We start from the raw sequence: 115,343 nt of genomic DNA on the forward strand, positions 1-115,343 counted from the left end.
GAGTGGGCTGCTCTATGGACCATACCCATAATCTGACATGTCGGGGCTGCGATGGGCGATGGGGTAAGCACAAAGGGAACGCCAATGGAGAGGGCAGTGCCATCAGCGCGGGTATCACGCAGCGTTAGCCACTAGCTTGTATGAACATGCTTGTTTCCAGCAGTGAGCCGGCACCTGTACACTATTGACGTAATCCCTGAAGTAAATATCTTCGATCATATCTATGCCGGATAAGAAAAACATTTACGTGTAATAGTGCACTCGGATAAGAAGTATTTTCGTTGACCAACTTTAACAACGCTGACGTAATCATCGTAAACTGGAACTCTGGGCAATGGTTATCACGTTGCATCCGTTCAATTGCGTATTATGGAAAAGACAATGTTGAGAAGGTTGTTGTAGTAGACAATGGATCAAGAGACGGTTCCGATGCAGTTATATGTCCCGAACTGGCACTCGACATCGTGCGCACGGGGCGCAATTTGGGGTTTGGCCGCGCGTGCAACCTTGGTGCGCACCGTGGCCGGGCGCCGTACATCTTGTTTCTCAACCCCGATGCCGCGTTGTTGCCGGATACCCTTCATACTGCGATTAGCTTCATGGAGCGGCCGGAGAATGCCGGTGTTGGAGTATGCGGGGCAAAGCTGATCGAGGAGGATGGCATAGTGCAACGGCACTGCGCGCGGTTCCCAACTCCGACTGTTCTCTTGGCCGCGGCATCGGGGCTTGCGACCCTGTTTCCTAGACTCATTCCTGGCTTGCACGATCGTGAATTTGATCACCTATCCAGTCGACCGGTGGACCACGTCATCGGCGCTTTTTACTTGATCCGGCGACATTTGTTTGAACGGCTTGGCGGGTTCGACGAGCAGTTTTTTGTTTATCTAGAAGACTTGGATCTTTCGGCGCGGGTCCACCAAGCCGGGTATGGCGTCTTCTATTTGGCCGAAGCGGTAGGTTTGCACCGCGGCGGCGGAACGTCTGAGCAAGTCAAGCCTCAGCGGCTAGCCTATGCGCTGGAAAGCCGGATTGTCTACGCCTTCAAGCATTTCACCCCGGCATCGGCGCTTGCCGTGGCGATGGTTACGCTTGGCGTCGAGCCGTTTCCACGATTAATACGCGCGGTCTCTCGACGTTCGCTGACGGATGCGAGGGAAACCGGGCGAGGTTTTGTTCTACTGTGGGGTCGTGTTCTGCGCCGTGTCTTCGGCCGATCCGGAACCAAGATTGCTAATTCTTCGGCTATCCATCCCGCGGGGGACGCATAGTGGAATCGACTATAGCCAGCATTCCGCATGCGACGCCTGTCCCTGGTACGGCTCTCGACACGCGCCCCGTCGCGGACGTCCTGCTAGCCCTGATCTGGATCACGCTCACTACGGTCACGGGTTTGATGCTCTTCGGCTATAGCCGCGACTATTTTGAATATCTAATCTACTATCAGTCTATACCAAATAGTTTATCGTTTCTTGATACTCGGTTTGAGCCCGGCTTTCACGTTATCGCTTGGTTTTTTAGAAACTATCTCGATGCTGACCTTTCAACCCTGTCCTTAACACTAGCCGCTGTATCACTAGCTATCAAGTTTATGCTTTTCAGGCGATATCTTGCCCATCCTGTCTTTGCCGCGATACTTTATGCAGTGTTATTTTTTCCTATTCACGAATATACACAGTATCGTGTAGGTATCGCTCTAGCATTTGGCTTTTGGGCCGTTCATCTGTTAATTGAACGGCGCTATGCCTGGTCGGCCATTTTATTTTGCCTAGCGTTTTCGCTTCACTACTCGAGTAGCTTGCTCTTAGTTGGAGCCGGGCTTGGCTTATACGTACGCAGTCGCTTAGTAGTCGCTGGGACCTTGGCGGTCATAGTGATCGCGACGGTGTTCAGTAGCTTGAACTATGCGTTCGAAGATGTCCTCAACAGTCTGAACCCGCTCAGTGCGGCCTACCTTCAAAATAGCGCACTGATCGAGAGCGTCTCCATCCTGTCGGTGAACAACCTGCTAATCGTCGCGGCGCTCGCCTGCTATCTGGCCGCGGGCTATCATCGTCGCGGGGGCTATCACGTGCTGATGTTGACCATGTCAATCGCCTGTTTGGTGCCGATCGTTCTCCTGCCGGATGCGCCGGTTGTCGCACAGCGCAGCAAGGAGGTGCTGTTCCCAGCCATCATTTTCCTGTCATGCCGTAGCCGCTGGACGATGGCGGATTTGCCGGGGTTGGGTTTTGTCATAATAACAACGGCGTTGCTGGGGTATCTATGGATTGATGGCGGGATCATAACCCTATGAGCATCGCATCAAACAATTCTTGGGCGGCGGGTGGTTGCCATATCCTCGCGCTCGCTAAATACGGTTCTCGTGCCGCGAGCACGCGGCAGCGGCTGCTGCAATATGCGCCGTTTCTAGCAAAGCATCAGATCGGCATCGATCTCAGGCCGCTGCTCGACGACACCTATCTGGCGGGCCTAATGAATGGGGAGCGGGCGTCGCCGGTCGGGGTGGCACGCGCTTATGCCCGCCGATTGGGCGACGTATCTGCAATGCGTGACCATGACCTCCTATGGATCCAGTACGAGATGTTTCCATATCTGCCGTTGATTGACGGCCTACTCGCGCAGATCGCCCCCCGTCCGATCGTATACGACATCGATGACGCGATATTTCACATGTACGACGCGCACCCGTCTGCCGTCGTGCGCCGTCTGTTGGGTGGCAAGCTGCGCCCACTGGTACGGCAGGCGGCGACATGCCTGTGCGGCAATGAGTACCTAGCGAACTATGTGACCGCGGCAGGCGGGCGGGCGGTGGTGGTGCCCACTGTGGTTGACACCGACCATTTTCGCCCTCGGCTGGAGCGTGGTGAAGGGCCGTTGACCGTAGGTTGGATTGGTTCGCCGTCGACCTGGCGTTATGTCGAACCGCTACTTCCCGCGTTGTTGCCAGCGATGGCACGCTTGGGCGCGCGTTTTCGCGTGGTGGGCGCTGGACCGGCCGCGCGGGGGATCGAGGGCATTGACGCGATTGAATGGGATGAAGCATGTGAGGTAGCCGATCTCCAAGCCATGGACGTAGGTTTGATGCCAGTGCCTGACCAACCTTGGGCGCGGGGGAAATGTGGATACAAACTGATCCAGTACATGGCATGCGGGCTGCCCGGGATTGCGTCTCCGGTGGGGGTGAACAGCGTTATCGTCGACCACGGCGTCGACGGGCTGCTCGCTCATACACAGGCGGATTGGGTGGGCGCGCTCGAGCAACTGGCGCGTGACCCAGATCTTAGGGCACGCATGGGCGCGAAAGGACGCGATAAGGTGGTCGCGCACTATTCTCTGCAATCGCAGCAGCCGGTTGTGCTGGATGCGTTTCGCGCCGCGATGGGGGCAGGCGTATGAGTGCGAATGGCCCGGTGCGGTCGGTCGCGATCATCACCAGCATTGCGTTTTCGATGGCCAATTTTCGTGGGCCGCTGATCCGCCGGATGGTCAGCAAGGGCATCACGGTGTACGCCTTGGCGCCCGATTACGGCGAACAGACCCGCGCTGCCGTGCGCGCACTCGGTGCCACGCCGATCGACATCTCGCTGGAGCGGACCGGCTTGCATCCGGCTCGAGATCTGGCGGACATGGTGAGGCTGGCAGTTACCCTGCGCCGGCTCCGCCCTGACCTTGTCTTTGGTTATTTTATCAAGCCGGTGATTTACGGAACACTGGCCGCTCGGCTCGCTGGCATCCAGCGCCGGTATGCACTGGTGGCGGGATTAGGTTACGTATTCACTCCCGATGGCTCGCGGTACAGTGCCAAACGCCAAATTCTGCGGAGTGTCGCCTCGACATTGTACCGTGTCGCATTCCGGTTGTGCGACCGCGTCTTCCTGCAAAACAGTGACGATCTGGAAGTGCTGTGCAGCCGTGGCTTGCTGCCCCGCGACAAGGCAGTGCTGATCAGCGGTTCGGGGGTAGACCTTGCCCGCTTCCAGCCGGCACAGCCCATCGTCTCACCTGTCACCTTTGTGCTAGTTGCCCGGCTCCTCCGCGAAAAGGGCATCGTCGAATATGTCGAGGCAGCGCGCCGGATCAAGGAAAGCGAGAGCGACGTACGCTTCCTGTTGCTCGGCGACGTGGACAGCAATCCTGGCGGACTTAAGCGCGAGGACGTGGAACGGTGGGTTGCGGAGGGGGTAATCGAATGGCCCGGCCAGGTTCCAGACGTTCGTACTTGGCTGGCGCAGAGTAGCGTGTTCGTGCTGCCTTCCTATCGTGAAGGCAAGCCGCGAAGCACCCAGGAGGCAATGGCTATGGCGCTGCCCGTGATCACCACCGACGCGCCTGGTTGCCGCGACACGGTCGAAGAAGGCATTAACGGCTTCAAGGTGCCTGTGCGCGATGCACGGGCACTGGAGGCGGCGATGCGTCGCTTCATCGACGCCCCCGAGTTGATTGCGCAAATGGGGCAGGCAAGCCGTGTTTTGGCCGAGCGGTTGTTCGACGTTCACCGCATCAATGATGCGATGCTGGACGCCATGAGGTTAAATTGACTGCTGTTTCGAGGAAGCATGGTCGCCTTTCCTTTCGCTGGCCCTCCGGGGGTGATATGGAGCGCCACGCATCGTCCAGGGGACAAGTTGGTGAATAAGGTACAACAGCTTCTTTTTCTTGAACTCAACGAAATCAACTTCGAGTTCTTGCAGCAATATATCGCCAAGGGCGAGCTGCCGAATTTCCGTGATTTTCTTGCGCGTCATGGATTTGATGAAACGCAGTCGGAACAGAATTATGATGAGCTGGAGCCATGGATCCAGTGGGTCACAGCACACACCGGGCTGACTTATGCCGAGCACGGTGTGTTCCGGTTGGGTGACATCGTCGGCACCGATATTCCACAAATCTGGGAACAACTGGAGGAGGCGGGGCTGAAGGTCGGTGCCGTCAGCCCGATGAATGCCAAGTACCGCCTACACGAACCTGCCTTTTTCATTCCCGATCCCTGGACGGACACGGGTGTGTGCGCCGGGGGCTTGGACACGCGCTTCTACCAAGCGATCCGTCAAGCGGTGAACGACAATGCGACAGGTGGCCTAAACAAGAAGTCGGTACTCGACTTTGCCGTTGGCGGGCTGCGCAACGCGTCACCGTTGAACTATCCGGCTTACCTGAAACTGGCAGGTGCGGCTCGAGGCAAGGCCTGGTCCAAGGCACTGTTTTTGGATCAGGTGCTGACGGATTTGTTTGTTCGTCTCGTGCGTGGCAAGAAGCCCGATTTTGCAACGCTGTTCCTCAATGCTGGTGCGCACATCCAGCATCATTACATGTTTAACTCTGCAGTGTATGATGGGCCACACCGTAACCCGGCTTGGTATGTCCATCCAGACGAGGACCCGCTGCTCGACGTGTACCGGCTGTACGACCGTATCTTAGGGCAGGTGCAGCGCGCCTTCCCACAGGCGCGGCTGATGTTGGCTACTGGCCTTCATCAGGAACCTTATGGCAAGACCTCCTTTTACTGGCGACTGACTGATCATGCCGCGTTCCTGCGACAACTGGACGTTCCCTTCCAGTCGGTTGAGCCACGCATGTCGCGCGATTTTCTGGTCTCCTGTGCGTCGGTGGAAGAGGCCAACGATGCCGAGCGAAGGCTGTTGCTTGCAAAGGCGGAGGACGGCACGCCAATCTTCACCGTCGACAATCGCGGCGCGGATCTGTTCGTGATGCTGAGCTATCCCAACGACATTCCCGAAGGCATGGCGGTGATCGCGGGCAACAACCGCATCGAGAACCTGCGCCACCACGCTGCCTTTGTGGCGATCAAGAACGGCGACCATAACGGGATCGGGTATTTTAGCGATAGCGGGAGTGCGGGAAGCGAGCGCACAGGTAGCTTCCCGCTTGCTGGCATCCCGGATCGCATCCGCGTGGCTTTGGGGGTGAACGGGCGTCGCTCGGCCGCGTGATGAACTCGTGCACTCCGCTGTCCAGAAAATAAAGCTATGTCACGCGGTATGACGTAGGGCAGCCGTGACCGGCTGACTCCCTTGGGCTTGTAGCCAAGCCTGGAACATCAGCACACACCAGAGCTGCGGCACAAGGGCCTTTTCACCGCGTAGGAAGCGCGTCCACGTCCGGGTGATCAGCGCCGGATTCAGGATGCCTTGCGACGCTAGCGCAGCCGGCTCAATTAGCGCTTCCGCCCAATCGCGAAGCGGGCCGGCTAGCCAGTCGCCGATGGGAATTGCAAAACCTGCCTTGGGTCGATCGATCAGGGCCCGGGGAACATACCGGTACAGCACTTCGCGAAGGATGTGCTTGCCGCGGCCATCTCGGATTTTGGCAGACATGGGCACGCGCCAGGCAAATTCAATCACTCGGTGGTCGAGAAAGGGAATGCGCCCCTCAAGACTAACCGCCATGCCGGCGCGATCTACCTTCGTTAGGATGTCGTCGGGCAGGTAGGTTACCGTGTCCATGAACAGCATGGTGTTGCGGAAATCGTCAAACGCGGGCACCGCGATCACGTGGTCTCCGTCGCTCGCACCGATCACAGGGTGTGTGCCCGGGCGCCATTGCGATACCAGCTGCGCGTAAAATTCCGCTGGGTCGCGGGCACCGATAACTGCGCCGATTTTGGGCAAGCGCTCCGAAAGACCAGCAATGCGGTTTCCCAGTCCTGTAGCGTTCACCAACCCGGATGCGGTCCTACTGGTTAGTGCCCCAGCAATTCCACGGCGCATAAAGCCGGGCAGGCGGGCGCTACCTTCCCAAATGCGTGCGCCTAGAACATGCCGATTATAGCCAGCGAAGAGTTCGTCGCCGCCATCCCCCGACAGTGCTACCGTCACTTCGCGGCGCGCTAGTAGGTTCACGAGATAGGTGGGGATCTGGGAAGAGTCGGCGAACGGCTCGTCCCAGATCATCGGCAGCTTAGGAATAGTCGCCTGCACATCAGCCAAATCGACGTGCAGCTCGCAATGGTCGGTGCCCAGATGCTTTGCAACAGCGCGGGCATAGCCGGATTCGTCAAAGGCACGCTGGCCAAAGCCAATAGAAAAGGTGCGCACCGGTCGGTCCGCCTGAGCCTGCATCAGCGCGGTCACCATGGACGAGTCCACGCCGCCCGACAGAAAGGCGCCGAGGGGCACGTCTGCTTCCATACGTAGCCGAACGGCATCCCGCAGCAGTGCGTCGAGTTCGTTCACTAGATCGGGGGTGTCGATGAGCGGGTGACGTGCGTTGTGCGCTGCAATAGTGGCGATGTCCCAATAACATTGGGGAACCGCTTGTTCAGAGTTCTTGGGCCTTACTTCCAACAGATAACCGGGCGGCAGCTTGTGAACGCCCTGCCAGATGCACATCGGCGCGGGCACATAGCCGAATCGCATCATCGCCGCAGCGGCATCGCGGTTGATTACGCGCTCGAACCCAGGGTAAGCCGTTAGAGCCTTCAGTTCGGAGGCGAACAGGAATGTGCCTCCCTGCCAGCCGTAGAAGAGTGGCTTTTCGCCTGCACGGTCGCGTGCTAGGGTCAAGACCTCGTCCTGCCGATCCCACAAGGCAAATGCGAACATTCCGTTCGCCTGCTCCAACGTGCTGCGGATACCCCATGCCTCTATGCAGGCTAGCAGCACCTCGGTATCCGAATGCCCCCGCCATGTCGGCGCTTGCTCCTCCTGTTCGAGCTTGGTCCGCAGTTCGGCATAATTGTAGATCTCGCCATTATAGACAAGAACATAGCGACCGCTAACCGAGGACATGGGTTGGTGCCCGGCTGGTGACAGGTCAATGATGGCTAGGCGGCGATGACCCAAGGCCACACCCTGTTCTGGATACACCCATTGGCCGTCATCGTCGGGCCCTCGATGCGCGATTGCGTCCGTCATTGCGACGAGGCTTGCGCGGGCGCCTTGGTTTAGGGAGCGGCCGGTCACAAAGCCCGCAATTCCGCACATTTTTTGGTTCTCCAGTTCGGCGTCCCTATAAGTACCTCCGTCAGGTGCTGCAATGCAGAAGGACATTATGCCTCACTTCCACAATCTTAGTTCTTTCCCTCGATCCGCTTGGACCCGGCGCCAAATGCTGCGGGGACTTGCCGCTGGGGTAGCGACAATTCCTGCGACCGCGTCCTGCAACGCTCACACGGGCGAAGTCAGGGTGTCCGATCTGAGGCGGCCGGGAGATCCGGACGACACAGCGGCATTCACCCGTGCTTTGCAATTGGGGACGCCCGTTTACTGCCCAGCCGGTCAGGGATCAGGACTGGGCGGCGCATACATACTGCGATCCGTTCCCTTACGTTCCGGCGCGACGATTCGGGGTGATGGCCAAGCCTCTGTTCTACGGCTGGCGCGGGATGCAAGAAGCGTTCTAGTAGGGGAAAGCCCCACGGCCGCAGTTCCGTTGGAGAACATCGCGCTGAGGGATCTCAGGATTGAAGGACGCGTAACGGAAACAGGATTTCGTGAACATTGGAACCTTGTGTCACTTTCGGGGGTCAGTGGAGTGCGGATCGAGCGAGTACAGTTTGTCGGCTTTGCCAGTGACGGCCTATACCTCGGAGCCGAGCATGGTTGGCCGGTGCGCGAACCAAGAACGATCAGCAACATTCTGGTTCGCGATTGCGTGTTTGACGGGGTAAACAACGACAATCGCAACGCGATCTCAGTGACGGGCGGCGCCGATATCACCATCGATCGTTGCCGTTTCACCCGCTGCACCCGCCCCACGATGCCGGGACCGATTGATTTCGAACCCGATGCATTCCCCTTCTATAGGCTGGAGCGTTTGCGCGTGACGAACTGTGACTTCGATAATTGTGGCGGCAATGTCGGACAGATCGCCTTTGTGGTTCCAGAGATTGTTCCTCCGCCCCGCGATGTGCTGATTTCCGGTAACAGCTTTCGAAAATATCATGGCACGGGGGGGGATGTAATGATGACCATCCACCGGCAGCCAGACGCGGCGACACCCGCCATGAAGTGCGTGATCGAGAACAACGTCGGCATGGGGGGATATTGCGGCTTTCAGATTTTCTCAGGAAAAGACATCGTGATCCGCAACAATCGCTGGACGGACTATACAGGGCGTAGTTTCTTAGGTTTTGGCGAGCCTACGGCCGGGGTGATGGATGTCATTGTATCTGGGGATAAGTTTACCCGGTGTGGACGGCGCGAGGGCCTTGCGCTGGCAGTGTACAAGGGTGATGGAATAAAGCTGCAAGGGGTCTGCTTTAAACAGACGGGAAACGGCGGACCAGGATCGGCCCCACTGTATCTGGGAAAAGACCGCATTCGGCGGTTGTCTCTTTTACGTAACGATTGGCGCGGTAATCCCGCCTCACCTGGGCTGATTATTGTGGAACATGGAGCCGATTATCTGCCCGGAACTACGCAGGTAACCGGCAATCTTGTTCCGGATGGCCGATCCCTTCCCGCCCTATAGCCGATTGGGCTGGCAGTTCCGGGCGACCCGAATTAGGCGAGCCTGACCAAAGAGGGAGCGAGCGTGAGTTACGAACCAGCATGGGCGGCGAGCGATCCAACGCTCGACGCTAAAATAAAGGCAAACGGCGGCCTATGGCTTGTCACGGGTGCCGCGGGTTTTATCGGTTCCAACATTGTCGAGGCGCTGCTGCGTCTTGGTCAGAGCGTGCGCGCCTTGGACAATTTTGCAACTGGCCACCCGCACAATCTCGACGAGGTGCGCGGTCAGGTGGGCGAAGACGCTTGGGCCCGATTCGAGTTTGTTGAAGGCGACATCCGCGACCCAGCCACCTGCCGTGCCGCCTGCCGCGGCGTGTCGTATGTACTGCACCAGGCGGCACTGGGCTCGGTGCCGCGCTCGATTGAAGACCCCCTGACCACCAACGAGGTAAACGTGTCAGGATTCGTCAACATGCTTGACGCGGCGCGGCGCGAAGGGAACGATGTTCGCTTCGTGTATGCCGCTTCCAGCTCGACCTATGGCGATGAGCCCAATTTGCCTAAGATCGAGGACCGGATCGGTCGTCCCTTGTCGCCTTATGCTGCCACCAAAGCATTCAACGAGGTGTATGCGGACGTTTTCCGCCGCACTTACGGCCAGCAGACGATCGGGTTGCGTTATTTCAACGTGTTTGGTCCACGCCAGGATCCGGATGGTGCTTACGCAGCGGTTATTCCCCTGTGGGTCAAGGCAATGATCACGGGCGGAGACGTGCGCATTAACGGTGACGGCGAGACAAGCCGTGATTTCTGTTTTGTCGCCAACGCGGTCCAGGCAAACATCCGCGCAGCCTTGGCGCCAAAGGAAGCTTGGGGCGAGGTGTACAACATCGCGGTGGGCCAGCGCACGTCGCTGAACGATCTTCATCGCGCGATCGGTGAAGCTCTGTCCGAGCAAGGCGTAGCTACCACCGCCACAATTGCTCACGGCCCCGCGCGAGCAGGTGATGTGCAGCACAGCCTGGCCGACATCGGTAAGGCAGGCCGTCTGCTTGATTACCAGCCGACCCACAATCTCCATGCCGGGCTGCGCGATGCTATGCCTTGGTACATCGACCTTGTCCGGAAAGACGCTGAATGAAGAACGATAACGAACGAATCGCGTTAGTCGGCTTGGGCTATGTCGGCCTGCCGGTAGCCATCGCCTTGGCGGAAAAGTACCAGGATGTTGTGGGCTTCGACGTCTCGCAGCGTCGCGTGGAAGCATTACGCGACAAGCACGACTGGACCGGCGAGATTGAGGGCGCCCGCTTAGCCGCCAGCAGCCTGCAGGTGACGAGCGATCCGGCCGACCTAGCGGAATGCACGTTTTTCATTGTCACGGTGCCGACCCCAATCGACGATGCGAATGAGCCGGATCTTACCCCGGTGGTGAGTGCTTGCCGGTTAATTGCGCCGTATCTCACTTCGGGTGCGGTTGTGGTGTTCGAATCCACTGTGTACCCCGGGGTCACCGACGATGTCTGCGCCCCACTGCTGGAGGAACATTCGGGCCTGATACGCGGCCGCGATTTCTTCCTTGGCTATTCGCCTGAACGCATCAATCCCGGCGACAAGGAGCATCGCCTCGATACTATTACCAAGATCATCGCGGCTGAGGACGAAACGACACTTACTCGGTTGCGATCGGTGTACGGTTCCGTGGTCAGCGCCGGGTTACACGAAGCGCCCTCGATCAAGGTGGCTGAGGCTGCCAAGGTGATCGAGAACACTCAGCGTGACCTCAATATCGCGCTGATGAACGAGCTCGCGCTGATCCTTGACCGGATGGGCATCCGTACCCGCGACGTGCTGGACGCAGCGGGAACCAAGTGGAACTTCTTGCGCTTCTCTCCCGGCTTGGTGGGTGGGCACTGCATTGGCGTCGACCCCTATTACTTGACCCATGCCAGCGAAAAGATTGGCTACATGCCCGAGGTGATTCTTGCGGGTCGCCGGGTCAACAACGGCATGGGCGCGTTTATTGCGCACAAAGCGCTCTCCATGATCAAGGACAGTAAGATCACCGACACGAGCGCCCAGTCTCGAATTGGCGTGCTCGGTCTAACTTTCAAGGAAAACGTCCCCGACTTGCGCAATTCCAAGGTTCCCGACGTGATTGAAACGTTAAGGGAAGCGGGTGCACACGTGCTGGTCCATGACCCACGCGTTGACCCGGAAGAAGCGCGGCACGAATATGGCATTGATCTGTCCGAGGCAGATGCCTTTGTCGACCTTGACGCGGTAATATTCGCAGTTCCACACGATGAGTTCGGAGATTGGATACCCGGCCTCGCCGATCGGTTGCGGTCAGGTGGGGTGGTAGTCGATGTCCGTTCGTTTGTTGATCGCAGTTGTTTGCCGTCAACGCTGCGCTACTGGTCCCTCTAGCTGGGCGCTCCATATTCGTATCGATGCCGGTCGCGCTGATTTTAGCGTGAAGGAAACCTTGGAGCAGGCGTAGCACAACGGCGCACGGCTGGCCTGCTCTTTTCAGGCTACTATATCTCCGATCGGCGTGTCTGTGTTGGTCAGGCTGTTGCGGGCACCTAGCATTCTTGACGATCGCGCCTGAGTGCTTCAGCGTTCCTGCCGGTGTCATGGTTCTTCGACGTAGACTATAAAAGTCGCCTCATCATGATGTCAGGCGTAGTGGGTGCCGTGGTGCATCCGTAACACGAGCGCAACGGTCTGATCCTTGTCGGCAACATCACGGCCTCGCAACATGACATGTCGTTACGTAGATCTTTTGGACCGTGACGCGGGCTCTTTGCTGCGATAATGGAAGAGAATGAAGCCGCACGAAATATCTCGAACCGGATGGGCACCGACCGGTTGGCATATCACCATGTTCGCGGCATTTGCGATCGCGACCCCCTGGCTCAGTGTCGCAGCGGACGCACAGACTCGTACGGCACGCGATACCGCGACGGCTTATGGCGCGCGGCTCAACGCCAGGGGCGAGCCTGCGAATTTGAATCCAAACCGCATCAACAACCGGGTCAACAGTCGGCTCGATACGCGCCTAAGCCTTCGCGTCGAACGCTATCGCCCCGACAGTACGAGCGATCCGGCCGCGGCCTTTGCTGTGCAAGCGACCGACAATGCGCGGATCGGCACCGATACGACGCTCTCGCCATTGTCCACGTCGACTTCCTCGTCCATGTTGCAGACGTTCGGGGCCTCATCGCAAAGCTCCATAGGGCCGCACGCTAACGCCACGCGACCGCGCTGACGCGTTGCTGCCAGTTCCCTTGCGCTGTTTGCTGACCTAGGGGTGGGTATGGCTATTTCACGTCTACGAGGTACGCGGTTCAGTCCCGACCCTTCTCTCATGCTGCTCGCGGCGTTGTTCGTCATCCTGTGGCTGGCGGGCGGCGCCTCGCGAGAGGACGTGACGGGGCAGATTATCGTGCGCGCTGCGTCGTGGAGCGCGATCCTGGTCGCCGTGCTGTTCGCGCGGCGTCCGCGGATCGAGGAGGCAAAAGGCGCAACGCTATTCCTCGTCGCAGCAATCCTGCTGTGTGTGGCGCAGCTTATACCCCTGCCCCCGGGCGTATGGCGTGCCTTGCCAGGCCGTGCGGCGTTCACCGATCCGCTGGTGTCGCCACCCGATCTGTGGCGACCGCTGTCGCTGGTGCCCGGCGCGACGGTAAACGCGCTCTTCTCACTTGTTACGCCCCTCGCGGTGCTGGTGCTCGCAACGGGCATACGCGAAGACCAGAAACGCCTGATTCCATTCGTCGTCCTGACCGTGATCGGCCTCGCGCTATTGGTAGGCCTGCTTCAATTCACCGGCGCGCAACTGGTCAACCCGCTCGTTAACGGAACGCCCGGTGTGGTCGATGGCATGATCGCAAACCGCAACCATTTCGCGCTGTTGCTCGCCATCGGGTTACTTACTGCGCCGATGTGGGGAGTAGAAGCTGGTAGTGCGTCGCGGGTGCGTGCACCGATTGCACTTGGGCTAGTTCTACTGCTCGTTCTTACGATTCTAGCTTCGGGATCACGCGCGGGCATCGTGCTCGGGGGAATTGCGCTCGTATTAGGGTTGATCATCGCCCGGCGTGGTGTGAAGTCTGCGCTCCGTCGCTATCCGCGCTGGGCGCTGCCTGCGATCGGCATTGGAATCGTTACGCTGATCGCGATCCTTGTGTTTGTGATCGTCGCGGCAGATCGCGCGGTATCGATCAAGCGCTTAGTCGAAATGGACACGGGCGAGGACATGCGCAGCCGCGGTCTGCCAACCGTGCTAGCAATTATCCGTACCTATTTTCCGTTCGGAACGGGGCTGGGGAGCTTCGATCCTGTCTTTCGCATCCACGAGCCATTCGCGCTGCTGAAACCGACCTATTTCAATCATGCTCACAATGACTTTCTCGAAATCGTTCTGACTGCCGGACTTCCCGGGCTGCTCCTGCTTGTTGCCGCGGTCGGCTGGTGGCTGTGGCGGAGTATTGGGGCATGGCGCGCTGATGCGGTGCTGCCAAAGCTCGGTTCGGCGACGCTGCTGCTGATTCTGCTTGCGAGCATCGTGGATTATCCTGCACGCACGCCGGTCATCATGGCGACGACGATCATTGCGGCAATCTGGCTCGGAAACGCAGGGCGCAGGGATAATCGTATGGGGAAAGCAGCTTTACCCTCGAAGGGGCGCAACCTATGAGCTTCTTTCCTGTTCCTATCGTCAGAGTAACTTTTCCGCGTATGCGCAAGATCTGCCTTGTCCTCTTGGGGGTCGCCGCTCTTACCGGATGCGCGCACCAAGAGCCGCTGGTTTCGACCGGCCAACTCACCGTTGTCCCGGACAGTGCGGCATTGCCCGCACCGGAACGGCGTGACCTGACCGCAGCCGACCGGCAGTCGCTGATCGGCCCGCTCGACACGATCCAGATTGACGTCTTCAACGTCCCCGACCTCAGTCGCGAAGTGCAGGTCGATGCGGGCGGCCAGATCGCGATACCGCTAATCGGTACAATCGACGCCCGCGGACGCACCGCGCAGGAACTTGCGCAAATGATTGAAAACGCGTTGCGCGGGCGCTACGTGCGTAATCCCGACGTTACAGTGAACATCAAGAGTTCGGTTAGTCAGGTCGTTACGATCGACGGACAGGTTACGGAGCCCGGCCTCTACCCGGTCACCAATCAGATGACGCTACTGCGCGCGATCGCCTCAGCAAAAGGATTGGCTGAGTTTGCGAGACAGGATGACGTTGTGATCTTACGCACCGTTGGCGGACGCAAGATGGCAGGGCTCTACAATATCGACGCGATCCGACGCGGGGCCTACAACGACCCGGCAATTTACGCCAATGATGTCGTCGTGGTCGGTGACTCCCCAGAAAGGCGCCGCTTCCGCGATCTCGTTTCGCTGGCCCCGCTCCTCGCCGCCCCCCTAGTCGCGATCTTGAATTAAGGTTTAGCAAGCGCATGAATGTCCTCCCGTTAAACCTGCAGCCCGGCTCCGTCGGGGAGGGGGCGTCCGTCGCGCCGCGATCGATAGAGAATGAGCGTTCGCCACTAATCCAGCAATATTTGCGGATCGCGCTGCGCTGGAAATATCTCATCATCGGCGTGACGGTCGCGTGTATCGTCATCGGGCTGATCATTACTTTGCTAATGACGCCAAAGTACACCGCCACGGCAACCGTGGAGATCGCTCGCGAAGCTTCGCAGGTGACAAGTATTCAAGGGGTTGAGCGCGAAGCTGGAATCGCTGACCAGGAATTCTATCAGACTCAATACGGTTTGTTAAAGTCACGTGCGTTGTCTGAGCGCGTCGCTACGCAATTGCGGCTTGTCGATGATCCCGATTTCTTCGCGATGTTCGGGCTAAAGAGTGATAATCCTGCATTCAAGCAAACCAGCAACCGTTATGTTGCAGCAGGACGCGCCGAGCGTCAGCGCGTGGCGGGCGAAATATTACTGCGAAATGTATCAATCAATCCTACGCGGTTGTCACGTCTCGTCGACATCGCCGTCACCAGCCCGCAAGCCGGATTCTCGGCCCGCGTCGCGAATGCTTGGGCAGAGAACTTCATCCAAACTAATCTTGAGCGCAAGGTTCAAGCAACTTCCTATGGCCGCAATCTCCTTGAGCGGCAGTTGCAGCTCCAAAAGCAGCGGCTAGACGAAAGCCAGCGTCAGCTTGTGGGTTACGCCTCGCAGCAGCAAATTATTAATTTGCCTGCGCAGGGCGGTAGCAACGGTACGGTCACATCTGAGCGCTCTATCGTCGCAGACAATCTCGCCGCGCTCAATACAGCGCTGACGCAGGCAACCGCAGACCGGATCGAGGCTGAAGCGCGCTACCGGTCAGGAAGCGCGGGCGGCTCTTCGACCGAAGCGCTTGGCAACGTTGCCATCAATAGTCTGCGCCAGCGCCGCGCTGAACTCGCTGCGCAATATCAGCAAATGATGGTCCAGTTTGAGCCCGGTTATCCCGCCGCTCAAGCATTAAAGTCACAGATCGACCAGCTCGACCGTGCCGTCAGCCGTGAGGAATCGCGCGTAACGGGATCGATCGAAGGTGTCTATCGCGCCGCGACTGCGCGTGAAAACGCGCTGGAGACGAAGGTTGATCAATTGAAGCTGAGCTACCTCGATAACCGTAGACGCTCGATTCAGTATAATATCTTTCAGCAGGAAGTGGACACTAACCGCGCACTGTATGACGGGCTGCTCCAGCGCTACAAGGAGATTGGCGTCGCCAACGGGGTGGGCGTCAACAACATTTCAATTGTAGATGCCGCTAACGAGCCACAAAAGCCATCGAGTCCACGACTTCTAATTAACCTATTCCTGTCGTTGCTGGCAGGTCTCGTACTTGGCGCGGGTGCCGCTCTCGCACTTGAGCAGATGGACGAAGCGTTCGGTGATCCAAGCGAAGTTGAGCGCAAACTTGGCCTGTCGCTACTTGGTTCCGTGCCCAAGACCAAAGAAGATCGCGAGCCGCGCGACGAACTGCTCGATCGCAAGTCAGATCTTGTAGACGCCTATCTTGCGATCAGCACTAACCTAAGCTTTACGACCGAGCATGGCGCGCCGCGCTCTTTCTCGGTCACATCGACACGACCTGCAGAAGGCAAGTCGACGACCGCGCTCGCGCTCGCGACGATGCTGTCGCGCGCCGGCAAGCGGGTGATCATCGTCGATGGCGACATGCGCTCGCCTTCTATCCACCATCTCGGCAACGTCGGGCACGAACGCGGGCTCAGCAATTTTCTGTCGGGCGAAGAAGCTATCGAGCCGCTGACCTTTCAGATGCCCGATCTCGGGCTCACCGCGATGTCTGCAGGACCGATCCCCCCGAACGCGGCGGAATTGTTGACCGGAACCCGTCTTGCCATGCTGATCGACCGGCTGCTCAAGGATTACGATCATGTCGTCATTGATGGCCCGCCTGTAATGGGCCTCGCGGACGCGCCTCTAATCGCCGCCCAGGTCGAGGGTGTTGTCTATGCGGTCGAGTCGCACGGTATTCGCGCGACGCAGGTCAAAACTGCCCTGAGTCGTCTTGCGGCCGCTAATGTGCGGATCTTTGGTGGCGTACTAACTAAGTTCGAGGCACGCCGCGCGACCTACGGTTATGGCTATGAATATGGCTATAATTATGGGCGGGTGACGGATGTCGCCAAGGGCCGGGGCTGAGCCCCCGCATGTCAACCCGAACGCATCACGCTGGACGCAGACGGCGCGCGACCCGCGACTGGGTTGGTCGCATCTTGTTGGCCTGCGGCGTAACCGTCCTGGGGTATCAGAGTGTCGTCTTCTCGGTCGCGCAGGTCGTAGCGAGGTCGCGGCCGCAGGCGGCTAATGCGCTCGTCTCCTATGACGGGCGTCTGAGCGCTACCCGCGCCTCCTCCCTTATGACGCCAGAAATTGGCGCTCTTGGACGGGCTGAGGCGGGGGCGCTGTCGCGCGCAGCACTGCGCCAAGATCCGACCGCCGTTTCTGCCGCAGCGACGCTCGGTGTCGTTACCTTGGCCCAGAACGACATCGCGAACGCACGACGGCTGTTCTCCTATGCTCAGATGCTCTCGCGCCGAAACATTACGACGCAATTATGGTCGATCGAGGACGCAGTCGGGCGCGGTGACGTTGGGGGGGCACTGCGCTGGTACGATATCACGCTACGCACCAAGCCGGATATGAGCGACGTGCTCTATCCGGTGCTAGCGCAGGCCTCGCGCGATCCTTCGATCCGCGGAGCCCTGGTGCGCAAGCTCGCCAATAACCCGCCATGGTCGAATAGTTTCGTCGGCTACGCCGCGGCCCAGAAAGACGATCCGCAAAACACCGCGGCGCTGTTCAGCGCCCTGCAGGTGCACGGTGTCGCGATCCCTTCCACGGCGCAGACTTCGCTCGTCAACCTGCTGCTCAGTATCGGCAACTTCGATCAAGCTTGGCGCTATTATGCCGCGATCCGGCCCGGTGCGACCCGCGCCCGGGTACGCGACCCACGGTTCACGGCGATGATCGAGACGCCGTCGGCGTTCGACTGGGCTACTCTCAGCGACAACAGCATCGCCGCTTCAATCCAGCGCACCCGCGATGGCGGCACGTTTGAATTCTCGGCGCCCGCAAGCATCGGCGGGCCGGTGCTCCAACAGGTCCAACTCCTTCCGCCCGGATCCTACCGCCTTTCCGGCCACAGCGACGGCATTGCACAGGACGCGCGCGCGCTGCCTTACTGGACGCTGATCTGCCGCGGAGACGAGCGCGAACTCGGTCGCGTAGTCGTCCCTAATTCGGCGCGGGCGGGTGGGATGTTCGTAGGGACGCTGGTGGTCCCTACGGACTGCCCGGTGCAGACGCTGAGCCTTTTCGCGCGGGCGTCCGATGCAATCGGGGGTACTTCAGGACAGATCGATCGAATAACGTTGTCGCCAGCAGGACAAGCAACGCACTGAACGCTGCGGTTGGAAGACTTTTCTCATCGGGGCAGTGCCTACATCGCAGCCGGCTTCTGTCATGCTCGCACCGAGTGGTTTCGGTCAAGATCGTGGAATCCTCGCTGTCTTCGCGACCCTTGGTGGGTCACAAGCTACTCAAATCGCCCAACGCACTATTTGGTCGGGCTCTAAGGCGATTAGTCCGGTTCCTAGAAGGCCAAATTACACGAGTCTCCTCACCCTATGTCCGATAAGTATCATTCTCGGACATAAAGGTAGCGTGGCGAAATCGAGCGTGGCACACGCTCTCGTATGGTCGCTTCCCGCACTCTTTGAGCTGTCCCCTTCTGAGGGGTCCATCGACTATGAAAGTCTGGATGAAGGAGGGGACGACGAATGCCTGCGGAAAAGCACAAGCCGGAAGAGATCATCGGGAAGCTGCGTGAAGTTGAAATCGTCCTGGGCCAAGGCGGGACGACCGCCGAGGCGTGTCGGCGGATCGCGGTCAGCGAGCAAACCTACTACCGCTGCCGCAAGGAATATGGTAGCCTGAAGATGGATCAGGCTTGTCGGATGAAGGATCTGGAGAAGGAGCAATTGCGGCCGCGGCGGGCGATCTCCGACCTGACACTGGACAGGCTGATCCTGCAGGAGGCGGCACGGGTAAACTTTTAAGCCCCGCGCGGCGCCGACGCTGCATTGACCAAGTGAAAGAGGTGCTGGACGTATCCGAGCGACGGGTGTGTCGCGTGCTCGGGCAGCATCGGTCGACGCAGCGCAAGGTGCCGTGCGGGGCCGACGACGAACAGGCGCTGGCTGAGAACATCATTGCGCTGGCCGGGCAGTATGGACGCTACGGTTATTGTCGGGTGACCGCACTGCTGAATGCCGCGGGGTGGTCGGTGAATCATAAGCGTGTCGAACGCATCTGGCGGCGTGAGGGGCTGAAGGTGCCACAGAAGCAACCCAAGCGTGGCCGGCTGTGGTTGAACGACGGCTCGTGCATTCGGCTGCGGCCAGAGTATCCGGGGCATGTCTGGGCGTACGACTTTGTTGAAGCGCGAACGCACGACGGGCGCAAGTTCTGGATCCTTACGATCATCGACGAGGCCAGCAGGGAGTGCCTGGCGCTGATCGTCGCACGTCAGTTGAATCACGACGACGTGCTGGCAGCGCTTGCCGAGCTGTTCATTACGCGAGGTCCGCCAGCGCATATCAGGTCGGACAATGGCAGCGAGTTCATCGCTACCGCGGTCCAGAAATGGCTCGGCCAGGTCGGCGTGAAGACGCTGTACATCGCGCCGGGCTTGCCATGGGAAAACGGCTATAACGAGAGCTTCAACGGTTCGCTTCGCGAGGAGCTACTCAACGGCGAGATCTTCTACAGCCTCGCCGGGGCAAGGGTGCTGATCGAGGCGTGGCGGCGTCACTATAACACCGTCCGACCGCACAGCAGTCTGGGCTATCGACCTCCGGCGTCAGCCGGGGCGACCCTGCCATTGCCAGCCTCCGGCTCCGCTTCGCTCCACCTACGCCCGGCAATGGCGGCGGAGGCGACAATGCATTAACTATCTACCCGGACCGCCCGGTGGGGGCTGCTCACGGCCAGCACGTCCGCCGATTACGCTGACATGAGAAAGCATGGACGGTAAGTCACTGGAAAATAGAGATCAACGCAGGCTTATGCGTCTGCGGCTTGTAGCAAAAAATTAGCGCTGAGGGGGAGAGCCGCAGCTATACTGCCACTCCACAGCTTCACCCTTCGACGCCGAGACCGGACCGCCATGACAGAGGCATGCGGCGGCGTGCCGTCCTTTGGGAGCGGCCGGGTGCGGTTCTGCCGTATAGGTGCTGATCCCCCATTCGCGGGTTTGCAACATCGCTGCGGACTTAGCGGTTGACTGGCTTTGCGGTCTTGGGGCGTTCCGCGGCGGCCATGTCGGTGGTCGGGCGGCACAGGCGGGTCAGAGGCTGGCACGCGATGCCCGGGTTCGAGCAACGCTGCTTGCCATCGGTCGTCGTGCAGGCGCGGCATTCGCGGCGTGTATCGATGCATCCTTGCGGTGTTGCGAGCAGGAGCGCGAACATGAGAACCATCATCGTGTCCTTGCATCACGGGAAGCGTCAGCAGATTGCGGGCGCATGTTCTGTTTCGTCAAGTGACTGATTAGAGCTCCAAGCAGGCCAGTCGAGCTTGCGAAGCGACCATGTTGCCGGGCATTATCCGATAAAGCGAGCAGTAATCCGGTGGAGAGATCCGATGGCAGACGCGTCCAATTGGCTTCTTGATCATACCGGCATCGGTGTCACTGACATCGTTCGATCTGCTCGGTTCTACGAAGCAGCACTTCGCCCCCTGGGGGCTGAAGTCGTCATGCGAATCAACTCGACTATGGGGCCGGCGGACGATGGCGACGCCGACTTGGCAGGCGTTGCTTTCGGTACCGAATATCCCGCGTTCTGGCTCGACATCTTCCATCCAACCGACGTGAAGCAACACACCGCGTTCCGCGCTACATCCCGCAAAGCTGTCGAAGACTTTTACCGCCACGGGCTGGCTGCCGGAGGGGTGGATAACGGTGCTCCCGGTCTCCGTTCGGACGGCTACCCCGCGGGTTACTATGCAGCCTCCATGTATGATCCCGACGGAAACAATATCGAGGCTGTGTACCGTGACTCGGGGGAATCGACCTGAGGCGCTATACCCCGCCCCAATCAGGAACCCGCCCTGCGCCGATGGCGCTGACAACGGGCAGGTTTGTCCGGGCCGACACATAGTCCGAAACCCGGTGCAGCGGGCAGCATGGGTTTTCGTGTCCGGCGTCAGGTGCTCCTCATGGTCCCGATGCAGAGGAGAGTACACGCGTGATACCGAGTGAGTGTACCCGAGGGCGCAGGATTTCGCGCCGAAAGGTACGCGTTCCCTGCATGCCGATGACGCGCCGCTCCAGCTTTCGCGGCAAAGCGGTGCATCGTCGTGCGGGGCGTTCAGCTGGCTTCGGCGATCAGCTTTGCCGCGGCGGGGGTGTTCCATTCATAGCCGCCGAGCATCCGCCAGACCTCGCGCCCGTCTGAATCGTAGAGGATCGTGGTCGGCAGGTTCGCCTGATAGGCGATGCTGAGCGAGGCCTTGGCGTCGAGATAGGGTTTCAGCGTCGTGAACGCCTTTTGCGCGAAGAACGGCGTGACCTTCTCGGCGCCCTGAAGGTCCTGGCTGACCGCGACGACTTGGACCTTGTCCTTCATTGCGCCCGCGACCGCATCGAGTGTCGGCATCTCGGCGACGCAGGGCGCGCACCAGGTCGCCCACAGGTTGAGCAGCAGCGGCTTGCCCTTGAAGCTGGCGAGCGTGACGGACTTTCCATCGGGGGCGGTGAAGCTGGTCGTCGGCCCCGTCTCGCCCTTGTGGCTGCGGTCGATCTTGTCGACCGGGGCGGCGGGGGTGCCGGTCGCTTCGTCGGGCGCAGCGGCGACTTCGTCCGATGTCGCGGTGTTGCCAGCAGCGGGGCCGGCGGCGGGACCTGCCGCGTTTGCTTGCTCCGGAGCCGGCGATTTCCTATCGCAGCCCGCAATCAGCATTGCGCTACCCAGGAGACAGACGATCGACGCCCTTGAGAGCAGAGAAGGGGAGGACATGGACGGCTCCAATGCGATGTGGGGTGGACGCTTCGCCGAGGGTCCGGCCGCGGTCATGCGGGAGATAAACGCCTCGATCCCCTTCGACAAGCGACTGTGGAAGCAGGACATCGCCGGCTCCAAGGCGCATGTCGCGATGCTCGGCGCGCAGGGTATCGTCTCGCCCGACGACGCCGCGACGATCGCCGCGGGACTCGACCGGGTCGCGGCGCATTATGCCGCCCATGGCGTCACCGAGGACCTCGTCCTCGAGGATATCCATATGCAGACCGAGGCGCGGCTGGCCGAGGCGATCGGTCCGGTCGCGGGGCGGCTGCACACCGCGCGGTCGCGCAACGATCAGGTCGCGACCGACTTTCGGCTCTGGGTCCGCGATGCGATCGATCAGGTGCTCGCGGCGCTCGGCGGGTTCCAGGCGGCGTTGCTTGTGCGGGCCGAGGAGCATGCCGCGAGCGTGATGCCGGGGTTCACGCACCTGCAATCGGCACAGCCGGTGACGCTCGGCCATCACCTGATGGCGTATCACGCGATGATCGCGCGCGACGTCAGCCGGTTTGCGGATGCGCGCGTGCGAATGAACCGCTCGCCGCTCGGCTCGGCGGCGCTGGCGGGGACGGGCTTTCCGATCGACCGCGAGATGACCGCGCATGCGCTCGGCTTCGACGGGCCGATGACCAACTCGCTCGACGGGGTCAGCGACCGCGATTTCGCGCTCGATTACCTCGTCGCGGCCACCCAGTGCGCGTTGCACCTGTCGCGGCTGGCGGAGGAATTCGTGCTCTGGGCGTCGCAGCCCTTCGGCTTCGTTGCGCTCAGCGACCAGTGGTCGACGGGCAGCTCGATCATGCCGCAGAAGCGCAATCCCGATGCCGCCGAGCTCGTGCGTGGGCATTCGGGGCGGATCATGGGGTGCATGACCGCGCTGATGGTGACGATGAAGGGCCTGCCGCTTGCCTATTCGAAGGACATGCAGGACGACAAGCCGCCGGTGTTCGAGGCGCATGACCTGCTCGCGCTGTCTATCGCGGCGATGACCGGGATGGTCGAGAGCGCGACGTTCCGGACCGAGCGGATGCGCGCGGTGGCCGAGGCGGGGTTTGCGACCGCGACCGATCTGGCCGACTGGCTGGTGCGCGAGGCGGGGCTGCCATTCCGCGAGGCGCACCATGTGACCGGGCGTGCGGTGAAACGCGCGGAGGATCTGGGCATCGCGCTCGACGCTTTGTCGATCGGGGATCTGAAAGCGATCGACGCACGGATCGACGACCGGGTGTACGGCGTCTTGTCGGTCGATGCGTCGGTCGCCAGCCGGACCAGCTTCGGCGGCACCGCGCCCGACAATGTACGCGCCGCGATCCGCGCCGCACGGGAGACGAGCGAATGATACGCCTGATCCTTCTTGCCGGGCTGACCCTGTCGGGTCTGTCGCTGACCGCCTGCGGGGCGGCCGACGGGCTCGAACCCGCGCCCGGCAAATCGCTGCCGGTCGCGCCTTACGGGGCGAAGACGACACCGACGCCGACCGCGCTGCTGACACCGACGCCGCAGCAGCGCCCCGAACGCAGTGATGAATTGCTCACCAGCTCGCGCGAGCGGCGGAGCGACGAATTCAACCTGCCGCCTTCCAACTGATCACAGGCCAGCATGGACCATTTCCACTATCGCGACGGCGTCCTTCATGTCGAGGACGTCGCGCTTCCCGCGATCGCCGAGGCGGTCGGGACGCCCGTCTATGTCTATTCGACCGCGACGTTCCGCCGTCACGCGCAGGTGTTCCGCGAAGCGCTGAAAGGCGCGGGGCGTGTGCATCTGGCCTATGCGATCAAGGCCAATCCGAACGTCGCGGTGCTGCGCGTCCTGGCCGATGAGGGCTACGGCGCGGACGTGGTGTCGGCGGGCGAGATGGCGCGCGCGCTGGCGGCGGGTATCCCCGCGTCGGACATCGTGTTTTCGGGCGTCGGCAAGACCCGCGACGAGCTCGCCCGCGCGCTTGATGCCGGGATCGGCCAGTTCAACCTCGAGCTCGAGGAAGAGGGCGAGGTGCTCGCCGCACTCGCCCGCGATCGCGGCATTCGTGCACCGGCGGTGCTGCGCGTGAACCCCGATGTCGATGCGGGCACGCACGCCAAGATCTCGACCGGGCGCAAGGAGAACAAGTTCGGCGTGCCGATCGACCAGGCGCCGGCGATGTTCGACCGGTTGTCGAAGCATGAGGGGCTCGACCTGCGCGGGGTGGCGATCCATATCGGCAGCCAGCTCGCCGATCTCGCCCCGCTCGAGGCGGCCTATGCGCGGATCGGCGAACTCGTCGCAGAACTGCGCGCGGCGGGGCACGTCATCAGCCGGGTCGATCTGGGCGGTGGTCTCGGCGTGCCCTACAAGCCCGACGACGTGCTGCCGAGCCCGGCCGACTATGGCGCGATGGTCGCGCGTGCGACCGCGGGCTGGGACGTCGAGCTGATGTTCGAGCCGGGGCGCGTGATCGCAGGGAACGCCGGCGTTCTGCTGACCAAGGTCATCTGGGTGAAGCCCGGCGTGACCAACCCCTATGTGATCGTCGATGCGGCGATGAACGACCTCGCGCGTGTCGCGATGTACGACGCCTATCACGACTTCGTCGCGGTGGAGCCGGGCGGCGAGCGGATGACCGCGAACATCGCCGGGCCGGTCTGCGAGACCGGCGACACCTTCGCGATGGGGCGCGACATCGACGTCGTGAAGTCGGGCGATCTGGGCGTGTTCCGCACCGCAGGCGCGTACGGCGCGACGATGGCGTCGACCTATAACAGCCGCGCCCTGGTGCCCGAGGTGCTGGTCGATGGCGACCGGTTCGCGGTGGTCGCCGACCGGATCGAGCCCGAGACGATTCTGGCGGCCGAGCGCGTGCCCGAATGGCTCAAGCGGTGAGCCTGCACAGCCTGCCGCTGTTCGTGCGGCTGGCGGGCCGCCCGGTCATCCTGCTGGGCGAGGGCGAGGCGGCGGACGCGAAACGCCGGCTGCTCGACCGCGCCGGCGCTCACGTCGTCACCGATGAGGCCGCCATGGCCGCGCTGGCGATCGTCGCGATCGACGACGAGGCGGAGGCGCTCGCGGCGGTCGCGCGGCTGAAGGCGCGCGGTGTGCTCGTCAACGCGGTCGACCGGTCCGAGCATTGCGACTTCACGCTGCCCGCGATCGTCGACCGCGAGCCGGTGCTGATCGCGATCGGGACCGGCGGCGCGTCGGCCGGGCTGGCGGCGGCACTGCGGCAGCAGCTCGAGGCGCTGGTGCCGGCGGATCTGGGCGGGCTGGCAAGCGCACTGCAGCGCGCACGCGGGGCGATGCGCACGCGCTTCCCCAATAGCGGCGCCAGACGGCGTGCGCTGGCCGATGCGCTCGCGCCGGGGGGCGTGCTCGATCCGCTCGGATCGTCGCGCGACGTGGCCGGCTGGCTGGCAGGGGGATCGGTACAGGACGGGACGATCGTCCGGATGACACTCGCATCGCGTGATCCCGATGATCTGACATTGCGACAGGCGCGGGCGCTCGCCAGCGCGGACCGCGTCTATCACCGCAGCGACGTGCCGCCGGCGATCCTCGATCGCGCGCGCGCGGATGCCGCCCGGATCCCGTGCGATGCGCCGCCTGATGCGCAGGGTTCGGGGCTGGTCGTCGATGTGGCGATGCGCGCGTGAGCGGGTTCGGGTTCAAGGTCGCTGACGGAGTCGCGTCGCGGCTCGCGGTCGAGGCGGCGCCCGCCGCGAGCGGTGACCTGGTCTGGGTCCATCTGTCGACCACCGAGGACGAGGCGCAGGCCTGGCTTCGCAACGAGGCCGGGCTCGAATCCTATGTGATCGACGCACTGACCGCGACCGAGACGCGGCCGCGTTGCGAGGCGGTCGGCGAGGGGGCGTTCCTCAACCTGCGCGGGCGGACGAACGAGGAGATGGATTCGTCCGACCTGCTCGCGTCGCTGCGCATCTGGGTGGTCAAGGGACGCGTCTATTCGCTGACGCGCAAGCCGCTGATCGCGATTCCGCTGGTCGAGAAGGAAGTCGAGGCGGGGCGGGTGCGCGATCCCGGCGACCTGATCACCGCGTTCGCAACCGCGATCACCACCGATCTCGACCCCGAGGTGGCGGCGCTCGGCGACGAGCTCGACGATTGCGAGGAGCGGCTCGACGCCAAGCATGTCTTCGCGTTGCGCCGCACCGTCAGCGAGGTCCGCGTGGCGGCGATCAGCTATCGCCGGTTTCTCAATCCGCAGCGTGCCGCGCTCGAGAAACTGGCCGCGCTGCCCGGCGACTGGCTGCGCGACGACGACCGGCTGCATCTGGCGGCGGCGGCGGACCGCGCGGCGCGGATGGCCGAGGAGCTCGAATCGATCCGCGAGCGATCCGCGCTGACGCACGAGGCGCTGACCGACCTGCGCGCGGAACAGATCGACAATCGATCGCTGATCATCTCGGTCGCGGCGATGGTGTTCCTGCCGCTGACGTTCCTGACCGGGCTGTACGGGATGAACGTGAAGGGGCTGCCCTTTGCCGAGGAGCCCTGGGCGTTCGATGCGATCGCGGGCGGCTGCCTGGTGATCGCGCTGGGTATCGTGATCTACTTCGTCCAGCGGCACTGGTTCGAACGGTAGCGGCTCAGGCCGCGCTGGCGGTGCGCCAGGCCTGAGCGATCTCGTCGAGCGTGTCCGCGGTGGTGCGGAAGACCGAGCCGTCCTGGCCGACCGAGGCATCGACGATCGTCCGGCGCGCGCCTGCATAGAGCCGCGCGAGCGTTTCCGACACCGCGCCGCCGCGGTCGAAATCGAGCCCCGCCTCGAGCGCGAACAGGATCGCGGTCGCGCGGGTCACGCGGTCGCTCTTGGTCGCATATTGGCGGTTGTCGGAGGCCCAGGCGGCGGCACGCAGCGCCGCGACGAGTTCCTTGTAGAGCAGCTGGACGAGGCCCGGGCCGTCGGTCGTGGTCCGACCGACCGCGTCGATCTGGCGATAGGTGGCGAACGGGTCGCGCGTGAGGGTGGTTGCGTACATCACGAGTCGCTCTTGTTCCAGGCGGCGATCTGGTTGGTGAGGAAGCTCTGGATCGACTTGTACGACGACACGCGCGAATTCATGCTCGAGAATTGCTGCGTCAGGCGGGTGGTCATCGCCGCGGACTGATCCGCGATCTTGGCCTCGGCATCGGCGATCGCGGACTGTGCCGCGGTGTAGCGCGTCTGCGAGGCGCCGAGCCCGACCGTCGTGTTGGTCGCGCTGGTCGTGATCGCGTTCAGCACCGCGCCAAGCCCGGTCTTGCCGTCCGCCGAGCCGTTCAGCATCGTCTCGATCGCGGTCGAATTGGTCAACATCGCGTTCGACAGCGCGGCGGCATCGACGCGCAACGTGCCGTCACGATTGGTCGCGACGCCGATCTGCGCGAGCGTCGTCGGGCTGCCGCCACCGGTGTCGCCCGACAGCGGCGCCAGCGTCAGCGCCTTGAGCGACGACAACAGCGTCTTTGCCGCCGGGTCCGCGCGCAGCACGCCGGTCACCGGGTCGGTCTGCTCGGTGAGCGTCGCCATGACCTGGTTATAGGTCTCGACGACGTCGGATACCGCCTGCGACAGCGCGCTGGTCGGCGTCGTGCTGCCCAGCGTGACCGGGCCGGTCGACACCGCGTTGAGCTGCAGTTTGACGCCCGTCACCAAGTTGTTGATCGTGTTGCTCGCGCGCTCGACCGCGATCCCGTCGACGGTCAGCTTGGCATTCTGTGCAGCCGCAGTGACGCTGGTGTTGGTCGCGCCGGGACCGACATTATAGGCGGCCAGCTTGCTGCTCGTGTCCGTCGTCGCCGTCATCGTGAACGCCTGCGACGCGCCGGTCGCGCCCTTCATCGACAGATAGGCGCTGCCGTTCGAATCGGTCACGACCGAGGCGGTGATGCCTGCGCCCTTCGCGTTGATCGCCGCGGCGATCCCGTCGAGGCTGGCGTCGGTGACGTCGATCGTCACCGCGGTGCCACCGCCTGCGGTGAAGCCGGTCATCTTGATGCCTGCCGCGTCATAGGTGGCGGTGCCGAAGTTGAGCGTGAAGCTGCCCGAGCCGATCACCGCGGTGCGATCGGCGACCGCGGCGGTGGTGCGGATGGTCTGCGCGGCGGCGAGCTGGTTGACCGAGATGGTCGACGACAGCCCCGAGACCTTCGCGCCCGCCAGCGCGCTGACGCCGAGCGCGGCGGTGTTGGAGCTGGTCGGCTGGCTGGTCAGCGTGCCGCCCTTCACCAGCGCGGCATAGGCGGTCGAGAAGCCTGAGATCGCGCTCTTGAGCGTTGCGAGCCCCGAGATCTGCGTGGTGATCGTCTTCGACTTGGCGGTCAGCTGCGCGGTCTTGGCCGCGAACTGCGCCTCGACCAGCGAGGGCACCAGGCTTGCCGTGTCGATCCCCGAGCCGGCATTGAGCGAGGTCAGCAGCGACTGCGCCGCGTTCTTCGTCACGCTCGCCGCGGTCGGCGTCGGCGTGGCCGCCGGGGTCGGCGTCGCGGTGCTGCTCGTCGTCGAAATTGCCATGCCGGAATCCTTGCGCGCTCGAATGGAATAACGACCGCGGCCGCCGGATCTTTAGGGAAGTTTCACGCCGTTTTCGTCGAACCGCGCATCGACCGGCACGGTGATCGCGGGCTGCGGCATCGGCGTGCCGCCCGCCGCCGCGTTCAGCCCGAAGACGAAGGCGAGGACGGTCGCGATCGCCATGTACAGGTCATCGCGAACCTCCTGGTTCTCCTTGCTCGTATAATAGACGGCGCGCGCGAGCAGCGGATATTCGAGCACGGGTACGCGGGTCTCCGCGGCGAGTTCGCGGATCGCCAGCGCGGTCGCGCCGCGGCCCTTGGCGACGACGACGGGCACCTGGTCCTTGCCGCGATCATAGCGCAGCGCGACCGCGAAATGCGTCGGGTTGGTCAGGATGACGTGCGCCTCGCCGACCGCCTTGCGCATATTTCCGCTGGCCATCGCGCGCATCTTGGCACGCTGCTGACCCTTGGCCTCGGCATTGCCCTCATTGTCCTTGTGCTCGTCCTTCACCTCCTGTTTCGACATGCGCATCTTGCCGAGGCGGCGGATGATCTGGATCGGCACGTCGATCCCGGCGATCGCGACGAGCCCGAATGCCATCGCGATCAGGATCGACGAGAAGGTCCCGCCGAGCGTCGTCAGCGCCTGGTTGAGATCGGCGGACGAAGCGAGCCCCATCGTCGTGTGCGATGCCTGCCACAGCATCCAGCCGCCGATCGTGCCGAGCAGCGCGACCTTCAGCAGCGACTTGCCGAGCTCGATCCAGCCGGTCGGGCCGAAGATCCGCTTGAGACCCGAGGCGGGGTTGATGCGGGTGAACTTGGGCGCGAGCAGCTTGCCGTTGAAGCCGAGCGAGCCGAGCCCCGCCTGGCTGAGCACTGCGGCGACCAGGCTGACCACGAACAGGGTGACGAGCGAGGGCGCAAGCTTCCACCCCGCTTCCTGGAGCGGGCGCCAGGGCGAGAAATCCTCGACGTCCGCGCGCCCGAACTGGAAGCTCGACGCCATCACCGCCTTGCACGCGGCGATCAGCGAGGGGCCGGCATAGATCAACCAGGCGACGCCCGCGAGCATGCTGAGCGCGGTCGCGAAGTCGCGCGAGCGGAGGATGTCGCCCTTCTCGACCGCATCCTTCTTGCGCTTGTCGGTCGGGGCTTCTGTCTTTTCGCCGAATTCGTCCGCCATCAGCCGAGCACCAGGCTCTGTGTGGCTTCGAGGCCTTCGTGGATAATCACGACCATATAGTCGCCCATCGCCGGGAAGCCGGCCGCGAGCGCGACGACGCCGACCGCGAGGCTCGCGGGCAGGCCGACCGAGAAAAGGTTGAGCGCGGGTGCTGCGCGGCTGATCATGCCGACGACGATGTTGAGGCACAGCAGCAGGAAGCCGACCGGCAGCGCGAGCAGCAGCCCGGCGAGAAACGCATAGCCGCCGAAGAACGCGATGCCGCGCAACCGGTCGACGCCGAGCCATGCAGCGCCGGGCGGCATCACATCATAGCTTTTGACGAGCATCTCGACGAGCACGAGGTGGCCGTCCATCGACAGGAACAGCAAGGTCAGCATGATCGAGAAGAACTGGCCGAGCGCGGGGCTCGACCGGCCGTTCTGCGGATCGACCGACGAGGCGAAGCCGAGGCCCATCGACCCGCCGATGATCTCGGCGGCGATCACCGGCGCGGCGAACGCGATCTGCAGCACGAAGCCGAGCGCGAGCCCGACCAGCGCCTCAGCGGCGACCGCGAGCACGGTCGCCGTCGCGAAGATCTGCTGTGGCGGCTGGACCGGGTGCGCGGCGAGCACGAGGAAACCGATCGCGCCCGACAGCGTGACGCGCACCGTGACGGGCACCGACACGTTGCCGAACACCGGCGCGGCGATGAACGTCGCGCCGATCCGCACCATGACGAAGATCAGTGCCCAGAGCTGCGGCTCGATTGAGAGGCCGAAGCCGAGCACCTGCCTATTTCACCAGATCGGGGATGCGTTCGAAGATGCTGACGGTGAAGTCGCTCAGCAGCCCGAGGATCAGGCTGCCGAAGATCATGATCGATACCGCGACGACGAGCAGCTTCGGCACGAACGACAGCGTCTGTTCGTTGATCGACGTCGCCGCCTGGATCATGCCGAGGATCAGCCCCGCCAGCAGCGCCGGGATCAGGATCGGCGCGCTGGCGAGCGCCAGCACCCACATCGTCTGGTTGGCGATGGTCAGGAAATATTGCGCGTCCATGGCTTATAATGCTTCCGTTCGCCCTGAGCCCATCGACTGCCTGCAAGGCAGGCGTTCGGGGGGACGTCGAAGGGCCTGGGACTCATGTGCTTCGACTGCGCTCAGCACGAACGGGAGGGTGGGCGCATCCATCTCGTCAGGTCGCGAACGAGTTGGCGAGGCTGCCCATTGTCAGCGCCCAGCCGTCGACGAGCACGAACAGCAGCAGCTTGAACGGCATCGAGATGATCGTCGGTGACAGCATCGCCATGCCGAGCGACATCAGCACGGTCGCGACGACGAGATCGATGACGATGAACGGCAGGAAGATCAGGAAGCCGATCTGGAACGCGGTCTTGAGCTCGCTGGTGACGAACGCCGGGAGGAGCACCGAGAAGGGGATGTCGCGCGGCGACGCATAGGGGCCCGACTTCGCCATTTCGGCAAACATCGTGACGTCCTTGATCCGCGTCTGCTTGACCATGAACGCGTGGAGCGGGACGCCCGCGGTGGTGATCATCTGCGTGCCGGCGAGCTGGCCCGCGGCATAGGGCTGGATCGCGGTCGTGTTGATCTGGGTGATCGTCGGCGCCATGATGAAGAAGCTGAGGAACAGCGATAGGCCGAGCAGCACTTGGTTGGGCGGCGTCTGCTGCAAACCGAGCGCCTGGCGCAGGATCGCGAGCACGATGATGATCCGCGTGAAGCTGGTCATCATCAGCAGGATGCCCGGTAGGACCGTGAGCAGCCCCATGATGATGAGGACCTGCAGCGACAGCGACAGCGAGCCGCTCTGCCCGGTATTGCCCGCCGCCTGGCCGCCGAGCTGGCCGAGCGCGCGGTCGACCGCGTCGCCGACCGCGGGGCTGGCAGGGGCGGGGACGGCCTGCGCGAAGGCGGGCATGGCGAGGAACAGGGCGACCAGCAGCGCGAGGCCGACCCACAGCCACGCAGCGCCACGCGACTGCGTCCTGGCCTCTACAGCGGTAATCAGCGCCGGGCCCGACCCCTTGCGCGTAACGATCAGGCTCATGCGTCGACCTTGTCGATCAGGTGCACGCCGCCGCGACCGACCGAGACGAGCAGCCGCCGGCCCTCGAAATCGATCACCGCGAGGCGCAGGCCCGGCGAGATCATCATCGTTTCCTTGACGCCGATCAGCCGCGACGTGGGCTTGCCGGGCATCCGGCTCTCAAACTTGCGCCACAGCAGCAGACAGCCGACCATCAGCCCGCAGACGAGCGGCAGCAGGATGACGAGTTTCAGGATATAGGACCAGAGCATCGGATCAGCCGCGCGCCGCGAGCGACTTGTCGGGGCTGACCAGCTCGGTCATCCGCACCCCGAACCGCTCCCCGACGGTGACGACCTCGCCACGACCGATCAGCGTGCCGTTGACGAACACGTCGAGCAGCTCGTTGGCCTGGCGGTCGAGCTCGATCACGCTGCTCTCGCTCAGCGCGAGCAGTTCGCGCAGCGTGAGGCTGGTCGAGCCGATCTCGACGGTCAGCTTGACGTCGACGTCCTGCAGCAGCCTGAAATTGGCGGCCACGGCGGCGTCGACCGGAAAAGTACCGGCCATGTCGGTCATGCTGCGAATCCTTCGTCGATACGGGTAATGGAGGTGAGCTGGATGGCGGCGAAGCCGTTGGACGTGCCGACCGTACCGCAGCCGAGCCGGTCGTTGCCGACCATCACGGGGACGTCGCCCGAGATCGTGATCGGGATCACGTCGCCGGGTTTCAGGTCCATCAGCATCTGCAGCGACACGACGGGTTCGGCGAGCACCGAGCGGATCGGGAAGCGGATGTTCATCGCCGCGCGCGTCAGCTCGTTGCGCCAGGCCGGATCGGGCTCGGCGGTCTTGCCGAGCACCTTGGTGGTGAGCGACGGGGCGTGCGGCTTGAGTGCGGTGACCGGGTAGACGAGGTCGAGAAAGACCGGCTTGCCCGCCCCCGTCGCCAGCCCGAAGCGGGTGACGATCATCGCATCCTCGCCGTCGAGCTCGGCGATCATCGCCGGGTTCACCTCGACACGGGTCGGCTGGAACTCGAACCGTGCCATCGGCTCCCACGCGGTCTTGAGCGGGGTCGCGATCAGCTGGCCGATCCGCGCGATCATCGCTTCGCCCGCGGGCGAGAATTCGGCTGGCAGCACCGGTGGCACCGCGCCCGTCCCGCCGAAGAACAGGTCGAGCAGCTCGAGGATGAACCGCCCGTCCATCACGCACAGCGCCTGCGCGGCGCCCGGCGTCATCACCATCGGCAGCCAGGCGATCAGCCCGTCGCCGCGCTCCGCCCGGTAATCGGCAAAGCGCTGGACGACGAGCGGCTCGGCCCAGCTGCGCACTTCCTGGCGCAGCATCGGCTCGAACACGCCGCGCAGCGTCCGCGCGAACCGGGCGGACAGATGCTGCAGCGTGTGCAGGTCGCCGAAGGGATTGAGCTTGGCCGACCCCAGCATGCCCGAATGGGCCGCCTGGGGACGATCGCGCTCGCGCCGCTCGCGCATCGTCGTGTCTGGGGGGGCGTTAACCATGCCTCACTGAACGACGAAACTGGTAAAGTAAACGTTACCGATCCCCCCGAAACCTTCCTTCTGCTTGAGCGTAGCGTTGATGGCCTTGGCCAGTTCGCCCTGCAATTTGCGCTTGCCTTGCGCGGTAAACACCTCGTCTTCGGTCGCCTCGCCGAGCGCCATCAGGATCGCGGAGCGGACCGCGATCTCGTTGGTCTTGAGATGGTCGATGACGCTGTTGTCATAGGGCGTCGAGACGGCGACGCCGACCTGGATGAAATGCGCGCTGTCCTGGAGGTTGGCGGTAAATTCCTTCTCCAGCGCATAATAGGTCGACGCATAGCGGTCGCCGCCCTCGCCCGCAGGCGGCGCCATGCCGTGATTCTCGGGTGCGGCATCCTCGCCGCCGCCATGTCCGCCGCCTTCGCCGTCCCCTTCGGCCCCGGCGGACTTCTGCTCGCTTTTCGGAATGAGCTTGGGCTTGCCGTCATCGGCCGCGGCATGGCCGCCGCCGATCAGCCCCGCGCTCGAGGCATAGACGCCAGCCCCGACGCCGCCGCCCACCAGGACGAGCAGCGCTACGCCGCCGATAATCATCTTGCCCATCTTCCCCTTCTTCTTGGGCATGGGGGCTTCGCTCTTGTCGCTCATCTACGCAGTCCTTCGGGTCAGGCGAGTCGGGTGTCGGTGGGATCGGTATCGGCGGCGGTCGCGATTCCGGCGCGGGCGCGCGCAGGCGCCGAAGGCTGGTGCGGCGTCGCAGCGCGCTGCTGCTGCTGCTGCTGGCCGCCTCCGGTATCGACGTTGCCCTGCGACAGCTTCAGCCCGCGGGCATCGGCGAGTTCGGCCAGCCGCGGCTGCGCTTCCTGCAACAGGCTGCGCGTGGCGGCCTGTTCGGCGGCGAAATGCACATGCAGCGTATCACCGTACTTGCGGACCGAGACGTCGATCGTGCCGAGCGCATCGGGGATCAGGCGGATCCGCGTATCGGTCGCGTTGGCCGCATCGCGCAGGATGTCGATTCGCTCAATCATCGCAGCTGGCCAGCGGTCCTGGCGCATGTCGAGCGGCGCTTGTGCGTCCGTGGTCGGGGCGAGCGCGTGAACGGTGCCGGCGGCGGTGAGCGGGGCGAGCAGCGTCGTGTCGTCCCGTAGGCGGGGCTCGTCACGGCGCTGCGCCGCCGCCTGGATCGCGGCGCCGAAGACCTGCGCGGCGGAGGCAACGGTGCCGGGTTGCGGCTGTGTGGCGGCGGCGGGCGGCTGCTGCACGACGAGGGTCACGGGTGGTGCGCCGTCGCGTGACGACCATCGCGGTGGCGGTGTTTCAGTGCTGGCGGAGTCTGCGGCAACTGCGGGCGGTAGTGCCGGAGCCTGAGCCGGCGTGCCCGGCGCTGGCGAGGGCATGACCGTGCCATTGAAAGCGGCGGCCGGCGGCAACGCTTCCCCTGCTGGCAGGCTGGGGGTGTCGGGAAGCGCGACCGGGCGGTTGCCCGACAGGATCGCGGCGGCGACCTGGAAATCGGAAGCCGCGGCAAATGCCGGGCGTGCGCCGGAAGGCGTCGGCGGGGAGCTGCTGCTTGGCGTCTCATCAACGGCGGGCGTATCCGCCGTCGCTGGCGTGGCGATCCCGGACTGAAGGGCAGGAGGCTTCCTTCCGGCGTCGCGCGCAAACGCAGCGGCGGGTAGCGGCTCTGGCACCGTCGAGAGAGGGGGAGCCTGTCGCGCGCCGGGCATGTTCGACCTGGCGAACGCGTCTCCCGCCAACGTTGCCGTGCCGATACCAGCTTCGGGCAGCGTCGCCTGCGGTGCGGCGGGCGGCAGGGCTTGGGGGGCATCGGTCACGACCGGCACGGCGGTCGGGGCTGCCCCCGGGATCGTCGCGTATTCTGTCGGTGTGTCGTCGGTGGCGTCGGAATCGCGCGGACGTTTCGCCGTGGTCGGACGTTCGGCGCCGCGCAGGCCGATCCGGATGACGCGCTCCGGCGGCGGCGGAAGCCGGTTTTCGACCGGTGTCGGGTCCGGGCCTTCGATCGGCACCTCGCCGCCCCCGCCGACCAGCGACGACGCAAGCGGCGATTTCACCAACGTGAGCGCGGACGTGCCCAATGCGACGGGCGTGAGCGCGGCCGCCGCTACGGCCGCCGGTACCTCGGCTTTAATGTCCGCTGTTGCCGCGAACGGCACTTGGACAAAGGCGACACCCGGCGACCAGAACGGCAGTGTTTCGGCCGGAGCGGCGGCATCCGGCAAGGGCTTGCCGCCGATGACTGACGGTTGCCGGGCGGTGATATCGGCCGGTGCGACGTCGGCCACCGGCCCGGTGTCGAGCAGCGCAGCCAGCGTGCCGCCGAAATCACCCGCGGACTCACCGCCCGCCACGCGTGGCGCGGCCGTAAGGGCGAGGCCAGGAGGGGAGGCGAGCGCGGGCAGGATCATGCAATCTCTCGAATAGGGCGGTGTCAGCCCGTACTCAGCAAGGATCGTGCCGGATTTTCCTGAAGGCCGGTGCCTCCTCGAGCGCGCGCAGCTCACGGATGACTGCATCGGCCTGCGCACGCGCGATGAGTTTTTCGACCGCGCTCTGGTCGCGCTGAGCGGCGCGGGTCGCATCGGTGGCACGCGCGACCTGATATTCCGCCGACCGGACGCGCTCGACCGCGGCGTCGGCGGACTGTTGCAGGCGTTCGCGGTAATGCGCCGACGCCCCCAGCGAGACCGCGACCGCCGTCTGTTCCACGGGAGCGACGGCGGCGGCCAGGCCGGAAATCCGGGTGGACAGCGCCTGTTCGCTGGCGGCCTTGTCGTGCGCGCGGGCTTCGTCGGCGCGGGTCAGGCCGAGCTGCAAGGTCCGGACGCGGTGGATCCGTGCCAGCGTCTTGGCGCGGGCGTCAGCCACCGAAGACACCGACCAGCTCGGCAACGGCATCGCCCAGCGACACCTTCTCGTCCGAATCCTGGCGGATATACTCCATGATCGCACCGTGGCAGGCGATCGCATTGTCGATCGCCGGGTCGGCACCCGCACGATAGGCGCCCATCAGCACGAGGTCGCGATTCTCCTCATAGGTCGCCAGATTGCGGCGCAGCACACGCGCGGCCCTGACATGCGGCGCGTCGGCGATGTCGGTCATCACGCGGCTGACCGAGGGGCCGATGTCGATCGCCGGATAGACGCCGCGCTCGGCCAGCTGGCGGCTCAGCACGATATGCCCGTCGAGGATCGAGCGCGCCGAATCGACGACCGGGTCGTTGCCGTCATCGCCGTCCGCCAGCACGGTATAGATCGCGGTGATCGACCCGCCGGTGTGGACGTCGACGCCAGCGCGCTCGATCAGGTTCGGCAGCATCGCGATGGCGGATGGCGGATAGCCCCGTGCGGAGGCGGGTTCGCCGAGCGCGAGGCCGATCTCGCGGCCGGCATGCGCGACGCGGGTCAGCGAATCCATGATCAGCAGGACCTTCTTGCCCTCGTCGCGAAACCCTTCGGCGATCGCGGTGGCGCGCAGCGCGCCGCGGATGCGGAGGACGGGCGAGTGGTTGGCGGGCACCGCGACGACGACCGAGCGCGCGCGGGCGGCACCGGCGACCTTGGTCTCGAGAAAGTCGGCGACCTCGCGGCTGCGTTCGCCGATCAGCCCGATGACGATCACGTCGGCCTGTGCGGCGCGGACGATCATGCCGAGCAGCACCGACTTGCCGACGCCCGACCCCGCCATGATGCCGACGCGCTGACCCTGGCCGATCGTCAGCAGGCCGTTGATCGCGCGTACGCCCACGTCCATCGGCTGAAGCACGCGGCCACGGTCGAGTGGCGACTGGAGCTTGCCCGCGAGCGGCCAGCGGCCGGCCCCGCGGATCGGACCGAGGCCGTCGATCGGCTTGCCCGCGCCGTCGACGACGCGACCGAGCAGTGCGGCGCCGACCTCGGCCTCTCCCGGAGGACCGATCGGCTTGACCGGCGCACGCGGCAGGAGCGCAGCGGGACCGCCGAGATTCATCATCAGCGTGCGCCCGTTGCGAAAGCCGATCACCTCCGCCTCGACGCTCGCGCTGCCCTCACCGACCTTGCACACGGTGCCGACGGGCAGGGTCAGCCCGACCGCCTCCATCAGGAGGCCGTCGAACGAGGCGAGCCGGCCCGACACCCTGGGGGCCGCGACGAAATCGGCGTTGGCGAGCGTTTCGAGATAATCGGCGGTGAAGCGGTTCAGCACTCAGGCGGCTTTCGCGGGCACCGCGACGCGATCGATCGCGCTGGCGAGCTGGTCGAGCCACATGGCAGGGCCGTCCTCGACGATCGTCGACGCGCTTTCGAGCACGAAGCTGCCGCGGGCGACATTGGGGTCGCCGGCGGCAAAGATCGACTTGGGCAGCGTGCCTTCGATCAGCGCGACGTCGTCGGGATGCAGGCGCAGCAACGCGGCCTCGGCGGAATCGGCGAGCAGTTCGGTCGCGGATTCGATCCGTCCGGCGAGCAGATCGGGCGAGATGCCGATCTCGCCGACCAGCTTGCCGACCAGCAGCAGGACGGTCTGACGAAGCTGCGTCGCGACCCGGTCGCGGTCGAGCCGGTCGGTGGCGAGCGCGGCGGCGAGCGAGGCGAGCAGCGCCTGGTCGCGCGCGGCATTCCCCTGTGCCACCGCGGCTGCGGCGGCGAGGCCCTCGGCATAGCCCGCGGCATGCGCGGCGGCGAGCGGATTGAGAAAACTCTCGGTCTCGCTGGCGGGGTCGAGCGGATCCCAGCCCTCGGTCGGATTGCTGTCCTTGTCGGCAGGACTGAAATGCTTTGGCCCAGTGGCCGGTGCGCTCGGGGTGGGCGTCGGTGTGGGTGCGGCGCCCTGCGGCGCGAACCCGGTCGCCCGGCGCGGCGCGGCGGCGACACGATCGCGGATATCGGCCGCCGCGAACCCCATCGGCGGCGCGAAGGCGTGCGCAAGCAGCTGCGCCGCGGTGTCGTGGCGCGCGGCGAAACCCGCGACGAAACCGGATGCCCCGACAAACTTAGACATAATCGTCCTCGCCTCCGCCCATCATGATCGTGCCGTCCTTGGCGAGCCCGCGTGCGGTCGCGATCATCGCCTTCTGCGCCTCGAGCACCTCGGCGAGCCGCATCGGTCCGCGCGACTCCATCTCGTCGCGAATGCCGTCGGCGGCGCGCGCCGACATGCAGCCGAGGAAGCGGTTGCGCACCGCCTCGTCGACGCCCTTGAGCGCCTTGGTGAGGATCTCGCCATCGACGTTGCGGATCAGCGTGCCCAGATTCTTGTCGTCGAGCTCGAGCAGGTTGTCGAACACGAACATCGCCTCCTCGATCGCCTTGGCGACGTCGCGGTCGATTTTGAACAATTTGGGCATGACGCGCTGCTCGGTCGCCTTGCGCGCGCCGGACAGGATCTTGGCTGCCTCGCGCGTGCCGCCCAGCGTCACGCCCTGGCCGGTCGATCCGGCGCCGGTGCGATTGGCGAGCAACGTGCGCAGCGTGTCGACTGCCTCGGGCGTGATCGGCCCGAGCCGGGCGATGCGGTGGAGGATATCGGGCTGGACCGCATCGGGCATCAGTTCGAGCACTTGGCCGCCGACTGACGCGTCGAGATTGGCGATCAGCACCGCGGCGATCTGCGGATGCTCCTTCTCGATCATCGCGGCGATCTCGCTCGCATCGAGCCAGTCGAGCAGTTCGAGTTCGCATGCCGCCTCGGCCGGGGTGATCCGTGCGAGGACGCTCTCGGCCTTTTCGCGGCCGAGCGCGCGGTTCATCACCGCCTCGATCTTGGGACGAGGGTCGAAGCCGATCGTCGTGCGCTCGCGTGCGCGGTCGACGAAATCGTCGAGCACCGTCTCGACCTCCTGCTCGGAGACATCGGCGACCTTGAACATCGCCGCGCCAAGTTGACGGACCTCCTCCGGGTCGAGCTTCTGCAGGATCGCGGCGGCTTCGTCCTCGCCCACCAGCATCATCAGCACGGCGGCACGCTCCACGCCGGTATAGGTGCGCAAGCCCTCCATCAGCGTGCGTCCGCCTTGATCATGTCGCGCACGGCGAGCGCGGCGCGGGTCGGATTGTCGCGGGTGAAGCCGCGGACCGCGCCGACCCGCTCGTCATAGCCGCGCGAACTTTCGAGCTGGTCGAGGCTGACCGGGGGGACGACGACCGGACCGGTCAGGGCCTCGGCATCCTCGCCCTCGGCACCCTCGATCGTCTGGCCGAAGGCGGGCCGCGGCGTCGCGTCCTCGCGCTTCTTCATCAGCGCCTTGGCGATCGGGCGAACACCGAGCAGCAGGACGAGCAGCGCGATGACGATCGCGGTTCCGTTGCGCGCCAGCACCGGCAGCCACGCATTGTCGTACCAGGCGGGACCGGTATCGGCGGCGGCATCGGCGCCGGCGAACTTGCGGCTGATCACCGTCACATTGTCGTTGCGCGTCTGGTCGAAGCCGACCGCGCTTTTTACGAGGTCGGTGATCTGGTTGATCTCCATCGCGGTGCGGCGCGTCTTGTCGGGATCGCGGAGCAGTACCGCGACCGACAGGCGCTTGACGCTGCCCGGGGTGGCGCGGGTCACCGACACTTCGCGGCCCAGGTCATAGGCGCGCTGATACTGGTCGGACTGCTTCATTGCGTCGGGGGCGGGGCCACCGGCGACGGGCTGCGGCATGCCGGGATTGCCGGTCGCGGGCTGCGGTGCCTGGAGCGTGCTGGCGGCGGGCGGCGTGTTGCTGAGCGCGCCGGGGATGCCGCCCGGTGTCGCCGCGCCGTCCTTCTGGTTGCCGGTCCAGTTGCCCGTCTCGGCGCGCAGAACGCCCTGCTTGTCATAGCTTTCGCGCGTCGCCTGGGTCTCGTCGAGATTGACGTCGGCCTGGACCTCGGCGGTGAAGTTGCCGGCCCCCACCAGCGGGGTCAGCAGCTGAATCAGCTGGGTGCGGTACTTGTCCTCGACGCGACGCTGGATCTCGATCCGCTTGTCGCCCGCCGCACCGACGCCGTCGACGCCGCCGGGCTTGGTCAGCAGCGCGCCCATCTGGTCGACGATCGTCACCGAATCGGGCTTCATGCCCGGTACCGACGACGCGACGAGGTTGATGATCGAGGCGACCTGTGCGTCGCTGAGCGACCGGCCGCCCTGCAGCTTCAGGATCACCGAGGCCGAGGGCGCGGCATTGTCGCGGACGAACACCGAGGCTTCGGGCGTCGCGAGATGCACGCGCGCGTCGGCGACCGCGTCGATTTCCTCGATCGACCGGGCGAGTTCGGATTCGCGCGCCTGGCGCAGGCGTTCGCCTTCCACCGCGCGGCTGACGCCCATCGGCAGCTGGTCGAGGATCGCGTAACCACCGGGTGCCGCCTTGGGCAGGCCCTGGCCGGCGAGCAGCATCCGCGCGCGCGAATAATCCTCCTCGGCAACCGTCAGTGAGCCCGTCGAATCGTCGATCCGGCTCTTGATGTTTGCGGTCGTCAGCGCGGAGGTGACCGCGGCCTTGTCGGCATCGGGCAGGTTGTTGAACAGCGTTTTCTGCGTCGGCGAGGACAGCGTCATCCACGCGAGCGCGGCGGCGGCGATCAGGCCGATCATCAGCACCATCGGCAGCGAGCGGCGTACCGCGGGCTGCGCGAAGGCGGACTCTATCTGTTTGAGCGGGTTGGCGAATTTCTCGGGGAGGCCATTGGCCGACGAAGCGGGGATGAGGGCAGTGCTCATATCATTACACCGGCATGCTCATGATGTCCTTGTAGGCGGACAGGAGTTTGTTGCGGACCTGCAGCGTCGCCTCGAACCCGACCGACGCCTGCTGGCGCGCGAGCATCACTTTGGCGATGTCGACGGTCTCGCCGCGCTCATAGCTTTCGCTAAGCTTGGCGGCCTGGGTCTGGCCCTCGTTCACGCTCTTCAGCGCGGTTTCCATCGTGTCGCCAAAGCTGACGGGTTTCGTCTCGGTCGGCGCGATGGTCGGGGCGGTCTGGCTGGCACGCGCGAGTGCCTGGTTGCGCTCGAGGATCTGCGAGCGCAGCGCCATGACGCGGTCGACGCTCATCGCGCCGCCGCCGATTCCGCTCACGCCGCTCATGCCGACATCACCCGGGCGAAGTCCTCACCCTGTTCGCGCGCCTTGGCGAGGCGGTAGCGCAGCGTGCGTTCCGAGATGCCGAGCCGGCGCGCGGTCTCGATCCGGCTGCCGCCGCATGCTTTCAGCGTCTCGCGGATCGCGGCGAATTCGCTCATCTGGACGATGGTGCCCAACGTGTCGGTCTGCGGTTCGGCGGGCGTCTCGGCAACGGGCACGAGCGGTTCGGCGATGGGCGCGACGACCGGCGCGGGGCGCGGAGCGAAGGTCATCGTCACCGGGCGATCGAACAGGATATGGCTCGCCTCGATCGTGTCGCCGCCGCAGAACAGCAGCGCGCGCTGGATCACGTTCTCGAGCTCGCGGACATTGCCCGGCCAGTCGTGCAGCATCAGCGCCTCGATCGCCGCGCGCGACGGCCAGGGGATGACGTTGCGGTTGCCGGCATGACGCAGGATCATCGTCGCGGCGAGCGCAGGGATATCCTGCGGCCGCTCGGCGAGCGACTTGGTGGTCAGCGGGAACACCGCGAGCCGGTAATAGAGATCGGCGCGGAACCGGCCTGCGGCGACCTCGCCCTGCAGGTCGCGGTTGGCGCAGGCGATGACGCGGACGTCGATCGGCTGCGGCACGGTCGCGCCGAGCGGCACGACCTCGCGCTCCTGCAGAACGCGGAGCAGCTTGGCTTGGAGCGTCAGCGGCATCTCGGCAATCTCGTCGAGCAGGATCGTGCCGCCGTTCGCGGCGCGGAAAAAGCCTTCGCCGCCCGACGACGCGCCGGTGAACGCACCCTTCTGATGCCCGAACAGCATCGCCTCGAGCATCGACTCGGGGAGGGCGGCGCAGTTGATCGCGATGAACGGGCCGGCCTTGCGCGGCGAACCATTGTGGATCGCGCGGGCCAGCACTTCCTTGCCGGTGCCGGTCGGGCCGTTGATCAGCACGGTGATGTCGGCAGCGGCAACGCGCTCGGCCAGTGCGAGCAGTGCGAGCGATTCGGGGTCGGCGGCGGTCGGCATGTCGGGCCCGCCGATCAGCGCGCGGGCAAAGCCGTTGCCGACCGCGGTATCCTCGGCGGCAAAGCCGATCCGCGCGGGCGCGCCGTTGCGCGACGGGGTGACGCTGCGGCCTTCCGAACCGATCACGACGGTGCGCGCGGGGTAGGCGACGGCCTCGCCCTCGGCGACGAGGAACAGGTCGTTCGCGCCCGGCTGTGCGGTGTCGAGCGATCCGATCCCGAAGCCCTGCGCACGCAGGGACGAGACGAGCGCATATTTGCGCGCCGTGACGGCAGCGGATGGAAAGATCGAGCGCATGAAGTCCCCCTGTGACGATTCGGGAATGCGGCCTTGAGGGTAAAGGCGCGGTTAAATCGTGCCGCGTCGCGGCAAACTATTTCCGGGCGCGTTCGCGCGCGCGTGTACGGGAGCGCGCCACGCCGGTGCGCGAGGGGCGGATTTTTTTCCCTAAAGCCCGGCGCAGGCCGGCCGTTACCCATCCTGACGGCTCGGTCCTTCGCCACGGGGGCGGCGGGGTAGCCGGCAAAATGGAGTTTAATCATGACTGTTATCGGGACCAACGTAGCCTCGCTGCGCGCCGCCAACGCTTCGACCACCGCCAATTCGGCGCTGTCGACGGCGATGGAGCGTCTGTCGACCGGCAAGCGCATCAATTCGGCCAAGGACGACGCCGCTGGCATGGCGATTTCGACGTCAATGACCTCGCAGATCAAGGGCATGAACCAAGGCATCCGCAACGCTAATGACGGTATCGCCATGGCGCAGACCGCCGATGGCGCGCTCGCAGAAGTCACTAACATGGTCCAGCGCGTCCGCGAATTAGCAACCCAGGCTGCCTCGGGCACGTATAGTGCAGACGACCGTACAAACATGCAGATCGAAGTCGACAACCTGACCACGCAGGTCGGCAAAATCGTGACCGATACGAAGTTTAACGGTGTCGCATTGTTCGGTACGGCTGGCGCTGGCGCGACGACCAAGATCCAGACCGGAGCAAACGCGGCTGACACCGTCAACCTCGTCGTCGACGACCTGACGGACTTTGCAACGCTGACGGTCGACATCTCCGACGCGGACGGCACCAAGGCAAATGCGGCCCTGACTGTACTCGACGGTAATCTGAAGACGCTTAACTCGGTTCGCGCCGGCCTTGGTGCCGCGCAGAGCCAGTTGCAGTCGTCGGTGAACAATACGACGTCGAACGTGACCAACCTGTCGGACGCTCGCAGCCGTATCGAGGACGCTGACTTCTCGGCCGAGACGCAGGCGCTCGCCAAGGCACAGATCCTGAGCCAGGCGTCGACCGCGATGCTGAGCCAGGCGAACCAGAGCCAGCAGGGCGTTCTGAAGCTGCTTCAGTAATCCGATCCCGGCGCCGGCACCGCCCCCCTTATGGGTGTCGGCGCCAGTCGGATCGCCCCCCAGTAACGGGGCGCAATGGACCCCGGTGGCCTCATGGCCGCCGGGGTTTTGTGCGTTGGGATGGCGGCGGGTCGGCTCGCGCGAGGGTTGGCGTGCGCTATTTCGCAATGGCGATCGGAGAGGCGGCGCGCATCCGCGCGGCAGCGGAATGATTCGCGGGCAACACATCATCCGCAACGTTCATACGCTCTATCCTCCCCCGCCAGGGGGAGGATGATGGGTAGGTCAGACCTTGCGGGCGAGCGCGCGTTTCAGTTTCGCGTGCGCGGACGCCTTGATCTGGCAGACGCGGGCGGCGCCGATGTCGAAGACCGCGCCGATTTCCTCGAGGTTCATTTCCTCGACATAATAGAGCTGGATCACCTGCGCCTCGCGCTCGGGCAGTGCGGTGATCGCGGCGATCAGCGTGTCGCGCAGGTCGCTGTCGGCGAGCTGTTCGAACGCGTCGGGGGTGTCGTCGGCGAACCACGGCATGTCGTCGGCATAGACCTCGTCGATCGAATCGAACCGGATCGCGTCCGCGGTCACATAGTCGCTGCGCAGCTTGTCGATGCTGACGCCGATATGCTGGGCGATCATGGCGTCTCCGGGGGACTTGCCCGTTTGGGCGGTGAGCGTGGAAATGGCGTCGGCATATTGGCGGCGACGGCGCATCGCACCGCGCGTCGTCGTCGCCTGACGGCGCAGTTCGTCGATCATCGCGCCACGCAGGCGGGTCGCGACATAGGCCTTGAACGGCGTACCACGCTCCTCGAACCCGGCCGCGGCCTCGACCAGCGCGACGAGCCCGACCTGCACCAGATCCTCGACCTCGACGATGCTGCTCATGCTGCCGTGGACATGCCAAGCGATCCGGCGGACCATGGCGAGATGCTGTTTGACGAGCTGGTCGGGGTCGCCGCCGGGGCGTTGCTGGGGACGATAGGTGAGGGGCCCCGTCGGGATTTCATCGGCGCGCGCGGGGCGGGCCTTGTCGAACGCCGCGGCCATCGGTTCGGCGCTCATGCGGCCAGTGCCTGCTGCGGTGCGCCGATGACCGCGACGACCTCGACCGCCTTGTCCTCAGGCACTTCGAAGAACGACATGACCGGGGTATCAGGCAGGCAGGTCCGGACCAGCTTGCGGATCGCGAGGCGGATCGCGGGCTGGACGACGAGTGCGAACGGCTTGGCCTCGGCGATCAGCGGCTGCGCGGCATTTTGCAGCGCTTCGACGATGCGGCGGCCGAGATCGGGTTCGATGACGTGGCGGCGCGACTGGTCGGCGCGCATCGCCTGGCCGAGCAGCCCTTCGAGATGCCCCTCGAGCGTCATCACGCGGAGCGGCTCCCGCATCCCGCACAGCTTCTGGATGATCAGCGCGCCGAGACGCGGGCGGATCAGTTCGATGATCTCCTCGGCATCCTGGCTGCGCTGGGCGGCGACCGCGATCGCGGCGGCGATGCTGCGGAATTCCTTCAGCGGGATGTTCTCGGCGAGTAGGCCCTTCAGGACTTGGGTCAACGTGGTGATCGGGATCGGCGCGAGCGCGGTGACGAGTTGTGCCGCCCGCTCCTTCAGCCCGTCGAGCAGCGCCTGGACCTCGTCGGGGCCGAGCAGATCGGACGCGGTCTGGCCGAGCAGGTGATTGAGATGCGTCGCGACCACGGTGCCGGGATCGACGACGAGATAGCCCGCGCCGGTCGCCGCATCCGCGTCCGCGGTCGAGATCCAGGTCGCGTCGAGCCCGAAAGTCGGATCCTTGGTGATCTTGCCGATCAGCGAGCCGAACGCCTGTCCGGTGTCGAGCGCGAGCATGTCGTCGGGCGACACGGTGTCCTCGCCGACGACGACGCCGTTGACGATGATGCGGTAGACATAGGGGGCAAGGTTGATGTCGTCGCGGACGCGGACCTGCGGCACGACGAAGCCCAGTTCCTTCGACAGCTGGCGGCGGACACCGGTGATGCGGCCCATCAGCGGCGATCCGCGGCGGTCGTCGACCAGCGACACGAGGCCGTAGCCAATGTCGAGATTGACCTGCATGCCGTCGGTGACTTCGTCCCAGCCGATCTTCGACTGGTCGATCGCCTCGACGGGGGCGATGACGACGGGGGCGGGGCGGCGCTCGATCTGGCGCAGCTTCCACGCGGCGAACCCGGCGATCGCGGCGGCGGGCAGGATCACCATGTGCGGCATGCCGGGCAGGACGCCGAGCAGCGCGAGGATGACCGCGACCGGCGTCCAGGTGCGGGGGCTACCGAACTGTCCGCCGATCTGGCCGGCGAGATCCTTGTCCGAGGTGACGCGCGTGACGATCGACGCCGCGGCGATCGACAGCATCAGCGAGGGCAGCTGCGCGACGAGCGCGTCGCCGATCGCGAGCAGGATGTAGTTGTGTGCGGCGTCGGCGATCGACATGCCGTGGCTGACTGGCCCCAGGATCAGCCCGCCGATGATGTTGGCGGCGAGGATCAGCATGGCAGCGACCGCGTCGCCCTTCACGAACTTCGACGAGCCATCCATCGAGCCGTAGAAATCGGCCTCGGTCGACACCTCGATACGGCGCGCCTTCGCCTCGTCGGGGGTAATCAGGCCGGCGTTCAGGTCGGCGTCGATCGCCATCTGCTTGCCGGGCAGCGCGTCGAGCGTGAAGCGCGCGCTGACTTCGGAGACGCGGCCCGCACCCTTGGTGACGACGATCATGTTGATGATCATCAGGATCGCGAAGACGAAGATGCCGACGACGTAGTCGCCGCCGATCAGGAAGGTGCCGAACGCCTCGATGACGTGACCCGCTGCGCTCTCGCCCTCATGGCCGTGGACGAGCACGATGCGCGTCGAGGCGACGTTGAGGCCGAGGCGGAACAGCGTGGCGAACAGCAGCACGGTCGGGAAGGCGGAGAAGTCGAGCGGCTTCTGCGCGTTCAAGGCGACCATCAGCACGGCAAGGCTGATCGCGATGTTCGCGACGAAGAAGATGTCTAGCATGAATGCCGGGATCGGCACGACCATGACGAGCACAAGCATCAGGATCGCGAGCGGCAGGACCGATGCACGGGCGTTGGAGAGCAGGCGGTTCATGGCTTAGCCACCCATCTTGGCGAGCATGAGATAGGCGAGCCGCGCGGTGTCGGGCGTCGGCCGCAACAGGCTGGCCGAGGTCTGGCCCGCATTGAAGCCGGCGTTCCGGGTGCCGAACCGGCCCATCGTCGACGTCGCCCAGGCGAGCGCGTCCTCGGCGCTTTCGTTGTTGCCGGTGACGACCGTGCTGCCGTCCATGTCGAGCGCCTGCGCGGCGAACTGGACCGAACCGGTCGTGGCCGAACCGGTCGCGCCCGCGGCGGCGGCGCCGAGCTTCGTCGAGAACCGCTCGTAGATTGCCGACAGCGAGCGCGGCGTACCGTTGGACTCGTAGAAGACGCCGCGATTGGCGCGCGCGGCGGAAGGAAACAGCGCGGCGCCGCTCGCGTCGGGATTGGCCTGCATCGTCGTCAGGAACTTCGACGCGCCGCCGAGCCCCAGGAAATGCGCCATGTACAGATCGGTACCGGTCGCTGTGCGGCCGAGCTTGCCCTCGAGCGCGTCCTTGTTGTCCGACGCATGTTCGGCCGCCATCATCGAGGCGGCGGCGGGATCGTTGCGCAGCGCGAGAATCGCCTGACGCGTGCCCGCATCCGCAACGCCCAGATGCCCGCCCGACGACTGGCCGATGCTGTCGGCTGCCCAGCCCAGGCCGTGCTCCGCGCCGTGCTTCTTGACGACCGCGAGCCAGCTCTGTTCGATGAACTGGTACAGACCCGACGCGCTTGACGTGCCCGCCTTGGCATTGGCGTTAAGCCCGCTTTCGAGCTTCGCCTGGCCGAGCAGATAGTCGAAATCCACGCCCGTCTTGCTGCTTGCAAGCGCGATCGCGGACTGGATCCGGCCGGTAGTGATAGGATTGACGGTCATCCCGCGAGTAATGTCCCTGTTTCAGGACACTACACAGCAAGGGGCGTGCCAGATCTTGCCCGGCCGCGCGGATCAGGCGTAGGCCGCACCCATGCGCGGGCGATAGCCGGCAATGCCGCCCTCGCCGGTCAAGGTTTGCAGGCGGCGGCGGACATTTGCCGCCATCAGGTTGGTATAGATGCGGCAGGTTTCGTTGAGGCGGTTCGCCTCGTCCGCCAGCTCGCGCAGTTCGGGACCGGCGGGACCGGTGCCGAGCGTTGCGACCGCATTGATGCCGTCGAGCTTTTGCGTCGTCGCGCGCTCCAAGCCGGCGACATCGTTGGACTTCAGCGCCGCGATCTCGGCATGCAGCGCGTCGATCACGCGCACCAGGGCGTCACGCCGGGTCATTCGGTGCCCATTCCAGTTTGAAGGCGAGGAGCCGGTCGGCGATCGTCGCGGGCAGGATCGGGAAGGTGCCGTTGGCGACCGCCTTCTTGACCGCGGCCACGCGCGCTTCGTTGATCGGGGCGGCGGCGGCCATCGTCCGTGCGAGCGCAATCGACGAGGTTGCCGAGGGTTCGGCCTCGACCGCACGGTCGGGCGCCTGCGCCAGAGGCTGGGCGGACGGCTGAACAGGCGTCGTCGCGGCGATGCGCGCGACGCTGCGCTCGCCTCCCGTCAACGGCTTCGAGCCGATCGATTCCACCATGTCTGCACCCTCTGGTTCTTGCTGACAGAGGGAGAAACGGCCGGCGCGCGAAAAGCTTTAACAAAATTAATTCGTCCAGCCGGGCAGCGTCGCGCGGCCGCTGGCGACCGCGATCGCCTGGACCGGCGTGCGGGTGTCGTCGACCTTGACCATGAAGCGTACGCCGGGGGCGGCATCGGCCAGCGCGACGCCCTCGCGACTGATCGAAAAGCCGTCGGTGCCAGCCTCGATCACGATCGGATCGCCGCGGCGGATGACGGGGGCGGCCTTCACGACCGGCGCATAGGCCGCACGGGTCGTGGCCGGCGTCGCGCCGGGGGCGGAGGCCGGGCGGATGACGGGGACGAAGATGCGCCAGGCGGGGCCGGCACAGGCGACGACCACCGCGTCATGCGCTTCGGTCCGCCACGACATCGCGACGGTCGGGCACGTCGCGAGCCGCAACCGCGAATCGACCGTCGTCCGCGCACCACCCTCGGCACCGATCGGCCGGCCGGTGAATGCCGAGACCGCGCGATCGAGCGCGGGGATATCCTGGAAGCCGGCGGACGGCGCACCGGCAGCGATCATCAACAGGGCGAGCATCATGAGGGGGTCCTTGGCGGTTCGCCGACAAAGGCTTGGGTGACGATGGCGGCGCGGCGGCCGGTGGTCGGCGAGGTCGCGAGCGTCACGCGGCCGGGGGCGACATGGGCGATCGCGGCCGCGACCGCGCGGGCACGGTCCGAAGCGAGGATCGCCGCGCTGCGCGTGACGGGGTCGACATCGCCGCGCGAGCCGTCGACCGATCCGGTGACGGTGATCTGGACGCGCGGGTCCTGCACCGCGTCGCGCGCCCATGCCGCCAGCGTATCGGGTGACGTCGGCAGCACAGCCGAACCGACCGCGAAGTCGAGCATCCCGGCAGCGGCAACGGGCAGGGCCGTGGGTTGGGCCACTGCACGTGGCGCGGAAGGGGCGAGCGATCTCGACGGTGCGGTGTCGGCCGGTACCGTCGCAGGTGAACCGAAGCCCTCGCGCAATCCGGCTGCCAGCGCCCGGGGCGCGAGGGGACGGTCGCTGGCGGTCTGCGTAGCCTGCAGGAGTACGAAGAAGCCGACGAGCAGCAAGGCGAGATCGGCGAGCGTAATCAGCCAGAGCGGACGCCCGGGCTGCGGCTCGGGATAGTCGCCGACCGTCATGCGACGCTCATCAACGGTGCGCGCGGGGCCTCGCGCGCGGCGAGCGCGACCAGTGGTTCCTCGATCCGCGCGCGTTCGAAGGCTTCGTTGCGGCCCTGTGCGCGCAGGCGGTTGGCGACCGGCATGAAGACGAGGTTGGCGAGCAGCGCGCCATAGAGCGTCGCGAGCAGCGCGATCGCCATCGCGCCGCCAATCGCGGTCGGATCGCTCATCGTCGCGAACATTTGGGCGAGCCCGATCAGCGTGCCGACCATACCCATCGCGGGCGCCAGTTCGGCGGCGCCTGCCCAGACCTCGGCAGCGGCGATGTGGCGTTCGATCCGCGCATGACGGCGATGCCGGATCAGCAGCGCCACGTCGCTGGCGGTCGCGCCGTCGACGATCGCCGCGATACCGGCGGCGATGTCGGGATCGGCAATGACCGTGCGGTCGAGCGCCATCGCGCCGTGGCGCTGGGCGATGCGGCCGAGCGCGACGATCTGCTGGAGCAGGGCATCGCCGTCGAGCCGGGCGCGGCCGAGCGTCTTCAGCGCCGCGATCGCGCGGACCAGATCGCGCAGCGGTGTCCGCAGGGCGACGCCGAGGATCGTGCCGCCGCCGACGATGGCGAGGGCAGCAGGGTCGAGCAGATGGGCGAGCGTGATCATGTCTCGCAAATCGTTGCAAGGGCCGGGCCAGTTCGCGATCCCATGGTGAGCGGGACTCGCGCGGGCCGGTGGTTTGCAGGCTGCGCGACGGGTCGGCACCACGCCTGCCGGCGCGCTTGCCGCCACCTCTGCCGGGGCGGCAAGGCGTTGCCGGCCGGGTTGCCGCGCGCTTGCCGCCGGGCGGCAAAGCGGCATCATCCGGTCGACGAGAGCGAACTGGCACGGCGATTGCTTCGGAAGGCTTGCGCAATTCAGCGCGGGAGTTCGGTCCAGTGTCAGGTGACTCGCTGTTCGGCGTTCATGGTGCGGCCCTCGAGGTGCGATCGCAGCGCATGGGGGTGCTCGCGTCGAACATCGCCAATGCCTCGACCCCCGGCTTCAAGGCGCGCGACATCGACTTCAAGTCGGCGCTCGCGTCGCTCGAGACGGACGGCGCCGGCGGGCTCGACGCGGCGACCAAATACCGTGTGCCGACGCAGACCTCGATGGACGGCAACACCGTCGAGCTGAACCAGGAGCAGACCGCGTTCGCCGAGAATGCGGTGCAGTACCAGACCACGCTGTCGTTCCTGAACGGGCGGATCAGCCAGGTCACCCGCGCGCTGAAGGGGGACTAAGCGATGGCCAATGCGCCGATGACGATTTTCCAGGTCGCGGGCCGCGCGATGTCCGCGCAGCTGTTGCGGATGAACACCACCGCGTCGAACCTCGCCAATGCGGGCGGCGTCGCGGGGTCTGCGGAGGCTGCGTACAAGACGATGAAGCCGGTGTTCCGCACCAGCTTCGACGCCGCCAGCGGCATGTCGACGGTCGATGTCGAGAAGGTCGTCACCGCCGGCGAGGCCCCCGCCAAGCGCTACGATCCGAACAATCCGATGGCCGACAAGGATGGCAACATCTTCGAGGCGGCGGTCGATGAAACCCGCGAGCTGGTCGACATGATGGAGACCGCGCGCAGCTACCAGAACAACGTCGAGGTGATGCAGACTGCGAAGTCGCTGATCATCGATACCCTCAAGCTAGGCCGCTGATCATGGCAAGTTCCTTCGACTCCACGCTTTCGAACCTCGGCATCACGCGCGCGACGACCGCCGCGACGACGACCACGGCATCCAATTCGACGACCCTCAACCAGTCCGACTTCCTGAAGCTGATGACCGCGCAGATGCAGAATCAGGACCCGTTCAACCCGGTCGACAACACCCAGATGGTCGCACAGATGGCGCAATTCTCGAGCCTCGCCGGTATTTCCGAGATGAGCACGACGATGAAGTCGATCGCCGACAAGCTGAACGTGACCAGCGCCAGCGATGCGATGGCCTATGTCGGCAAGACCGTGCTGACCGCAGGCGACACGGCCTATGGTCGGACCAGTGGCGGAGTGGCCGGCGGGATCGAGCTCGGCGCCGCGGCGAGCAACGTCAACGTCACGATCACCGATGCCAATGGCGGCGTGCTGAAGACCATGTCGCTCGGCAGCGCCGACAAGGGCACCGTGAACTACGACTGGGACGGCAAGACCGCGACCGGCGAGGATGCCGGGACGGGGCCGTTCAAGGTCATCGTCAACGCTCAGAATAATGGCACGACCGTTGCATCACAGAACCTTGTCTGGGCGCCGGTCCAGTCGGTTTCGACGACGACCGGTGCCGCCATCCTCACGCTGCCGGGCCTCGGTGAGGTCCCCGTTACCGCGGTTCGCCAGATCGGCTGATCGCCCGCTGCTTGCCAGAATTCCAGGAGTAACCCGATGTCCTTCTATACCTCGCTTTCCGGCCTCCAGGCCTCGCAGACCGAAATGTCGACGATCTCGCACAACCTCGCGAACGTCTCGACCAACGGTTTCAAGAAGAGCCGTACCGAATTCGCCGACGTGATCGCGTCGAGCGTGTCGCTGAACCCTGCGCAGCAGATCGGCTCGGGCACCGTGGTGCAGGGCAATCGGCAGCAGTTCAGCCAGGGCAATCTCATCCAGTCGGCCAACGCGCTCGATCTCGCCGTGTCGGGCGACGGCTTCTTCGTGGTCAAGCCGAGCACGACGTCGCTCAACGTCAACTATACGCGCAATGGCGGCTTCCTGGTCGATGCCGATCGCTATGTGGTCGATTCGAACGGCAGCCATCTTCAGGTCTATCCGGTCGACGGGTCGGGCAAGGTCGTCGCATCGGGGCTCGATTCCGCGGTCAGCCTCCAGCTTCCCGCCACCAGCGGCAAGGCGGTCCCGACCGCGAACGTGTCGATGTCGCTGAACCTCAGTGCCAATGCCGCGATCCCGGCGACGAAGACGTTCGACCGGTTCGACCCGACCAGCTACAACCAGTCGGCGCAGACGACGATCTACGACGCGAGCGGCAACGCGCAGACGCTGACCAATTATTTCAAGCGCACGACGACGCCCGATGCCGCCAACGGCAATACGAGTAGCTGGGAAGTGTTCAGCTATGTCGGCGACAAGCCGATGACCACCAGCGGTGCGGCAAGCGTCGAGCTGGACTTCGACACCACCGGCAAGCTGACCGCACCGACCACTGCGGTCGCGTTCGACCCGTTCACCACTGCAGGCAGCAGCACGACGCAGCAGTTCGGCTTCACCTTCGGGCTCGACACCACGCAATTGGCATCGGCGTTCAACGTCGCCGCGCGCGCGCAGGACGGCAAGGCGGTCGGCCAGATCCAGGGCGTGACGATCGACGAGTCCGGCATCGTCAAGGCGAGCTTCTCGAACGGCGACACGCAGGCACTCGGCCAGGTGATGCTCGCCAACTTCTCGAACCCCGAGGGTCTGCGCCAGCTCGGCAGCAGCTACTGGTCGGCGACCGGCATCTCGGGCGAGGCCAAGCTCGGCATCGCCGACGTCAACGGCTTCGGCAAGCTGATGTCGGGGACGATCGAGCGCTCGAACGTCGACATCACGGAAGAGCTCGTCTCGCTGATCGCGGCACAGCGCAACTTCCAGGCGAACTCGAAGGCCTTGGATACCGCGAGCCAGATCTCGCAGACCATCTTCAACATCCGCAGCTGATCCAGGGCGCGGACGGAGAACCCTGAATGGACAAGCTGGTCTACACCGCGGCGACGGGACTGCGCGCGCACATGGCGGCGCAGTCGGCGATCGCCAACAACATGGCGAACGCGTCGACCACCGGATTCCGCGCCGACCGCGTGGTGTTCGACCGGATCGACCTGAAGGGTGGCGGCCAGCAGTTCGAGGCGCGTGCGCCGACGTCGGAGGAAGTGACCGACGCCGACCGTGCGCCGGGAGCGATCCAGACTACGGGGCGGCCGCTCGACGTTGCGGTCACCGGCGCGACCGCATGGCTCGCTGTGCAGGCGTCGGACGGCTCCGAAGCCTATACGCGGCGCGGCGACCTGGAGATCGCGCCGTCGGGCGTGCTCCAGACCGGCGACGGTTTTCCGGTGATGGGATCGGGCGGGCCGATCACGATCCCACCCTATGACACGCTTTCGATCGCGGGCGACGGGACGATCTCGATCGTGCCGCAGGGTGGCGATGCGAATGCGCCGCAGGTGATCGACAAGCTGAAGCTGGCCGACACCAAGGGGTCGGACACGGTCAAGGGGCTCGACAATCTGCTGCGTGTGCGCGGTGGCGGCGTGCTGCCCGAGGATCTCGATGCGAAGGTGCAGGGCGGGGCGATCGAGGGATCGAACGTCAACATGACGCAGGCATTGGTCGACATGATCGAGAATCAGCGCAGCTACGAGGTCCAGGCCAACATGCTGAAGTCCGCCAAGGACATGGATGAAAGCGGTGCATCACTGATGCGCCTGCCGAGCTAAGGAAGGATTAGGCCATGAGCAGTTCCGCCATGCATATCGCGCGTACCGGGCTCGACGCCCAGGATACGCGCATGCGGGTCATTTCGAACAACCTCGCCAACGTGAACACGACGGGGTTCAAGAAGGACCGCGCCGCGTTCGAGACGCTGGCGTACCAGGTCGTGACCGCGCCGGGCGCGCAGTCGACGTCGGAGACCAAATACGCGACCGGGCTCAACCTCGGCACCGGCGTCCGGATCCAGGGCACGGCGCGGATCGATACGCAGGGGTCGATGCAGACGACGGGCAACAGCCTCGACCTCGCGCTCGATGGCGACGGCTATTTTCAGGTGCAGATGCCCGGCGGCACGCTCGGCTACACCCGCGCGGGCAATTTCTCGCGCAGCCCCGAGGGGCTGATGGTGACCAGCGAGGGTTATCAGGTGATGCCCGGCATCACCGTGCCCGAGGGGACGACCAACATCACGATCGGCCAGGACGGTACCGTCTCGGCGACGATCCCCGGCCAGTCGGAAGCGCAGCAGATCGGCCAGATCCAGGTCGCAAGCTTCGCCAATGGTGCCGGGCTGCAGGCGACCGGCGACAATTACCTGGTCGAGACCGCTGCGTCGGGCGCCGCCAATCTGGGCGTTGCCGGGCAGGACGGCCGCGGTCGCGTGCGGCAGGGGATGCTCGAGGCGTCGAACGTCAACGTCGTCGAGGAGCTGGTCGACATGATCGAGACGCAGCGTGCGTATGAGGTCAATTCGAAGATGATCTCGGCGACCGACGACATGCTGAAATACGTCAACCAGAACATCTGATCGCAGGGCGCATCATGGCATTTCCGATTTCCTCGCACCGCGCCTTCGCGGTCCTGCTTGCCGCGAGCGCGACGCTCGCGCCGCTGTCGGCGCAGGCCAGGCTGTTCGGCAAGAAGGCGCCGGTCGAGGACTTCACCGTCGCACGGCCGCTGCCCGTGCCGGTGGCGTCGCCCGCGACCGGATCGATCTTCCAGGCGCAGGACGGCTATGCTGCGCTGTATGAGGGCTGGCGGGCGCGCAAGGTCGGTGACCCGCTGACGATCGTGCTGGTCGAGCGCACCGCGGCGTCGAAATCCTCGGGCTCGAAGCTCGACAGCAGCGGCTCGGCAAGCATCACGCCGCCGACGACGGGCGCGCTGAACCTGTTCAACCGCGCCGATGCAACGATCAGCGGCGGGCGCAACTTCAACGGCGCGGGCGCCGCCGACCAGGCGAACTCGCTGTCGGGCGAAGTCAGCGTGACGGTCGCCGAAGTCTATCCCAACGGCACGATGCTCGTGCAGGGGCAGAAGCGCGTGACGCTCAACCGCGGCGACGAGTTCCTGAAGATCAAGGGGCTGGTGCGTACCGCCGATGTCGACCGCGACAACCGCGTGCTGTCGACGCGGGTCGCCGATGCGCAGATCTCGTACACCGGCAAGGGTGATGTCGCCCGTGCCGGCCGCCAGGGGTGGCTCAGCCGCTTCTTCTCCGTCGTCAGCCCTTTCTGAGGCCGTGACCATGCGCTTCCTGCTCGCCCTTTTCGCCGCGCTCCTGATCGCTGCACCGGCGTCCGCCGACCGGATCAAGGATCTGGGCGGGTTCCAGGGGATCCGGTCGAACCAGCTGACCGGCTACGGCATCGTCGTCGGGCTGCCCGGCACGGGCGACGACAATCTGGAATATACCGTCCAGTCGCTGAAAGCGGTCGCGTCGCGCTTCGGGCTGCAGCTGCCGCCCAACGCCAATCCGGGGATGAAGAACGCCGCGGTGGTGATGATCACCGCCGAACTGCCGCCCTTCGCCAAGCCCGGCCAGCGGCTCGACATCACCGTCGCGTCGATGGGCAAGGCCAAGAGCCTGCGCGGCGGCAGCCTGATCATGACGCCGCTGCTCGGCGCGGATAACCAGATCTATGCGATGGCGCAGGGCAATCTCGCGGTCGGCGGGCTCGGCGCGGAAGGTGCGGATGGCTCCAAGATCGTCGTCAACATCCCCTCGACCGGGCGCATCCCCGAGGGCGCGACGGTCGAACGGGCGGTTGCGACCGGGTTCGACAGCGCGCCGATGCTGACCTTCAACCTTGCGCGCGCCGATTTCACCACCGCGCAGAACGTCGCGGGCGCGATCAATTCGAAGCTCGGCTTCGGCAGCGCACAGGCGATCGACGCGGTTTCGGTCGCGGTCCGCGCGCCGGTCGGTGCGGACGTTCGTGCGACCCTGATGTCGACGATCGAGAATCTCGACGTGGTCTCCGCCGAGCCCTCGGCAAAAGTAATCGTAAATGCGCGCACCGGTACGGTCGTTATAAACTCCGCGGTGCGCGTGGGGCCTGCCGCGGTGACGCATGGGAAGCTGACGGTGCGGATCGACGAGAAGCCACAGGTAAGCCAGCCCGCGCCGTTCAGCCAGGGCCAGACCGTCGTCACGCCGAACAGCGCGGTCGCGGTCGAGGAGGAGCGTCGCCCGATGTTCCTGCTGAACCCGGGGCCCCGGCTTGCCGACATCGTCAAGGCGGTGAACGCGATCGGCGCGTCGCCCGCCGATCTGGTCGCCATCCTCGAGGCGTTGAAAGAGGCCGGCGCGCTCAAGGCCGAGTTGATCGTCCTGTGAGCCCGATCGCAGCGCCCGGCCCGATCGATGCGGGCGGCATCTCGACCGATACGAGCCGGCTCAAGTCGAACGACAATCTCGACAAGGCAGGCAAGAAGTTCGAGGCGGTCTTCACGGGCATGATGCTGAAGAGCATGCGCCAGGCGAAATTGAGCGATTCGCTGTTCGAATCCAAGGCGCTCGATACCTTTACCGAGATGCAGGACGCCCGCGTCGCGCAGACGATGGCCGAGCACACGCCGCTCGGCATCGGCAAGGCGATGACCGATTTCCTCGCCAAATCGCAATCCGATCTTAACCCCGGCGCGGCAGAGCCGTCGCCATGAGCGACCTCCTGTCGATCGGCGCGTCGGGCGTGCGGGCGTATCAGACCGCGCTGAACACCGTGTCCGAGAACATCGCGAACACCGGCACCGCGGGTTATACCCGGCGGACGACGAATCTCGGCCAGGTGACCTCGATCGGCAGTGGCATCAATGCGAGCGTCGCGACGGGCAGCAACGGCGTCACCGTCACCGGCATCTCACGCTCAGCCGACACGTTCCGCTCGCTCGCGGTCCGCAACGCCGGGTCGGATCTTGCCAGGACGGAGACCGCGGCGGCCTGGCTCGGGCGGATCGAGACGTCGCTGACCGACAACAAGCTTGGCGATCGTCTCACCAGCTTCTTTTCCGCCGCGCAGACCTTGTCGGCGGACCCGACCTCGGTCCCGGCGCGATCGGTGATGCTCGAATCCGCGACCAGCGCGGCCGCGGCGTTCACCGCGACGGGCAAGGCGCTCGACACCGCGGCGGCCGATCTCGACACCGCGACGCGCCAGGCGACGCAGACGCTCAATTCGTTCGGCACCGCGCTCGCCAAGGTCAATGACGGCATCGCGCGTAGCCAGAAGGGGTCGACCAACGCCGCGCAGCTCGGCGACCAGCGCGACCAGTTGCTCGAGCAGATGAGCACGATCACCGATATCAGTACGGAGTTCGACGATCTCGGCCGTGCGACGGTGCGGCTGGGCGGCGCGAGCGGCCCGGTATTCGTGGCGGGACCCGATGCGGGCAATGTCAGCTATCTGAAGAATGACGAGGGCGCGGTCGGGTTCGTCGTGCAGCGGACGGGCACGACATCGGCGGTGACGCCGTCGGGCGGCGCGCTGGCCGGCTATGCCGAGGGCGCGCAGAAGATCGTCGCGGCGCGCGACACGCTGAACGGCATCGCGACCGATTTCACCACGCAGGTCAACACCATCCAGGCGCAGGGGCGCGATCTCGACGGCAAGGCGGGCGCGGCGCTGTTCAAGACCGGCGACACGCCGACCAGCATCACCGTCGCGCTGACCGACCCGCGCGGCATTGCCGCGGCGGGCGCGACCGGCGGCGCGCGCGATGCGTCGAACCTGGCCGCGCTGCTCGCGACGCGCGACCCGACGACGGGCAGCGAACAGCGGCTGACCAACATTATCACCAGCAATGCGGCGTCGCTGGAGCAGCGCAAGCTGGTCGGCGATGCGCAGGGCGCGATCCGCGACGGCGCGGTGACCGCACGCGATTCGGGCAGCGGTGTCGACCTCGACAGCGAGGCGGTCGACCTGCTCCGCTTCCAGCAGGCCTATCAGGCGTCGAGCCGCGTCATCCAGACCGCGCGCGATATCCTCCAGACCATCCTCGAGATCCGGTAGGCCTTATGCAGATCGCGACCAGCCTGTTCTACGACCGCTCGGCCAAGGCGATGAATACGCTGTCGAAGCAGGCGGACGCGTTGCAGACGCAGATCTCGTCCGGCATCAAATTCACCGCGCCGTCGTCCGACAGCGCCGCCTATCAGCGGCTGGCGGGGCTCGCGCGCGATGCCGTCGACGACAAGGCCTATGCCGCGAACCTGACGACCGCCGCATCGGTGCTGAAACAGTCGGACACCACGCTCAGCGCGATCACCGCGCAGTTGCAGCGCGTGTCCGAACTCACGGTGCAGGCGCGCAACGGCACGCTGAGCGGCGATGCGCGCAAGGCGATCGGTGTCGAAATTGCGGGGATCGTCGATACGATCGCGAGTCTTGCGAACGTGAAGGACCTGCGCGGCCAGCCGATCTTCGGCGGCGCGGACGGCGGGCCCGCGGCGGTGAAGCAGGCCGATGGCAGCTATGCGCTGGCGACGACCAGTGTCTCGCCGATCCCGGTCGGCGACGGCGCGAGCGTGCAGGCGAACGAATCGGCGTCGCGCGTGCTGCGCGCCGACGGCAAGGACACGTTGGCGGTATTGAGCGCGATCGCGACCGCGCTCCAGGCCGAAAGCTATGATCCCGCCTCGCTCGATACCGCGCTCGACGATCTGTCGGCGGCGTCGGAACAGGTGTCGTCGATCCAGGCGTCGCTCGGTGCGCGCGCGTCGCGGGTCGATCTCGAAACCGCCCGGCTGAAGGACGTCGCGGTCGACCGCGAGGACACCCGCCAGTCGATCGAGGGCACCGACATCACGACGGCGATCACCGAATTGCAGAAGACGATGACGATCCTGTCGGCGACTCAGGCGAGCTTCTCGAAGCTCAGCGCGCTGTCGCTGTTCGATTATCTTCGCTGAGCGCATTTATAGGACGGATCGGGCGGGTCCGGTAACCGGATGGCTACGAAATCCGGTTAATCCTCCGGTGACAGGGCCGGCGTTCCGGGCTTTGGGGGAATTTCCAGCACCATGTTTCCGATTATCGGCATCGTCGTTTTGCTCGTCATGGTGTTCGGCGGCTTCGCGTTCACCGGCGGGGCGCTCGGCCCCGTGCTTGAGGCGATCCCGCACGAGATGCTCATCATCGGCGGTGCCGCCGCCGGCGCGCTGATCATCGGCAATTCGGGCAAGGAGCTGAAAGGGCTCGGCGGCGGGCTGATGAAGGTGTTCAAGGGCCCGAAATACAAGAAGCAGGATTATCTCGACGTCATCTTTCTCGTCAGCAAGCTGATGAAGATGCTGCGCGTCGACGGGCCGATCGCGCTCGAGCCGCATGTCGAGGATCCCAATTCCTCCGCGGTGTTCGCCGAATACCCCAAGCTGCTGAAGGATCACGCGCTGATCAACCTGATCGCCGACACGCTGCGCCTCGTCGTGGTGTCGAGCGGTACACTCGACGTGCACGCGGTCGAGGAGGTGATGGACCAGTCGATCAAGACGCATCATCATGAGGAGGAAAGTGCGCACGGCACGCTGACCAGCCTCGCCGACGCGCTGCCCGCGCTCGGTATCGTCGCGGCGGTGCTCGGCGTGGTGAAGACGATGGGATCGATCGACAAGCCGCCGTCGGTGCTCGGCTCGATGATCGGGTCGGCGCTGGTCGGCACGTTCATGGGCGTGCTGCTGGCCTATGGCATGGTCGCGCCGCTGGCGAACCGGCTGAAGCAGGTGCTCGACGCGGACGCCTCGATCTACGGCGTGGTGAAGCAGATCATCATCGCCTCGCTCCACGGCCACCCGCAGCCGCTGGTGATCGAGGCGGCGCGCTCGGGGATCGCGCATCGCAACCAGCCGGGCTTCGCGGAAGTCTTTGACGGGCTGCGCGGGAAGTAGGATGGCACGCGCGCCGCACGGGGCGAACCAGCCGCCCAAGATCATCGTCAAGAAGGTCTATATCGAGGGCCATGGCGGCCATCATGGCGGTGCCTGGAAGGTCGCCTATGCCGATTTCGTGACCGCGATGATGGCGTTCTTCCTGCTGCTGTGGATCCTCGGCGCGACGACCGAGAAACAGCGCAAGGGCATTGCCGACTATTTCGCGCCGACGCTGATCGACACGCACACGCTGGGGATCGGCGGCGGTGCGCTGCTCGGTGGCGAATCGATCCTGTCGAAGAACAAGATCGGTCCGCAAGCGGGGCAGACCAGCCTGCCGCAGATCGCCATTCCGAATGCGGGCGCGGGCGGCGCGGACACCGGCACCGGGCCCAAGGGCAACAAGAAGGGGCTCGACGCGCTGAATGCGGAGGATCGCCGCAATTTCGACGCGATGCGCCGCAAGGTGCTCCGCCAGATCGAACAGTCGAAGAACCTGTCGCGTCTCGCGAGCCACATCCGCTTCGTGCCGACCCAGGACGGGATGCGCATCGACCTGATCGACGATGCCGATTATTCGATGTTCGCGCTGGGCACGACGGCGCTCGACACCAGGGCAGGGGATTTGATCGGGATGATCGCGGGATCGATCGCCGGGTCGGCCAACCCGATCATGATCCGCGGGCACACCGACAGCGTGCCCTATGGCGATCCGCGCGCGATGAACAACTGGATGCTCTCGTCGGGCCGAGCCGAGGCGACACGACGGCGGCTGCTCGCCGGCGGCACGCCCGAGGCGCGCTTCGAACGGATCGAGGGTGTCGCGGACCGCGAGCCGCTGATCGTCAAGAACCCGAGCGATCCGCGCAACCGGCGCGTCGCGATCACCTTGCTCTACCGTCGGGGTCGTTTCGGCAGCTAGCCCGGCGCGACGACCCGGCCGGTGTCCGCCGGGGTGGTGAGGGGCGGCAACGGCGCGTGCGCCCTGCCTGATGCGAAAAGGGGCCGGTGGCGAACCACCGACCCCTGTAGTCGCTCAGATCGGTCGACCCGCGTCGCTTATTCGGCGACAGCCTCGACCTTGCGCTTGCGCTGCGGCGCAGCAGCCGGGGCTTCGGTCTTGCGGGCGCCGGGCTTGCGACCGAGACCGATCTTCTTGGCCATGGCACGGCGGCTTTCCGAATAGGTCTCGGCGACCATTGGATAGTCCGGCTTCAGCCCGTAGCGTTCGCGATATTCGATCGGCGTCATGCCGTGCGTCGCCAGGTGGCGGCGCAGTGTCTTGTACGGCTTGCCGTCGATCATCGAGATGATGTGATCTTTCGATGCCAGCGATTTCCGGACCGAAACTGCCGGGGTGTATTCGGCGACGGGTTCGACCACGGGCTCCTCCGTCGACGTGCCCAGCAATGCAGACACGGTGTCGTGCATCTTGCCAAGGAACGACGGAACCTCTTCGGCAGACGTGCGCGTATTGGGGTTTGTCAGCCACGCGATCGTCAGTTCGGTCGCCAATTCAACAGCGTTCAGCTCAATAATGTCTTCGGACATGATATGCTCCAGTCTTTGATCGACGCCTACGCCTATAGCACCCTATAATCAACATCCGATTTGAACCTATTATGCCATTTGCTATGCATTTTCTTCCAAAAGCCGTGCGGCACGGTCTCAAGACGCAATTTCCCCGGCATGGATGCAGTCTCGAGGAAGAACGGGAAGTGGTCCGGGCAGACACTTACTATAGGGGATAATGTCCGATATCTTCATTAACTATGATGCAGATCAGGCCTGATTGATCCGTGGAATGAATATGGGACCGATACCATGGACCTGAATGCTACTGCGGAGGAAGGACGGTTGACCCGAACCCGTCACTGTCCTTGACAGTCCTTCCGAAGTCTGGGGCGGCGTGTGGCTGAGGTCGGCCAGCTCAAGCCGGACGCGCGTGCCGCAGTGCATCGAACCCGGGCAGCAGGCCTGGCGCTGGAGCGCTGATCTGACGGGGGTGGACCGGGCTTCGGTTGCCGAGGTGGTCGGTAATTCGTGAGCTAAGATCTGATTGCTTGGGGCATTGCCGATCTGTCGCCCGACGGTCCGCCTAAGGCGCTGACCGTCGTCTCACCCGCCTGGCGAGATATGGTGCCCGGAAGAGGACTCGAACCTCCACGACCTTGCGATCGCCAGCACCTGAAGCTGGTGCGTCTACCAATTCCGCCATCCGGGCACGGGGTAGGAGGGCGCCTCTAGTGGAGGGTTGCGATGCTTGTCAACAACCCTCTTGCTGGGGCAAAGGGCGGGCAGGCATAAAGAATTGGACGGACGGGCGATGAACGACAGACTGGTGACGCTGATCGGAGGCGGAGGTTTCGTCGGCCGCTATGTCGCGCAGGCGCTGCTGGCGTCGGGTGCGCGGGTCCGGATCGCACAGCGCGATCCGCGACAGGCGTTTTTTCTCAAGCCGCTCGGCGGGCTCGGGCAGACGCAATTCGTCGGCGCCGACGTGACCAAGCCCGCGACGATCGCACAGGCGGTGCAGGGTGCGGACATCGTCGTGAACCTGGTCGGGGTGCTGGCGGGTGATTTCCACGGCGTCCAGGCGCTCGGCGCGCGGACCGTGGCGGAGGCCGCCGCCAAGGCGGGGGTCGGCGCGCTGGTCCATGTCTCGGCGATCGGTGCGGACGCCGCATCGGAGTCGGCCTATGGCAAGTCGAAGGGTGAGGGCGAGGCGGCGGTCCGCGCGGCCTTCCCCAACGCGACGATCCTGCGGCCGTCGATCATCTTCGGGCAGGAGGATCAGTTCGTGAACCGCTTCGCCGGGATGATCGCCAAGGCGCCGGTCGTGCCCGTGCTGCGCGCCGGTGCCAAGTTTCAGCCCGTGTTCGTCGGCAACGTCGCGGATGCGATCGTCGCTGCAGCCGCGGCTCCGGAGACGTTCGGCGGCAAGACGCTGGAGATCGGCGGACCCGACGTCATCACCATGGGCAACCTGATCCGCTGGATCGCCGCCGCGATCGGCCGCGAGCCGTCGATCGTCGAATTGCCCGATTTTGCCGGGGCACTGATCGCCAAGGCCGGGTTCCTCCCAGGCGCGCCGATCACCCAGGATCAGTGGCGGATGCTGCAGAGCGACAATATCGTCACCGGAGTCGACGGGTTGAAGGCGATGGGGATCGAGGCGACGCCAATGTCGACGGTCGCGCCGGGCTGGCTCGTCCGTTTCTGCAAGGCTGGGCGGTTCGGTCGCCGTGCCGCAACTCGGGCCGACACCCAGGTGGACACGCATTCGGCGACCCACGTGGTCTGATCCTGATGCGGGTCCAGCCGCCATCGACACTGATCGACCAGTCCTGATTCACCGCGCTGCGGGAGCTTTTGCGTGTCCGAACTTCTTACCGTCATCCTTCTCGGCATCGTCGAGGGGATCACCGAATTCCTGCCGGTCTCGTCGACAGGCCATCTCATCCTTGCGACGCGGCTGCTCGGCTATGATGCGGGGCGCTGGGAGGTGTTCAACGTCGTCATCCAGCTCGGCGCGATCCTTGCGATCGTGGTCCTGTACTGGCGGACCTTCTGGGCGGTGGGCATGGGCCTCATTCGCCGCGAGCCGAAATCCTGGCTGTTCCTACGCAATCTGGTGGTCGCCTTCATCCCTGCCGCGGTGATCGGGCTGGCGCTGCACCATTATATCGAGGCGCTGCTCGGCAATGCCGAGGTGGTCGCGATCGCGCTGGTCGTTGGCGGCTTTGCCATTCTGGCGGTCGAGCGGTTCGCACCGCGCAGCGACATCAGCGGTGTCGCGGACATTCCGCTGCGCACCGTTGTCGGGATCGGCATGCTCCAGTGCCTCGCGATGATCCCTGGCGTCAGCCGCTCGGGTGCAACGATCCTCGGGGCGCTGGCACTCGGCGTCGAGCGGCGCACCGCCGCCGAGTTCAGCTTCTTCCTCGCCATCCCCACGATGCTGGGGGCGAGCGGGCTCGAACTGATGAAGAACCATGCGGCGCTGACCAGCGGCGAGGGTGTCGGCCTGTTGTCGATCGCGATCGGCGCGCTCGTTTCGTTCGTCGTCGCGTTGCTGGTGGTCAAATGGTTTGTCGGGATCGTCACAAAGCACGGGTTTGTGCCGTTTGCATGGTATCGCATCGCCGCGGGCTCCGCCGCGCTGGTATGGCTCCTGTCGAAATAGGTCCGAGTCGGGATATATTCCGTGAGATTTGTGAATATGTCCCCCGGCCTGCGCGATTTGGCCTAATTATAGGTAAGTCTAGCTGACCCAATAGGCGTTTTTGCCGTGACAAACCTCCGACGACGCAATAACGCGATTGTCGGAGGCATACATGGCGAACGATTCGATGCTCAAATTCGTCGGGCGGGAGCAATCCTATCCCGACAAGCGTAATGCGGCGGAACGCGCGGACGATTTCCGCGAGATCGCTGCGCGCTATGCGGTCGAACCCGCCGAGGAGCAGGCGGGGCGCTGTTCGCAATGCGGCGTGCCCTATTGCTCGGTCCATTGTCCGCTCCACAACCATATCCCTGACTGGCTGCGCCTGACCGCCGAGGGCCGGCTCCGCGAGGCGTATGAGTTGAGCAACGCGACCTCGACCATGCCCGAGATCTGCGGTCGCATCTGTCCGCAGGACCGGCTGTGCGAGGGCAATTGCGTCATCGAGTTCACGGGCCACGGCGCGGTCACGATCGGCTCGGTCGAGAAGTTCATCACCGACACCGCCTGGGAGAATGGCTGGGTCGAGCCGCTGATCCCCGGCAAGTCGCGCGGCCAGTCGGTCGGTGTGATCGGGGCAGGGCCTGCCGGGCTGAGCGCCGCCGAATATCTGCGCGGCCACGGCTATGACGTGCACGTCTATGATCGTTACGACCGCGCGGGCGGCCTGCTCACCTACGGCATTCCCGGGTTCAAGCTCGAAAAGCCGATCGTCATGCGTCGGGTCGAGCGACTGAAGACCGCGGGGATCGTGTTCCACGAAGGCTTTGCGGTCGGTGACGACGCCAGCCTCGACGAGCTGCGCCAGCGCCACGACGCGATCCTGATCGCGACCGGCGTGTACAAGGCGCGCGCGATGGACCTGCCCGGTGGCGGCTCGAACGGCGTGGTGGCGGCGCTCGACTTCCTCGTCGCGTCGAACCGCAAGGGTTTCGGTGATGCGGTCCCCGCCTTTGACGACGGCAGCCTGAATGCCGAGGGCAAGGACGTCGTCGTGATCGGCGGCGGCGATACCGCGATGGACTGTGTCCGCACCGCGATCCGCCAGGGCGCCAAGTCGGTGAAGTGCCTCTATCGCCGCGACCGCGCGAACATGCCCGGGTCGCAGCGCGAAGTCGCCAATGCCGAGGAGGAGGGCGTCGAATTCGTCTGGTTGTCGGGCCCGCAGAGCTTCGACGGCGGCGAGGCCGTGTCGAGCGTCAGGGTGCGCAAGATGCGTCTGGGCGCAGCCGATGCGAGCGGTCGCCGCACGCCCGAACCCGATCCCGCCGGTGACTATTCGGTCGATGCCGACCTCGTCATCAAGGCGCTGGGCTTCGATGCCGAGGACCTGCCGACGCTGTTCGCGACGCCCGAACTGGGGGTGAGCCGCTGGGGCACCGTGCTGGTCGACGGCAAGACGCTGATGACCAGCCTCGACGGCGTGTTCGCGGCGGGCGACATCGTCCGCGGCGCGAGCCTGGTCGTGTGGGCGATCCGCGACGGGCGTGACGTGGCGGCGACGATGCACAAATATCTCAAGGCGAAGGCGGCCAGCGCGAAGGTCGCGGCGTGAGGCTCGGGTTTCTCGGGGCGGTGTTGCTGGCGGGTGCGGTAGTCCCGTCGGCGGCGCATGCGCAGGCAGCGCCTGTTGCCGCCGCGGCCCCTGATCCGGCCCGACTCGCAGCAGCGCGCGAATTGATCGACGTCTTGATGCCGCCCGAATCGCGCGCGCGGATGATCGAGGGCATGATCGCGCCGATGTTGGGCAATCTCCAGCAGGGCATGGCGCAGAGCCCAATGTTCAGCAGCGCAATGGCTAAAAATCCGCAGATGCAGGCGCAGTTTGCCGCCTTCATGAACCAGCAGCAGACTCGCACGCTGACGTTGATGCGCGACGGCATGCCGGGCATGTTCGATGCGATGGCGCGTGCCTATGCGCGCCGCTTCGACGTCGCCCAGTGTCGCGACATCAAGGCGTTCTTCGCGACGCCGAGCGGACGCCTGTACATGCAGCAGTCGCTGACGATCATGGCCGATCCTGACGTCGCCGCGTGGCAGCGGTCGATGATGGAATCCTCGATGCGCCACATGCAGGCCGATGTCGCCGAATTCGCCAAGCACGTTGCCACGCCCGAGCAAAAGAAGAAGTGACGATGACCGATTCCAGCACCGATCAGCGCCAATATCTCGCCGAACACGGCATGTACCGTCCCGAGTTCGAGGGTGATGCCTGCGGCGTCGGGCTCGTCGCCGCGACCGACGGCCGCGCCTCGCGGCGCGTCGTGCAGTCCGCGGTCGATGCGCTGAAGGCGGTGTGGCACCGCGGCGCGGTCGATGCGGACGGCAAGACCGGCGATGGAGCAGGTCTTCACATCGACCTTCCGCTCAAGTTCTTCGACGACGCGGTCGCCGCTTCGGGGCACAAGGTGCGGCCGAACCGGCTCGCGGTCGGCATGATCTTCCTGCCGCGCACCGATCTGGGGGCGCAGGAGGATTGCCGGACGATCGTCGAGAGCGCGATCATCGAGGCGGGCTATACCATCTATGGCTGGCGCCAGGTGCCCGTCGACGTGTCGGTGATCGGCCAGAAGGCGCAGGCGACGCGCCCCGAGATCGAGCAGATCATGATCGCCGGGCCATTGCCCGACGAGCAGGATGCCGCCGAGTTCGAAAAGACACTGTATCTGGTCCGCAGGCGTATCGAGAAGCGCGTGATCGCGGCGCAGATCCAGGGCTTCTACATCTGTTCGCTGTCGTGCCGCTCGATCATCTACAAGGGGCTGTTCCTCGCCGAATCGCTGTCGGTCTTCTATCCCGACCTGTGCGACCAGCGGTTCGAGAGCCGCGTCGCGATTTTCCATCAGCGCTATTCGACCAACACCTTCCCGCAATGGTGGCTGGCGCAGCCGTTCCGGTGTCTTGCACACAACGGCGAAATCAACACGATCCGCGGCAACAAGAATTGGATGCTGTCCCACGAGATCCGGATGGCGAGCCTCGCGTTCGGCGATAATTCCGAGGACATCAAGCCGGTGATCCCGGCAGGCGCGTCCGATACCGCCGCGCTCGACGCGGTGTTCGAGGCGATCTGCCGGTCGGGCCGCGATGCGCCGACCGCCAAGCTGATGCTGGTGCCCGAGGCCGCGAGCCCCGACATGCCGCCCGAGCACCGCGCGATGTACCAGTATCTGGCGTCGGTGATGGAGCCGTGGGACGGCCCGGCCGCGCTGGCGATGACCGATGGCCGCTGGGCCGTCGCGGGCATGGACCGCAACGCGCTCAGGCCCCTGCGCTATACGCTGACCGTCGACGGGCTGCTGATCGTCGGATCGGAAAGCGGGATGGTCGTCGTTCCCGAATCGACGATCATCGCCAAGGGGCGGCTGGGGCCGGGCGAGATGATCGCGGTCGACCTCGACGAAGGGCGGCTGCTGCAGGACCGCGCGGTCAAGGATCGCATCTCCGGCGAGGCGGACTATGCCGCGATGATCGGCGAGTTCCACACGCTGGCAGACCTGCCGTCGGTCGAGGATGCCGTGGTCCGCTATGATCGCGCCGAGCTGGCACGACGCCAGGTCGCGGCCGGGCAGACGATCGAGGACATGGAGCTTATCCTGTCGCCGATGGTCGAATCGGCCAAGGAAGCGATCGGATCGATGGGCGACGATACGCCGCTCGCGGTCATTTCGGACAAGCCGCGGTTGATCAGCCAGTTCTTCCGCCAGAATTTCAGCCAGGTGACCAACCCGCCAATCGATCCTCTGCGCGAGCGGCACGTGATGTCGCTCAAGACGCGGTTCGGCAATCTCGCCAACATCCTCGACGTGCGCGATCAGCGCGAGCGCGTGCTGGTGCTCGATTCACCGGTCCTCACTGGTGAGCATTGGGCGCGGCTGAAGGCGCATTTCGGCGGCGCGGTTGCCGAGATCGATTGCACCTTCGATGCCGGCGGCGGCCCGGAGAAGCTGCGCGCGGCGATCCAGCGGATCCGTAACGAGGCCGAGCAGGCGGTCCGCCAGGGCAAGAGCGAGCTGTTCCTGACCGACGAGGCGATCGGCGAGGACCGCGTTGGCATCGCCGGCGTGCTCGCAGTGGCGGCGGTGCACACGCATCTCGTCCGTCGCGGCCTGCGCTCCTATGCGTCGATCAACGTGCGCACGGCGGAATGCCTCGACACGCATTATTATGCGGTGCTGATCGGCGTCGGCGCGACGACCGTGAACGCGTATCTGGCCGAAGCCGCGATCGTCGATCGCCAGAGCCGCGGGCTGTTCGGTGATCTCGATCTGGCCGAATGCCTGCGTCGTCACCGCGTCGCGGTCGAGGAGGGGCTGCTCAAGATCATGTCGAAGATGGGCATCGCGGTCATCTCGTCCTACCGCGGCGGCTATAATTTCGAGGCGGTCGGCCTGTCGCGCAGCCTGGTGAACGACCTGTTCCCCGGCATGCCCGCGAAGATCAGCGGCGAGGGCTATGCCTCGCTTCACGTCAACGCGACCGATCGCCACGAGGCGGCGTTCGATCCGGCGGTCGCGACGCTGCCGATCGGCGGCTTCTATCGCCAGCGCCACACCGGCGAGACGCATGCCTATTCGGCGCAGCTGATGCATCTGCTCCAGACCGCGGTCGCGACCGACAGCTATACGAGCTACCTGCAATTCTCGCGCGGGGTGTCGGACCTGCCGCCGGTGTATCTGCGCGACCTTCTCCAGTTCAACTTCCCGGCCGAGGGCGTGCCCGTCGACCAGGTCGAGGCGATCACTGAGATCCGCAAGCGGTTCGTGACGCCGGGCATGTCGCTCGGCGCGCTCTCCCCCGAGGCGCACGAGACGCTGGCGATCGCGATGAACCGGATCGGCGCGAAGGCGGTGTCGGGCGAGGGCGGCGAGGACAAGTCTCGCTTCGTGCCCTATGCGAACGGCGACAATGCAAACTCGACGATCAAGCAGATCGCGAGCGGCCGGTTCGGCGTGACCGCGGAATATCTGAACGCGTGCGAGGAGATCGAGGTCAAGGTCGCGCAGGGCGCCAAGCCCGGCGAGGGCGGCCAGCTGCCCGGCTTCAAGGTGACCGAATTCATCGCCAAGCTGCGCCATGCGACGCCCGGCGTGACGCTGATCTCGCCGCCGCCGCATCACGACATCTACTCGATCGAGGATCTGGCGCAGCTCATCTATGACCTGAAGCAGATCAATCCGCGCGCGCGCGTCTGTGTGAAGCTCGTCAGCTCGGCGGGCATCGGCACCGTGGCGGCGGGCGTCGCGAAGGCGCATGCCGACGTGATCCTGATCGCGGGCCATGTCGGCGGCACCGGCGCGTCGCCGCAGACGTCGATCAAATATGCGGGCACGCCGTGGGAAATGGGGCTGTCCGAGGTCAACCAGGTGCTGACGCTCAACGGCCTGCGCGGCCGCGTGCGGCTGCGCACCGATGGCGGGCTCAAGACCGGACGCGACATCGTGATCGCCGCGATCCTCGGCGCGGAAGAGTTCGGGATCGGCACGCTGTCGCTGGTGGCGATGGGCTGCATCATGGTCCGCCAGTGTCATTCGAACACCTGCCCGGTCGGCATCTGCACGCAGAATGACGCGCTCAGGCAGAAGTTCGTCGGCACGCCCGAGAAGGTCATCAACCTGATGACGTTCATCGCCGAGGAAGTCCGCGACATCCTCGCGCGGCTGGGCGTGAAGAGCCTCGACGACGTGATCGGCCGTACCGAGCTGTTGCGGCAGGTCAGCCGTGGTGCCGAGCATCTCGACGATCTCGATCTCAACCCGATCCTCGCCAAGGTCGACGCATCGGATGCCGAGCGGCGCTTTTCGCTCTCGACCTTCCGCAACGAAGTGCCCGACAGCCTCGACGCGCAGATCATCAAGGATGCCGCGGCGGTGTTCTCGCGCGGCGAGAAGATGCAGCTGACCTATTCGGTGCGCAACACGCACCGCGCGGTGGGGACGCGGCTGTCGAGCGAGATCACGCGCAAGTTCGGCATGTCGACGCTCGCCGACGATCACGTCACGATCCGGTTGCGGGGCTCGGCGGGCCAGTCGCTCGGCGCGTTCCTCTGCAAGGGGATCACGCTCGAGGTGTTCGGCGATTCGAACGACTATGTCGGCAAGGGACTGTCAGGGGGGACGATCATCGTGCGGCCCGCGGTGAGTTCGCCGCTCGCCAGCCAGGACAACACGATCATCGGCAACACCGTGCTCTATGGCGCCACCAGCGGCCGGCTGTTCGCGGCGGGGCAGGCGGGCGAGCGGTTCGCAGTCCGCAACTCAGGCGCGACCGTGGTCGTCGAGGGCTGTGGCGCGAACGGCTGCGAGTACATGACCAACGGAATCGCGGTCGTGCTCGGCGCGGTGGGGGCGAACTTCGGCGCTGGGATGACCGGCGGGATGGCGTTCGTCTATGATCCCGAGGGCCTGTTCGCAAAGCGCGCCAACCCTGAGAACATCACCTGGGACCGGGTGAAGTCGCTCCACTGGGCGGATGTACTGCTAGACCTGGTGCGCGACCATGCGGATACGACCGACAGCAAATGGTCGAAGGGCCTGCTCGAGGACTGGGACCGGGTGGCACCGCATTTCTGGCAGATCGTGCCGAAGGAAATGCTGACGCGCCTGCCGCATCCGCTGGATGACAGCGCGGAGCTGGTCGCGGCTGAATAGCGTCTGCCGCGTATTCCACCCCGGCGAAGGCCGGGGCCCAGTTGGAAAGGTCGCAGTAACGGAGCACCGCGCTTCGTTATCTGCGCGTCCCAACTTGGCCCCGGCCTTTGCCGGGGAGGGGGTAAGAAGGGGGTTCACGCGGAGACGCGGAGACGCGGAGCTTCAATTACCTCTGCTGCTTCTTGATTGCGATCGGCGATGAGAGCGCTTCGCGCGCCACGAGCGCAACACCTCCGCGCCTCCGCGCCTCCGCGCGAACCCAATCTTCTTACGCACCGGCAAACCCGCGCTAGTGACACACCCGCCCGATGCCGCCTAAACGGACGCTATGTGGCAGCTTTATCAATTCCCCTTATGTCCCTTCTCGCGAAAGGTGCGCTTGCTGCTGGGCGAGAAGGGCATCGGCTACGAGCTCGTCCGCGAATCGCCCTGGGAGCGGCGTGACGAGTTCATGGACATGAACCCCGCGGGTCAGACGCCGGTGATGGTCGATGCGTCGCGCGGCGTCGCGCCGCTGATCGATTCGATGGCGATCTGCGAATTTTTCGAGGAAACCGTCGAGAAGTCGGCGATGATCAACGGCACCGCGACCAACCGCGCGGAGATCCGCCGGCTGGTGACGTGGTTCGACACGCATTTCTATCGCGACGTGACCGGCCCGCTGCTCCACGAGCGGATGGTCAAGCGCCTCGCGCACCGCGCCGCACCCGATGCCAAGGGCCTGCGCGAGGCGATGAAGGCGGCGGTGGGGCATCTGGACTACACCGATTACCTGCTCGATCACCGCAACTGGCTGGGCGGCGCGACGATGAGCCTGGTCGATCTGGCCGCCGCGGCGCAGATCTCGGTCACGGATTATCTCGGCGGGATCGACTGGAAGGGGCACGACCAGACGGCACGCTGGTATCGCGGGTTCAAGAGCCGGCCGAGCTTTCGTCCCTTGCTGAGCGAACGCATGGAATTGATCGCGCCGCCCGCGCATTACGACAATGTGGACTTCTGAAGATGGCCGAGCCCGGAATCGCGTTCGACGACTTTGCCAGGGTCGATATCCGGGTCGGGACGATCATCGCGGTCGAGCCCTTTCCCGAGGCCCGCAAGCCTGCGTTCAAGCTGACGATCGATTTCGGTGACACGATCGGGACCAAGCGATCCTCGGCCCAGATCACCGACCATTATTCGCCGGAGACGCTCGTCGGCCGCCAGGTCGCCGCGGTGGTCAACTTTCCGCCGCGGCAGATCGGGCCGATGATGTCCGAGGTGCTGACGCTGGGCTTTCCCGATGCCGACGGCAAGGTCGTGCTGATCGCACCGTCCGAGCCCGTTCCGAACGGCGGCCGCCTCTTCTGACGCGGCGCCGTCCGGGCCGAATACGGCCCGGCGCCTAGCCCTCGAGGCTTTTCGAGCTCTGCTCGACCATGTCGCGCGACAATCCGGGCGTGTGCAGGATCCGCTCGAGTTCCGCACGCATCAGCCCGGCGCGTTTGGCGTCGAACCGGCGCCAGCGACCGAGCGGCGGCAGGAGCTTTGCCGCCGTCTGCGGATTGAGCCGGTCGAGCGCAATCAGATGATCCGCAAGGAAGCGATAGCCGCTGCCGTCGATCGCATGGAAGGCGCGCTGGTTCGCCGCAAACGCGCCGATGAGCGCGCGCGCTCGGTTCGGATTGGTTAGCGTGAAATCGGGATGCCGGGCGAGCGCCGCGACGACTACGCCGGTATCGTCGCGCGACGACTGGGCCTGGGTCTGAAACCACTTGTCGAGCACCAGCGGATTGCTGCTGTAGCGCGCGTAGAAGCGGTCGAGCGCCGTGTCGCGCTGTGCCGCCGTTGAGCTGACGAGCGCGGTCAGCGCGCCTTGGCGGTCGGTCATGTTGTCCGCCCCCTCGAACTGCGCGAGTGCCAGTTCGGCAGCGTCGGGGGCGTCGCTCGCCATGATATAGCCGAGCGCGACTGAGCGCAGCCGGCGCAGGCCCTTGCCCTCGGGCGTATAGGCAAAGGGTGCCGAACCGGCGCGCGCATGCGCCTGGCGCCACTGGCGTTCGAGCTGCGTGCCGAGATCGCGACGCAGGCCGTCGCGGGCGCGGAAGATGGCGTCAGGATCGACGATCCGCATCTGGTCGCCGATAAAGCTCTCGGACGGCAGCATCACCGCTTCGGCGATGAAGGCGGGGTCGAGATCGGGATCCTCCAGCGTCCGGGCGACCGCGGCGATGACACCGTCATGCTCCGCGCGACCCGTGCTCGCGCTGGCCACGAGCGTCTCGAGCATCAGCTGCTGCATCGCCTCGTACCGCGCGAAGGGATCGTCGTCATGCGCGCTGAGAAAGGCGAGATCCGCGGCGCTGCGATCGCTTTCGACCACGACCGGCGCGGAAAAGCCGCGATTGATCGACAGGACCGGGCGTTCGTCGATCCCCTCGAACCGGATCGTCTCGCCCGGCCCGTCGAGCAGGACGAGCCGCTCGTCGATCAGGGCGGTGCCCGTGTCGGCGCCGAACAGCTTGATCGCGAGCGGCAGGACCATCGGCGCCTTGTCCGGCTGGCCCGGCGTGGCGGGCACATGCTGCGCCAGCGTCAGCGTCGCGCGCTTGGCCACAGGATCATGCGACAGGCTTGCCGAGAGGCGCGGGGTGCCCGCTTGCGAATACCAGAGGCGGAACTGCGTCAGATCGATCCCGCTCGCCTCTTCCATGCTGGCGACGAAATCCTCGCAGGTCGCGGCGGTGCCGTCGAAGCGGTCGAAATACAGATCAGTCCCCGCCCGGAAGTTCTTCGGCCCAAGGATCGCCGCCATCATGCGGATCAGCTCGGCGCCCTTGTTGTAGATGGTCGCGGTGTAGAAGTTCGAGATCTCCTGGTAGGATTCGGGGCGGACGGGATGCGCGAGCGGTCCTGAATCCTCGGGAAACTGCGACGCACGCAGGCCGCGGACGTCCTCGATCCGCTTGACCGCACGGCTGCCCTGGTCGGCGGAGAAGCCCTGGTCGCGATAGACCGTGAAGCCCTCCTTCAGCGACAGCTGGAACCAGTCGCGGCAGGTGATCCGGTTGCCCGACCAGTTGTGGAAATATTCATGCGCGACGACCGCGGCGATCGCGTCATAGTCATAATCGGTCGCGGTATCGGGGTCGGCCAGGATGTAGCGCGAGTTGAAGATGTTCAGCCCCTTGTTCTCCATCGCGCCGAAGTTGAAGTCGTCGACCGCGACGATGTTGAACACGTCGAGATCATATTCGCGGCCATAGGTCGCCTCGTCCCAGGCCATGGAGAGCGCCAGCGCCTCGAGCGCATGATCGGTCTTGGCGAGGTCCGCCTTGCGCACCCAGATGCCGAGCGACACCTCGCGCCCCGACATCGTCGTGAAACGGCCCGAATTGACCGCAAGATCCCCGGCGACGATCGCGAACAGATAGGAGGGCTTGGGGAAGGGGTCGTTCCATTCCGCCCAGTGGCGGCCATCGGCGAGATCGCCCTGTGCGACGGGGTCGCCGTTCGCCAGCAGCACGGGGAAGCGCGCCTTGTCCGCCGTCATCCGCACCGAATAGCGGCTGAGCACGTCGGGACGGTCGGGGAAATAGGTGATGCGGCGAAACCCCTCCGCCTCGCACTGCGTGCACAGATTGCCGCCCGAGGCATAGAGCCCCATCAGCTGGGTGTTGCGGTCGGGGGCGATCTCGACCTCGGTCTCGACGACATGCGCGTCACCCGACAGGGGGATCACCAGCTGCTCGCCCTCGAAATGCCAGTCGTTGACCGCGACGCCGTCAACCATGATCGACAGCGGGCGCTGGCCTGCCCCATCGAGCTTCAGCGGATCGCGGTGGTCACCGTTGCGGGTGACGGACAGCGTCGCGATGACACGTGTCGCGGACGGATCGAGCGTGAACTCCAGCCGTGTCGTCGGCACCAGCCAGGCCGGCGCCGTATAATCGACCCGGCGAATGGCGACCGGGGCAGCGATGTCGGGCTGGGCGAGGCTGTGTTGGATGTCGAGCATAGACGTCGAATATAGGGGCCGTCGCGAGCTCCGCCAGCCAAAGCTTGCCGGGCTGTGCTTGCGTGTCGCGGCCGGCGTGCTACCCGGCTGCAACACGTTCGTCTTGCGAGGATTTCGGCATGTATCGGTTCATCGGCGCGCTCTCGGTGCTCGCCCTCTCCACGGCGACGCTGGCGCAGACGTCGGCCCCGCAACCGAAAGCCGCCGCGCCGACACCGGCACCCGCATCGGGGGCCACCCCGGCCGCAAAGCCCGATCCGGCGATCCTCAATGCACGGCTCGCAGCGCCGCTGCCGGCGGATCAGGCGGCGATGAAGGCGCACGTCCTGTTCCTCGCCTCCGATGCGATGAAGGGGCGCGAGGCGGGCAGCCCCGAGTTCGACATCGCCGCGCAATATGTTGCGGCGCAATTCTATGCCGCCGGTCTGCGGCCGGGCGGTGACGATGCCGGCTATCTGCAGCGCGTGCCGCTGGTGAGCTACAAGGCCGCGGACAAGGGCAGCTTCACCTGGACGCCGCAGTCTGGCGCCGCGCAGCTGCTGGTGTTTGCGGCAGATTATGTACCCGCCGCCAACGGTGCGAAGGCCGATACCGCGGTTTCGGCGCCGATCGTGTTCGTCGGCTATGGCATCGACGCCCCGCAATACGGCCAGAACGACTATGCCGGCGTCGACGTCCGCGGCAAGATCGTCGCCTATTTCGGCGGTGCGCCGGCGCGGTTCAGCGGCGAGGAACGTGCCTTTTTCGGATCCGGCGGCACCAAGGCCCGGACCGCCGAAAGCAAGGGGGCGGTCGGCGTGATCACGCTCGAAAGCCCGCGGACCGCCAAGGCCCGCCCGTTCGCGCGATCGGCGCAATTCTACGACGCCGCCCGGATGACCTGGGCCAACCTCGACGGCACCGGCAAGGTCGACGCGCCCGGCGCGCCGTCGCTCGGCACGCTGAGCGTCACAGGCGCGACCAAGCTGTTCGGCGCCTCATGGAAGGCGATCGCCAAGCAGGCGCGGTCGGACAATGCGAAGTTCAAGTCGGCGCCGCTTGCAGGCACGCTGACGGTCGCGACCAAGACGAGCTTCGCGCCGGCGGCAAGCAGCAACGTCGTCGGCGTCATTCCCGGCACCGATCCGGTGCTCGGCAAGGAGGTCGTCGTGCTGTCCGCGCATCTCGATCACATCGGCATCACCCGGCCCGCGAACGGCGCGAAGGACGGCGATGCGCTCAACAACGGCGCGCTCGACAATGCGATCGGCATCGCCAGCCTGATCGAGGAAGCCAAGCGATTCACGACCAGCGGCAAGGGCTCGAAGCGCACGCTGATCTTCCTCGCGGTCACGGGCGAGGAAAAGGGGCTGGTCGGCAGCGATTATTTCACCAACCATCCGACCGTGCCGCTCGCCAATATCGTCGCGGACGTGAACCTCGACATGCCGATCCTGACCTACAAGTTCGAGGACATGGTGGTGTTCGGCGCGGAGCGATCGACGCTCGGCCCGATTGTCCAGAAGGCGGTCGCGGCGATTGGTGTCGGCCTGTCGCCCGATCCGATGCCCGAAGAGGGAATCTTCGTCCGCTCGGATCATTTCCGCTTCGTGCAAAAGGGGATCCCGGCGGTGTTCCTGTGGCCGGGGCAGAAGGGGCCGGGCAAGGCCGCGGTCGCCTATTTCATGGCAAACAACTATCACAAGCCGTCTGACGATCTGTCGCAGCCGATCCTGTGGGATCAGGGCGTGCGGTTCGTCGATGCGAACTACCGGATCGCCCGCGAGATCGCCGATGGCGCGGAGCGGCCGGTCTGGAATGCGGGCGATTATTTCGGCACGCTCTACAAGGGCCCGATGGGCCGGGCGGCGGCCGCGAAATGAACCGGCTGCTCGTCTTCGGCCTCGGCTACACCGCGTCGCGGATCGCGCGCCGCCTGGCCGGGGACGGATGGCATGTGGTCGGCACGTCGCGCGACGGTCGCGACGGCATGATCCGGTTCGACGACGCCGCTGCGGTCATGACGGAGATCGCCGCGGCGACGCATATCCTGTCCTCGGTCCCGCCAGAGCATGACGCCGACCCCGTGCTGGCGCGCTACGGATCGGCGCTGCTGCGGACGCGCGCCTGGCTCGGCTATCTGTCGTCGACCGGCGTGTACGGCGATGCCGGTGGTGCCTGGGTCGACGAGACCGCGCCGATCGGTGGCGGACGCCGGAGTGCGCGCGCGGCGGCGGATGCCGACTGGCTCGCGATCGGCGCGCGGACGTTTCGCCTGCCCGGCATCTACGGCCCTGGCCGGTCGCCGCTCGACCGCGTGCGTGAGGGCAAGGCGCACCGGATCGACCAGCCGGGACAGGTGTTCAGTCGCGCGCATGTCGACGATATCGGCGCGGGCGTGATCGCGGCGTTCGATGCGCCGCCGGGCGCCTATAATCTGGCGGACGACGTCCCCGCGTCGCAGAACGACGTCGTCGCCTTCGCCGCAGCACTGCTCGGTCTGCCCGCGCCGCCGTTCGTGACGATCGAGCAGCTGTCGGCGATGGGCCGTGGTTTCTACGCCGAGAACCGGCGGGTCGCGAACGGCAAGGCGAAGCGCGTCCTGCGCTGGACCCCGACCTGGCCGGATTACCGGGCGGGTCTGCGGGCGCTGAGCGCGATGACGAGCCCGGCACCCGCGAGCACCGCACCGGCCACCGCTAGCGTCGACCAGTGATAATGCTCGAAGATCGTCGATAAGATCATCGCGATGACCGGCACGATCACCCCCGAATAGGCCGCCTTGGCAGGCCCGATCGCGCGGATGACGTTGAAGTAGAGCGGGAAGGCGAGCGCGGAGGCGAAGATGCCGAGATAGAGGATCCCGGCGATATAGCCCAGCCGCAGCTCGAACACCGGCGGCCCGGTGGTGATCCAGGCGAAGGTCGCGTCGAGCGTCGCGCCGATCAGCATCGCGATCGCCAGCATCGGGGCCATCGGATAGCGTTTGGCAAACGCGCTGCCCTGCATGACATTGGCGATCGACGCGGCCAGGACGCCGCCCAGCGTCAGGGCGATGCCGATGGTCGCGGACTGCGGACCATGCGGATCGACCCGCGCCTCGTTGACGAACAGCAATGCGACGCCCGCCATCGCGACGGCGCACCCAAGCATCAATTGTCGCCCGAGTTTCTGCCCCAGGAAGATGCGGCCGAACACCGCGTTGGGGACGAGCAGCAACGCGAACACCACCGCGACCAGCCCCGACGTCACATAATGCTCGGCGCGGTAGACGAAGTTGAAGTTGAACGTGAACAGCGCGGTACCGATGACCGCGGCAAAGGCGTAGCCGCGGGCGTCGAGCACGAGGCTTTCGCGCTTTACCCGCGCATAGATCGCCATCGCGATGCCGGCGATGAGGAAGCGGTAGCTGATCGACCAGCTCGGCGGCACCACCGCAATCTGGTCGCGGATGACGAGCCAGGTCGACCCCCAGATCAGCGTGACGATCCCGAACGGGACGAGCACCGCCGCACGCGTCGACTGGATCGGGGGTTGGGGCGAACCGGACGGCCCGGTCATAACGCCCGGATCGCGTCCGCGAGCTGGTCGACCGGACCGACCGGCGTGTCCCACGCGGTCACCAGCCGGATCTCACCTGCTGCCCAGTCATAGAAATCGAACCCCTGCGCGCGGAGCGCGGCGGCTTCGTCGGGGGTCGCGCGGAGAAAGACCTCATTGGCCTCGACCGGATGGACGAGGCGGTCGCCCGCGGCCGCGGCCAGTCGCGTGGCAGCCTGGTTCGCGGCCTTGCCATTGGCGAGCCACAGGTCGTCCTCGAGCATCGCGAGGATCTGCGCGGCCAGATACCGCCCCTTTGACAGGAGCAGGCCCGCGCGCTTGCGGCGATACTGGGTGACGGCGGCGAGCTCGGGCTTGAAGAACACCAGCGCCTCCGCGCTCATCGCGCCGTTCTTGACGAACCCGAAACTCAGCGCGTCGACGCCTGCGCGCCACGTCATGTCGGCGGGCGAGCATCCCACATGGACCATCGCGTTCGCAAAACGCGCGCCGTCCATGTGGAAGCCGAGCCCGCGCTCACGCGCGAGCGCGCCGATCTCGGCGACCTCGTGGGGGCGGTATACCCGGCCATATTCGGTGGCGTTGGTGATCGAGATCGCGTGCGGCTGGACGCGGTGAACGTCGTCGGGGATCGCGTCGAGGATGGTGCGGATCGTCGACGGCGTCAGCTTCGCGCCGTCCCCATCGGCGAGGAACAGCTTGGCACCGTGCGTGTAGAATTCAGGCGCGCCGCCCTCGTCGTTCTGGATATGCGCGTCGCGGTGGCAGACGATGCCGCCATGTGGCGGGCACAGCGCGGCAAGGGCGAGGCAGTTGGCGGCGGTACCGGTAGGCACCCACAGCACCGCCACCTCGGTCTCGAACAGCGCCGACAGGCGGCCGTCGAGCTGCTGGCTCCATTGATCGCCCGCATAGGCGGTGTCGAGCGTGTCGGCGGCGGCGATCGCGGCCATGACCTGTGGGTGGATCCTGGCGGCGTTGTCGGAGAAAAAGCGCATCGTCAGGACATGCTGCGATGCCGTGATGGCGTCAACGGGCGCTTCGCCTGGGTCGCCCCCTTCTACGTCGTTATCCCGGGGCCTGACTTTCGTCAGGATGACGGCGGGGGATCGAACTACTGCCCCTCGTCAAATCCCGGTTCCTCCTCGGGCGGCCGGCGATCGTCGCGTGGTGGCCCATCCTCCGGTCGATCTCGGCGTGCGGGGCCGACCGAGATCGTCCCGTCCTCGCCCATCTCCAGGTTGAAGCCGAGCCCCTCGATCTCGCCGCCGAGCGGCAGGACGCTGTTGTCCCCGTCTTCGGGGGGCAGTGCATCGGGGTCGATTTCCTCGACCGGCGGCGCGGCGGCGACGACGGGGGCGATGCCCAGCGCGGACTGCATGAAGTCGCGCCAGATCCGCGCCGGGATGCCGCCGCCCGACAGGCCTGGATTCGAGCTGTTGTCATCGTTGCCGACCCATACGCCGACCACCAGGTCGCGCGCGAAGCCGACGAACAGCGCATCCTTGTTGTCCGACGTCGTCCCGGTCTTGCCGAACGCATCGACCGTCAGGTTGGCGCTCCGCCCGGTTCCGTTGCGGATCGAGGCGGCGAGCAAGTCGAGCATCTCGTCATGGATCTTCGGCGGCAGGGCGGTCGAACCCCCGGTCAGCGACTGATACCAGCCCTTTTCCCGAACATCGGCCAGCCCGCGCGGCTGCACCGGATAGGTCTCGCGCGCGATCGCGGCATAGGCGGCGGTCAGTTCGAGCAGCGACACGGTCGAGGTGCCGAGACCGATCGTCGCCTCGTTCGGAATGGGCGTGGAAATGCCCAGGTCGCGCGCCGCCTTGATCACCGCCCGGACGCCGACTTCTTGCGTCAGCCTGGCGGCGGCAACGTTGGACGATCGGGCAAATGCCTGGCGCAGCGTGATCGTCCCCTGATAGCGCCCGTCGCTGTTCTTGGGCGTCCAGTCGCCGATCGTCACCGGGCGGTCCTCGATCGTCGAATCGGGTGTCATCCCCGCGCGCATCGCGGCGAGATAGACGAACAGCTTGAACGTCGAGCCGGGCTGGCGCCGCGCCTGCGTCGCGCGGTTGAACGGGCTCTTGCGGTAGTCCTTGCCGCCGACCATCGCGACGACGCGGCCATCGGGGCGCATCGCCACCAGCGCGACCTGCGCCTCGCGCAGTCCGGCGCGCGCGACGGTTCGTTCGGCGGCACGTTGCAGCCGCGGATCGAGCGTGGTCCGGACGGTCGTCTCGGTCTTCACCTCGCCCGCCTGGTCGCGCGCCTCGGGCAAGATCCAGTCGGCGAAATAGGTGCCGTTGGGAAGTTGCGTCGGGCGGTTCGACAGCACGCGTTGCGGGCGGACCGCATCGCCCTCCGCTTCGGTAAGGAAGCCTGCGGCGACCATCGCGCCGACGACGACGGCTTCACGCTTGCGCGCACCCTCGAGGTTGGAGGTCGGGGCAAGTCGCGACGGCGCCTTGACCAGCCCGGCGAGCATCGCTGCCTGGCCGACGTTCAGCGCCGCGGGTGTCCGGCCGAAATAATGTTTGGCGGCCGCGCTGATCCCATAGGTGTTGTCGCCGAAATACACGTTCGACAGATAGCGCGAGAGAATCTCGTCCTTCGACAGCCATGCCTCGAGCCAGACGGCGATCATCGCCTCCCGGATCTTGCGCGTCGCGGTGCGGTCCGAATCGAGGAACGCGTTCTTCGCGAGCTGTTGCGTGATCGTGCTGCCGCCCTGACGCACCCCGCCCGACCCGAGATTCGCCCAAGCCGCGCGCGCGATCCCGCGCGGGTCGATACCCCAGTGCGAATAGAAGCGGCGGTCCTCGATCGCGAGGAACGCCTCGCGCACGTGCGGCGGCAGCGTCGCCGCGTCGACCGGCTTGCCGATGATCGCGCCGCGTCGGGCGATCGGCGTGCCGTCATCGGCGGTGAGCGTGATCGAGGGCGGGGTCGGCGGCTGCAGCGATTTCGACAAAGGCGCGGTGATCGCCAGCCAGATGATCGCGATCACCAGCAGGATGATGCCGATACCGGTGCCGCGCACGATCCACCGGCCGATCCCGCCCCGCCTGCGCCGCGGTGTTGCGGGCTGGGGGTAGCCATCGTCCTGGCGGGGATCGTAATTGCCGTCCGGATCTTCGCCCAGTCGCTCGCGCTCATATTTCTCGCGCAGGCGTTCGCGCTCGGTGATCAACCGTTCGCGTTCATAGGCATAGGGCTCGCGTTCGCCGGACATGCCGGAGCCGGATCGGGCGGGGTCGAAGGGATCGGGGCGCATCGGATCGTTCCAGCGGTCGGGCATCTGGTGTGTTATCGTTCTATGACAGTTCGGACAAGCCTATGCGCACGCTTAACGTGTACGCGCGCTGAGCGACAGCATTGGCCTGTTGTCATCACCGGGCGAAACGGGGAAGAGCATAATGATGACGTTCGAACAGGGTGACACCGTGGCAGCTACCGACTCTCTATCGCCCTCCCTGCCGCTTGTCGTCGGCATTGGCGGGACGATCGGCGGCGTGTCGTCGACCGAGCGCGCATTGCGGATCGCGCTCGATTCGGTCGAGCGACACGGATACCGGACACAGATGTTCGGCGGCGCGGACATGGCCCGGCTGCCGCTTTACGATCCCAAGGCGACCGAGCGGACCGAGGACGAGCGTGCCTTTGTCGCGGCGGTGCGCGCGGCATCGGCGGTGATCATCGCCAGCCCGGGCTATCATGGCAGCATCTCAGGCGTGGTGAAGAATGCGCTCGACCTGCTCGAGGAAACCGCACGTGATGCCGAACGGCCCTATCTGGCGGACATGCCGGTCGGGCTGATCGCGACCGCCTATGGCTGGCAGGCGACGGGCAGCACGATCGCGGCGCTGCGCTCGATCGTCCACGCACTTCGCGGCTGGCCGACGCCATTCGCAGCGGCGATCAACACACAGGTGACGAAATTCGATGCCGAGGGCGGGGCGAGCGATCCCGCGGTCCTCGAGCAGCTTCGGCTGGTCGGCCGGCAGGTCGCGCGGTTCGCACCTTTGTCCGAACCGGCAAACTGACCGCGCGTCGCACCGCCGCGTCACCCGGGCCTGGCCCGGAATGACGCGGTGGGCGGGACGGGCCGGTGTTAGCGCAGCCCGCCGCCGAGCGCGCGATAGAGCTCGACCGCATTGGTATCGCGGACCAGCCGCGTCGCCAGCAGGCTCTGCTGCGCGGTGTAGAGAGACCGCTGTGAATCGAGCGTGTTGAGGAACGGATCGATCCCCGCGCGGAAGCGCAGTTGCGACAGGTTGAACGCGCCCGCCGCATTGTCGCGCAGCGACGTCTGCGCTTCGAGCTGGCCGTTGATCGTACCGCGCCGCGCGAGCGCATCGGCGACTTCACGGAAGCCGGTCTGGACGCTCTTCTCATAGGTAGCGAGCATCGCGTCGCGCGAGGCCTTGGCGTAGTCCAGATTGCCCTTGTTGCGACCGAAGTCGAAGATCGGCTGCGTGATCGACGGCGCGACCGACCAGGATTCGCTGCCCTTGCCGAACAGGTTCGACAGGCCGAGGCTCAGCGTGCCGAGCGACGCGGTCAGCGAGATATTGGGGAAGAACGCCGCGCGGGCCGCACCGATATTGGCGTTCGCCGCAATCAGCTGATGCTCGGCGGCCGCGACGTCGGGGCGGCGCAGCAGGACTTCGGAGGACAGGTTGGCGGGCAGGTTTTCCAGCGTCGGCGTCTTCTCCGGCATCCGGGCCGGCAGCAGGTCGGCGCTCAGCGTGGTGCCTGCGAGCAGGTTGAGTGCGTTCTGGTCCTGCGCGATGAGCGTCGTCGCGTCGGCGATGTCGGAGCGCGCCTGGTCATAGGTCGTCCGCGCCTGGCGCACTTCGAGTTCGGACGCGATGCCGATGCGGAATCGATCCTGCGTCAGCTTGAGCGTTTCCCCAAAGGCCCGTTCGGTGTCCTGCGCGATCTTCAGCCGATCCTGGTCCGCCGCCATCGTCAGCCAGGCTGTCGCGGTTTCCGCGATCAGCGACACCTGCGCGGCGTTGCGGTTTTCCTCCGCGGCGAAATAGGCCTGCTGCTGCGCCTGGGTCAGATTGCGGACCCGGCCGAACAGATCGATCTCCCAGGCCGAGACGCCGAGATTGGCCGAATAGATATCGAACCGGCCGCCGCCGGCGACCGCCCCGGCACCGGTGCCGCCGCCGCCGTTGCCGCCTCCAGTACCGCCGCCCGTCGTGCCGCCCGTACCGCCACCGACGGCGCCGAAGGGGGACTTCTGATAGGTTGCGCTGCCCGTCGCACCCAGCGTCGGGAATAGGTCCGCGCGCTGGACGCGATATTGCGCCCGCGCCTGCGCGACATTGGCGACCGCGATGCGGACGTCGCGGTTGTTGTCGAGCGCGGTGCGAATGACGCGGCGCAGGCGGTCGTCGGTGAAGAACGCCTCCCATGCGGTGTCCGCGGGCACGATCGCACCCGCCGCATCGGTCGCCGCATAAGCTGGTCCGGTCGGCGTGGACGGAGCCACCGGAAGCTCGGGCCGGACATATTTCGGGGCCAGGTTACAGCCGGCGAGCGTGAGCCCGGCGGCGAACGTCAGAGCGATTTTGCGCGAGAACATCGGATCAGGCCTCCTGCGGCCGCTGGTCGTAGGGCGTGGTGTCGCCGTCACGGGTGTCATCACGGTGGCGGTCTCCATCCTGCTGGCCGGGCTTGTCCTGCTTGAAGACGCGCTTCACGAGCAGGAAGAACAGCGGCACGAAGAAGATCGCGAGCACGGTCGCGGACAGCATGCCGCCGACCACCGCCCAGCCGATCGCGTTCTGGCCGCCGGCGCCCGCACCGCTCGACAGCGCGAGCGGGAGAACACCGAAGATGAACGCGAACGAGGTCATCAGGATCGGGCGAAGACGCAGCTTGGCGGCCTCGACCGCGGCATCCGCCGCATTCATCCCGTCACCCATCTTCTCCTCGGCGAACTCGACGATCAGGATCGCGTTCTTCGCCGCCACGCCGATCGTCGTGATCAGGCCGACCTGGAGATAGATGTCGTTGTTGAGCCCCGCGACCATCGCCGCGAGCACCGCACCGAGCACGCCGAGCGGCACGACGAGGAGCACGGCAATCGGGATCGACCAGCTCTCGTAGAGTGCGGCAAGGCACAGGAACACGATCAGCAGCGACAGCGCATAGACATAGGTCGACTGCCCGCCCGAAAGCTGTTCCTCATAGCTGAGGCCGGTCCACTCATAGCCGATGCCGGGGGGCAGCTTGGCCGCCATCTCCTCCATCGCCTTGATCGCGGTGCCGCTGCTGACGCCGGGTGCGGGCGACCCCATGATCTCGAACGAGGCGACGCCGTTATAGCGTTCGAGACGTGCGGGACCGTAGGTCCAGTCGGTCGTCGAGAAGGACGACATCGGCGTCATCGCGTTGGTCGCGCCGCGGACATAGAAGTTGCCGAGGTCGGCAGGCGACTTGCGGAACGGCGCGTCGGCCTGGACGAACACCTTCTTCACGCGACCGCGGTCGATGAAGTCGTTGATGTACGATCCGCCGAACGCGGTGCTGACGGTGGTGTTGATGTCCGCCTGACTCAGCCCGAGCGCGCCTGCCTGGGCCTGGTCGACGTTCAGTTTGAGCTGTGGCGCATCCTCCAGGCCGTTCGGACGGACCTGCATCAGGCGCTTGTCCTGGCTGGCCATGCCGAGCAGCATGTTGCGGGCCTCGAGCAGCTTGTCGTGGCCAACGCCGGCATTGTCCTTCAGCATGAAGTCGAAGCCGTTGGCGTTGCCGAGTTCCTGCACGGCGGGCGGCACGAAGCCGATCACCATGCCCGCGCGAATCCCGGCAAGCGCCTGGTTCGCGCGCTGGGCGACCGCGGCGACGGTATTCGCGTCGCCTTCGCGATCCTCCCACGGCTTGAGCTGGATGAAGGCGAGGCCGACATTCTGGCCCTGGCCGACAAAGCCGAAGCCGCTGATCGTGAAGATGCCCGCGATGTTGGCCTTCTCGTCGACCAGGAAGTGATCGCGCAGCTTGTCCATCGTCCGCGCGGTCTCTTCCATCGTCGTGCCCGTGGGCATCGACACCTGCGCGAACATCAGCCCCTGATCCTCTTCGGGAAGGAAGCCCGAGGGCAGTCGCAGGAAGACGAACAGCATCGCGCCGACGATGACCGCATAGACGATCATCGTCCGTACCCAGCCCTTTTCGACGCGGCGCAGGCCCTTGCCATATCTGTCGACGCCGCGATCGAAGGTCCGGTTGAACCAGCCGAAAAAGCCCTTCTTGTCGCCGTGATCCTGCTTGGACGGCTTCAGGATGGTGGCGCAGAGTGCGGGCGTCAGGATCAACGCGACCAGCACCGAAAGCACCATCGACGAGACGATGGTGATCGAGAACTGGCGGAAGATCACGCCGGTCGAGCCGCTGAAGAACGCCATCGGCAGGAACACCGCGGACAGCACGAGACCGATGCCGACCAACGCGCCGCTGATCTCGTCCATCGATTTCTTGGCGGCTTCCTTGGGGCTCAGCCCCTCTTCCTGAATCAGGCGTTCGACATTCTCGACGACGACGATCGCGTCATCGACGAGCAGGCCGATCGCCAGCACCATGCCGAACAGCGTCAGCGTGTTGATCGTGAAGCCCGCGACCTGAAGCACGGCGAGCGAGCCGAGCAGCACGACCGGCACCGCGATCGTCGGGATGAGCGTGGCGCGGAAGTTCTGGAGGAAGAGGAACATCACGAGGAAGACGAGGATGATCGCCTCGATCAGCGTGTGGACCACCTGTTCGACCGACAGCCGCACGAACGTCGAATTGTCGACCGGATAGGCGATCTTGACGTCGGCCGGGAACTGCTTGGCGATCTTCTCGACCTCGGCCTTCACCAGCGTGACGGTGTCGAGCGCGTTGGCGCCCGGCGCCAGCTTCACGCCGAAGCCTGCTGCCTGCTTGCCGTTGTAGCGCGCCTGGAAGCTGTAGTTTTCCGAGCCCATCTCGACCCGGGCGACATCGGCGAGGCGCACGGTGGCGCCGCCGGTGGCCGAGCGGATGATGATCTGGCGGAACTGTTCCGGAGTCTGCAGACGCGACTGCGCAGTGACCGTCGCGTTCAGGGCCTGGCCCTTGACCGCGGGAAGGCTGCCGACCTGACCGGCGGAAACCTGTGCGTTCTGCGCGGTGATTGCCGAGGTGATGTCGGTGACGGTGACGCCGAGGTTCGACATCTTGAAAGGATCGACCCAGATCCGCATCGAATATTGCGCGCCGAACACCTGCGTGTCGCCGACGCCCTTGATGCGGCTGAGCGGATCCTGGAGCTTGGAGGCGATCAGATCGCCGAGATCGACCTGGTCATGGCTGCCGTCCTGCGAATAGGCGGCGATCACGAGCAGGAAGTTGGCGGTCGCCTTGGTCACGCGAAGCCCGGCCTGCTGCACTTCCTGCGGCAGGAGCGGGGTCGCCTGTTGCAGCTTGTTCTGCACCTGGACCTGCGCGATGTCCGCGTCGGTGCCCTGTTCGAAGGTCAGCGTGATCGCGAGATTGCCCGCGCCGTCGCTGGTCGAGGCGAAGTAGCGAAGGTTGTCGATCCCCTTCATCTGCTGCTCGATGATCTGCGTCGTCGTGTTCTCGAGCGTCTGCGCGTCGGCGCCCGGATAGGACGTCGCGACCGTCACCTTGGGGGCGGCGATCTCGGGGAACTGTGCGATCGGCAGCGACCGGATCGCGAGGACGCCGGCCAGCATCAGGATGATCGCGATGACCCATGCGAAGATGGGTCGATCGATGAAATAGCGTGACATGAGGCGTTACTTCCCGGCCTGCGTGGACGCGGCACCACCAGCTGCGGCATTCCCGGCGGCGTCCTTGCCGCCGGCCTTGCCGACCTGCTGCGGAGCGGCGGGCTTGACGGTCGTGCCGGGGCGCAGGTTGAGCAGCCCCTCGACGATCAGCTTGTCGCCGGGCTTCAGCCCGCTGGTGACGATCCACTTGTCGCCGATCACGCGGTCGGTGACGACATTGCGCTGCTCGACCTTGTTCTGTGCGGTGACCACCATCGCGGTCGCCTTGCCGCGCGGATCGCGCGTGATGCCTTCCTGCGGGGCCATGATCGCCTGGCTGCGGATACCCTCGACCAGCTTGGCGCGGACATACATGCCCGGCAGCAGCAGCCCGTTGGGATTGGGGAAGCTGGCGCGCAGCGTCACCGCGCCCGTCGCGGGGTCGACGGTCACTTCGGCGAACTGCAGGCGACCCTCGATCGGATAGGTCTGGCCGTTGGGCAGGATCAGCTGGACGCGTGCGGTACCGTCGCCACGCGTCACGCCGCCCGAGGCCATCGCCGCCTTCAAATCGAGCAGCTGCGCTGCCGACTGGGTGACGTCGACATAGACGGTGTCGGTCCGCTGGATCGTCGCGAGCGCGTCGGTCTGACCGGTCTGGACGAGCGCGCCGGCGGTGAAGATCGACCGGCCGATACGACCCGAGATCGGCGCCTTGATGCGGGTGAAATTGAGGTTCACGCGCGCGGCTTCGACCGCTGCACGCTGCGCTGCAACATTGGCGCGCGCCTGCTGGGCGGAGGCGGTGGCGTTGTCCGCCTCCTGCTTGCTGACCGCGTTAAGCGCGACGAGCTGGCCGTAACGCTGTGCCTGGAGTCGGGTCGCATTGATCTGCGACTGGGCGGCGCCGAGCTGACCCTGCGCGGTGCCGAGCGCGGCGCGATAGGGGGCGTCCTCGATCTCGTAGAGGACCTGGCCCGAACGGACCATCGCGCCCTCGGTGAACAGGCGACGGCGGATGACGCCCGATACCTGCGGGCGCACTTCCGACGTCTCCACCGCGGCAATCCGCCCCGGCAGCTCAGTGGTCAGCGTCACCGCCTCCTGCGCGACCGTCACGACGCCGACCGTGGGCGTCGGCGGGGGCGGGGGGGCTTCTTCCTTGCTGCACGCCGCCATCAGCGCCAGCGCGGCCAGGGCCACCGATCCCTTGAGATTCAATCGCTGCATGTTGAGCATCCCGACGTCCGTGCAGAAGAGTTCACCGGAATGAACGTTCATTCCGCTTGCGCCGCCGCTATGGACGTGCAAACGCCGGGTCAAGTTAAAACGTCGTCCGGAGTGGAATTTTGAGTGCAGTGCAACATGAGAAGTCGGCGCGTTCGCACATCGTTGATGCGGCCCGGCATCTTTATGCGACGCAGGGATTCCATCAGACGTCGATGGCCGAACTGGCTGCCGCTGCGGACGTCAGCGTCGGCCAGATCTATCGCCTGTTCACCGGCAAGAACGCGCTGATCCAGGCGCTGATCCTCGAGGATGCCGAGGCCAAACTCTCAGACCTGCGCAAGCTGACCGACGACGTTTCGACGGGGCGGCTGTCGATCGAGCGCGGATTTGTCGAGCTCGCGCGGCGGTCGCTCGCCAAGGGGGATGAGGCGCTGTCGTTTGATATCATGGCGGAAGCGCATCGCAACGGCGAGGTTGCGGACACGATCGGTTCGCTGTGCGCGGGGTTTCGCGCGGTGGTGCGCGACCTGGCCTGCGTCGCGAATCCAGCGCTGTCGGCAAATGCGCTCGACGGCGCGGAGGAGCTGGTGCTGGCGTGCATGTTCGGGCTGGGGCATCGGACACTGTCCTGTCCGCGGTTGTCCGAGACCGAGACCGCAGAGGTCACCGGCCGCATGATCCTCGCGGCGCTCCACGCTCTCTGAGACACGACACGGTGTCCTGACGACGGGGCAGGCGGCCCCGTTTGGCGGGCGGGCGGCGGCGCGGGGCATTACCGATTGTTGCACTGCGGCGCGCGAAGTCGGATAAGCGGTTCATGACCGAAACGACACGACGCGACATCATGATGGCTCTTGCGGCCACGGGCCTGTGGCCGGCGGCGGCACTGGCACAGACGGGGTCGGGCACCCCCCGCAAGCGCGGCGCCGCGGCGTCGTCCGCCCCCGCGCTGGGCAAGCCCGAGTCGTTTTCCTGGGAGGCGCTGCAACAGCGCGCCGCGGCGCTGGCGCGCGCGCCCTACCGCGCACCGGCCAAGGTCGCGGCGGCGGAGGCGATCGATTATGATGCGGTAGGGTCGATCAGCTACAAGCCCGAACGGACGCTGGCGGGCGGCATCCGCCTGTTCCCGCTCGGCCGTTATGCGCCGACCCCTGTCGCGATCCATGTCGTCGAACGCGGACAGGCGCGTGCGGTCGATTTCGCCGCGGATCTCTTCAAGACCGAATCCGGGCATCACGCCGCACTTGGCATCGCCGGCTTTCGCGCGGTGTCGAGCGACGGCAAGAGCGACTGGATGGCGTTCATCGGCGCCTCCTATTTCCGTACCGCCGGTTCGCAGGACCAATATGGCCTGTCCGCGCGCGGTATCGCGATCGATACCGGGATCGACGGCAAGGAGGAGTTTCCCGCCTTCACCGCCTTCTGGATCGAGGCGACGGGCGCGCAGAGCTATACCGTCTATGCGCTCCTCGACGGGCCCAGCGTGACCGGCGCGTACCGGTTCGTGTGCCGCTACACCGACGGGATCGATGGCGGCGTCGTCCAGGATGTCTCGTCGACGATCACGCTGCGCAAGGACGTCGCGCGGCTTGGCATCGCGCCGGCGACGAGCATGTTCTGGTATGGCGAGGGCAACCGCGCCGCGGCGATCGACTGGCGCCCCGAAATCCATGATTCGGACGGGCTGGCGATGGCGACCGGTGCCGGTGAGCGGATCTGGCGTCCGCTCGCCAATCCCGCGACCCCCACGCTCGACAGCTTCCAGGACGACAATCCGCGCGGCTTCGGCCTGATCCAGCGTGACCGGGCGTTCGATCATTATCAGGACGACGGCGCCTTCTACGATCGCCGCGCTAACCTGTGGATCGAACCGAAGGGCGACTGGGGCAAGGGCGCGGTGACGCTGTACGCCTTCCCGACCGCGAGCGAGACGGTCGACAATGTCGCCGCCTTCTGGGTCCCCGCCGCGCCGGCGACCGCGGGGAAGACGATGCAGTTCGACTATCGCCTGACCTGGTCGTCGCGCGATCCGTCGGTCGCGCAGGCCGCGCACGCGGTCGAGAACTGGCGTGGCTCGGCCGGCCGGCCGGGGGCCGAGCCGACGCCGGGCGCGCGGAAGGTCGTCGTCGATTTCGTCGGTGCGACGCTCGCCGGTCTCGACCGGTCGAGCGGGGTGACGGTGCAGGCCGATGTGAGCCGTGGCCGGATCCTCGCCAGCGCCGCCTATCCCGTCGTCGGTCAGCCGAACCGCTGGCGCGTGACGCTCGATGTCGCCCCCGAACGCGGCGTCCTGGCCGATGTCCGGCTGTTCCTGAAGCGCGGCGGGCAGTCGCTCAGCGAAACCGTGCTGACGCAGGTGGGTTGAGCCATGACCGTGGACAGCCCGGGCCGCCCCGGTCATCCCGCACTTCCGGCACGATTGCCCGCCGACGTCCCGATCGACATGCCGCTGCAGAATTTCCGGGCGCGCGGCACCCGCGGCGGGCCGACGCCCGACCCGCTGGCCGGACCGTCGAACGGCTCGGACACGCTGACCTCGCCCGAGGGCATGTCGTCGCGGCGACTGCTCCTGTTCCTGCTGACGATGCTGCTCGCCACCACCGCCTCGGCGGCGGTCCAGGATTCGCTGCTCGGGGACGGCATCGACCTGTGGGACGTCGCGCTTCTCGTGCTGTTCTTTCCGCTCTTCGCGTGGATCGCGTTCGGGTTTCTCAACGCGCTGATCGGGTTCGTTCTGCTGATGACGCGGATGCATCCCGGCTTCGTGCCGGTGCCGCAGAACCGCCAGCCGCTGACCGGGCAGACCGCGGTGCTGATTCCGGTCCATAACGAAGATGTCGACGCGGTGTTCGGCCGGATCGCACGGATGATGCACGCGATCGAGGCTGCGGGCGAGGCGGCGAGCTTCGCCTTTTTCGTGCTGAGCGATTCGGGCGAAGAGTCGGGCGCGCAGGAGGTCGCGGCCTGGGAGGTGCTCGCCCCCGGATCGCGCGTCCCGCTCTATTATCGCCGCCGGACCGACAATGTCGCGCGCAAGCCGGGCAATGTCGCCGACTGGGTCCGGCGCTTCGGCGGCGGCTATGATCACATGCTGGTGCTCGACGCGGACAGCCTCATGAGCGGCGACGCGATGATCGGCATGGCGCAGGTGATGGAGCGCCGCCCCTCGGTCGGCCTGTTGCAGACGGTGCCGACGATCCGCGGCGCGACCACGCTGTTCCAGCGCTGGATGCAGTTCAACAGCCGGCTCTACGGCCCGATCTCGACCGCCGGTCTGGTCTGGTGGTCGGGGTCGGAGGCAAGCTTCTGGGGGCATAATGCGATCATCCGCACCCGGGCCTTTGCAGAAAGCTGCGGCCTGCCCGTGCTGCCCGGCGGCCCGCCGTTCGGCGGCGCGATCATGAGCCACGACATGGTCGAGGCCGCCTTGCTGCGGCGACGCGGCTGGGCGGTGCACCTGATCATGATCGACGACAGCTATGAGGAGTTTCCCCCGACGCTGATCGACATGGCGGTGCGCGACCGGCGCTGGGCGCAGGGTAATATCCAGCATCTGAAGCTGCTCGGGTCGGACGGGTTCCACCCGGTCAACCGGCTGCAGCTGGCGATCGGGGCATCGGCGTACATGACGTCGCCCGCCTGGCTGGTCCTGATCCTGACGACCATCGCGCAGGCCTTTGCCGGCGAAAGCAAGCTGGTCGAGGCGACGACCTCGGCGCGCGTGCTGGCGCTGACGGTCATCCTGCTGTTCGGTCCCAAATTGCTCGGGATCATCTGGGCGGTGTCCGACCGGAGCCGGCGCGCGGCGTTCGGGGGCGCGCGGGCGATCATCCTGTCGGCCATTGCCGAGATTCCGCTGTCGATGCTGTCCGCGCCGGTCATCATGCTGACGCAGACGATGGATCTGATCAGCATCTTCCGTGGCCAGCCCTCGGGCTGGAGCCCGCAGAACAGGGATCGCGACGGGCTGTCGATCGCGGATGTCGTGCCGCGCTATCGCTGGCATCTGGCGGCGGGGGTCGCCCTGCTCCTGATCTCGCCCGCCGTTCCGATCACCGCGCTGTGGCTGGCGCCAGTGACGCTGGGGCTGTTGCTGTCGCCGTGGCTCGCCAAATGGAGCGCGAGCAACGCGGCGGGGAGCCGCGCTGACGCGCGCGGCCTGTTCCAGGTGCCCGCCAGCGGCATTGACCAGCTGCCCGCGACAGAGGCGTCGGCGCTCCACGCGATCGCGCACTGACGCGCGACGCGCGGCGCCGCCGACGCTACCGCACGGCTTCGGCGGAGGCCGAAACGGCTGGGGCGGATGCGGCGGCGATCAGCGTCGGGGCATCCGCGACGAACCGGTCGAGCACGCCGTCGGCGACCCGGATCGCACCGTCGAACCGCGTCGCACCGGGGATGGTCTGGACGGCCGCAGCCTGTGCGGCGAGACGGCGCGCTTCGGCGAAATAGCCGGGGGCGGCCGTGCCGTCGCGGTTCGCGGCGTCGAGTCCGGCGGCGGTCATCTGGAGCGCGCGGCCCCAGAGCTGCATCGCATCGAGCCAGGGCCGTGCCTGGTCCGCAAAGCCCGGGTCGATCGTGCCCGAGCGGATCGTGTCGGGCGCGGCAGCGAGGGTGTCGGCCGCCCTGGCCAGATCGGCGAGCGCGAGACCGCGGGCCGCCGCGTCGCCCTCCGCCAGCGCGAGGCGCACGGCGTCGAGCTGCGCCTTGAGCCTGGGCGCCTGGGGCTGCCAGGGTTGGCTGCCGAAGGTCGGGGCCAGATGCTGCGTGTCGAAGAAGCTCAGCAGCGCCGCGGTCGCGCGCGGATCGCCGCCCGCCAGCTCGCGGGCGGCGAACTGCCACGTGCGGTCCGCGTCATAGTCCTTGTCGTTCCAGCCGAACGCAGCAACGCCGGTCACCGCGACGCGGCTCGGCGCCTCCTGGTTCATCGGGTTCGACAGGATCCCCGTCAGTTCGCCCGCCAGCCCCGCCTCGCGCCGCGCATAGGGCGCGAGCAGCAGCCGCCCGGTGGTCTGGGCATAATCGTTGACCGGATAATTGTCCCACAGCAGCGTCTTGCGCCCGAAAGCCTTGGTCGCGGTCTTCGCATCGGCGATCGAGATCGCGGGGGGGACGACATCGGTGCCGGTCCACTGCACCACGACGCGGGGGTCGAGATATTTGCGCAGCGCCGCCTTGTACGGGGTTTCCTTCGCGTCGTAATATTCGGTCGGCACCATGATCAGCGGGCGCGACGACGGATCCTTCGCGACGAGATCAGCCTGGACCGCGTTCAGCAGGCGCGATTGCGCGATGCCTGCGGCTTCGGCGCCCGATGGTCCGAAACTGGCCTTGTCCCGCTCGCAATTCCATTTGGTATATTCGATGTCGTCGAGCGCGACGTAGAAGCTGTGGACGCCGATCGATCGCAGCGCGGCGAACTTGCGTTCGAGCGCCTGAGCATCGGCGGGGTCGGAGAAGCACACCGACGGGCCCGGCGACACCGCATAGACGAAATCGACATGGTTGCGGCGTGCGGTCGCGACCAGCGTGCCGAGCGCGGACAAAGTCGCCGCGGGATAGGCCTCGCGCCAGCGATCGCGCGCATAGGGATCGTCCTTGGGGCTGTAGACATAGGTGTTCGCCTTGACAGTGGCGAGGAAGTCGAGATGCTTCGTCCGGTCCGCCATCGTCCAAGGCTTGCCGTAAAAGCCTTCGATCGTGCCGCGCATCGGCATCGCGGGATGATCCTGGATCACCAGCGCGGGGAGGACCGGGCGTGCCGCGAGCTGGCGGAACGTATGGACGGCATGGAACAGTCCGTCCGCGTCTTGGCCCGCCAGCGTGATGATGCCGCTGTTGCCCGTCGCGAGCGTGGCGATCGTATAGCCTTCGGGATGCGTGTCGCGGACGGTACCGGCGCGGGCAAGCGCGTCGCGGACGATCGCGGTGTCGCCGGTGCCGAGTAGGATGTGCGGGCGATCGGGGGCGGCGGGCAGCCGCCGCGCGGTCGTGATCGTCGTGACTCCGGCGGCGCGCAGGATCTCGCGGACCAGCGCGACGCTGTCACCGTCGGTGCCGGCTGGGGCGACAAGCACCACCGATCGGCCGAGCGTTATCGTGCCGGTCCGCAGCGCGACCGACGTCGGCGCGGGGAAGATGGCGGGCATCGTCACCGGCTGCGCGGCACCCTGCGCGGAGACCGTGGCCGCCAGGCCCGTCGCGATCAGGGCCGCGTACGTCCCCGTCATGGCCATGCGTCGCGTCATAACAGCTCTCCGGTATTTCATTGGTATTATGAGAGCGGTTTAGGCACAGGACGGCGTCACGGCAAGGCGTCGCTGCCACGGCGGCCATTGCCGACAGACTTTGGTCAGGATGGGGTGGCCGACCGTGGGCCCCTATCGCAGGGCCGGCGGGACGTCGGGTCCACGCGGCGGTCGGATGAAAAAATGCCATTGACCCTTACGACCTTCGTAGGTGATCAGCGCAATTGCAACCACTTAGCACCATTCCTGCTACTTGAGCGAAACTGACTTCTGTCGACCATGCTACCTATGAGGTTTGCAAATCTGCGGCGCGGGTTTGATCCTATATTCCGGTCTGCACGATGAGTTCGCAGTGTTCGCGTTTGCTGGTTCGAGTAGGAAAGCCGCTCGTCGCCTTCTGACGCGATCGGCGGCCTTCAGCTGCGCACCTACGGCTGGTCCACGTCAGCTAACTCGACTCGGACACATTCAACTCCGTCGGTTGCGAATGCCGGCAGTGGCGGCAGACGCCGCCATTCAATCTGACGATGAGAAAGGCGTGTATGATCACCGAACCCCAGCAGCATCGATGTCACAACTTGAATCTCAGGGAGCACTCGTCTGCCTGTACCTGATGATCTGCCGATGCCTTGGGCTGGAGACGAAAAACAGGACCTCACGGGAAGGAAAACGCACATGACGAACATCGAGCAGGCAATTGGCATCGTTGAGCTATGTGCTCTGGTGAGCGGAGCCATGGGGATGGATCGAAGGACCAGAAACGAAATGCTTGCCGGCGTGGGCCTGCCAGTCGGATATAGCTCGGTCTTATTGACCTACGCCGAGAGCGGCGAGACTGCAGCCTTCCTGTATCGCAGAAGCGCGGCGGGCACCCCGTCCGCGTCGGACATCGCCGTCTCGATGGCACTCAGTGGATCGATGTCGGTCTTGCCGGTATTGGAAAGCGATGTGGAGCAAGGCGTACTGAGCCTCAGTATCAGCGGAAAGGCTCGGCAGCGTTCAGCCGAATATGCCTGTGTACCGCAGCTTGCCCGCCTCGCGGAGCTCTCGTAACAGCTCGCCAGCAGGATTATCCTCCGTCGAGATCCAATCCCACTTCACCACTCCGATTTCAGCACTAATATTGTCAGCGTAGTGCTTGAACTGAAGCAGTTCCGGATCGACGTTCCAGCCGCAACTCATCGCGCCGATGACGTTCCGGTTGTCCCCTATGAGAAGCACGTCGTCGAATCTGTTTTCGTGAGCGTATTCAAGTGCAATCATCGCAGCGATCCATTCAGAATGACCGCTGCTCCTGCCGTTCGATCCCGTGTGGTAAAGGCGTGCATCTTGGCCGCATACCAGGCCACAGTGCATGTGCTTGGTACCTTGAGGAAACGAACCGTCGAAAAATATGGTCGTGGTCAACAAGGGGGCTCCTGATCGATTGCGGCCGACGCCGCGTCCCGCAGTATAATAGCGATAGCAAAGTTCTCCAGCGACGCGGCGCGGGCCTCAATGTGCTTGGATCTCCAGGTCCGGTCCGCAGCACTTCAAGGCGCGAGTATGGTCCCCCCGCGTCGCGGCACAGGTAGAAGGCGCCGCCATTGCGTAGCAAGGTTCCGGTCTCGTCGACCCGGCTTCCGATTGCCATCGTGAGCTTCCTGAAACTGCAGCTATGGTCGAAGTGGGATCAGCGATCACGCTCTTGGCGTTTGCGATCGGCCTTGCGCGCACGGCTCACTGCAGCTGCATGTTCGCGCGCGCGCCTTTCGGATGGCTTCTCGTAATGCTGACGCAGCTTCATCTCGCGGTACACGCCCTCGCGCTGCAGCTTCTTCTTCAAGGCCCGCAGGGCCTGATCGACGTTATTGTCCCGTACGGTAATCAGCATGTGTGCTCAGCCTTAGGAAGTGCAGGTCCAAGCTGTGGCGACTACCGCTGGACAGATTGCCTGCCAAGTGACGGTGGCGCGTAGGTGACCATAGGCCTTCCGGTATCGGATGTTCGGCTGATCAGAGCAGCCCGGTCCGGCGGTACAGCTCGACACCCCGAGGCGTCCAGAGGCCATACAGGCTGCGCTCGGTCCGCCTCCTGCCTTCGATCAGTCCAAGTCCGTCCGGCGCGAGCACCAGGAGACGCGCCCATCGGCCGACGCGCTCGCCGTCTTCTTCGGCACGTGGCTGGTAGGTCGGTGGCGTGGAGACCTCGTCCGGCGCAAACCAGTCCGTCTCACGCGTCTCGGCGAGCGCCGTTGCGAAAAGAAACGCCTCTTCCGCCATCCCGATCGCCGTGGCTCCACTCCGGTCGTGTCGTACGACTATGCGCATGTCCTCGACGTGCAGCAGATCCAGGACCATCTCGGGCGAGGGGAGGAAGGGCAGTCCGGCGACCTGCCGCGACATGCCGCCCAGCCCCATGAGCGCGAGCGCAGACGCGAAGTGGCTTCTCACCACCGCAGGGTCCGGACCTGCGGACGGTCGGCTGGGCTTCAGTCCCGGAAGCGCCGGGAGCGGATGCGAGCGGACGGCAGCGACCTGAGCGGCTTGCGAGTGGCTGACCCGGACGCCGATGGCGTAGCCGCCGACGATCGGCGTGCCCGACGGCGTCAACTCGAGCTGCCAGTGGTCGACCTGCTCGTCGAAGGCCTCGTGTACCCTGGCCTTCAGCGTAGAGAACGACTGGGTCGAGCCGGCCATCCCCTTGACCTCGGAGACGACGACGCCTGTAGCGGCTAGCGGGTGGATCCAGAGGTAGTCCGGCCGCCGCGCCTTGGGCAGTACCTCCTTGGCGTGAGCCCGCCAGACATAGCCTGCGCCTTCCATGCAGAGCCCCGCGATCCCTACGCCGACATCGTGCGCGAAGGCATTGAGGGCCTGATCCCCGAGCTGGTCCACGTCGGGAAGGGTGATCAGGTCGACGGCATTTCGGTCGACCAGCGCCTTCATGAGGTTGGAGGCGTTCCGGGTCAGCGTACGGGTGATCGCCGGCCTGACCGTCGACTTCGCCATGTTTCTCGCCATGCTGAACGCGATCTCGTGACGCGTGAAGGACCGCGAGCCCGGAAACGGGGACGGAAGGACGCCGACGCCACGATCCGGCCAGGCGACGATCTGCTGATAGGGGATCGAGACGGCCTTGCGGCTGGGTATCCACTGCATCAGCATGGACTAGTTGACGCTTCGTCCTGCCGCAATGCGTTCAAGTCCCCTCGGCTCCGGCGCGCTCGACCACGTTCTGCGTTCTGAAAGGCTCCTTCTCGAACCGGAATCCGTCCCGCCCGTGCTCCGATCTACTGCACGTCGAATCCCGGTAAGGAGATCGGTTTCCCGGGGCCGATGCCATCGACGGCCACCCTGGGATCGCCCGCCTCGGGTCCCCTCAACCGGTGCCGTTCGTCGAGAAAGCGCGCGAGCCAGCCGGAACGCGCGCCATGGAGCATCTTCGCGCCCCTGATCGCGTTGTGGAAGAGCCGTTCGGATCTAACGCCGCGTCTCACCGCCGCATGGACTAGCAGCAACGCGCCGCCCGCCTCGACGGTCATCGTCGATCCTCCCTGCGGACATTCCGGGATCCCTGTCCATCAGCCGTCGAGCCTTCCGCTCCTGGCCTCGTCCTTTGCCCGTTCCCATTCCTTCTTGATCAGGCGCTGTGCCGCTTCCTCCACGGCATCGGCCCGCACTAGCCACTCCGGTCGGGGATGGTGCCTGGCGGAGATGAGATCCTGAAGGGCCTGGAAAAGCCTTCGGTCCAACTCGTGTCTGTCGCCGGGCGAACCAGCCTCGCGGCAGGCCGGATTGAGACGCAGAACTATCCCTGCCCTGGCGGCGTACACCTTTCGCCAGTTCACCGGCCGCGCCGGGCTGACCGCTCCCCGCCTCAGTTCGGCCGTGAGATCGACGACGAGATCGCGCATCGCCCCGCGCCAGACCGCGCGCTCGGCCGTGACGTGCTGGACGAAGATCGCTTTATCTGCGTTCGCCTTTCCGGAGCGCGCGCCGAGCCGCGCGCCCAGGTACGCGAGTGCTCCGGCGAAGGCGGTCCCTGCACCCTGGGCCCACACCCAGCTGTTCATCGAAGAAGAAGCGGTCGTGACAATAATTTTCCTTCCCGTTCCACCTTCCGCCGCAGCAGGCCTTCCTGCAACCCGCGATCGTCGGTGCCGAGGGCATCAACGGCGTACGCCTCGAAAGATTTTGCGTTCATCGCCGTTTTCTGCGATGGACGGCCAATGACGTATCCCGGGGGTAAGGGCAGGGCCTACCAGCGCATCATCAGCCTGATGCCGCCGCATGCCACGTACATCGAGACCCATCTGGGTGGCGGGTCGATCCTCCGGCGCAAGCGAGCGGCACGGCGCAGCATCGCCATCGACATGGACGAGCGCGTAATCGCCCGCTGGCGGGCGAGCGAAATGCAGGACGTCGACTTCGTCCACGGCTGCGCTGTCGGCTTCCTGCGCGGCTACGAGTTCACCGGCGACGAGCTGGTCTACGCCGATCCGCCCTACTGGCCCGACGCGAGGCGCCGGACACGCTGCTATCGGCACGACTACACGCGAGACGACCATCACGCGCTGCTCGACACACTCAGGACGCTTCCATGTCGCGTCATGCTCAGCGGCTACGCCAATCCCGTCTACGACGAGGCGCTGGCGGGCTGGACGCGGCATGCGGTGCTTAACCAGACCCGGACAGGTCCCGTGGAGGAGTGGGTGTGGACGAACTACACGCCCGATCACCGGCTTCACGACTACAGCTATGTAGGAGACGACTTCCGGGACCGGGAACGCATCAGACGCAGCCGCCAGACACAGGTCCAGCGTCTGTATCGGGCTCCGCCGATCGAACGGGCCGCGATGCTCAGCGACATCGTCGACACGTTCGCCGACGACCTGAGGGCGCTCGTGGAGCGCGCCCGATGAGCGGGCGCATCTTTCTGGACGCCCATGCGACGACCCCCGTCGATCCGGCGGTGATCGAGGCGATGCTGCCGTGGCTGCGTCAACCTGCGAACAGCCACGCCGGCAACGCCATGGGCCGGGAGGCCGCCGCCGCCGTCGAACGTGCCCGGGCCCAGGTCGCCGCGCTGATCGGCGCGGAGCCGGATGAGATCGTCTTCGTTCCCAGCGCCACCGTCGCCACGAACATCGCACTACGCAGTCTGGCGCGCCCGGGCACGACCGCGCTGCGATCCGCCATCGAGCATCCGTGCGTCGTCGGGACGCTGGCTGACCTGGAGCCCGCAGTCACGGTCGCCGAGATCCCGGTCGACGACGAGGGGCTGGTCGATGTCGACGCAGTCGCCGAGGCGGCGGAGCACGGAGCGAGCGTCGTCGCGGTGATGGCGGTCAACAACGAGGTCGGCACGGTCCAGCCTGTCCGGGAGATCGGCGCGCTGTGCGGATACCTGTCGGTGCCGTTCTTCGCGGACCTAGCGCAGGCCGCCGGGCGCATTCCGCTGGACGTGCGCCGCGACCTGATCTCCGCAGGTGCCGTGTCGTCGCACAAGGTGTACGGTCCGCAGGGGATCGGCGCGCTGTTCTGCGAGCGCAGCTTGATGCCGGTCATGCGGCCGGTAACGAGCGGCGGCGGCCAGGAAAGGGGACTCAGCCCGGGTACCTTGCCTACCGCGCTGTGCGTCGGCTTCGGCGAGGCGTGCGCGTTGGCGCTGGCCGCACTGGCCGCCGAGACGGTGCGCCTGGGAGGCCTGCGCGACAGACTTCGCGACATGCTCGGGGCGGGCATCTCCAGCATGGCGGTGAACGGCTCGATGGAGCATCGGGTAGCGGGCAACCTCAACGTGTCGTTCCCCGGCGTCGATGCCGATGCGCTGCTTGCGTTGATACCCGACGTTGTCGCATCCACCGGTTCTGCGTGCAGTTCGGGCGCGATCGCGCCTTCGCCGGTGCTCGTGGCGATGGGCCTGCCGGAACCGCGGATCGCAGGCGCCGTGCGGTTCGGACTGGGCCGGCAAACGACGATAGACGACATGGATCGCGCCGCGGCGCTGGTTATCGCCGCCGTAAAGGCGCTAAGGACGGAGACTAGGCCATGAAGGCAGGGGAAGCGATGATCGCGGCAGACGCCGCGCGCGACACGCGCGCGTGGCAGGACGACAGGAGCCTGAAGTTCTCCGGACACGAATCCTTCGTGATCCGCTATGGCTGGCTGCCCAAGCTGCACGGCGCGGTCGTGGAGACGCCGGAGATCTTCTCCTCGGACGAACGTGCTATCCTGGCGCTCGGCCTGGGACGCAACATGGTCAAGTCGATCAGGTTCTGGGGCGACGCGCTCGGGCTGATCCGGCAGGAGGGCCGATCGGTCGTGCCGACGGACCTGGCCGTTCGCCTGCTTGATCCCGTCACGGGCCGTGATCCCTACCTGGAGGACGTGGGGTCGCTCTGGCGGCTGCACTGGCTGCTCGTGACACGTGCTCGCCTGGGCGCGTGGGCGACCCTCTTCATGGACGTCCGCGACGCCGTCATCCCCCGCGAGCGGCTGGTCGCCTCGGTCGTAGGCCGGGCGGAGACGCTCGGCTCGCGCGTCTCGCCGGCGACCGCTGCAGCCCACGTCGACATCCTGGTGCGGACCTACCATGCAGGCCGGAACGACGGACCCACGATCGTGGAGGATGCCCTGGGCTGCCCTCTTCAGGAGCTGGATCTCGTCCGCCAGGAAGCTGTGCTCGGGACGCCCACTCTCCGCCTCTCGCGGGGGCCCAAGCCGACGCTCGACCTGCCCGCCCTGGCGTTCGCGCTGCACGACTTCTGGACCGGTACCGCGCCCGGCTCGAGCGCGATCGCCCTGCGGTCGCTGATGCTTGCCAGACGATCGCCCGGCATGGTCTTCGTACTCGACGAGGCGAGCCTCCACGAGCGACTGGCGGCGCTGTGCGCCACGATCGCAGGGTTCGAGCTGCGGGACGACGGTGCAGGGGGCGTCGATCTGGTCGCGACCCGCCCGGCTGCTCTCGACGAACTGGAGTCCCTGGCATGGTGACCGCCCGTACAGTCGCCGACCACGTGCACGTCACGCGGCGCTACGTCCGCTCGACTGATCTTGCGCGTGATCTCGACGACGCAGAGGCCATGGACGGCTATGTCGTGACCGCGACGGTCCGCGAGGCAGTCACGAGGGTCGTACATGGCCTGCGTCCGGACTCACGGCAGCGCGCCTTCCGCATCACCGGACCTTACGGAGTGGGCAAGTCGAGTGTCGGTCTGCTGCTGGCCCGCATGCTGCGAGGCGACGCCGACGCGACGGCGATCGCGGCCGACATCCTGCCTGCGGGAATCCGGGCACCCCGCTACGAGCCCATCGTCCTAAACGGCCGGCGCGCCAGCTTCGTCGACGATCTCCTTACAGCACTCGCTGAGGCGTCCGACCGGCTGGGCGCCACAGCCGTCGCCGCGACCGTCGAGGACATTCGTGCATCCGGAGACCGGTCCGGTCCCGCCCTTGCGGCCCTGGAGGCACTGGCTGTGCATCTCCAGGCAAGCAGCGGTCACGGGCTGCTGCTGCTCGTCGACGAGATGGGCCGGTATCTGGAGTTCGCGGCCTCCCACCCCAGGCTGGAGGATCCCTCGGTCTTCCAGGCGCTTGCCGAGCGGGCCGGCGGGCGCGGACGCGCACCGCTCGCGGTCGTGACCATGCTTCACCACCGCTTCTCCGACTACGTCGCAGGGCTGGGCGAGTGGATCGAGGCGGAATGGGCCAGGACCGCGGAGCGCTACGAGGAGATCTCGTTCCGCGAGAGTGCCGAGCAGACGCTCTTCCTACTATCGAACGCGCTGGAGCCGGTCGGTCCCGCGGCAGCCGTCACCAAGGCGGCCGCAGCGCTGTTCTGCGCCGCTGGCGCACGGGGCATGTTCCACACCGCTCCGGCGGAGCTGAAGGCGATGGCGGGCCGCCTGTTCCCGCTGCATCCGGCGACCGTGGCAGCCCTTTCGGCGGTCGCGCGGCGGTTCGGCCAGAACGAGCGCTCGGTGTTCGGCTTCCTCCAGTCGCACGAGCCGCACGGCTTCCGCGACCATGCGGAGCGTATGCCCTATTCCGCGTCAGGCTGGTACCGCCTGCCCCAGCTGTTCGACTACCTCAACGCCCAGGGCGACCTGCGCCTGCGCGCACCGGAGCGCGAGCGGCGCTGGCAGCTGGCGCTGGACGCTCTCGTCCAAGCCGACGGGCTGGACACGCGCGACACCGACGTCCTCAAGACCGTAGCGGTGATAGCAGTGCTCGATCCCCTGCCGGGACTTCGGACCGACGCGGCGTCGATCGCATGGTGCCTGGGGATCGGCGAGGAGGAGGCGGACGACGCACTCGCCCGTCTCACCGGACTGCGTATCCTCTACCGTCGGCCCCACCGGGACGACTACAGCCTATGGTCGAGCACGAGCGTGGATCTGGACCACTGGATCGACGAGGCGCGGATCCATGTGCCCGCGGCGACGCGGATCGACGCGCTGGCGAAGAGCCTGCCGCCCGCCCGCCCGATCGTCGCGCACCGGCACTATCACCGGACCGGAACGCTGCGCACCTTCGCCGTGACCACCGATGGCGGGACGCGAGACGGCGACGGCGCGATAGTCCTCGTGCCGCTCCATCCGGACGAGGACGAGGACGCGATGCTCGCCGCGGCAGCAGAGCTGTCGCGCACGGCGCCGCCGCTCACGCTGGTCTGCGTCCAGCGCGTCGACGCGGCGGACCTGAAGTGGGCGCACGAACTCGGCATGTGGCGCTGGATCAGCGCTAGCTGCGAGGAGCTTCGCGTCGACGATCTGGCGCGAGGCGAGGTCGCCGCCCGCCTGGCGGCGGCGGAGGCGGCGCTCGGTCGCACGCTGAGCGCATTCGCCAGACCGACGGTCGGCGACAGCTCCACGTGGTTCGATCGCGGCGTGCAGCTGGAGCTGCCCGGTGCGGCGGATCTCAGCCGCCATCTCAGCGACATGCTCGACGAAGCGTTCGCCGGCACTCCGATCCTGCGCAACGAGCTGATAAACCGCGGCAGGATATCGACCGCGGTCGCGAGCGCACGGATGCGGCTGCTCGAGCTGATGGTGACGACGGCGGACGAGCAGTATCTGGGGCTGGAGGGAGCCCCACCTGAGCGGACCGTCTATCTGGCGACCTTCAGTGCCTCGGGCATGCACCGCCAGGGTCCGGACGGGAAGTTCGCGTTCGGGCGCCCCGACGAGGACCCGCTGAACTGGGGACCGGCGTGGGACCATCTGGACGCGCTGGTCAAGAAGGCGGGGCTGGTCCGTTTCGACCATCTGGTGGAGGCGCTCGGCGAGCGGCCCATCGGACTGCGCGCGGGGCCGGCGCTGCTCCTGATCGCAGCGTTCATGCTGGCGAGCCGCCGCGACATCGCGCTGATGGAACGTGGCACGTTCCAGCCCGAGATCACCGGACCGCACTTCATGCGGCTGGCCAAGGCCCCCGCCAACTTCGCCCTGCGACACCTGGGAGAGGCGGACGACCGGCGGCAGGTGCTGGAGCGGCTTGCGTCCGAGCTGGTGGTGTTCGACGGCGGCGCAAGGCCGGAGGCGGCGCTCAAGCAGATCGTGGAGGGCATCTACCTGTGGTGGCGGCGTCTGCCCGAGTACACGCTGAAGACCCGCAACGTGTCTGCAATGACGGACGCAGTCAGGTCCGTGCTCGCGAAGGGCAAGGAGCCCGTCGACCTGGTGTTCACGGATCTCCCGCGGGCATGCGATGCCGTTCTCCCCACCGGCGAGATCGACGCTACTCTGATGGTGGAGCGGCTGAACGCCGCCATGCTGGAGCTCGGCGAGGCCGAGCCGATGCTGCGATCCATGGCGGCCGCCGCGCTGGCGGAGGCCTTCGGAACACGTGATCTGGCCGGCGTCCACGAGCAGATCAGGGTGGACTATGCGCCACACAGGCTGTCGCTGCGCGACTTCACCCTGAGGCAGTTCGTAGAGCGGATGCTCGCACCCGAGGGCGAGCGACGCCAGCTTGAAGGCGTCACGGGGCTGCTCGGCGGCCGGCGCATCGATGGCTGGACGGACGAGAGCCTGGACGCCTTCGCGTTCGAGGCGCGCTCGACGGCCGAGCGCCTGGCGCGCTGGCTGATGGCGATCCGCAGCGCGGTAGCGCAGAAGTCGGACCTGCGTACGGTCCACGTGGTCTCGACATCGGGCGACGAGCAGATGATGGTGGTGCGCGCCGGAGGCGGTCCGCGTTCGTCCGCCGAAGTGGAGGGCGAGCTGCGCAGGCTGCTCGAGGGGCGTGCCGACGCAGGCGCCATCCTGGGGCGGCTGCTCGTCGAGCGCATGCCCGAGGGCCTGAAGGAGGAAAGCGCATGAAACCCGTACGGCATGTCCTGAGTCTGTCAGGAGGAAAGGATTCGGCGGCGCTTGCGATCTACATGCGCGATCGCGTCCCGGACATGGAGTACATCTTCTCGGATACGCGCAAGGAGCTGCCCGAGACGTACCAGTATCTCGAGAGCATCGAGGATTATCTCGGCAAGCGGGTCCATCGTCTGAACGCGGATCTTGGCTTCGACCACTGGTACGACGTGTACGGCGGCATGATACCGTCGAACCATCGTCGGTGGTGTACCAAGATGCTCAAGCTCAAGCCATTCGAGACCCACGTCGGCGACGACGAGGTGCTGAACTACGTCGGTCTTCGCGCGGACGAGAACCGGTCCGGGTACATCAGCCACAAGTCCAACATCACGCCCGTCTACCCGTTTCAGGACGATGGGCTGCGTCTTCCGGACATCGAGCGCATCCTTCGAGATTCAGGCGTTGGCATGCCGCCCTACACCAAGTGGGGCCGTACCCGGTCGGGCTGCTTCTTCTGCTTCTACCAGCAGAAGATCGAATGGGTGCGGCTGAAGGAGACCTATCCCGACCTTTACGAGAAGGCCAAGGACTACGAAAAGCCGTTCGAGGGCAGCGGCAACACCTTCACGTGGAGCGAGCGCGAAAGTCTTTCCGAGTTGGAAAAGCCCGCACGGATGCAGGCGATCAAGGACGATCACGAGCGCCGACGTCTTGCTCGCGAGCGCCGGGGTGATAGTCTGACGCTTGCCGAGGTCTTCGCGGATGGCGGCGGGGAAGATCCGGAGGGTGACGCGTGTCTGATCTGTACGCTGTGACCGTAGTAGTACAGGGAGCGCACTCAGTTGGCTTTTAGAGTATCGGCTCGCATGATACTCGAGCTGGGAGCTGAACTCATCAGCTCCGACGCCGTGGCTCTTTACGAACTAATCAAGAACGCGATCGATGCAGGCTCGCCCAATGTCAGGATATCGGTCCAGGTCGTGCTGCGGCGCTCGATCTTCGTGGAAGCCGTCGAGGCACTGCAGGCGGGAGACGATGTCGAGCAGGTTCGGACCAAGCTCCTGAGCAATCTGGAACTCAACGCCCCATTCGCTGTCCGGGAAGAGTTCCGAACTGCCCTGCTGCAGTCAGACGACGATCCAGAAGAGTTCGAAGCTGTTCTCCGGGAGGCCTATCACGATCTCAACTGGATCGAGATACGCGATCGAGGGCACGGCATGAGCCGGAGCGAGCTGGACGAGATATTCCTCACGATCGGCACGCGTTCGCGCCGATCGGAGAAGGTCAGCGACGAGGGTGAATTCCGTTCACCCGGAAGGACCGTGCTCGGCGACAAGGGTGTCGGCAGGTTGTCCGCGATGCGCCTCGGCGACCACATGGTCGTACGGACGACAAGGGCGGGCGAGCAGTTCGAGAGCCTGCTCGACATCGACTGGAATCTCTTTTCGCACGAGTCCTCCAAGCTGATCGGCGACGTCTTGATCGAGCCGACCCGCGGCCGCCGCAAGGAGGATCGATCCCGGCAGGGAACGCGCATACTGATCAGAGGCCTCAAGGGCGACTGGGATACCGGTACGTTCAAGCGCATGGTCGACGAGCAGTTCAAGCGCATCATCGATCCGTTCCCGCACGATCCGGACGAGGCCGAGGGCGAAGACAACGACGAGAGGGAGCGGGCGCCGGATCCCAACGAGATCTTCGACCTCCGGTTCAATGCGCATCGACATGAGATACCCGGCATCCCTGCCTGGCTGCTCGATCAGGCGCATGCCGTCGTGACTGCGGAGTTCGACTATCGGAGCGATGGCTCGCCCCGCCTTCGCGGCGATATCGACTACAGGCTGCGCGGGCGCGAGACCGACTTCGAGCGGAACGAGGCCGAGTTGATGAGCCTGACGGATCCCATTGCCGACAGGCTGATCAGGACGGGGCCGCGCACGCTTCGGGACGTCGGACCGTTCAAAGTGCAGTTCTACTGGTACAACCGCCGTATCCTTAAGGAGATCACCGACCTCAATATGAAGCGACGCGACGTACTCGCCGCAGTCAACTCCTGGGCCGGCGGCCTCATGGTGTTCCGAGACGGCTTCCGGATCAATCCTTACGGTGGACTCGACGACGATTGGCTTGAACTCGACAAGAAGGCTCTCGGTGCGCGGGGCTACAAGGTGAACCGCTCGCAGATCATCGGCTCTGTCAACCTGACGTCACGCAACTTCCATTTCGTGGAGCAGACGAACCGGGAGGGCTTGGCCGACAACGAGTACAAACAGGTGCTGGTTGGCATGCTGCGCCATATCCTGATTTCCGAATTCCGGAAGTTCATCGAGCGGGTGGACAAGGAACGCAAGGTCGCGGACGAGTCCACCGTCGACGATCTCGAGACGCGGATCGAGGAGGCCAATGATAAGATCGAGGTGAAGCTGCTAGAGCTGCGCCGGGAAGTGCCGGAGCAATCCGAGACGATCAACGAGCTTCGGAAGCTCACGCTGACCCTTGGACGTCTGGTCGATCGAGCCAAGACAATGGCTCAGGAATACGAGGACGACCGATCGAAGTTCGTCCATCTTGCCGGTATCGGGCTGATGGTCGAATTCATCCTGCACGAGATCGGTCGGGCGACTGCACGCGCCTTGGCAGTGATGGACGACATAAACGTGGAAAGCCTCGACCGGTCCGGGTCCGCCTCCATGCGTACGCTGGAGGACCAGCTCAAGACCCTTGGGAAGCGCGTTGCGACGCTCGATCCGCTTAGCGCCGCGCGACGGCAGACCAAGGAGCAGTTCGATCTCGTTGAGCTGATTCGGCAGATCGTCGATGGGCGTGCCCAGCAGACGTTACGGCACCGGATCGAGGTCACTCTCGATCTTCCGTCCCGCCCGATGAAGATCAAGGCGGTCAAGGGCATGCTGATCCAGATCCTGGAGAACCTGTTCGAGAACGCAGTCTATTGGCTGAAGGTGGAACAGCGCCGTCGGCGCGGCTTCGAGGCAGGTATCGAAATCGCGCTCGATCTACGTTCGCGCGAACTCACGTTCTCCGACACCGGCCCAGGTATCGATCCACGTCGGGCGGAGCAGGTCTTCGAAGCGTTCGAAACGTCCAAGCCTCCAGGGCAGGGTCGTGGCCTGGGACTCTTTATATCGCGAGAGATTGCTCAGTATCATGACTGGAGCCTGTCAATCGACCAGGACTCGCTCAACGAGGACGGCCGCACGTCGACGTTCGTACTCGAACTGGGAGATGGCAACTGAGCACCGCCCTTCTGCGCAGGACCTGCGACGCGAGATCCGTGCAGCGCGTCGCAATGGTTGACGACGTCTTCGATGCGCCGGCACCCGAGCTCCTCGACCGAGCAGCGTTCGCCGCCTTTCGAGCCGAGTACAACCGGAGCGCTGAGCTGCGTCAGGCAGTCGTTCGTGTAGCCGGTCGTGGCCCAGACGTGCTCGGCACGTTCGACGATCTCGAGGATCGCGACATTGATCCTATTTGGACTGCGCTTTACCGCACGAGAATCAGCGGCCGCCGGCTGAACACGACGCATGCCGCGACGGTCCGCGCCCTGTTCGAGGGCCATGGGCACGACCTGCTCGCTATGCTCGATCTCGTCGCCGAGCTGCTGTCGCTCTTCAGGAAGGATTTGGGGCGGCTCGTGACGGTGCACGGATCGGACTACGATCCCGACGAGGTCGCGAAGTCGGACATTGTACTCGTGGATTTCTTTCTCGGCCAGAACATCACGCGCGATCAGGCGCTGGAGCTTTCGACCAAGGCGGTCAGCGATGTCGCCGACGCAGCACGTGCCGCCGGCCGGGCGCCCCCCTCCTTCCTTCTTGTTTCTAGCCGTCCCGACGAGATCGAGATCGACAAGTTTCGCGAACAGGCGGACCTGATGAAGAGCCGCTTCCGGTTCTTTCCGAAGGCGGCACTCACGGCCGAGTCCATCGACGAACTTGTCAGCCTTCATGACCTGGTCGACGCGGCTAACCGCGCCAGCGTGGTGGAAGGCCTGCTCGACGACTGGCGCGATGGCGCGAGGAAGGCAGTCGACGTCGTCTACAAGCGAATGCTTGAGCTCGACGTGTCGGATCTCGTGTACCTGGACTGCTTCCGGCTGACGCACGAAGGCGTGACCGTCGCCAACTACCTACGCTGGTTCCTGACAGCGTCGCTGCATGCCCGCGTCACTGGCGAACTCGACAAGAGCGTCTGGCGAAAGGCCGAGGGTCTCAGGCTCTTCGATGTCTTGAACGACGGCGGGCAGCTGGATCCATCTACCCTGGTCAAGACGTTTGACGGCCCCAGCGACACGATCGCGCACGCCTATGGCGACATTCTGTTCGACACGTCTCGGGCATCCGGGAAGGACGCGTTCCCTTCGCCGATCGCAGCGGCTGACCTCGTCGAGGGCGACCTCTTCGTCAAACCTAAGGGCCGTGATCGAAAAGGCTACGACGGCGCTCAGGTCATGCTCGTGATGACCCCGAGCTGCGACCTTCTTCCGCGAGCAAAGGGCCTGCCGCCAGCTGCGAAGACCGTCCTGCTCGTACCAGGCACCATGCACCTCATGGAGGACCAAGACATGGATGCCGACGTGACAAAGTCCGATTTGGACTTCGTCCGCGTGCGCGAGCGCGGCGAGTGGCGAACGTTCCACCTGGTCTGGAATCACAAGAGCCCGACCACAATCGACTGGGCAACGATCTCCACGTCGGGCGTAGGCCCGGGCTTCAGGCGGCTCGGGCGGCTCCGCGAACTCTACTTCCACAAAATCCGTGAACTGTTCGCCAACCAGTTCACGAGGATTGGAACAGAGGTCCCACCGCTCTTTCCGCGCGCTCGCGACGGCAAGGTGCTGATTGCCGTCACGGTCGGCGGGAGCACGAAGTTCGAGAAGGTGATGGAGTTTACCGCATCCGAAGGGCTGGTGTGGGAGATCGGACCGGTAGAACTTCGCAAGCCTGACGGACGGCCCGAAAAGGCACATCTGTATCAGGGCTCGCGCAAGCTCGCCAAAAGGATGACTGCCGCCCTTGACGCAGTGCCGGCCGAACAGGTGGCGTTGCGTGCCGCTGCGGAGAGCTGTCGTGCACTCCTGGCGGACATGGACACGTACATGGACCTCATGCGGCCTATGAAGTCGGGACAACGAGGACAGGCTGGGAGCGTCGAATTCAAGAAGGCTCTGCTCCGCGCGAACGAAAAAGGAGCAAGTTCCAAGGCCAAGATCGTGGTCGTGAGCTATCAAGATCTTAAGGAGCTGGAGCCTTGAGCCCGATGGTCATCTTTCAGCAGAACTCAGGCCGGTAGCTGCGGTGCCGGCACCGTCGCGCAAGCTCTTCGAACGGCTGCTGGCCGCGGGTGCCGAAGACGAGGTCCAGGCAATTCTAGACTCCGAAGGCCTGGCGACCGACGCCAGCAAGTGGACGCCGTACGGCGACAACGAGGCGTTCTACGGCGTCGTCGAGAATCAGCAGGCGCATCCCATCCCGGCGCTGGTCGAGAAGATCACCAACGGCATCGATGCGATCCTAGAGAAGAAGGTCCGGCAGGAGGGCATCGACATCCGGTCCAGCGAGGCGCCCAGCAGCGTGCGCGAGGCGCTCGACCGCTGCTTTCCCGATCACCGCAACTGGGACGTCGGCGACGCACGCCGGCGTCAGGCACGCGAGCTGCAGATCGTCGCGTCCGGCCCGAAGCGCGACACGTCGCTGCTCATCTACGACGACGGAGTGGGACACGCCCGAGGACTTCGGCGCGACGTTCCTGTCGCTGCTTCGCGGCAACAAGAACGATGTCCACTTCGTGCAGGGCAAGTACAACATGGGAGGCGCGGGCGCGATCGCGTTCTGCGGCGACCGGCGCTTCCAGCTCGTCGCGAGCCGGCGCTACGACCGGTCCTCGCCCCTGGGCTTCACCCTGCTGCGCCGCCACCCGCCGGAGCTCGCCGCCGCCGCCGGCCGCAAGAACACGTGGTACGAATACCTAGTGTTCGACGGCCACGTCGCCAGCGTCGACATCGAGACTTTCGACATTGGTCTTGATGTTCGCCGCTTCGAGACCGGCTCGCTCTTGAAGCTCTACTCCTACCGTCTGCCGCCCGGTCGATCATCTCGCGCGATCTCAACCTCAGCCTCAACGAATACCTGTTCGAGCCTGCGCTGCCCTTCCTCACCGTCGATAGCAACGAGCGATATCCCGACAACAAGGCACCAGTCACCGCCGTCTACGGGCTGAAGCGCAGGCTGGAGGCCGACACGGAGACGGTCGAGACGTGCTTCTCGAAAGTATCGAGCACGTCCGAGTTCGGCGAGCTCGGCATCACCGTATATGTCTTCAAGGCCCGATCGTGCGGTCAGGGCGTGAAGGAGACCAAGCAGTACATCCAGCGGAAGTACTTCAAGAACGACACGACGGTGCTGTTCTCTCTGAACGGCCAGGTGCACGGCTCTTACATGTCTGAATTCGTCACCCGAGCGCCGAAGATGCCGCTGCTCAAGGACTATCTGCTCATCCATGTCGACTGCTCGAACCTGGCGCTCGCGGTGCGCAACGAGCTATTCATGGCATCGCGGGACCGGCTGAAGGCGGGAGAGACGGCGGAAGCCATACGGAAGCAACTGCGCGACATCCTGCTCGACAGCGAGCTGAAGGCCGTCCCCAAGCGCCGCAAGGCGAGCCTCAACATGGACGGCGCGGATGCCGGGCAGATGCTGCGCGACCTCACCCGCATCCGGCCGATGAACGACGCGCTGACGAAAATTTGCGGCAGACGTTCGATCTTCCCGACCGTCCCGCCGGAAAGACCGAGAAGCCTCGCGAGGAGCATGGCCGCATCGTCACCCGTCAGAATGGCCTTCTGACGACGGCCGTTGGTAGCGTAAGTCGTCACGGGCGTTTGCGCGCCAAACGCATACGGTCGCGCCGGGCCGCGGCGACCGGGCGTGGCCCGCGCGGCTGCGGCATGGCGTCCGACTTCGTGCGTTCGAGTAGCTATCCGGACGCTGGCGCCATGCGCTAGCGATGACGACTCGGTCCCAACGAGCGCTGGCCAGCGCTCGCAGGATCAGCCCTCGCCGCACGCCGTGCCTTTCCGGATCATCTCGAAGTTGGGTTCCATGGCCTCGAACAGCCGTTCGGTCCGCGTGCCATGGAGCAGTGCGTCGTCGTTGAGCGCCGCGGCCAGCTGCTCGCCGGCATTGGCGGTGAACGTCGGGATCAGCTCCGGATCCGTCAGCGCGATCCCGCGGGCATGCGCGAAGGACGCGAGCGAGGTCAACAGGTCGAACGGCTTGGGGCGCGGCCGGGGCTCCGGATCGACGATGCCGCCATCGTTAGCGCTCAGGATCGTCGCTGGGCAATCGACCGCCGAACCGCCGCAGGATGTCGGGGAACGGCCAGGGCAGACTGCGGGCCCGGATATCTTGCGGGGCCTAGACCCCCTTTTGAAGCCTGTGGGAGCATTGTGAGTTGCCGGTGATGACAGGGAACCAGGTCGCAATTGCGTCTGGGTCAGAACACGTGCCGTAAGGATGTGACTGCGATCTCGGATCCTGACCGTGGGACCAGGTCTCGCGCACGCGCATCCGTAGAGTCTCTCATCTTCTGTAAGTAGATCAGAGAAAGTCACGAAGAAGGCGCGACTGTGCGAGCCATTTGCGCGCCAAAGTATCCGCGTCGGCCGGGCGCCAAAGTTCACGCATCAAGACAGCGAGCGATCCGTTCTAAAACGCCACGAGCAAAGGTCTGTCAGGTCTCGAATCTCTCGTGAAGGCGGCAGCGCACGGTGTCGTAAGCGAACTTGCCGCCAGCCGAGAGGAACATCTCGCGCAGCGTCGTCGAAGTCTGCTGACTTCGCCCCGTAGATGCGCTATTCTGAAGTCCACTCGGATGGGGGTTCGGGACTATGAGGGACGGCAGACGGGGGCGGCATGTATCCCAGCCGCAGCCAGCCACATGTTCGGCGGACGACGGACGGTGAAGCGTCCGCCTCGTGCCATGACCGACCTCGTGCGGCAGATCGCCGGACATCGGTCGATCGCCAGGGGTTCCAAGGCACGTGAGACGATTTTGTCTAGGATCCAGGATCTCGCAAGATCCGAGAACGTCGCGGGATTCGGCATAGGCGTAAAGCGCTCTGGACACGTGCGCACCGACGTTCCAGCGATCGTCTTCTTCGTTCAAAGGAAGCAGCCACTGTCCGCTCTCGGAGCTTTGGACGCCATCCCGGAGGTTCTGCCGGACGCCTATGGCCGTGCGGTCTACACCGATGTCGTTCAGGTCGGCCGGTTCACGGCGCATGCCCATGTGACCCGATCGCCGCTGCGATCCGGGTACAGCGTGGGACACAGGGCAGGGGCTCCCGGCACCGTGGGCGCCGTCGTGACGAAGGGCGGTGCCCCGCATCTCCTGAGCGCGCAGCACGTTCTGGCGGACTTCGATCGGGGTTCCGAAGGAGACGACATCGTCTATCCGGCCATCGCGGACGGGGGTAGGTCCGGAGATCGATGCGGAACGCTCGTCCGCTACCGGAAGGTCGTGCTGGGCCGCGAGTACCCCAACCGGGTGGACGCGGCGCTCTGCCGGCTGTCGCAGGCTGCCGTCGCGAAGCTTGACCTCTCGATACCGGGAGCGGCCGCGCCAATCGCGACTGGCACGGCGCGCGAGGGGATGCCGGTGCGGCTCTTCGGCCGCACCTCAGGCTCGACCCGGGCACACGTAAGCACGTTGGCCTCGAACGCGGACCTGTGGTGGGATCCGTACGGCGAGTACGTCGGCTTCAGCGAACAGATCATCTGCGATGGGCTGTCGGCTTCGGGAGACTCGGGTGCGCTCGTGCTCGATGCCGATACGGGAAGAGCAATCGGGCTCCTCATCGGCGGCTCCGGCGACGCGAGCGTCGTCACGCCGATCGGGGTCGTGCTGAACGCGCTGGGAGTGGCGTTCGCAAACTAGAGCTAACACAGGGGGGAGACATGACATGCCGAGAATAGGGACAGCTGCGATCGCGGGGTTTGCGCTTCTAGCGGGCTGTACGACGCATCTGGAGACGAGGCCGGATCGGGCAGTCAGCCAGCTCGATCAGGCGCTGCCGGGGCATGGCTACCGTCTGCCGATGCTGCAGTACCAGATCGACGTCGTATACAGACTGGCAAGCTGCCCCGGGACGGACGCCGGCCAGCCGACGACGCTCGCCTTCGTCACCCAGGCCAAGGCGGGTGCCGGCCATGTGGCGGGCGAGGGCTATACGATCGACTACGAGAAGCTGTCGAACGTGTTCAAGACCACCGACTTCTCGGTCGAGGCCTGGGAGAAGACGGGAGCGCTCAAGGCAATCAACGCATCCGCCGACGACAGGACCGGCGATGCCATCAAGTCGGCCGTGGAAGTGGGCATCGCGGTAGCGTCGCTCGCCGCAGGCAATCCCCTCGCCATCATGGGCGCCGTACAGGGCGAGGACGGCGGTGCGGGCGCCGCCGCCGACGCGCTGCTCCGGCAGGCCGACATGAACGAGCCGCTCCTCTGCACCGATGGCGCGCGCAGGGCGCTGGCCGACGCCGCGGCGGCCCGCATCAGGATCAGGCAGCTGAACGCGCTGATCGGCACCTCGACCCGGGAGATCGAGGCCATCACCGTCCGCGCTACGCTCAGGATGTCGGACAGGGGGGATGCGGCCAGACTGCTCGTGATCCACCGTGCCCAGATCAGGCGGAGCGACGAGCTCGCGGCGGCGCAGAGCGCGCTGGCTGCCGCCGAGGGGCCGGTCGTCTTCACCGAGACGCGCTACTGGCCGGAGCGGGCCGACACGGTGGAGGGGAGGCTGGGCCTGACAGGCGCGTTCCGGACGTGGGCCACGAGCCTCGTCAAGGTCGGCAGCGCCGATACGGTCCCAGGGCCCGGGGGCGCGAGCGTCGACAGGAGGCGCAACGTCGTGGATTCAGCGCTGCTCTGGAAGCTGTTCGAGTCGAACCCGCCGCCCGAAGCAATCCGCGACAGCGTGAGGCGGCGGCTCGAAGCGTCCGTCAGGCGTCAGACCCCCGCGGCTACGGCAGGGTTCTGCGCGGCCGACGTGCCCGTGGAGGAGTGCCTTGGCGCGCAGGTGGACGTCCACGCTACCCTCGTGGCCGAGGGAGACAAGCCGCAGGACTGTCCGTCGGCTGAAGACCGCCCCTGCCGTCTGCCCCGTGACAGCGCCGCCGCGATCAGCGCGCGCAGCGACGTGGCGCACCCAGGCAT

Annotated in this window: 103 protein-coding genes and 1 tRNA gene (1 of these 104 running past the window's edge); 59 read left to right on the top strand and 45 right to left on the bottom strand. The window is 65.6% G+C overall.

Annotated features, from left to right (window positions below):
• Window positions 1-281 precede the first annotated feature (281 nt).
• The 5 genes from IFT71_RS11755 (at window position 282) to IFT71_RS11775 (ending at window position 5,951) form a co-directional block, all read left to right on the top strand.
• On the top strand, window positions 282-1,268 hold the full coding sequence (locus IFT71_RS11755) for a glycosyltransferase family 2 protein (RefSeq protein ID WP_192140951.1): 987 nt from the start codon (window positions 282-284) through the stop codon (window positions 1,266-1,268).
• The gene (locus IFT71_RS11760) at window positions 1,268-2,293 is read left to right on the top strand and encodes an EpsG family protein (RefSeq protein ID WP_192140953.1); all 1,026 of its coding nucleotides are present in this window, start codon (window positions 1,268-1,270) and stop codon (window positions 2,291-2,293) included. The genes IFT71_RS11755 and IFT71_RS11760 overlap by 1 nt, the downstream gene beginning before the upstream one ends.
• Entirely contained in the window at window positions 2,290-3,396 is a 1,107-nt protein-coding gene (locus IFT71_RS11765) for a glycosyltransferase family 4 protein (RefSeq protein ID WP_192140955.1), read from the top strand. The genes IFT71_RS11760 and IFT71_RS11765 overlap by 4 nt, the downstream gene beginning before the upstream one ends.
• Window positions 3,393-4,538 (top strand): glycosyltransferase family 4 protein, encoded by a 1,146-nt coding sequence (locus IFT71_RS11770; RefSeq protein WP_192140957.1) that lies wholly within the window; start codon window positions 3,393-3,395, stop codon window positions 4,536-4,538. Before IFT71_RS11765 ends, IFT71_RS11770 begins: the two co-directional genes overlap by 4 nt.
• 90 nt (window positions 4,539-4,628) lie before the next feature.
• Complete coding sequence (locus IFT71_RS11775; protein WP_192140959.1) at window positions 4,629-5,951, top strand: hypothetical protein; 1,323 nt, start codon at window positions 4,629-4,631, stop codon at window positions 5,949-5,951.
• Window positions 5,952-5,990: 39 nt separating this feature from the next.
• Here the strand turns inward: IFT71_RS11775 and asnB are convergent, their stop codons facing one another.
• Window positions 5,991-8,009, bottom strand: a complete 2,019-nt coding sequence (asnB, locus tag IFT71_RS11780) for an asparagine synthase (glutamine-hydrolyzing) (protein ID WP_244654876.1) — start codon at window positions 8,007-8,009, stop codon at window positions 5,991-5,993.
• A 382-nt stretch (window positions 8,010-8,391) separates the two neighbouring features.
• Here asnB and IFT71_RS11785 point away from each other — a divergent pair, with 382 nt between their 5' ends.
• The 9 genes from IFT71_RS11785 to IFT71_RS11825 all read left to right on the top strand — a co-directional run bounded on the left by IFT71_RS11785 (window position 8,392) and on the right by IFT71_RS11825 (window position 19,916).
• Window positions 8,392-9,432, top strand: coding sequence for a right-handed parallel beta-helix repeat-containing protein (locus IFT71_RS11785; RefSeq protein ID WP_192140961.1), 1,041 nt, complete (start codon window positions 8,392-8,394; stop codon window positions 9,430-9,432).
• A gap of 63 nt (window positions 9,433-9,495) precedes the next feature.
• Entirely contained in the window at window positions 9,496-10,554 is a 1,059-nt protein-coding gene (locus tag IFT71_RS11790; protein WP_342212642.1) for an SDR family oxidoreductase, read from the top strand.
• Complete coding sequence (locus tag IFT71_RS11795; RefSeq protein WP_192140967.1) at window positions 10,551-11,843, top strand: nucleotide sugar dehydrogenase; 1,293 nt, start codon at window positions 10,551-10,553, stop codon at window positions 11,841-11,843. Before IFT71_RS11790 ends, IFT71_RS11795 begins: the two co-directional genes overlap by 4 nt.
• A 457-nt stretch (window positions 11,844-12,300) precedes the next feature.
• Window positions 12,301-12,687: a hypothetical protein gene (locus tag IFT71_RS11800; protein ID WP_206757447.1), complete on the top strand. Its 387-nt coding sequence runs from the start codon at window positions 12,301-12,303 to the stop codon at window positions 12,685-12,687.
• 99 nt (window positions 12,688-12,786) lie between these two features.
• The gene (locus tag IFT71_RS11805; protein WP_192140971.1) at window positions 12,787-14,118 is read left to right on the top strand and encodes an O-antigen ligase family protein; all 1,332 of its coding nucleotides are present in this window, start codon (window positions 12,787-12,789) and stop codon (window positions 14,116-14,118) included.
• A complete protein-coding gene (locus IFT71_RS11810; protein WP_244654877.1) occupies window positions 14,115-14,870 on the top strand; it encodes a polysaccharide biosynthesis/export family protein in 756 nt (251 codons plus the stop codon). The genes IFT71_RS11805 and IFT71_RS11810 overlap by 4 nt, the downstream gene beginning before the upstream one ends.
• A gap of 14 nt (window positions 14,871-14,884) precedes the next feature.
• Complete coding sequence (locus IFT71_RS11815) at window positions 14,885-17,104, top strand: GumC family protein (RefSeq protein ID WP_192140973.1); 2,220 nt, start codon at window positions 14,885-14,887, stop codon at window positions 17,102-17,104.
• 218 nt (window positions 17,105-17,322) lie between these two features.
• Entirely contained in the window at window positions 17,323-18,366 is a 1,044-nt protein-coding gene (locus IFT71_RS11820; RefSeq protein ID WP_192140975.1) for a hypothetical protein, read from the top strand.
• 378 nt (window positions 18,367-18,744) lie between these two features.
• A protein-coding gene (locus IFT71_RS11825; RefSeq protein WP_192140977.1) for an IS3 family transposase occupies window positions 18,745-19,916 on the top strand; the annotation gives its coding sequence in 2 pieces (ribosomal slippage) (window positions 18,745-19,009 and window positions 19,009-19,916; 1,173 coding nt in all).
• A gap of 322 nt (window positions 19,917-20,238) precedes the next feature.
• Here IFT71_RS11825 and IFT71_RS11830 read toward each other — a convergent pair.
• Window positions 20,239-20,445, bottom strand: coding sequence for a hypothetical protein (locus IFT71_RS11830; protein WP_192140979.1), 207 nt, complete (start codon window positions 20,443-20,445; stop codon window positions 20,239-20,241).
• Between the two features lie 163 nt (window positions 20,446-20,608).
• On the opposite strand from IFT71_RS11830, the gene IFT71_RS11835 reads away from it, so the two are divergent.
• Window positions 20,609-21,043, top strand: a complete 435-nt coding sequence (locus IFT71_RS11835) for a VOC family protein (RefSeq protein ID WP_192140981.1) — start codon at window positions 20,609-20,611, stop codon at window positions 21,041-21,043.
• Between the two features lie 293 nt (window positions 21,044-21,336).
• Here IFT71_RS11835 and IFT71_RS11840 read toward each other — a convergent pair whose 3' ends face one another.
• A complete protein-coding gene (locus IFT71_RS11840; protein ID WP_244654878.1) occupies window positions 21,337-21,927 on the bottom strand; it encodes a TlpA family protein disulfide reductase in 591 nt (196 codons plus the stop codon).
• Window positions 21,928-22,000: 73 nt separating this feature from the next.
• Between IFT71_RS11840 and argH the strand changes: the two genes are divergently transcribed.
• Genes argH through IFT71_RS11865 form a run of 5 tightly spaced genes read left to right on the top strand, consistent with a single transcriptional unit; the run spans window position 22,001 to window position 26,608 of the window.
• On the top strand, window positions 22,001-23,368 hold the full coding sequence (gene argH / locus IFT71_RS11845) for an argininosuccinate lyase (protein WP_192141284.1): 1,368 nt from the start codon (window positions 22,001-22,003) through the stop codon (window positions 23,366-23,368).
• Window positions 23,365-23,616 (top strand): hypothetical protein, encoded by a 252-nt coding sequence (locus IFT71_RS11850; RefSeq protein WP_192140983.1) that lies wholly within the window; start codon window positions 23,365-23,367, stop codon window positions 23,614-23,616. The genes argH and IFT71_RS11850 overlap by 4 nt, the downstream gene beginning before the upstream one ends.
• 12 nt (window positions 23,617-23,628) lie before the next feature.
• Window positions 23,629-24,891 carry a diaminopimelate decarboxylase gene (gene lysA / locus IFT71_RS11855; RefSeq protein ID WP_192140985.1) on the top strand — a complete coding sequence of 421 codons (1,263 nt, stop codon included), beginning with the start codon at window positions 23,629-23,631 and terminating at the stop codon, window positions 24,889-24,891.
• Complete coding sequence (locus IFT71_RS11860) at window positions 24,888-25,658, top strand: NAD(P)-dependent oxidoreductase (protein WP_192140987.1); 771 nt, start codon at window positions 24,888-24,890, stop codon at window positions 25,656-25,658. The genes lysA and IFT71_RS11860 overlap by 4 nt, the downstream gene beginning before the upstream one ends.
• Window positions 25,655-26,608, top strand: a complete 954-nt coding sequence (locus tag IFT71_RS11865) for a zinc transporter ZntB (RefSeq protein WP_192140988.1) — start codon at window positions 25,655-25,657, stop codon at window positions 26,606-26,608. The genes IFT71_RS11860 and IFT71_RS11865 overlap by 4 nt, the downstream gene beginning before the upstream one ends.
• Before the next feature lie 4 nt (window positions 26,609-26,612).
• Here IFT71_RS11865 and IFT71_RS11870 read toward each other — a convergent pair whose 3' ends face one another.
• The 18 genes from IFT71_RS11870 to IFT71_RS11955 all read right to left on the bottom strand — a co-directional run bounded on the left by IFT71_RS11870 (window position 26,613) and on the right by IFT71_RS11955 (window position 42,629).
• Complete coding sequence (locus tag IFT71_RS11870; protein WP_037528697.1) at window positions 26,613-27,005, bottom strand: flagellar export chaperone FliS; 393 nt, start codon at window positions 27,003-27,005, stop codon at window positions 26,613-26,615.
• The gene (fliD, locus tag IFT71_RS11875) at window positions 27,005-28,519 is read right to left on the bottom strand and encodes a flagellar filament capping protein FliD (RefSeq protein WP_192140990.1); all 1,515 of its coding nucleotides are present in this window, start codon (window positions 28,517-28,519) and stop codon (window positions 27,005-27,007) included. The genes IFT71_RS11870 and fliD overlap by 1 nt, the downstream gene beginning before the upstream one ends.
• Before the next feature lie 51 nt (window positions 28,520-28,570).
• Window positions 28,571-29,710, bottom strand: a complete 1,140-nt coding sequence (gene flhB / locus IFT71_RS11880) for a flagellar type III secretion system protein FlhB (protein ID WP_037528692.1) — start codon at window positions 29,708-29,710, stop codon at window positions 28,571-28,573.
• Window positions 29,710-30,483 (bottom strand): flagellar biosynthetic protein FliR, encoded by a 774-nt coding sequence (gene fliR / locus IFT71_RS11885; protein WP_192140992.1) that lies wholly within the window; start codon window positions 30,481-30,483, stop codon window positions 29,710-29,712. Before fliR ends, flhB begins: the two co-directional genes overlap by 1 nt.
• A gap of 4 nt (window positions 30,484-30,487) precedes the next feature.
• Window positions 30,488-30,757, bottom strand: a complete 270-nt coding sequence (gene fliQ / locus IFT71_RS11890; protein WP_031395965.1) for a flagellar biosynthesis protein FliQ — start codon at window positions 30,755-30,757, stop codon at window positions 30,488-30,490.
• A 136-nt stretch (window positions 30,758-30,893) separates the two neighbouring features.
• Window positions 30,894-31,769, bottom strand: a complete 876-nt coding sequence (fliP, locus tag IFT71_RS11895) for a flagellar type III secretion system pore protein FliP (protein ID WP_192140994.1) — start codon at window positions 31,767-31,769, stop codon at window positions 30,894-30,896.
• Entirely contained in the window at window positions 31,766-32,020 is a 255-nt protein-coding gene (locus IFT71_RS11900; RefSeq protein ID WP_031394023.1) for a flagellar biosynthetic protein FliO, read from the bottom strand. Before IFT71_RS11900 ends, fliP begins: the two co-directional genes overlap by 4 nt.
• Before the next feature lie 4 nt (window positions 32,021-32,024).
• Window positions 32,025-32,327 carry a flagellar motor switch protein FliN gene (fliN, locus tag IFT71_RS11905; protein ID WP_031394024.1) on the bottom strand — a complete coding sequence of 101 codons (303 nt, stop codon included), beginning with the start codon at window positions 32,325-32,327 and terminating at the stop codon, window positions 32,025-32,027.
• Window positions 32,324-33,274: a flagellar motor switch protein FliM gene (locus tag IFT71_RS11910; RefSeq protein WP_031441299.1), complete on the bottom strand. Its 951-nt coding sequence runs from the start codon at window positions 33,272-33,274 to the stop codon at window positions 32,324-32,326. The genes fliN and IFT71_RS11910 overlap by 4 nt, the downstream gene beginning before the upstream one ends.
• A 3-nt stretch (window positions 33,275-33,277) precedes the next feature.
• On the bottom strand, window positions 33,278-33,904 hold the full coding sequence (locus IFT71_RS11915; RefSeq protein WP_192140996.1) for a flagellar basal body-associated FliL family protein: 627 nt from the start codon (window positions 33,902-33,904) through the stop codon (window positions 33,278-33,280).
• A 17-nt stretch (window positions 33,905-33,921) separates the two neighbouring features.
• Window positions 33,922-35,688: a flagellar hook-length control protein FliK gene (locus tag IFT71_RS21725; RefSeq protein ID WP_192140998.1), complete on the bottom strand. Its 1,767-nt coding sequence runs from the start codon at window positions 35,686-35,688 to the stop codon at window positions 33,922-33,924.
• Window positions 35,689-35,722: 34 nt separating this feature from the next.
• The gene (locus tag IFT71_RS11925; RefSeq protein ID WP_342212643.1) at window positions 35,723-36,148 is read right to left on the bottom strand and encodes a hypothetical protein; all 426 of its coding nucleotides are present in this window, start codon (window positions 36,146-36,148) and stop codon (window positions 35,723-35,725) included.
• Entirely contained in the window at window positions 36,141-37,466 is a 1,326-nt protein-coding gene (locus IFT71_RS11930; protein ID WP_192099143.1) for a FliI/YscN family ATPase, read from the bottom strand. The genes IFT71_RS11925 and IFT71_RS11930 overlap by 8 nt, the downstream gene beginning before the upstream one ends.
• Window positions 37,467-38,261 carry a FliH/SctL family protein gene (locus tag IFT71_RS11935; protein WP_192141003.1) on the bottom strand — a complete coding sequence of 265 codons (795 nt, stop codon included), beginning with the start codon at window positions 38,259-38,261 and terminating at the stop codon, window positions 37,467-37,469.
• Complete coding sequence (gene fliG / locus IFT71_RS11940; RefSeq protein ID WP_192141005.1) at window positions 38,254-39,258, bottom strand: flagellar motor switch protein FliG; 1,005 nt, start codon at window positions 39,256-39,258, stop codon at window positions 38,254-38,256. The genes IFT71_RS11935 and fliG overlap by 8 nt, the downstream gene beginning before the upstream one ends.
• A complete protein-coding gene (gene fliF, locus IFT71_RS11945) occupies window positions 39,258-40,949 on the bottom strand; it encodes a flagellar basal-body MS-ring/collar protein FliF (RefSeq protein WP_192141007.1) in 1,692 nt (563 codons plus the stop codon). Before fliF ends, fliG begins: the two co-directional genes overlap by 1 nt.
• 4 nt (window positions 40,950-40,953) lie before the next feature.
• On the bottom strand, window positions 40,954-41,316 hold the full coding sequence (gene fliE, locus IFT71_RS11950) for a flagellar hook-basal body complex protein FliE (protein WP_037530804.1): 363 nt from the start codon (window positions 41,314-41,316) through the stop codon (window positions 40,954-40,956).
• Entirely contained in the window at window positions 41,313-42,629 is a 1,317-nt protein-coding gene (locus IFT71_RS11955; RefSeq protein WP_192141009.1) for a sigma-54 interaction domain-containing protein, read from the bottom strand. The genes fliE and IFT71_RS11955 overlap by 4 nt, the downstream gene beginning before the upstream one ends.
• A 243-nt stretch (window positions 42,630-42,872) precedes the next feature.
• Here IFT71_RS11955 and IFT71_RS11960 point away from each other — a divergent pair, with 243 nt between their 5' ends.
• A complete protein-coding gene (locus IFT71_RS11960; RefSeq protein WP_107931241.1) occupies window positions 42,873-43,694 on the top strand; it encodes a flagellin N-terminal helical domain-containing protein in 822 nt (273 codons plus the stop codon).
• A 285-nt stretch (window positions 43,695-43,979) separates the two neighbouring features.
• Here IFT71_RS11960 and IFT71_RS11965 read toward each other — a convergent pair whose 3' ends face one another.
• From IFT71_RS11965 to IFT71_RS12000, 8 genes are all read right to left on the bottom strand, one after another.
• The gene (locus IFT71_RS11965; protein WP_192141011.1) at window positions 43,980-44,759 is read right to left on the bottom strand and encodes a FliA/WhiG family RNA polymerase sigma factor; all 780 of its coding nucleotides are present in this window, start codon (window positions 44,757-44,759) and stop codon (window positions 43,980-43,982) included.
• Entirely contained in the window at window positions 44,756-46,816 is a 2,061-nt protein-coding gene (gene flhA / locus IFT71_RS11970) for a flagellar biosynthesis protein FlhA (RefSeq protein WP_192141013.1), read from the bottom strand. Before flhA ends, IFT71_RS11965 begins: the two co-directional genes overlap by 4 nt.
• Window positions 46,817-46,819: 3 nt before the next feature.
• Complete coding sequence (locus IFT71_RS11975; RefSeq protein ID WP_166746670.1) at window positions 46,820-47,686, bottom strand: lytic transglycosylase domain-containing protein; 867 nt, start codon at window positions 47,684-47,686, stop codon at window positions 46,820-46,822.
• A gap of 72 nt (window positions 47,687-47,758) precedes the next feature.
• On the bottom strand, window positions 47,759-48,076 hold the full coding sequence (locus IFT71_RS11980; RefSeq protein ID WP_031394268.1) for a hypothetical protein: 318 nt from the start codon (window positions 48,074-48,076) through the stop codon (window positions 47,759-47,761).
• On the bottom strand, window positions 48,063-48,377 hold the full coding sequence (flgM, locus tag IFT71_RS11985) for a flagellar biosynthesis anti-sigma factor FlgM (protein ID WP_031394267.1): 315 nt from the start codon (window positions 48,375-48,377) through the stop codon (window positions 48,063-48,065). The genes IFT71_RS11980 and flgM overlap by 14 nt, the downstream gene beginning before the upstream one ends.
• Before the next feature lie 66 nt (window positions 48,378-48,443).
• Window positions 48,444-48,965: a flagella basal body P-ring formation protein FlgA gene (locus IFT71_RS11990; protein ID WP_342212644.1), complete on the bottom strand. Its 522-nt coding sequence runs from the start codon at window positions 48,963-48,965 to the stop codon at window positions 48,444-48,446.
• Entirely contained in the window at window positions 48,962-49,558 is a 597-nt protein-coding gene (locus IFT71_RS11995) for a flagellar motor protein MotB (RefSeq protein ID WP_192141015.1), read from the bottom strand. The genes IFT71_RS11990 and IFT71_RS11995 overlap by 4 nt, the downstream gene beginning before the upstream one ends.
• Entirely contained in the window at window positions 49,555-50,205 is a 651-nt protein-coding gene (locus IFT71_RS12000; RefSeq protein WP_192141017.1) for a motility protein A, read from the bottom strand. Before IFT71_RS12000 ends, IFT71_RS11995 begins: the two co-directional genes overlap by 4 nt.
• Before the next feature lie 272 nt (window positions 50,206-50,477).
• On the opposite strand from IFT71_RS12000, the gene IFT71_RS12005 reads away from it, so the two are divergent.
• From IFT71_RS12005 to IFT71_RS12065, 13 genes are all read left to right on the top strand, one after another.
• The gene (locus IFT71_RS12005) at window positions 50,478-50,822 is read left to right on the top strand and encodes a flagellar basal body rod protein FlgB (protein WP_056409678.1); all 345 of its coding nucleotides are present in this window, start codon (window positions 50,478-50,480) and stop codon (window positions 50,820-50,822) included.
• Window positions 50,823-50,825: 3 nt separating this feature from the next.
• A complete protein-coding gene (gene flgC, locus IFT71_RS12010; protein WP_031394680.1) occupies window positions 50,826-51,236 on the top strand; it encodes a flagellar basal body rod protein FlgC in 411 nt (136 codons plus the stop codon).
• A 2-nt stretch (window positions 51,237-51,238) separates the two neighbouring features.
• The gene (locus IFT71_RS12015; RefSeq protein WP_192141019.1) at window positions 51,239-51,919 is read left to right on the top strand and encodes a flagellar hook assembly protein FlgD; all 681 of its coding nucleotides are present in this window, start codon (window positions 51,239-51,241) and stop codon (window positions 51,917-51,919) included.
• A 36-nt stretch (window positions 51,920-51,955) separates the two neighbouring features.
• Window positions 51,956-53,227: a flagellar hook protein FlgE gene (locus IFT71_RS12020; protein WP_056409681.1), complete on the top strand. Its 1,272-nt coding sequence runs from the start codon at window positions 51,956-51,958 to the stop codon at window positions 53,225-53,227.
• Between the two features lie 26 nt (window positions 53,228-53,253).
• A complete protein-coding gene (locus IFT71_RS12025; RefSeq protein ID WP_031394683.1) occupies window positions 53,254-54,006 on the top strand; it encodes a flagellar basal body rod protein FlgF in 753 nt (250 codons plus the stop codon).
• Window positions 54,007-54,020: 14 nt separating this feature from the next.
• On the top strand, window positions 54,021-54,809 hold the full coding sequence (flgG, locus tag IFT71_RS12030) for a flagellar basal-body rod protein FlgG (RefSeq protein WP_031394684.1): 789 nt from the start codon (window positions 54,021-54,023) through the stop codon (window positions 54,807-54,809).
• A gap of 14 nt (window positions 54,810-54,823) precedes the next feature.
• Entirely contained in the window at window positions 54,824-55,519 is a 696-nt protein-coding gene (locus tag IFT71_RS12035) for a flagellar basal body L-ring protein FlgH (protein ID WP_192141020.1), read from the top strand.
• 10 nt (window positions 55,520-55,529) lie between these two features.
• Window positions 55,530-56,621, top strand: coding sequence for a flagellar basal body P-ring protein FlgI (locus IFT71_RS12040; RefSeq protein WP_192141021.1), 1,092 nt, complete (start codon window positions 55,530-55,532; stop codon window positions 56,619-56,621).
• Window positions 56,618-56,947 (top strand): rod-binding protein, encoded by a 330-nt coding sequence (locus tag IFT71_RS12045; protein ID WP_031440261.1) that lies wholly within the window; start codon window positions 56,618-56,620, stop codon window positions 56,945-56,947. Before IFT71_RS12040 ends, IFT71_RS12045 begins: the two co-directional genes overlap by 4 nt.
• Window positions 56,944-58,293, top strand: coding sequence for a flagellar hook-associated protein FlgK (flgK, locus tag IFT71_RS12050; RefSeq protein ID WP_192141022.1), 1,350 nt, complete (start codon window positions 56,944-56,946; stop codon window positions 58,291-58,293). Before IFT71_RS12045 ends, flgK begins: the two co-directional genes overlap by 4 nt.
• A 5-nt stretch (window positions 58,294-58,298) precedes the next feature.
• Entirely contained in the window at window positions 58,299-59,192 is an 894-nt protein-coding gene (locus tag IFT71_RS12055; RefSeq protein ID WP_192141023.1) for a flagellin N-terminal helical domain-containing protein, read from the top strand.
• A gap of 111 nt (window positions 59,193-59,303) precedes the next feature.
• Window positions 59,304-60,167 (top strand): flagellar motor stator protein MotA, encoded by an 864-nt coding sequence (gene motA, locus IFT71_RS12060; RefSeq protein WP_031394196.1) that lies wholly within the window; start codon window positions 59,304-59,306, stop codon window positions 60,165-60,167.
• 1 nt (window position 60,168) lies between these two features.
• Window positions 60,169-61,071, top strand: a complete 903-nt coding sequence (locus IFT71_RS12065; RefSeq protein ID WP_056672975.1) for a flagellar motor protein MotB — start codon at window positions 60,169-60,171, stop codon at window positions 61,069-61,071.
• 137 nt (window positions 61,072-61,208) lie between these two features.
• Here IFT71_RS12065 and IFT71_RS12070 read toward each other — a convergent pair whose 3' ends face one another.
• Both IFT71_RS12070 and IFT71_RS12075 read right to left on the bottom strand, forming a co-directional pair.
• Window positions 61,209-61,700 carry a MucR family transcriptional regulator gene (locus IFT71_RS12070; RefSeq protein WP_031394198.1) on the bottom strand — a complete coding sequence of 164 codons (492 nt, stop codon included), beginning with the start codon at window positions 61,698-61,700 and terminating at the stop codon, window positions 61,209-61,211.
• A gap of 586 nt (window positions 61,701-62,286) precedes the next feature.
• A tRNA-Leu gene (locus tag IFT71_RS12075) sits at window positions 62,287-62,373 on the bottom strand.
• A gap of 102 nt (window positions 62,374-62,475) precedes the next feature.
• On the opposite strand from IFT71_RS12075, the gene IFT71_RS12080 reads away from it, so the two are divergent.
• The 7 genes from IFT71_RS12080 (at window position 62,476) to IFT71_RS12110 (ending at window position 72,374) form a co-directional block, all read left to right on the top strand.
• Window positions 62,476-63,453: a complex I NDUFA9 subunit family protein gene (locus IFT71_RS12080; RefSeq protein ID WP_192141024.1), complete on the top strand. Its 978-nt coding sequence runs from the start codon at window positions 62,476-62,478 to the stop codon at window positions 63,451-63,453.
• Window positions 63,454-63,525: 72 nt separating this feature from the next.
• Window positions 63,526-64,335: an undecaprenyl-diphosphate phosphatase gene (locus tag IFT71_RS12085; RefSeq protein WP_056672967.1), complete on the top strand. Its 810-nt coding sequence runs from the start codon at window positions 63,526-63,528 to the stop codon at window positions 64,333-64,335.
• Window positions 64,336-64,486: 151 nt separating this feature from the next.
• Entirely contained in the window at window positions 64,487-65,929 is a 1,443-nt protein-coding gene (locus IFT71_RS12090) for an NAD(P)-dependent oxidoreductase (protein ID WP_192141025.1), read from the top strand.
• The gene (locus IFT71_RS21860; protein WP_107931273.1) at window positions 65,926-66,507 is read left to right on the top strand and encodes a DUF2059 domain-containing protein; all 582 of its coding nucleotides are present in this window, start codon (window positions 65,926-65,928) and stop codon (window positions 66,505-66,507) included. The genes IFT71_RS12090 and IFT71_RS21860 overlap by 4 nt, the downstream gene beginning before the upstream one ends.
• A gap of 2 nt (window positions 66,508-66,509) precedes the next feature.
• Complete coding sequence (gene gltB, locus IFT71_RS12100; RefSeq protein ID WP_166746678.1) at window positions 66,510-71,024, top strand: glutamate synthase large subunit; 4,515 nt, start codon at window positions 66,510-66,512, stop codon at window positions 71,022-71,024.
• Between the two features lie 328 nt (window positions 71,025-71,352).
• On the top strand, window positions 71,353-72,027 hold the full coding sequence (locus IFT71_RS12105; RefSeq protein WP_031396481.1) for a glutathione S-transferase family protein: 675 nt from the start codon (window positions 71,353-71,355) through the stop codon (window positions 72,025-72,027).
• A 2-nt stretch (window positions 72,028-72,029) separates the two neighbouring features.
• Window positions 72,030-72,374, top strand: a complete 345-nt coding sequence (locus tag IFT71_RS12110; RefSeq protein WP_031441545.1) for a tRNA-binding protein — start codon at window positions 72,030-72,032, stop codon at window positions 72,372-72,374.
• Window positions 72,375-72,408: 34 nt separating this feature from the next.
• On the opposite strand, the gene pepN is transcribed toward IFT71_RS12110, so the two are convergent.
• On the bottom strand, window positions 72,409-75,021 hold the full coding sequence (gene pepN / locus IFT71_RS12115) for an aminopeptidase N (protein ID WP_192141026.1): 2,613 nt from the start codon (window positions 75,019-75,021) through the stop codon (window positions 72,409-72,411).
• Between the two features lie 119 nt (window positions 75,022-75,140).
• Here pepN and IFT71_RS12120 point away from each other — a divergent pair, with 119 nt between their 5' ends.
• Together IFT71_RS12120 and IFT71_RS12125 are read left to right on the top strand one after the other, a co-directional pair.
• Window positions 75,141-76,883: a M28 family metallopeptidase gene (locus IFT71_RS12120; protein ID WP_192141028.1), complete on the top strand. Its 1,743-nt coding sequence runs from the start codon at window positions 75,141-75,143 to the stop codon at window positions 76,881-76,883.
• Window positions 76,880-77,716: an NAD(P)-dependent oxidoreductase gene (locus IFT71_RS12125; RefSeq protein WP_192141030.1), complete on the top strand. Its 837-nt coding sequence runs from the start codon at window positions 76,880-76,882 to the stop codon at window positions 77,714-77,716. Before IFT71_RS12120 ends, IFT71_RS12125 begins: the two co-directional genes overlap by 4 nt.
• On the opposite strand, the gene IFT71_RS12130 is transcribed toward IFT71_RS12125, so the two are convergent.
• The 3 genes from IFT71_RS12130 to IFT71_RS12140 form a co-directional block, all read right to left on the bottom strand.
• Complete coding sequence (locus IFT71_RS12130) at window positions 77,629-78,561, bottom strand: DMT family transporter (protein WP_056409708.1); 933 nt, start codon at window positions 78,559-78,561, stop codon at window positions 77,629-77,631. The genes IFT71_RS12125 and IFT71_RS12130 overlap by 88 nt on opposite strands.
• Window positions 78,558-79,559 carry a threonine aldolase family protein gene (locus tag IFT71_RS12135; protein WP_192141032.1) on the bottom strand — a complete coding sequence of 334 codons (1,002 nt, stop codon included), beginning with the start codon at window positions 79,557-79,559 and terminating at the stop codon, window positions 78,558-78,560. The genes IFT71_RS12130 and IFT71_RS12135 overlap by 4 nt, the downstream gene beginning before the upstream one ends.
• A gap of 116 nt (window positions 79,560-79,675) precedes the next feature.
• Window positions 79,676-81,865: a transglycosylase domain-containing protein gene (locus IFT71_RS12140; RefSeq protein WP_192141034.1), complete on the bottom strand. Its 2,190-nt coding sequence runs from the start codon at window positions 81,863-81,865 to the stop codon at window positions 79,676-79,678.
• Between the two features lie 121 nt (window positions 81,866-81,986).
• Between IFT71_RS12140 and IFT71_RS12145 the strand changes: the two genes are divergently transcribed.
• Window positions 81,987-82,610, top strand: coding sequence for an NADPH-dependent FMN reductase (locus IFT71_RS12145; RefSeq protein ID WP_052148883.1), 624 nt, complete (start codon window positions 81,987-81,989; stop codon window positions 82,608-82,610).
• 68 nt (window positions 82,611-82,678) lie between these two features.
• Here the strand turns inward: IFT71_RS12145 and IFT71_RS12150 are convergent, their stop codons facing one another.
• From IFT71_RS12150 to IFT71_RS12160, 3 genes are read right to left on the bottom strand one after another with little or no spacing between them, the layout of a single operon-like run.
• Window positions 82,679-84,163 carry an efflux transporter outer membrane subunit gene (locus IFT71_RS12150; protein ID WP_192141036.1) on the bottom strand — a complete coding sequence of 495 codons (1,485 nt, stop codon included), beginning with the start codon at window positions 84,161-84,163 and terminating at the stop codon, window positions 82,679-82,681.
• A 4-nt stretch (window positions 84,164-84,167) separates the two neighbouring features.
• A complete protein-coding gene (locus IFT71_RS12155) occupies window positions 84,168-87,353 on the bottom strand; it encodes an efflux RND transporter permease subunit (RefSeq protein WP_192141038.1) in 3,186 nt (1,061 codons plus the stop codon).
• Between the two features lie 6 nt (window positions 87,354-87,359).
• Window positions 87,360-88,562 (bottom strand): efflux RND transporter periplasmic adaptor subunit, encoded by a 1,203-nt coding sequence (locus IFT71_RS12160; RefSeq protein ID WP_107931489.1) that lies wholly within the window; start codon window positions 88,560-88,562, stop codon window positions 87,360-87,362.
• A 128-nt stretch (window positions 88,563-88,690) separates the two neighbouring features.
• Here IFT71_RS12160 and IFT71_RS12165 point away from each other — a divergent pair, with 128 nt between their 5' ends.
• From IFT71_RS12165 to mdoH, 3 genes are all read left to right on the top strand, one after another.
• The gene (locus tag IFT71_RS12165; protein WP_311725698.1) at window positions 88,691-89,266 is read left to right on the top strand and encodes a TetR/AcrR family transcriptional regulator; all 576 of its coding nucleotides are present in this window, start codon (window positions 88,691-88,693) and stop codon (window positions 89,264-89,266) included.
• A 113-nt stretch (window positions 89,267-89,379) separates the two neighbouring features.
• Entirely contained in the window at window positions 89,380-90,927 is a 1,548-nt protein-coding gene (locus tag IFT71_RS12170; RefSeq protein ID WP_192141040.1) for a glucan biosynthesis protein, read from the top strand.
• 3 nt (window positions 90,928-90,930) lie between these two features.
• A complete protein-coding gene (gene mdoH / locus IFT71_RS12175; RefSeq protein WP_192141042.1) occupies window positions 90,931-92,799 on the top strand; it encodes a glucans biosynthesis glucosyltransferase MdoH in 1,869 nt (622 codons plus the stop codon).
• Between the two features lie 25 nt (window positions 92,800-92,824).
• Here the strand turns inward: mdoH and IFT71_RS12180 are convergent, their stop codons facing one another.
• Window positions 92,825-94,810, bottom strand: coding sequence for a beta-N-acetylhexosaminidase family protein (locus IFT71_RS12180; RefSeq protein WP_192141044.1), 1,986 nt, complete (start codon window positions 94,808-94,810; stop codon window positions 92,825-92,827).
• 675 nt (window positions 94,811-95,485) lie between these two features.
• On the opposite strand from IFT71_RS12180, the gene IFT71_RS12185 reads away from it, so the two are divergent.
• Window positions 95,486-95,863 (top strand): hypothetical protein, encoded by a 378-nt coding sequence (locus IFT71_RS12185; protein WP_192141046.1) that lies wholly within the window; start codon window positions 95,486-95,488, stop codon window positions 95,861-95,863.
• Here the strand turns inward: IFT71_RS12185 and IFT71_RS12190 are convergent.
• The 5 genes from IFT71_RS12190 to IFT71_RS12210 all read right to left on the bottom strand — a co-directional run bounded on the left by IFT71_RS12190 (window position 95,810) and on the right by IFT71_RS12210 (window position 98,864).
• Window positions 95,810-96,217, bottom strand: a complete 408-nt coding sequence (locus IFT71_RS12190) for a reverse transcriptase-like protein (protein WP_192141048.1) — start codon at window positions 96,215-96,217, stop codon at window positions 95,810-95,812. The two genes, IFT71_RS12185 and IFT71_RS12190, sit on opposite strands and share 54 nt — an antisense overlap.
• A gap of 265 nt (window positions 96,218-96,482) precedes the next feature.
• Window positions 96,483-96,683: a 30S ribosomal protein S21 gene (gene rpsU, locus IFT71_RS12195; protein ID WP_192141050.1), complete on the bottom strand. Its 201-nt coding sequence runs from the start codon at window positions 96,681-96,683 to the stop codon at window positions 96,483-96,485.
• Window positions 96,684-96,804: 121 nt separating this feature from the next.
• A complete protein-coding gene (locus tag IFT71_RS12200; RefSeq protein ID WP_192141052.1) occupies window positions 96,805-97,956 on the bottom strand; it encodes a hypothetical protein in 1,152 nt (383 codons plus the stop codon).
• 125 nt (window positions 97,957-98,081) lie between these two features.
• Window positions 98,082-98,333, bottom strand: a complete 252-nt coding sequence (locus tag IFT71_RS12205) for a hypothetical protein (RefSeq protein ID WP_192141054.1) — start codon at window positions 98,331-98,333, stop codon at window positions 98,082-98,084.
• Between the two features lie 39 nt (window positions 98,334-98,372).
• Window positions 98,373-98,864 (bottom strand): hypothetical protein, encoded by a 492-nt coding sequence (locus IFT71_RS12210; RefSeq protein WP_192141056.1) that lies wholly within the window; start codon window positions 98,862-98,864, stop codon window positions 98,373-98,375.
• A gap of 156 nt (window positions 98,865-99,020) precedes the next feature.
• Here IFT71_RS12210 and IFT71_RS12215 point away from each other — a divergent pair, with 156 nt between their 5' ends.
• The 9 genes from IFT71_RS12215 (at window position 99,021) to IFT71_RS12255 (ending at window position 111,970) form a co-directional block, all read left to right on the top strand.
• Complete coding sequence (locus IFT71_RS12215) at window positions 99,021-99,713, top strand: DNA adenine methylase (RefSeq protein WP_192141058.1); 693 nt, start codon at window positions 99,021-99,023, stop codon at window positions 99,711-99,713.
• Entirely contained in the window at window positions 99,710-100,846 is a 1,137-nt protein-coding gene (locus IFT71_RS12220) for a cysteine desulfurase family protein (protein ID WP_192141060.1), read from the top strand. Before IFT71_RS12215 ends, IFT71_RS12220 begins: the two co-directional genes overlap by 4 nt.
• On the top strand, window positions 100,843-101,790 hold the full coding sequence (locus IFT71_RS12225; RefSeq protein ID WP_206757448.1) for a DUF4007 family protein: 948 nt from the start codon (window positions 100,843-100,845) through the stop codon (window positions 101,788-101,790). Before IFT71_RS12220 ends, IFT71_RS12225 begins: the two co-directional genes overlap by 4 nt.
• Window positions 101,784-105,119 carry a hypothetical protein gene (locus IFT71_RS12230; protein ID WP_192141064.1) on the top strand — a complete coding sequence of 1,112 codons (3,336 nt, stop codon included), beginning with the start codon at window positions 101,784-101,786 and terminating at the stop codon, window positions 105,117-105,119. The genes IFT71_RS12225 and IFT71_RS12230 overlap by 7 nt, the downstream gene beginning before the upstream one ends.
• The gene (locus IFT71_RS12235; RefSeq protein WP_192141065.1) at window positions 105,116-105,922 is read left to right on the top strand and encodes a phosphoadenosine phosphosulfate reductase family protein; all 807 of its coding nucleotides are present in this window, start codon (window positions 105,116-105,118) and stop codon (window positions 105,920-105,922) included. The genes IFT71_RS12230 and IFT71_RS12235 overlap by 4 nt, the downstream gene beginning before the upstream one ends.
• Window positions 105,923-105,973: 51 nt before the next feature.
• The gene (locus IFT71_RS12240; RefSeq protein ID WP_192141067.1) at window positions 105,974-108,361 is read left to right on the top strand and encodes a sensor histidine kinase; all 2,388 of its coding nucleotides are present in this window, start codon (window positions 105,974-105,976) and stop codon (window positions 108,359-108,361) included.
• A 53-nt stretch (window positions 108,362-108,414) separates the two neighbouring features.
• On the top strand, window positions 108,415-110,379 hold the full coding sequence (locus IFT71_RS12245) for a hypothetical protein (RefSeq protein WP_192141069.1): 1,965 nt from the start codon (window positions 108,415-108,417) through the stop codon (window positions 110,377-110,379).
• A gap of 533 nt (window positions 110,380-110,912) precedes the next feature.
• Window positions 110,913-111,344: a hypothetical protein gene (locus IFT71_RS12250; RefSeq protein WP_192141071.1), complete on the top strand. Its 432-nt coding sequence runs from the start codon at window positions 110,913-110,915 to the stop codon at window positions 111,342-111,344.
• 125 nt (window positions 111,345-111,469) lie between these two features.
• A complete protein-coding gene (locus IFT71_RS12255; RefSeq protein ID WP_192141073.1) occupies window positions 111,470-111,970 on the top strand; it encodes a hypothetical protein in 501 nt (166 codons plus the stop codon).
• Window positions 111,971-112,173: 203 nt separating this feature from the next.
• On the opposite strand, the gene IFT71_RS12260 is transcribed toward IFT71_RS12255, so the two are convergent.
• The gene (locus tag IFT71_RS12260; RefSeq protein WP_192141075.1) at window positions 112,174-112,386 is read right to left on the bottom strand and encodes a hypothetical protein; all 213 of its coding nucleotides are present in this window, start codon (window positions 112,384-112,386) and stop codon (window positions 112,174-112,176) included.
• Between the two features lie 719 nt (window positions 112,387-113,105).
• On the opposite strand from IFT71_RS12260, the gene IFT71_RS12265 reads away from it, so the two are divergent.
• Together IFT71_RS12265 and IFT71_RS12270 are read left to right on the top strand one after the other, a co-directional pair.
• Complete coding sequence (locus IFT71_RS12265; protein WP_192141077.1) at window positions 113,106-114,062, top strand: hypothetical protein; 957 nt, start codon at window positions 113,106-113,108, stop codon at window positions 114,060-114,062.
• Between the two features lie 25 nt (window positions 114,063-114,087).
• Window positions 114,088-115,343: the 5' portion of a hypothetical protein gene (locus tag IFT71_RS12270; RefSeq protein ID WP_192141079.1), read on the top strand. The gene runs 586 nt beyond the window's last position; the window shows 1,256 of its 1,842 coding nt (coding positions 1-1,256); its start codon is at window positions 114,088-114,090; the stop codon falls past the right edge of the window.

The organism is Sphingomonas sp. CFBP 13733, from assembly GCF_014841795.1.
Taxonomy (GTDB): Bacteria; Pseudomonadota; Alphaproteobacteria; order Sphingomonadales; family Sphingomonadaceae; genus Sphingomonas; species Sphingomonas aerolata.

Bases quoted from the DNA above. Each gene is read 5' to 3' on its own strand.
- IFT71_RS12000 (WP_192141017.1), bottom strand. From the start codon at position 50,205: ATGATCACGCTCGCCCATCTGCTCGACCCTGCTGCCCTCGCCATCGTC.
- gltB (WP_166746678.1), top strand. From the start codon at position 66,510: ATGACCGATTCCAGCACCGATCAGCGCCAATATCTCGCCGAACACGGC.
- asnB (WP_244654876.1), bottom strand. From the start codon at position 8,009: ATGTCCTTCTGCATTGCAGCACCTGACGGAGGTACTTATAGGGACGCC.
- flhA (WP_192141013.1), bottom strand. From the start codon at position 46,816: ATGAACCGCCTGCTCTCCAACGCCCGTGCATCGGTCCTGCCGCTCGCG.
- IFT71_RS11770 (WP_192140957.1), top strand. From the start codon at position 3,393: ATGAGTGCGAATGGCCCGGTGCGGTCGGTCGCGATCATCACCAGCATT.
- fliE (WP_037530804.1), bottom strand. From the start codon at position 41,316: ATGAGCGGCGTGAGCGGAATCGGCGGCGGCGCGATGAGCGTCGACCGC.
- IFT71_RS12220 (WP_192141060.1), top strand. From the start codon at position 99,710: ATGAGCGGGCGCATCTTTCTGGACGCCCATGCGACGACCCCCGTCGAT.
- IFT71_RS12025 (WP_031394683.1), top strand. From the start codon at position 53,254: ATGGACAAGCTGGTCTACACCGCGGCGACGGGACTGCGCGCGCACATG.
- flgC (WP_031394680.1), top strand. From the start codon at position 50,826: ATGGCCAATGCGCCGATGACGATTTTCCAGGTCGCGGGCCGCGCGATG.
- IFT71_RS11820 (WP_192140975.1), top strand. From the start codon at position 17,323: ATGACGCCAGAAATTGGCGCTCTTGGACGGGCTGAGGCGGGGGCGCTG.
- IFT71_RS12055 (WP_192141023.1), top strand. From the start codon at position 58,299: ATGCAGATCGCGACCAGCCTGTTCTACGACCGCTCGGCCAAGGCGATG.
- IFT71_RS11800 (WP_206757447.1), top strand. From the start codon at position 12,301: ATGTTCGCGGCATTTGCGATCGCGACCCCCTGGCTCAGTGTCGCAGCG.
- IFT71_RS12145 (WP_052148883.1), top strand. From the start codon at position 81,987: ATGACGTTCGAACAGGGTGACACCGTGGCAGCTACCGACTCTCTATCG.
- IFT71_RS12170 (WP_192141040.1), top strand. From the start codon at position 89,380: ATGACCGAAACGACACGACGCGACATCATGATGGCTCTTGCGGCCACG.
- IFT71_RS11975 (WP_166746670.1), bottom strand. From the start codon at position 47,686: ATGACCGTCAATCCTATCACTACCGGCCGGATCCAGTCCGCGATCGCG.
- IFT71_RS12065 (WP_056672975.1), top strand. From the start codon at position 60,169: ATGGCACGCGCGCCGCACGGGGCGAACCAGCCGCCCAAGATCATCGTC.
- IFT71_RS12110 (WP_031441545.1), top strand. From the start codon at position 72,030: ATGGCCGAGCCCGGAATCGCGTTCGACGACTTTGCCAGGGTCGATATC.
- IFT71_RS12135 (WP_192141032.1), bottom strand. From the start codon at position 79,559: ATGCGCTTTTTCTCCGACAACGCCGCCAGGATCCACCCACAGGTCATG.
- rpsU (WP_192141050.1), bottom strand. From the start codon at position 96,683: ATGCTGATTACCGTACGGGACAATAACGTCGATCAGGCCCTGCGGGCC.
- motA (WP_031394196.1), top strand. From the start codon at position 59,304: ATGTTTCCGATTATCGGCATCGTCGTTTTGCTCGTCATGGTGTTCGGC.
- IFT71_RS11830 (WP_192140979.1), bottom strand. From the start codon at position 20,445: ATGGTTCTCATGTTCGCGCTCCTGCTCGCAACACCGCAAGGATGCATC.
- IFT71_RS12105 (WP_031396481.1), top strand. From the start codon at position 71,353: ATGTGGCAGCTTTATCAATTCCCCTTATGTCCCTTCTCGCGAAAGGTG.
- IFT71_RS11815 (WP_192140973.1), top strand. From the start codon at position 14,885: ATGAATGTCCTCCCGTTAAACCTGCAGCCCGGCTCCGTCGGGGAGGGG.
- IFT71_RS12210 (WP_192141056.1), bottom strand. From the start codon at position 98,864: ATGAACAGCTGGGTGTGGGCCCAGGGTGCAGGGACCGCCTTCGCCGGA.
- fliN (WP_031394024.1), bottom strand. From the start codon at position 32,327: ATGACCGACATGGCCGGTACTTTTCCGGTCGACGCCGCCGTGGCCGCC.
- pepN (WP_192141026.1), bottom strand. From the start codon at position 75,021: ATGCTCGACATCCAACACAGCCTCGCCCAGCCCGACATCGCTGCCCCG.
- IFT71_RS12150 (WP_192141036.1), bottom strand. From the start codon at position 84,163: ATGTTCTCGCGCAAAATCGCTCTGACGTTCGCCGCCGGGCTCACGCTC.
- IFT71_RS12230 (WP_192141064.1), top strand. From the start codon at position 101,784: ATGGTGACCGCCCGTACAGTCGCCGACCACGTGCACGTCACGCGGCGC.
- flgK (WP_192141022.1), top strand. From the start codon at position 56,944: ATGAGCGACCTCCTGTCGATCGGCGCGTCGGGCGTGCGGGCGTATCAG.
- argH (WP_192141284.1), top strand. From the start codon at position 22,001: ATGTGGGGTGGACGCTTCGCCGAGGGTCCGGCCGCGGTCATGCGGGAG.
- IFT71_RS11840 (WP_244654878.1), bottom strand. From the start codon at position 21,927: ATGCTGATTGCGGGCTGCGATAGGAAATCGCCGGCTCCGGAGCAAGCA.
- IFT71_RS11805 (WP_192140971.1), top strand. From the start codon at position 12,787: ATGCTGCTCGCGGCGTTGTTCGTCATCCTGTGGCTGGCGGGCGGCGCC.
- fliF (WP_192141007.1), bottom strand. From the start codon at position 40,949: ATGAGCACTGCCCTCATCCCCGCTTCGTCGGCCAATGGCCTCCCCGAG.
- IFT71_RS12035 (WP_192141020.1), top strand. From the start codon at position 54,824: ATGGCATTTCCGATTTCCTCGCACCGCGCCTTCGCGGTCCTGCTTGCC.
- IFT71_RS12235 (WP_192141065.1), top strand. From the start codon at position 105,116: ATGAAACCCGTACGGCATGTCCTGAGTCTGTCAGGAGGAAAGGATTCG.
- IFT71_RS11965 (WP_192141011.1), bottom strand. From the start codon at position 44,759: ATGAGCGCCGAACCGATGGCCGCGGCGTTCGACAAGGCCCGCCCCGCG.
- IFT71_RS12070 (WP_031394198.1), bottom strand. From the start codon at position 61,700: ATGTCCGAAGACATTATTGAGCTGAACGCTGTTGAATTGGCGACCGAA.
- IFT71_RS11980 (WP_031394268.1), bottom strand. From the start codon at position 48,076: ATGACCCGGCGTGACGCCCTGGTGCGCGTGATCGACGCGCTGCATGCC.
- fliG (WP_192141005.1), bottom strand. From the start codon at position 39,258: ATGGAGGGCTTGCGCACCTATACCGGCGTGGAGCGTGCCGCCGTGCTG.
- fliQ (WP_031395965.1), bottom strand. From the start codon at position 30,757: ATGGACGCGCAATATTTCCTGACCATCGCCAACCAGACGATGTGGGTG.
- flgM (WP_031394267.1), bottom strand. From the start codon at position 48,377: ATGGTGGAATCGATCGGCTCGAAGCCGTTGACGGGAGGCGAGCGCAGC.
- mdoH (WP_192141042.1), top strand. From the start codon at position 90,931: ATGACCGTGGACAGCCCGGGCCGCCCCGGTCATCCCGCACTTCCGGCA.
- IFT71_RS11910 (WP_031441299.1), bottom strand. From the start codon at position 33,274: ATGGTTAACGCCCCCCCAGACACGACGATGCGCGAGCGGCGCGAGCGC.
- fliD (WP_192140990.1), bottom strand. From the start codon at position 28,519: ATGGCAATTTCGACGACGAGCAGCACCGCGACGCCGACCCCGGCGGCC.
- IFT71_RS12040 (WP_192141021.1), top strand. From the start codon at position 55,530: ATGCGCTTCCTGCTCGCCCTTTTCGCCGCGCTCCTGATCGCTGCACCG.
- IFT71_RS12215 (WP_192141058.1), top strand. From the start codon at position 99,021: ATGACGTATCCCGGGGGTAAGGGCAGGGCCTACCAGCGCATCATCAGC.
- IFT71_RS11955 (WP_192141009.1), bottom strand. From the start codon at position 42,629: ATGCGCTCGATCTTTCCATCCGCTGCCGTCACGGCGCGCAAATATGCG.
- IFT71_RS11765 (WP_192140955.1), top strand. From the start codon at position 2,290: ATGAGCATCGCATCAAACAATTCTTGGGCGGCGGGTGGTTGCCATATC.
- IFT71_RS12160 (WP_107931489.1), bottom strand. From the start codon at position 88,562: ATGCAGCGATTGAATCTCAAGGGATCGGTGGCCCTGGCCGCGCTGGCG.
- IFT71_RS12245 (WP_192141069.1), top strand. From the start codon at position 108,415: ATGGTTGACGACGTCTTCGATGCGCCGGCACCCGAGCTCCTCGACCGA.
- IFT71_RS11995 (WP_192141015.1), bottom strand. From the start codon at position 49,558: ATGACGGTCGGCGACTATCCCGAGCCGCAGCCCGGGCGTCCGCTCTGG.
- IFT71_RS12265 (WP_192141077.1), top strand. From the start codon at position 113,106: ATGACCGACCTCGTGCGGCAGATCGCCGGACATCGGTCGATCGCCAGG.
- IFT71_RS11935 (WP_192141003.1), bottom strand. From the start codon at position 38,261: ATGTCTAAGTTTGTCGGGGCATCCGGTTTCGTCGCGGGTTTCGCCGCG.
- IFT71_RS12130 (WP_056409708.1), bottom strand. From the start codon at position 78,561: ATGACCGGGCCGTCCGGTTCGCCCCAACCCCCGATCCAGTCGACGCGT.
- IFT71_RS11900 (WP_031394023.1), bottom strand. From the start codon at position 32,020: ATGCTCTGGTCCTATATCCTGAAACTCGTCATCCTGCTGCCGCTCGTC.
- IFT71_RS12240 (WP_192141067.1), top strand. From the start codon at position 105,974: ATGATACTCGAGCTGGGAGCTGAACTCATCAGCTCCGACGCCGTGGCT.
- IFT71_RS11990 (WP_342212644.1), bottom strand. From the start codon at position 48,965: ATGATGCTCGCCCTGTTGATGATCGCTGCCGGTGCGCCGTCCGCCGGC.
- flgG (WP_031394684.1), top strand. From the start codon at position 54,021: ATGAGCAGTTCCGCCATGCATATCGCGCGTACCGGGCTCGACGCCCAG.
- IFT71_RS12205 (WP_192141054.1), bottom strand. From the start codon at position 98,333: ATGACCGTCGAGGCGGGCGGCGCGTTGCTGCTAGTCCATGCGGCGGTG.
- IFT71_RS12125 (WP_192141030.1), top strand. From the start codon at position 76,880: ATGAACCGGCTGCTCGTCTTCGGCCTCGGCTACACCGCGTCGCGGATC.
- IFT71_RS11835 (WP_192140981.1), top strand. From the start codon at position 20,609: ATGGCAGACGCGTCCAATTGGCTTCTTGATCATACCGGCATCGGTGTC.
- IFT71_RS12200 (WP_192141052.1), bottom strand. From the start codon at position 97,956: ATGCTGATGCAGTGGATACCCAGCCGCAAGGCCGTCTCGATCCCCTAT.
- IFT71_RS12015 (WP_192141019.1), top strand. From the start codon at position 51,239: ATGGCAAGTTCCTTCGACTCCACGCTTTCGAACCTCGGCATCACGCGC.
- IFT71_RS12080 (WP_192141024.1), top strand. From the start codon at position 62,476: ATGAACGACAGACTGGTGACGCTGATCGGAGGCGGAGGTTTCGTCGGC.
- IFT71_RS11915 (WP_192140996.1), bottom strand. From the start codon at position 33,904: ATGAGCGACAAGAGCGAAGCCCCCATGCCCAAGAAGAAGGGGAAGATG.
- IFT71_RS12120 (WP_192141028.1), top strand. From the start codon at position 75,141: ATGTATCGGTTCATCGGCGCGCTCTCGGTGCTCGCCCTCTCCACGGCG.
- IFT71_RS12180 (WP_192141044.1), bottom strand. From the start codon at position 94,810: ATGACGCGACGCATGGCCATGACGGGGACGTACGCGGCCCTGATCGCG.
- IFT71_RS12225 (WP_206757448.1), top strand. From the start codon at position 100,843: ATGAAGGCAGGGGAAGCGATGATCGCGGCAGACGCCGCGCGCGACACG.
- lysA (WP_192140985.1), top strand. From the start codon at position 23,629: ATGGACCATTTCCACTATCGCGACGGCGTCCTTCATGTCGAGGACGTC.
- IFT71_RS11960 (WP_107931241.1), top strand. From the start codon at position 42,873: ATGACTGTTATCGGGACCAACGTAGCCTCGCTGCGCGCCGCCAACGCT.
- IFT71_RS11810 (WP_244654877.1), top strand. From the start codon at position 14,115: ATGAGCTTCTTTCCTGTTCCTATCGTCAGAGTAACTTTTCCGCGTATG.
- IFT71_RS12185 (WP_192141046.1), top strand. From the start codon at position 95,486: ATGACGAACATCGAGCAGGCAATTGGCATCGTTGAGCTATGTGCTCTG.
- IFT71_RS12140 (WP_192141034.1), bottom strand. From the start codon at position 81,865: ATGCCCGACCGCTGGAACGATCCGATGCGCCCCGATCCCTTCGACCCC.
- fliP (WP_192140994.1), bottom strand. From the start codon at position 31,769: ATGAGCCTGATCGTTACGCGCAAGGGGTCGGGCCCGGCGCTGATTACC.
- IFT71_RS11870 (WP_037528697.1), bottom strand. From the start codon at position 27,005: ATGTACGCAACCACCCTCACGCGCGACCCGTTCGCCACCTATCGCCAG.
- IFT71_RS12090 (WP_192141025.1), top strand. From the start codon at position 64,487: ATGGCGAACGATTCGATGCTCAAATTCGTCGGGCGGGAGCAATCCTAT.
- IFT71_RS12155 (WP_192141038.1), bottom strand. From the start codon at position 87,353: ATGTCACGCTATTTCATCGATCGACCCATCTTCGCATGGGTCATCGCG.
- IFT71_RS11795 (WP_192140967.1), top strand. From the start codon at position 10,551: ATGAAGAACGATAACGAACGAATCGCGTTAGTCGGCTTGGGCTATGTC.
- IFT71_RS12020 (WP_056409681.1), top strand. From the start codon at position 51,956: ATGTCCTTCTATACCTCGCTTTCCGGCCTCCAGGCCTCGCAGACCGAA.
- IFT71_RS11850 (WP_192140983.1), top strand. From the start codon at position 23,365: ATGATACGCCTGATCCTTCTTGCCGGGCTGACCCTGTCGGGTCTGTCG.
- flhB (WP_037528692.1), bottom strand. From the start codon at position 29,710: ATGGCGGACGAATTCGGCGAAAAGACAGAAGCCCCGACCGACAAGCGC.
- IFT71_RS21725 (WP_192140998.1), bottom strand. From the start codon at position 35,688: ATGATCCTGCCCGCGCTCGCCTCCCCTCCTGGCCTCGCCCTTACGGCC.